General features: G+C 63.2%; 117 protein-coding genes (2 of these 117 cut by a window edge). 64 read left to right on the forward strand and 53 right to left on the reverse strand.

Annotated elements, in window-relative coordinates; all coding sequences use genetic code 11:
* Positions 1-465, forward strand: the 3' portion of a protein-coding gene (locus VB618_RS17060) for a cysteine hydrolase family protein (RefSeq protein WP_329797929.1). 168 nt of this gene lie to the left of the window's left edge; 465 of the gene's 633 nt are visible here — the last part of the coding sequence; its start codon lies beyond the left edge, outside the window; the stop codon is at positions 463-465.
* Between the two features lie 63 nt (positions 466-528).
* Here VB618_RS17060 and VB618_RS17065 read toward each other — a convergent pair whose 3' ends face one another.
* Entirely contained in the window at positions 529-987 is a 459-nt protein-coding gene (locus VB618_RS17065) for a GatB/YqeY domain-containing protein (protein WP_329797930.1), read from the reverse strand.
* Between the two features lie 141 nt (positions 988-1,128).
* On the opposite strand from VB618_RS17065, the gene carA reads away from it, so the two are divergent.
* From carA to VB618_RS17085, 4 genes are all read left to right on the forward strand, one after another.
* Positions 1,129-2,340, forward strand: a complete 1,212-nt coding sequence (gene carA, locus VB618_RS17070) for a glutamine-hydrolyzing carbamoyl-phosphate synthase small subunit (RefSeq protein WP_329797931.1) — start codon at positions 1,129-1,131, stop codon at positions 2,338-2,340.
* A 120-nt stretch (positions 2,341-2,460) separates the two neighbouring features.
* Positions 2,461-2,835, forward strand: coding sequence for a hypothetical protein (locus VB618_RS17075; RefSeq protein ID WP_329797932.1), 375 nt, complete (start codon positions 2,461-2,463; stop codon positions 2,833-2,835).
* A gap of 81 nt (positions 2,836-2,916) precedes the next feature.
* Positions 2,917-3,465 carry a cupin domain-containing protein gene (locus VB618_RS17080; protein ID WP_329797933.1) on the forward strand — a complete coding sequence of 183 codons (549 nt, stop codon included), beginning with the start codon at positions 2,917-2,919 and terminating at the stop codon, positions 3,463-3,465.
* Positions 3,466-3,510: 45 nt separating this feature from the next.
* A complete protein-coding gene (locus VB618_RS17085) occupies positions 3,511-4,200 on the forward strand; it encodes a class I SAM-dependent methyltransferase (RefSeq protein WP_329797934.1) in 690 nt (229 codons plus the stop codon).
* A 3-nt stretch (positions 4,201-4,203) separates the two neighbouring features.
* Here VB618_RS17085 and VB618_RS17090 read toward each other — a convergent pair whose 3' ends face one another.
* Together VB618_RS17090 and VB618_RS17095 are read right to left on the reverse strand one after the other, a co-directional pair.
* Complete coding sequence (locus VB618_RS17090) at positions 4,204-4,599, reverse strand: GtrA family protein (protein WP_329797935.1); 396 nt, start codon at positions 4,597-4,599, stop codon at positions 4,204-4,206.
* A 31-nt stretch (positions 4,600-4,630) separates the two neighbouring features.
* On the reverse strand, positions 4,631-5,416 hold the full coding sequence (locus tag VB618_RS17095) for an SDR family NAD(P)-dependent oxidoreductase (RefSeq protein ID WP_329797936.1): 786 nt from the start codon (positions 5,414-5,416) through the stop codon (positions 4,631-4,633).
* Positions 5,417-5,621: 205 nt separating this feature from the next.
* Between VB618_RS17095 and carB the strand changes: the two genes are divergently transcribed.
* The 3 genes from carB to VB618_RS17110 all read left to right on the forward strand — a co-directional run bounded on the left by carB (position 5,622) and on the right by VB618_RS17110 (position 10,213).
* Positions 5,622-9,092: a carbamoyl-phosphate synthase large subunit gene (gene carB / locus VB618_RS17100; protein WP_329797937.1), complete on the forward strand. Its 3,471-nt coding sequence runs from the start codon at positions 5,622-5,624 to the stop codon at positions 9,090-9,092.
* 106 nt (positions 9,093-9,198) lie between these two features.
* Complete coding sequence (gene greA, locus VB618_RS17105; RefSeq protein WP_329797938.1) at positions 9,199-9,675, forward strand: transcription elongation factor GreA; 477 nt, start codon at positions 9,199-9,201, stop codon at positions 9,673-9,675.
* A 34-nt stretch (positions 9,676-9,709) separates the two neighbouring features.
* Positions 9,710-10,213 (forward strand): twin-arginine translocation signal domain-containing protein, encoded by a 504-nt coding sequence (locus VB618_RS17110; protein ID WP_329797939.1) that lies wholly within the window; start codon positions 9,710-9,712, stop codon positions 10,211-10,213.
* Positions 10,214-10,373: 160 nt separating this feature from the next.
* Here the strand turns inward: VB618_RS17110 and VB618_RS17115 are convergent, their stop codons facing one another.
* Positions 10,374-10,859 (reverse strand): Lrp/AsnC family transcriptional regulator, encoded by a 486-nt coding sequence (locus tag VB618_RS17115; RefSeq protein ID WP_329798078.1) that lies wholly within the window; start codon positions 10,857-10,859, stop codon positions 10,374-10,376.
* Between the two features lie 175 nt (positions 10,860-11,034).
* Here VB618_RS17115 and VB618_RS17120 point away from each other — a divergent pair, with 175 nt between their 5' ends.
* From VB618_RS17120 to VB618_RS17130, 3 genes are all read left to right on the forward strand, one after another.
* Positions 11,035-12,048 carry a mitochondrial fission ELM1 family protein gene (locus VB618_RS17120; protein ID WP_329797940.1) on the forward strand — a complete coding sequence of 338 codons (1,014 nt, stop codon included), beginning with the start codon at positions 11,035-11,037 and terminating at the stop codon, positions 12,046-12,048.
* Entirely contained in the window at positions 12,048-13,010 is a 963-nt protein-coding gene (trxB, locus tag VB618_RS17125; RefSeq protein ID WP_329797941.1) for a thioredoxin-disulfide reductase, read from the forward strand. The genes VB618_RS17120 and trxB overlap by 1 nt, the downstream gene beginning before the upstream one ends.
* A gap of 115 nt (positions 13,011-13,125) precedes the next feature.
* Positions 13,126-14,016: a LysR family transcriptional regulator gene (locus VB618_RS17130; RefSeq protein ID WP_329797942.1), complete on the forward strand. Its 891-nt coding sequence runs from the start codon at positions 13,126-13,128 to the stop codon at positions 14,014-14,016.
* Between the two features lie 392 nt (positions 14,017-14,408).
* Here the strand turns inward: VB618_RS17130 and VB618_RS17135 are convergent, their stop codons facing one another.
* The gene (locus tag VB618_RS17135) at positions 14,409-16,145 is read right to left on the reverse strand and encodes an AMP-binding protein (protein ID WP_329797943.1); all 1,737 of its coding nucleotides are present in this window, start codon (positions 16,143-16,145) and stop codon (positions 14,409-14,411) included.
* Positions 16,146-16,391: 246 nt separating this feature from the next.
* Positions 16,392-18,431, reverse strand: a complete 2,040-nt coding sequence (locus VB618_RS17140) for an elongation factor G (RefSeq protein WP_329797944.1) — start codon at positions 18,429-18,431, stop codon at positions 16,392-16,394.
* A 271-nt stretch (positions 18,432-18,702) separates the two neighbouring features.
* Between VB618_RS17140 and VB618_RS17145 the strand changes: the two genes are divergently transcribed.
* Positions 18,703-21,294, forward strand: a complete 2,592-nt coding sequence (locus VB618_RS17145) for a calcium-binding protein (protein WP_329797945.1) — start codon at positions 18,703-18,705, stop codon at positions 21,292-21,294.
* Between the two features lie 802 nt (positions 21,295-22,096).
* On the forward strand, positions 22,097-23,896 hold the full coding sequence (locus tag VB618_RS17150; RefSeq protein WP_329797946.1) for a hypothetical protein: 1,800 nt from the start codon (positions 22,097-22,099) through the stop codon (positions 23,894-23,896).
* A 74-nt stretch (positions 23,897-23,970) separates the two neighbouring features.
* On the opposite strand, the gene VB618_RS17155 is transcribed toward VB618_RS17150, so the two are convergent.
* Both VB618_RS17155 and VB618_RS17160 read right to left on the reverse strand, forming a co-directional pair.
* On the reverse strand, positions 23,971-24,246 hold the full coding sequence (locus VB618_RS17155) for a hypothetical protein (RefSeq protein ID WP_329797947.1): 276 nt from the start codon (positions 24,244-24,246) through the stop codon (positions 23,971-23,973).
* Positions 24,246-25,448, reverse strand: a complete 1,203-nt coding sequence (locus VB618_RS17160) for a pyridoxal phosphate-dependent aminotransferase (RefSeq protein WP_329797948.1) — start codon at positions 25,446-25,448, stop codon at positions 24,246-24,248. Before VB618_RS17160 ends, VB618_RS17155 begins: the two co-directional genes overlap by 1 nt.
* A 121-nt stretch (positions 25,449-25,569) precedes the next feature.
* Between VB618_RS17160 and VB618_RS17165 the strand changes: the two genes are divergently transcribed.
* From VB618_RS17165 to VB618_RS17180, 4 genes are all read left to right on the forward strand, one after another.
* Entirely contained in the window at positions 25,570-26,550 is a 981-nt protein-coding gene (locus VB618_RS17165) for a Bug family tripartite tricarboxylate transporter substrate binding protein (protein WP_329797949.1), read from the forward strand.
* Positions 26,551-26,670: 120 nt separating this feature from the next.
* Positions 26,671-27,084 carry a VOC family protein gene (locus VB618_RS17170; protein ID WP_329797950.1) on the forward strand — a complete coding sequence of 138 codons (414 nt, stop codon included), beginning with the start codon at positions 26,671-26,673 and terminating at the stop codon, positions 27,082-27,084.
* 140 nt (positions 27,085-27,224) lie between these two features.
* Complete coding sequence (locus VB618_RS17175) at positions 27,225-27,416, forward strand: hypothetical protein (RefSeq protein WP_329797951.1); 192 nt, start codon at positions 27,225-27,227, stop codon at positions 27,414-27,416.
* 78 nt (positions 27,417-27,494) lie between these two features.
* Positions 27,495-28,634 (forward strand): PQQ-dependent sugar dehydrogenase, encoded by a 1,140-nt coding sequence (locus VB618_RS17180; protein WP_329797952.1) that lies wholly within the window; start codon positions 27,495-27,497, stop codon positions 28,632-28,634.
* A 250-nt stretch (positions 28,635-28,884) separates the two neighbouring features.
* On the opposite strand, the gene VB618_RS17185 is transcribed toward VB618_RS17180, so the two are convergent.
* Complete coding sequence (locus VB618_RS17185) at positions 28,885-29,226, reverse strand: DMT family protein (RefSeq protein WP_329797953.1); 342 nt, start codon at positions 29,224-29,226, stop codon at positions 28,885-28,887.
* Between the two features lie 90 nt (positions 29,227-29,316).
* Between VB618_RS17185 and VB618_RS17190 the strand changes: the two genes are divergently transcribed.
* The gene (locus VB618_RS17190; RefSeq protein ID WP_329797954.1) at positions 29,317-29,838 is read left to right on the forward strand and encodes a DUF1499 domain-containing protein; all 522 of its coding nucleotides are present in this window, start codon (positions 29,317-29,319) and stop codon (positions 29,836-29,838) included.
* Between the two features lie 110 nt (positions 29,839-29,948).
* Here the strand turns inward: VB618_RS17190 and VB618_RS17195 are convergent, their stop codons facing one another.
* Both VB618_RS17195 and VB618_RS17200 read right to left on the reverse strand, forming a co-directional pair.
* Positions 29,949-30,719, reverse strand: a complete 771-nt coding sequence (locus VB618_RS17195; protein WP_329797955.1) for a C13 family peptidase — start codon at positions 30,717-30,719, stop codon at positions 29,949-29,951.
* 26 nt (positions 30,720-30,745) lie between these two features.
* Entirely contained in the window at positions 30,746-31,000 is a 255-nt protein-coding gene (locus VB618_RS17200) for a SemiSWEET transporter (protein WP_329797956.1), read from the reverse strand.
* Positions 31,001-31,190: 190 nt separating this feature from the next.
* Between VB618_RS17200 and VB618_RS17205 the strand changes: the two genes are divergently transcribed.
* On the forward strand, positions 31,191-31,580 hold the full coding sequence (locus tag VB618_RS17205; protein ID WP_329797957.1) for a DUF3775 domain-containing protein: 390 nt from the start codon (positions 31,191-31,193) through the stop codon (positions 31,578-31,580).
* A gap of 42 nt (positions 31,581-31,622) precedes the next feature.
* Here VB618_RS17205 and VB618_RS17210 read toward each other — a convergent pair whose 3' ends face one another.
* Entirely contained in the window at positions 31,623-32,402 is a 780-nt protein-coding gene (locus VB618_RS17210) for a DUF4394 domain-containing protein (RefSeq protein ID WP_329797958.1), read from the reverse strand.
* 179 nt (positions 32,403-32,581) lie between these two features.
* Between VB618_RS17210 and VB618_RS17215 the strand changes: the two genes are divergently transcribed.
* From VB618_RS17215 to uvrB, 8 genes are all read left to right on the forward strand, one after another.
* A complete protein-coding gene (locus VB618_RS17215) occupies positions 32,582-33,127 on the forward strand; it encodes a sigma-70 family RNA polymerase sigma factor (RefSeq protein ID WP_442931845.1) in 546 nt (181 codons plus the stop codon).
* Positions 33,124-33,858 carry an anti-sigma factor gene (locus VB618_RS17220; protein WP_329797960.1) on the forward strand — a complete coding sequence of 245 codons (735 nt, stop codon included), beginning with the start codon at positions 33,124-33,126 and terminating at the stop codon, positions 33,856-33,858. Before VB618_RS17215 ends, VB618_RS17220 begins: the two co-directional genes overlap by 4 nt.
* A gap of 62 nt (positions 33,859-33,920) precedes the next feature.
* A complete protein-coding gene (locus VB618_RS17225) occupies positions 33,921-34,139 on the forward strand; it encodes a hypothetical protein (RefSeq protein ID WP_329797961.1) in 219 nt (72 codons plus the stop codon).
* Between the two features lie 141 nt (positions 34,140-34,280).
* Positions 34,281-34,850, forward strand: coding sequence for a fasciclin domain-containing protein (locus VB618_RS17230; protein ID WP_329797962.1), 570 nt, complete (start codon positions 34,281-34,283; stop codon positions 34,848-34,850).
* 190 nt (positions 34,851-35,040) lie between these two features.
* Positions 35,041-36,825 carry a type IIL restriction-modification enzyme MmeI gene (locus tag VB618_RS17235; RefSeq protein ID WP_329797963.1) on the forward strand — a complete coding sequence of 595 codons (1,785 nt, stop codon included), beginning with the start codon at positions 35,041-35,043 and terminating at the stop codon, positions 36,823-36,825.
* Positions 36,732-38,582 carry a DNA methyltransferase gene (locus tag VB618_RS17240; RefSeq protein ID WP_329798079.1) on the forward strand — a complete coding sequence of 617 codons (1,851 nt, stop codon included), beginning with the start codon at positions 36,732-36,734 and terminating at the stop codon, positions 38,580-38,582. The genes VB618_RS17235 and VB618_RS17240 overlap by 94 nt, the downstream gene beginning before the upstream one ends.
* A 333-nt stretch (positions 38,583-38,915) precedes the next feature.
* The gene (locus tag VB618_RS17245; RefSeq protein WP_329797964.1) at positions 38,916-39,971 is read left to right on the forward strand and encodes a DUF808 domain-containing protein; all 1,056 of its coding nucleotides are present in this window, start codon (positions 38,916-38,918) and stop codon (positions 39,969-39,971) included.
* Between the two features lie 49 nt (positions 39,972-40,020).
* Positions 40,021-42,729, forward strand: a complete 2,709-nt coding sequence (uvrB, locus tag VB618_RS17250; protein ID WP_329797965.1) for an excinuclease ABC subunit UvrB — start codon at positions 40,021-40,023, stop codon at positions 42,727-42,729.
* Between the two features lie 10 nt (positions 42,730-42,739).
* Here uvrB and VB618_RS17255 read toward each other — a convergent pair whose 3' ends face one another.
* Together VB618_RS17255 and VB618_RS17260 are read right to left on the reverse strand one after the other, a co-directional pair.
* Positions 42,740-43,093: a hypothetical protein gene (locus VB618_RS17255; RefSeq protein WP_329797966.1), complete on the reverse strand. Its 354-nt coding sequence runs from the start codon at positions 43,091-43,093 to the stop codon at positions 42,740-42,742.
* A gap of 157 nt (positions 43,094-43,250) precedes the next feature.
* A complete protein-coding gene (locus tag VB618_RS17260; protein WP_329798080.1) occupies positions 43,251-44,063 on the reverse strand; it encodes a nickel-binding protein in 813 nt (270 codons plus the stop codon).
* Between the two features lie 282 nt (positions 44,064-44,345).
* On the opposite strand from VB618_RS17260, the gene VB618_RS17265 reads away from it, so the two are divergent.
* On the forward strand, positions 44,346-44,714 hold the full coding sequence (locus VB618_RS17265) for an ArsR/SmtB family transcription factor (protein WP_329797967.1): 369 nt from the start codon (positions 44,346-44,348) through the stop codon (positions 44,712-44,714).
* Positions 44,707-45,255 (forward strand): SRPBCC family protein, encoded by a 549-nt coding sequence (locus VB618_RS17270; RefSeq protein WP_329797968.1) that lies wholly within the window; start codon positions 44,707-44,709, stop codon positions 45,253-45,255. The genes VB618_RS17265 and VB618_RS17270 overlap by 8 nt, the downstream gene beginning before the upstream one ends.
* A 282-nt stretch (positions 45,256-45,537) precedes the next feature.
* Here VB618_RS17270 and VB618_RS17275 read toward each other — a convergent pair whose 3' ends face one another.
* On the reverse strand, positions 45,538-46,305 hold the full coding sequence (locus VB618_RS17275; RefSeq protein WP_329797969.1) for a ZIP family metal transporter: 768 nt from the start codon (positions 46,303-46,305) through the stop codon (positions 45,538-45,540).
* 180 nt (positions 46,306-46,485) lie between these two features.
* Between VB618_RS17275 and VB618_RS17280 the strand changes: the two genes are divergently transcribed.
* The 3 genes from VB618_RS17280 (at position 46,486) to VB618_RS17290 (ending at position 49,496) form a co-directional block, all read left to right on the forward strand.
* Positions 46,486-47,880 (forward strand): ATP-binding protein, encoded by a 1,395-nt coding sequence (locus VB618_RS17280; protein ID WP_329797970.1) that lies wholly within the window; start codon positions 46,486-46,488, stop codon positions 47,878-47,880.
* An 841-nt stretch (positions 47,881-48,721) separates the two neighbouring features.
* A complete protein-coding gene (locus VB618_RS17285; RefSeq protein ID WP_329797971.1) occupies positions 48,722-48,991 on the forward strand; it encodes a hypothetical protein in 270 nt (89 codons plus the stop codon).
* A gap of 172 nt (positions 48,992-49,163) precedes the next feature.
* A complete protein-coding gene (locus VB618_RS17290; RefSeq protein ID WP_329797972.1) occupies positions 49,164-49,496 on the forward strand; it encodes a GYD domain-containing protein in 333 nt (110 codons plus the stop codon).
* A gap of 71 nt (positions 49,497-49,567) precedes the next feature.
* Here VB618_RS17290 and VB618_RS17295 read toward each other — a convergent pair whose 3' ends face one another.
* Both VB618_RS17295 and VB618_RS17300 read right to left on the reverse strand, forming a co-directional pair.
* A complete protein-coding gene (locus tag VB618_RS17295; protein WP_329797973.1) occupies positions 49,568-50,191 on the reverse strand; it encodes a calcium-binding protein in 624 nt (207 codons plus the stop codon).
* A 203-nt stretch (positions 50,192-50,394) separates the two neighbouring features.
* Positions 50,395-50,553 (reverse strand): DUF3309 family protein, encoded by a 159-nt coding sequence (locus VB618_RS17300; protein WP_329797974.1) that lies wholly within the window; start codon positions 50,551-50,553, stop codon positions 50,395-50,397.
* A gap of 240 nt (positions 50,554-50,793) precedes the next feature.
* Between VB618_RS17300 and VB618_RS17305 the strand changes: the two genes are divergently transcribed.
* On the forward strand, positions 50,794-51,021 hold the full coding sequence (locus VB618_RS17305; protein ID WP_329797976.1) for a NepR family anti-sigma factor: 228 nt from the start codon (positions 50,794-50,796) through the stop codon (positions 51,019-51,021).
* On the forward strand, positions 51,018-51,566 hold the full coding sequence (locus tag VB618_RS17310) for a sigma-70 family RNA polymerase sigma factor (protein WP_329797977.1): 549 nt from the start codon (positions 51,018-51,020) through the stop codon (positions 51,564-51,566). The genes VB618_RS17305 and VB618_RS17310 overlap by 4 nt, the downstream gene beginning before the upstream one ends.
* 181 nt (positions 51,567-51,747) lie before the next feature.
* Here the strand turns inward: VB618_RS17310 and infA are convergent, their stop codons facing one another.
* The 3 genes from infA to VB618_RS17325 form a co-directional block, all read right to left on the reverse strand.
* Positions 51,748-52,029 (reverse strand): translation initiation factor IF-1, encoded by a 282-nt coding sequence (gene infA / locus VB618_RS17315; RefSeq protein WP_009494617.1) that lies wholly within the window; start codon positions 52,027-52,029, stop codon positions 51,748-51,750.
* Between the two features lie 94 nt (positions 52,030-52,123).
* Entirely contained in the window at positions 52,124-52,333 is a 210-nt protein-coding gene (locus tag VB618_RS17320; RefSeq protein ID WP_329797978.1) for a cold-shock protein, read from the reverse strand.
* Positions 52,334-52,526: 193 nt separating this feature from the next.
* A complete protein-coding gene (locus tag VB618_RS17325) occupies positions 52,527-52,787 on the reverse strand; it encodes a hypothetical protein (RefSeq protein ID WP_329797979.1) in 261 nt (86 codons plus the stop codon).
* Positions 52,788-52,977: 190 nt separating this feature from the next.
* Here VB618_RS17325 and VB618_RS17330 point away from each other — a divergent pair, with 190 nt between their 5' ends.
* The 5 genes from VB618_RS17330 to VB618_RS17350 all read left to right on the forward strand — a co-directional run bounded on the left by VB618_RS17330 (position 52,978) and on the right by VB618_RS17350 (position 57,680).
* Entirely contained in the window at positions 52,978-53,808 is an 831-nt protein-coding gene (locus VB618_RS17330; protein ID WP_329797980.1) for a BON domain-containing protein, read from the forward strand.
* A gap of 142 nt (positions 53,809-53,950) precedes the next feature.
* The gene (locus tag VB618_RS17335; protein WP_329797981.1) at positions 53,951-54,328 is read left to right on the forward strand and encodes a hypothetical protein; all 378 of its coding nucleotides are present in this window, start codon (positions 53,951-53,953) and stop codon (positions 54,326-54,328) included.
* Positions 54,329-54,461: 133 nt separating this feature from the next.
* The gene (locus tag VB618_RS17340) at positions 54,462-56,039 is read left to right on the forward strand and encodes a class I SAM-dependent methyltransferase (protein ID WP_329797982.1); all 1,578 of its coding nucleotides are present in this window, start codon (positions 54,462-54,464) and stop codon (positions 56,037-56,039) included.
* A 107-nt stretch (positions 56,040-56,146) separates the two neighbouring features.
* A complete protein-coding gene (locus tag VB618_RS17345) occupies positions 56,147-56,962 on the forward strand; it encodes a nucleotidyltransferase family protein (RefSeq protein ID WP_329797983.1) in 816 nt (271 codons plus the stop codon).
* Positions 56,955-57,680: a metallophosphoesterase family protein gene (locus VB618_RS17350; protein WP_329797984.1), complete on the forward strand. Its 726-nt coding sequence runs from the start codon at positions 56,955-56,957 to the stop codon at positions 57,678-57,680. The genes VB618_RS17345 and VB618_RS17350 overlap by 8 nt, the downstream gene beginning before the upstream one ends.
* Positions 57,681-57,723: 43 nt before the next feature.
* Here the strand turns inward: VB618_RS17350 and VB618_RS17355 are convergent, their stop codons facing one another.
* Positions 57,724-57,945, reverse strand: coding sequence for a hypothetical protein (locus VB618_RS17355; protein WP_329798081.1), 222 nt, complete (start codon positions 57,943-57,945; stop codon positions 57,724-57,726).
* Positions 57,946-58,082: 137 nt separating this feature from the next.
* Here VB618_RS17355 and VB618_RS17360 point away from each other — a divergent pair, with 137 nt between their 5' ends.
* On the forward strand, positions 58,083-58,664 hold the full coding sequence (locus VB618_RS17360; protein ID WP_329797985.1) for a type 1 glutamine amidotransferase domain-containing protein: 582 nt from the start codon (positions 58,083-58,085) through the stop codon (positions 58,662-58,664).
* Between the two features lie 75 nt (positions 58,665-58,739).
* Here the strand turns inward: VB618_RS17360 and VB618_RS17365 are convergent, their stop codons facing one another.
* Both VB618_RS17365 and VB618_RS17370 read right to left on the reverse strand, forming a co-directional pair.
* Positions 58,740-59,786, reverse strand: coding sequence for a Tim44 domain-containing protein (locus VB618_RS17365; protein WP_329797986.1), 1,047 nt, complete (start codon positions 59,784-59,786; stop codon positions 58,740-58,742).
* Positions 59,787-60,048: 262 nt separating this feature from the next.
* A complete protein-coding gene (locus VB618_RS17370; RefSeq protein WP_329797987.1) occupies positions 60,049-60,324 on the reverse strand; it encodes a DUF3072 domain-containing protein in 276 nt (91 codons plus the stop codon).
* Between the two features lie 180 nt (positions 60,325-60,504).
* On the opposite strand from VB618_RS17370, the gene VB618_RS17375 reads away from it, so the two are divergent.
* A complete protein-coding gene (locus VB618_RS17375) occupies positions 60,505-61,749 on the forward strand; it encodes a Y-family DNA polymerase (RefSeq protein WP_329797988.1) in 1,245 nt (414 codons plus the stop codon).
* A gap of 122 nt (positions 61,750-61,871) precedes the next feature.
* Here the strand turns inward: VB618_RS17375 and VB618_RS17380 are convergent, their stop codons facing one another.
* Entirely contained in the window at positions 61,872-62,759 is an 888-nt protein-coding gene (locus VB618_RS17380; RefSeq protein ID WP_329797989.1) for a branched-chain amino acid aminotransferase, read from the reverse strand.
* 160 nt (positions 62,760-62,919) lie between these two features.
* Here VB618_RS17380 and VB618_RS17385 point away from each other — a divergent pair, with 160 nt between their 5' ends.
* The 3 genes from VB618_RS17385 to VB618_RS17395 all read left to right on the forward strand — a co-directional run bounded on the left by VB618_RS17385 (position 62,920) and on the right by VB618_RS17395 (position 65,673).
* Entirely contained in the window at positions 62,920-63,441 is a 522-nt protein-coding gene (locus VB618_RS17385; RefSeq protein ID WP_329797990.1) for a MarR family winged helix-turn-helix transcriptional regulator, read from the forward strand.
* A 151-nt stretch (positions 63,442-63,592) separates the two neighbouring features.
* Positions 63,593-64,309, forward strand: coding sequence for a response regulator (locus tag VB618_RS17390; protein ID WP_329797991.1), 717 nt, complete (start codon positions 63,593-63,595; stop codon positions 64,307-64,309).
* Positions 64,306-65,673 (forward strand): ATP-binding protein, encoded by a 1,368-nt coding sequence (locus VB618_RS17395; protein WP_329797992.1) that lies wholly within the window; start codon positions 64,306-64,308, stop codon positions 65,671-65,673. Before VB618_RS17390 ends, VB618_RS17395 begins: the two co-directional genes overlap by 4 nt.
* Here the strand turns inward: VB618_RS17395 and VB618_RS17400 are convergent, their stop codons facing one another.
* The 5 genes from VB618_RS17400 to VB618_RS17420 form a co-directional block, all read right to left on the reverse strand.
* The gene (locus VB618_RS17400; RefSeq protein WP_329797993.1) at positions 65,674-66,033 is read right to left on the reverse strand and encodes a tRNA-binding protein; all 360 of its coding nucleotides are present in this window, start codon (positions 66,031-66,033) and stop codon (positions 65,674-65,676) included.
* Between the two features lie 19 nt (positions 66,034-66,052).
* Complete coding sequence (locus VB618_RS17405; RefSeq protein WP_329798082.1) at positions 66,053-66,742, reverse strand: TetR/AcrR family transcriptional regulator; 690 nt, start codon at positions 66,740-66,742, stop codon at positions 66,053-66,055.
* A gap of 99 nt (positions 66,743-66,841) precedes the next feature.
* On the reverse strand, positions 66,842-67,669 hold the full coding sequence (proC, locus tag VB618_RS17410; protein WP_329797994.1) for a pyrroline-5-carboxylate reductase: 828 nt from the start codon (positions 67,667-67,669) through the stop codon (positions 66,842-66,844).
* 72 nt (positions 67,670-67,741) lie between these two features.
* Positions 67,742-68,242, reverse strand: coding sequence for a YbjN domain-containing protein (locus tag VB618_RS17415; protein ID WP_329797995.1), 501 nt, complete (start codon positions 68,240-68,242; stop codon positions 67,742-67,744).
* Positions 68,243-68,485: 243 nt separating this feature from the next.
* Positions 68,486-68,764, reverse strand: coding sequence for an accessory factor UbiK family protein (locus tag VB618_RS17420; protein WP_329797996.1), 279 nt, complete (start codon positions 68,762-68,764; stop codon positions 68,486-68,488).
* A gap of 135 nt (positions 68,765-68,899) precedes the next feature.
* On the opposite strand from VB618_RS17420, the gene lgt reads away from it, so the two are divergent.
* Genes lgt through pgeF form a run of 3 tightly spaced genes read left to right on the forward strand, consistent with a single transcriptional unit; the run spans position 68,900 to position 71,604 of the window.
* Complete coding sequence (gene lgt / locus VB618_RS17425; RefSeq protein WP_329797997.1) at positions 68,900-69,757, forward strand: prolipoprotein diacylglyceryl transferase; 858 nt, start codon at positions 68,900-68,902, stop codon at positions 69,755-69,757.
* Entirely contained in the window at positions 69,754-70,827 is a 1,074-nt protein-coding gene (locus tag VB618_RS17430; RefSeq protein WP_329797999.1) for a class I SAM-dependent methyltransferase, read from the forward strand. Before lgt ends, VB618_RS17430 begins: the two co-directional genes overlap by 4 nt.
* 9 nt (positions 70,828-70,836) lie before the next feature.
* Entirely contained in the window at positions 70,837-71,604 is a 768-nt protein-coding gene (gene pgeF, locus VB618_RS17435; RefSeq protein WP_329798000.1) for a peptidoglycan editing factor PgeF, read from the forward strand.
* Here pgeF and VB618_RS17440 read toward each other — a convergent pair.
* Positions 71,594-72,349, reverse strand: a complete 756-nt coding sequence (locus tag VB618_RS17440; protein WP_329798001.1) for an SDR family oxidoreductase — start codon at positions 72,347-72,349, stop codon at positions 71,594-71,596. The genes pgeF and VB618_RS17440 overlap by 11 nt on opposite strands.
* 295 nt (positions 72,350-72,644) lie before the next feature.
* Here VB618_RS17440 and VB618_RS17445 point away from each other — a divergent pair, with 295 nt between their 5' ends.
* Complete coding sequence (locus tag VB618_RS17445; RefSeq protein WP_329798002.1) at positions 72,645-73,286, forward strand: outer membrane protein; 642 nt, start codon at positions 72,645-72,647, stop codon at positions 73,284-73,286.
* 56 nt (positions 73,287-73,342) lie between these two features.
* On the opposite strand, the gene VB618_RS17450 is transcribed toward VB618_RS17445, so the two are convergent.
* The 6 genes from VB618_RS17450 to VB618_RS17475 form a co-directional block, all read right to left on the reverse strand.
* Positions 73,343-73,948 (reverse strand): glutathione S-transferase, encoded by a 606-nt coding sequence (locus VB618_RS17450; RefSeq protein WP_329798003.1) that lies wholly within the window; start codon positions 73,946-73,948, stop codon positions 73,343-73,345.
* A gap of 68 nt (positions 73,949-74,016) precedes the next feature.
* Positions 74,017-74,865 (reverse strand): 23S rRNA (adenine(2030)-N(6))-methyltransferase RlmJ, encoded by an 849-nt coding sequence (locus tag VB618_RS17455; RefSeq protein WP_329798004.1) that lies wholly within the window; start codon positions 74,863-74,865, stop codon positions 74,017-74,019.
* A gap of 52 nt (positions 74,866-74,917) precedes the next feature.
* Positions 74,918-75,484, reverse strand: a complete 567-nt coding sequence (locus tag VB618_RS17460) for a ribonuclease T2 (RefSeq protein WP_329798005.1) — start codon at positions 75,482-75,484, stop codon at positions 74,918-74,920.
* 92 nt (positions 75,485-75,576) lie between these two features.
* Positions 75,577-76,008: a hypothetical protein gene (locus VB618_RS17465; protein WP_329798006.1), complete on the reverse strand. Its 432-nt coding sequence runs from the start codon at positions 76,006-76,008 to the stop codon at positions 75,577-75,579.
* Positions 76,009-76,090: 82 nt separating this feature from the next.
* A complete protein-coding gene (locus VB618_RS17470) occupies positions 76,091-77,116 on the reverse strand; it encodes an extensin-like domain-containing protein (RefSeq protein WP_329798007.1) in 1,026 nt (341 codons plus the stop codon).
* A gap of 514 nt (positions 77,117-77,630) precedes the next feature.
* Positions 77,631-77,888: a hypothetical protein gene (locus tag VB618_RS17475; RefSeq protein WP_329798008.1), complete on the reverse strand. Its 258-nt coding sequence runs from the start codon at positions 77,886-77,888 to the stop codon at positions 77,631-77,633.
* Between the two features lie 101 nt (positions 77,889-77,989).
* Between VB618_RS17475 and VB618_RS17480 the strand changes: the two genes are divergently transcribed.
* Positions 77,990-78,547: a GNAT family N-acetyltransferase gene (locus tag VB618_RS17480; RefSeq protein WP_329798009.1), complete on the forward strand. Its 558-nt coding sequence runs from the start codon at positions 77,990-77,992 to the stop codon at positions 78,545-78,547.
* A gap of 4 nt (positions 78,548-78,551) precedes the next feature.
* Here VB618_RS17480 and VB618_RS17485 read toward each other — a convergent pair whose 3' ends face one another.
* From VB618_RS17485 to uvrC, 4 genes are all read right to left on the reverse strand, one after another.
* Complete coding sequence (locus tag VB618_RS17485; RefSeq protein ID WP_329798010.1) at positions 78,552-79,007, reverse strand: molybdenum cofactor biosynthesis protein MoaE; 456 nt, start codon at positions 79,005-79,007, stop codon at positions 78,552-78,554.
* A 22-nt stretch (positions 79,008-79,029) separates the two neighbouring features.
* Positions 79,030-79,281, reverse strand: a complete 252-nt coding sequence (gene moaD, locus VB618_RS17490) for a molybdopterin converting factor subunit 1 (RefSeq protein WP_329798011.1) — start codon at positions 79,279-79,281, stop codon at positions 79,030-79,032.
* 4 nt (positions 79,282-79,285) lie between these two features.
* A complete protein-coding gene (gene pgsA, locus VB618_RS17495; RefSeq protein WP_329798012.1) occupies positions 79,286-79,882 on the reverse strand; it encodes a CDP-diacylglycerol--glycerol-3-phosphate 3-phosphatidyltransferase in 597 nt (198 codons plus the stop codon).
* Positions 79,883-79,977: 95 nt separating this feature from the next.
* Positions 79,978-81,984 carry an excinuclease ABC subunit UvrC gene (uvrC, locus tag VB618_RS17500; protein WP_329798013.1) on the reverse strand — a complete coding sequence of 669 codons (2,007 nt, stop codon included), beginning with the start codon at positions 81,982-81,984 and terminating at the stop codon, positions 79,978-79,980.
* Positions 81,985-82,095: 111 nt separating this feature from the next.
* On the opposite strand from uvrC, the gene VB618_RS17505 reads away from it, so the two are divergent.
* From VB618_RS17505 to VB618_RS17515, 3 genes are all read left to right on the forward strand, one after another.
* A complete protein-coding gene (locus tag VB618_RS17505) occupies positions 82,096-83,256 on the forward strand; it encodes a benzoate/H(+) symporter BenE family transporter (protein WP_329798014.1) in 1,161 nt (386 codons plus the stop codon).
* Positions 83,257-83,327: 71 nt separating this feature from the next.
* Positions 83,328-83,855, forward strand: coding sequence for a hypothetical protein (locus tag VB618_RS17510; RefSeq protein ID WP_329798015.1), 528 nt, complete (start codon positions 83,328-83,330; stop codon positions 83,853-83,855).
* Between the two features lie 155 nt (positions 83,856-84,010).
* The gene (locus tag VB618_RS17515) at positions 84,011-84,943 is read left to right on the forward strand and encodes a ribose-phosphate pyrophosphokinase (RefSeq protein WP_329798016.1); all 933 of its coding nucleotides are present in this window, start codon (positions 84,011-84,013) and stop codon (positions 84,941-84,943) included.
* Positions 84,944-84,947: 4 nt separating this feature from the next.
* Here VB618_RS17515 and VB618_RS17520 read toward each other — a convergent pair whose 3' ends face one another.
* Positions 84,948-85,718 (reverse strand): hypothetical protein, encoded by a 771-nt coding sequence (locus VB618_RS17520; RefSeq protein ID WP_329798017.1) that lies wholly within the window; start codon positions 85,716-85,718, stop codon positions 84,948-84,950.
* A 251-nt stretch (positions 85,719-85,969) separates the two neighbouring features.
* On the opposite strand from VB618_RS17520, the gene VB618_RS17525 reads away from it, so the two are divergent.
* The 4 genes from VB618_RS17525 (at position 85,970) to VB618_RS17540 (ending at position 88,742) form a co-directional block, all read left to right on the forward strand.
* Positions 85,970-86,587: a 50S ribosomal protein L25/general stress protein Ctc gene (locus tag VB618_RS17525; RefSeq protein WP_329798018.1), complete on the forward strand. Its 618-nt coding sequence runs from the start codon at positions 85,970-85,972 to the stop codon at positions 86,585-86,587.
* Positions 86,588-86,783: 196 nt separating this feature from the next.
* A complete protein-coding gene (pth, locus tag VB618_RS17530) occupies positions 86,784-87,407 on the forward strand; it encodes an aminoacyl-tRNA hydrolase (RefSeq protein ID WP_329798019.1) in 624 nt (207 codons plus the stop codon).
* Positions 87,408-87,411: 4 nt separating this feature from the next.
* Entirely contained in the window at positions 87,412-88,509 is a 1,098-nt protein-coding gene (gene ychF / locus VB618_RS17535; protein WP_329798020.1) for a redox-regulated ATPase YchF, read from the forward strand.
* A gap of 80 nt (positions 88,510-88,589) precedes the next feature.
* Positions 88,590-88,742 (forward strand): hypothetical protein, encoded by a 153-nt coding sequence (locus VB618_RS17540; RefSeq protein ID WP_329798021.1) that lies wholly within the window; start codon positions 88,590-88,592, stop codon positions 88,740-88,742.
* A 10-nt stretch (positions 88,743-88,752) separates the two neighbouring features.
* On the opposite strand, the gene VB618_RS17545 is transcribed toward VB618_RS17540, so the two are convergent.
* Positions 88,753-89,175, reverse strand: a complete 423-nt coding sequence (locus VB618_RS17545; RefSeq protein ID WP_329798022.1) for a group III truncated hemoglobin — start codon at positions 89,173-89,175, stop codon at positions 88,753-88,755.
* Positions 89,176-89,285: 110 nt separating this feature from the next.
* The gene (locus VB618_RS17550) at positions 89,286-90,494 is read right to left on the reverse strand and encodes a hypothetical protein (protein ID WP_329798023.1); all 1,209 of its coding nucleotides are present in this window, start codon (positions 90,492-90,494) and stop codon (positions 89,286-89,288) included.
* 189 nt (positions 90,495-90,683) lie between these two features.
* On the opposite strand from VB618_RS17550, the gene nfi reads away from it, so the two are divergent.
* The 3 genes from nfi to VB618_RS17565 all read left to right on the forward strand — a co-directional run bounded on the left by nfi (position 90,684) and on the right by VB618_RS17565 (position 96,329).
* A complete protein-coding gene (gene nfi, locus VB618_RS17555) occupies positions 90,684-91,352 on the forward strand; it encodes a deoxyribonuclease V (RefSeq protein WP_329798024.1) in 669 nt (222 codons plus the stop codon).
* A gap of 188 nt (positions 91,353-91,540) precedes the next feature.
* Positions 91,541-95,179 (forward strand): PQQ-dependent sugar dehydrogenase, encoded by a 3,639-nt coding sequence (locus VB618_RS17560; RefSeq protein ID WP_329798025.1) that lies wholly within the window; start codon positions 91,541-91,543, stop codon positions 95,177-95,179.
* Between the two features lie 148 nt (positions 95,180-95,327).
* Complete coding sequence (locus tag VB618_RS17565; RefSeq protein ID WP_329798026.1) at positions 95,328-96,329, forward strand: MaoC family dehydratase; 1,002 nt, start codon at positions 95,328-95,330, stop codon at positions 96,327-96,329.
* A 168-nt stretch (positions 96,330-96,497) separates the two neighbouring features.
* On the opposite strand, the gene VB618_RS17570 is transcribed toward VB618_RS17565, so the two are convergent.
* The 6 genes from VB618_RS17570 to petA form a co-directional block, all read right to left on the reverse strand.
* Positions 96,498-97,043, reverse strand: coding sequence for an adenine phosphoribosyltransferase (locus VB618_RS17570; protein ID WP_329798027.1), 546 nt, complete (start codon positions 97,041-97,043; stop codon positions 96,498-96,500).
* A 67-nt stretch (positions 97,044-97,110) separates the two neighbouring features.
* Positions 97,111-97,995: an S-methyl-5'-thioadenosine phosphorylase gene (locus VB618_RS17575; protein WP_329798028.1), complete on the reverse strand. Its 885-nt coding sequence runs from the start codon at positions 97,993-97,995 to the stop codon at positions 97,111-97,113.
* Positions 97,996-98,061: 66 nt separating this feature from the next.
* Positions 98,062-98,688 (reverse strand): 2'-5' RNA ligase family protein, encoded by a 627-nt coding sequence (locus VB618_RS17580; protein ID WP_329798029.1) that lies wholly within the window; start codon positions 98,686-98,688, stop codon positions 98,062-98,064.
* Between the two features lie 68 nt (positions 98,689-98,756).
* Entirely contained in the window at positions 98,757-99,641 is an 885-nt protein-coding gene (locus VB618_RS17585) for a cytochrome c1 (RefSeq protein WP_329798030.1), read from the reverse strand.
* Between the two features lie 23 nt (positions 99,642-99,664).
* Complete coding sequence (locus tag VB618_RS17590) at positions 99,665-100,945, reverse strand: cytochrome b (RefSeq protein ID WP_329798031.1); 1,281 nt, start codon at positions 100,943-100,945, stop codon at positions 99,665-99,667.
* Positions 100,946-100,969: 24 nt separating this feature from the next.
* Positions 100,970-101,533, reverse strand: coding sequence for a ubiquinol-cytochrome c reductase iron-sulfur subunit (gene petA / locus VB618_RS17595; protein WP_442931844.1), 564 nt, complete (start codon positions 101,531-101,533; stop codon positions 100,970-100,972).
* 255 nt (positions 101,534-101,788) lie between these two features.
* Here petA and VB618_RS17600 point away from each other — a divergent pair, with 255 nt between their 5' ends.
* Positions 101,789-102,268, forward strand: a complete 480-nt coding sequence (locus VB618_RS17600; RefSeq protein WP_329798033.1) for a tRNA (cytidine(34)-2'-O)-methyltransferase — start codon at positions 101,789-101,791, stop codon at positions 102,266-102,268.
* 11 nt (positions 102,269-102,279) lie between these two features.
* Entirely contained in the window at positions 102,280-103,176 is an 897-nt protein-coding gene (gene hemF, locus VB618_RS17605; protein WP_329798035.1) for an oxygen-dependent coproporphyrinogen oxidase, read from the forward strand.
* Here the strand turns inward: hemF and VB618_RS17610 are convergent.
* Genes VB618_RS17610 through VB618_RS17625 form a run of 4 tightly spaced genes read right to left on the reverse strand, consistent with a single transcriptional unit; the run spans position 103,173 to position 105,908 of the window.
* On the reverse strand, positions 103,173-104,420 hold the full coding sequence (locus tag VB618_RS17610) for a CCA tRNA nucleotidyltransferase (protein WP_329798036.1): 1,248 nt from the start codon (positions 104,418-104,420) through the stop codon (positions 103,173-103,175). The two genes, hemF and VB618_RS17610, sit on opposite strands and share 4 nt — an antisense overlap.
* The gene (locus tag VB618_RS17615; protein ID WP_329798037.1) at positions 104,417-104,674 is read right to left on the reverse strand and encodes a DUF6111 family protein; all 258 of its coding nucleotides are present in this window, start codon (positions 104,672-104,674) and stop codon (positions 104,417-104,419) included. Before VB618_RS17615 ends, VB618_RS17610 begins: the two co-directional genes overlap by 4 nt.
* A complete protein-coding gene (locus VB618_RS17620) occupies positions 104,671-105,309 on the reverse strand; it encodes a CoA pyrophosphatase (protein WP_329798038.1) in 639 nt (212 codons plus the stop codon). Before VB618_RS17620 ends, VB618_RS17615 begins: the two co-directional genes overlap by 4 nt.
* Positions 105,309-105,908 (reverse strand): DUF1285 domain-containing protein, encoded by a 600-nt coding sequence (locus VB618_RS17625; protein ID WP_329798039.1) that lies wholly within the window; start codon positions 105,906-105,908, stop codon positions 105,309-105,311. Before VB618_RS17625 ends, VB618_RS17620 begins: the two co-directional genes overlap by 1 nt.
* A gap of 201 nt (positions 105,909-106,109) precedes the next feature.
* Between VB618_RS17625 and VB618_RS17630 the strand changes: the two genes are divergently transcribed.
* The 3 genes in view from VB618_RS17630 to VB618_RS17640 are tightly spaced (at most 10 nt apart) and all read left to right on the forward strand, a layout consistent with a single transcriptional unit that may run on beyond the window.
* Entirely contained in the window at positions 106,110-107,126 is a 1,017-nt protein-coding gene (locus VB618_RS17630; RefSeq protein ID WP_329798040.1) for an AAA family ATPase, read from the forward strand.
* 10 nt (positions 107,127-107,136) lie between these two features.
* Positions 107,137-108,063 (forward strand): DUF58 domain-containing protein, encoded by a 927-nt coding sequence (locus VB618_RS17635; protein ID WP_329798041.1) that lies wholly within the window; start codon positions 107,137-107,139, stop codon positions 108,061-108,063.
* A gap of 3 nt (positions 108,064-108,066) precedes the next feature.
* Positions 108,067-109,529, forward strand: the 5' portion of a protein-coding gene (locus VB618_RS17640) for a DUF4159 domain-containing protein (protein WP_329798042.1). The gene runs 1,342 nt beyond the window's last position; the window shows 1,463 of its 2,805 coding nt (coding positions 1-1,463); it begins with the start codon at positions 108,067-108,069; its stop codon lies beyond the right edge, outside the window.

Consider the following 109,529-nt stretch of genomic DNA (forward strand, 5'->3'; position numbering starts at 1 on the left):
GAGTCGGGCTCAACCCTGGCCCCGGGCCAGCCCGGCAATGCCTTCCGCCCGGGCTTCGAGCCTCACGACGGCGAGCCTGTCGTATCGAAAAGCGTCAATTCCGCCTTCATCGGCACCGACCTCGACCTGCGCCTGAAGCGCCTCGGCGTCCGCAAGGTCGTGGTCTTCGGCATCACCACAGACATGTGCGTGTCGACGACGGTGCGCACGGGAGCCAATCTCGGCTACAAGATGATCCTCGTGGAGGATGCCTGCGACTGCTTCGACTTGCCCGACGGTGCAGGCGGGACCATCCCGGCCCACATCAGCCATCAGGCCCATGTGGCGACCCTGCGGTTCGAATTCGCCAAGGTGGTCAAGACGCGGGAGATCGTTGAAACGCTGACGGCCCCAAGGGCGGTTGCTGCTGCCTTAGGAAGCCCTCCCCCGTCATGGCGGCAACTGTTGCAGTCAGGACGTCTTTGAACCGTGACGGACGGCGTTAGTCCCGGGAGGGGCCCGGGACTAACGCCGGAGCGTTTGGGCGGCTCAGCCCTTCGGCAGCATGTCCTTCACCAGCCCGCTCGCCTTGGCGAAGTCCATGCGGCCGGCATACTTGCCGCGCAGGACGCCCACGACCTTGCCCATGTCCTTCATGGAGGCGGCGCCTGTCTCGGCGATGGCGGCCTCGATGGCAGCCTTCGTCTCGGCCTCGTCCATCTGCTGCGGCAGGTAGGCGGTGATGACCGTGACCTCGTCCTTCTCCTGCTGGGCAAGCTCCGTGCGGCCGCCCTGCTCGTACATGGTGATCGATTCCTGGCGCTGCTTCACCATCTTCTGCAGGAGAGCCAGGATCTCCTCGTCGGACAGCGGCTCCTTGCCGTTGCCGCGGGCCTCGATGTCCTTGTCCTTGAGGGCAGCCTGAATGAGGCGAATGGCACCCAAGCGCCCCTTTTCCCCAGCCTTCATGGCCTCCTTCATGTCGGCGGTGAAACGTTCGCGCAGCATGGATATCTCCTTGGTTTTCGGTCGCTTGAGCGTTGACTGACGGCAAACGGCCCCTTAAGTCACGAAGGACAGTTCACGGGCGGCCCGGATGTGGCCAGCTCAAGCATGGCCCCTTGGCCCGGACTTAAAGAGATCATGACGATGCTGCAAGACAAAGACACCGCCGGGTCCCTCTCGGGTGGCTGGGCAGAGCCGCGCGCAACAGCCGTTCTCGTGCTCCAGGACGGCATGGTTCTCGAGGGCTTCGGCATCGGCGCCGTGGGCGAGGCGACCGGCGAGGTCTGCTTCAACACCGCCATGACCGGCTATCAGGAGATCCTGACGGACCCCTCCTACGCCGGCCAGATCATCACCTTCACCTTCCCGCATATCGGCAATGTGGGCACCAACGAGGAAGACACCGAGAGCGTCAATGCCGCCTCGTCCTCGGGCGTGCGCGGCGTCGTGCTGGCGGCCTCGATCACTGAGCCCTCCAACTGGCGCGCCTCCCGCAACCTCGACGCCTGGCTCAAGGCCCGCCAGATCGTCGGCCTTACCGGAATCGACACCCGGGCGCTGACGGCCCTGATCCGCGACAGGGGCATGCCTAATGCTGTCATCGCCCATGATCCGGAAGGCCGGTTCGACATCGAGGCCCTGAAGGCCAAGGCCGCCGCCCTCCCGTCCATGGATGGCCAGGATCTCGTGCCGCTGGTCACCAGCGGGCAGCGTTTCGACTGGAACGAGACCACCTGGAACCGGGGCGAAGGCTACGGCCATCAGGACGGCCAGCTCAAGCACCACGTGGTCGCCATCGATTACGGCGTGAAGCGCAACATCCTGCGCCTGCTGGCCCAGTCCGGCTGCAAGGTCACGGTGGTGCCCGCCACCGCCACGGCCGAGGATGTGCTGGCTCTCAAGCCCGACGGTGTGTTCCTCTCCAACGGCCCCGGCGATCCGGCCGCCACCGGCGAATATGCCGTTCCGGTGATCCGCAAGGTGTTGGACGAGAAGATCCCGACCTTCGGCATCTGCCTCGGCCACCAGATGCTGAGCCTGGCCGTGGGCGCCAAGACCAAGAAGATGCACCAGGGACACCACGGGGCGAACCACCCGGTGAAGGACAGGACGACCGGCAAGGTCGAGATCACCTCCATGAACCACGGCTTCGCGGTGGATCCGGAGACCCTGCCGACGAACGCCGTGGAGACCCACGTCTCCCTGTTCGACGGCTCCAATTGCGGCATTTCCCTCACCGACCGCCCGGCCTTCTCGGTGCAGTACCATCCGGAAGCATCCCCTGGCCCGCAGGACAGCCACTATCTCTTCGACCGCTTCGTGCAGCTGATGGACGAGAAGAAGGCTAAAGCTTAACGATGCTGTGAAGGCTGGCGCCGCGACAAACGGGTCGGTTGCGCCAGTCACCCAAATCACGGTAACCGATCATTAACCATAAAAAACAAATGATTCCGGTTCTTGATTTGGGGGCTTTCAATGAATTTCGATGACGATTCCGGCGAATTCAGCCGGCTGCACAACCTGTTCACGTTCCACCTCGGCATTGCCGTGTCGCTCTCCTGGCTGACCTCGCTCTATGCCGCCTTCTATGCTCCGTGGGTGCGCAACATCCGCCCGCTGATCGACCCCGCCAATGTGGGTCCGGTCGAGAGCACGTGGTCCTATCTCTTCATCTTCCCGGTGGTGCTCACCACAGCCTGGCTGATCTCGATCTTCGGCCAGAACCTCTTTGCGCAGTTCCGCATCTTCAAGAACCAGATCATCGAGTTCGCGTTCGCCGCTCTGGTGGCCTTCGGCATGTTCTACCTGTCCATCGACCGCGCAGTCGCGGCGATGCTGATCGGCATGTAGGAACCACGACGTTTAAAACGGCTCCGCTCGATCTTTCGCCTGCATCAGGCGTTCCCTCCCCGCTTGAAAAGGGAGAGATTCATGGCGCAGGCGAAAGGATACGGCGATCCGCACGGCTACAACGCACCGCTTGGGACGGAGACTTACGTCTTCCGCAGCAACGGCATCGTGCCGAACTCGTCGCTGCCGCTGATCGTCCGTCGTGGGGCGATCCCACCCTCTCAGGATGATCCGACCAAGGCCTTCAAGGCGACCTTCGCCAAGAACGGCTGGACGAACGCGTGGCTCGACAGCATTCACGACTATCACCATTACCACCCCAACACCCATGAGGTGCTCGGCATCGTGTCGGGCTCGGGCCAGATCCGCTTCGGCGGTGAGGACGGCGACCTCGTCTCCGTCACCATGGGGGACGTCATCGTCGTTCCGGCCGGCGTCGCCCATGCCCTGATCAACGCGAGCGACGACTTCGCCGTGGTCGGCGCCTATCCGAACGGAGCCGATTACGACACGGTCCGCGACGACCCCAAGGCCCTTGCCTCCTCGCAGCAGCGCATTGCCCAGGTACCGTTGCCGGGTGCCGACCCCGTGGACGGCGCCGACGGGCCGCTCATGAAGCTGTGGACCTGAAACCGGGTGACGAAACCTTGAGCATGGGGTAGGTCTGGTCTCGTCATGAACTGGCGAGATTATTGGAATCAGGACACGCCGATCTACACGGGCGAGCGACACAAGCTCCTCCATTATCGGCTGATCGCGAACGACATCATCGGCCTCATCCCCTCCCCGGATGCGGTGGTGCTCGACTATGGCTGCGGCGAGGCGTTGTTTGCCGACAAGATCGCGGCAAAATGCTCTCGCCTCACTTTGAGCGATGCAGCCCCGCTGGTGCGTGAACGCCTGAACGAACGGTTCAAGGGCAATCAGCGGATCGCGGTGCTGTCGACCGACGATGTGGCAAACCTGCCGGACGCCTCCTTCGATCTCATGGTGGTGAACTCCCTCGTCCAGTACCTGTCGCTCGATGAGTTCCGGGCCCTTCTGAAGCTCGCCCGCGACAAGCTGAAAGAGGATGGCAGGCTGATCCTCGGCGACATCATCCCGCCCGACATCAGCCCCATCACCGATGCCAGGGCGCTGCTGTCCTTCGCCTGGCAGGGCGGCTTCCTGCGCTCCGCGCTCGCCGGCCTCGCACGCACGGCCTTCTCCGAATACCGCAAGATCCGCGAGGAGGTGGGGCTGGCGCAGTACAGCGAGGAGGAGATCGTCGATCTTCTGGAGGATGCTGGGTTCAGGCCGGAGCGCGCCGCGCGCAATCTCGGACACAATCAAGCACGGATGACCTTCGTGGGACGGCCAGCCTGATCGTCAGGCGAAGGTCCACGCCTTGTGCGCCATGAAGCTCCACAGCATCACGACCCCAGTGGTGACGATCTGCGACGGCAGATAGGGCCCACCGAGCCAGATCGTGAAGGCATGCATCAGGAACCAGGTCACCAGGAACCCGACGAAGGCCACGACGGCAAAGCGCCATGTCGCCTCCCGGTGCGGCCGCTCGCTGCCATAGGTGTGCCGGCGGTTGAGCACATAGGACACCAACCCTCCGGCCACATAGCCTGCAAGCGTCGCCGGAACCGGATGGAAGCCCCCGCCCTCCACGAGGCCGATCAGAAGCCCGTAATGGATAACGGCCGCGACCAAGCCCACGCCGAAGAAGGCGGTGAACTGGCGGGCGAGACGATGGAGGGGGCGAGAGGCGGTCACGACGCTTCGATAACGGCTTCTGCCCCGGCCGTCACTTCATTCCCTGCAGGAGCCCGGCGATCCGGCGCGACACGAAGCGCGGCATGAACTTGGCCCCGATGGCGCCTGCTCGGTTCTTGGCGCCGGGAATGACGATGGCCCGGCCCGCCTCATAGCCCTCGACGCCGACGCGGGCGACCTCACCCGAGGTCATGACGCCGGCGTTGAAGGGCCGGGAATCCTTCAGGCCTGCCGTATCCGAGAACTCGCTCTCGGTGGGGCCCGGGCAGAGGGCCGTCACGGTCACCCCGTGGGGCTTGGCCTCATCATGCAGGGCCTCGGACAGGGACAGCACGAAGGCCTTCGTGGCGTAATAGACGGCCATGTAGGGTCCGGCCTGGAAGGCCGCGATGGAGGCGACGTTCAGGATTCCGCCCCGCCGGCGCTCGATCATGCCCGGCAGCATCAGGCGCGACAGCGAGGTCAGGGCCGTGACGTTGAGGTCGATCATGGCGAGCTGCTGCTCGTGAGGAAGCGACGCGAAAGTACCCCGCAGTCCGAACCCCGCATTGTTGACCAGGGTATGCACCGCGATTCCCCGCTCCCGGAGCATCTCGACGAGGTCCTGCGGCGCCTCCCGGTCCCCGAGGTCGAGGGCTATGACCTCGACCGGCACCCCGTGGGTCCGGCGGATCTCGTCGGCCAAAGCTTCCAGCCGCTCATGGCGCCTCGCCGTCAGGACGAGCGCGTAGCCGCGGGCTGCGAACACCCGGGCCAGCTCCGTGCCGATTCCGCTGGAGGCTCCCGTCACGACGGTCCAGCGCGGTTCTTCTGCCATGGTCATGTTGTCCCAACTCCCCTGCCGCCCGAATCCGGCGGATCGTACCGCATGGGTGTTCCCTGTCTAAATCACGGCTCGGGCCTTTGAATTTGCTCAAGGTCCGTGTAAGAGCCTCTCTCAACCTATAATCCGATCACATCCCGGCTGCGCTTGAAGCGCCGTAGCTCTACGGCCGCGCGGCTGGACACGCCTGGGTGGCCCAATGCCAAAGCGGACAGACATCTCCTCCATTCTCATCATCGGCGCCGGGCCGATCATCATCGGCCAGGCCGTGGAGTTCGATTATTCGGGCACCCAGGCCGTGAAGGCCCTCAAGGAGGAAGGCTACCGCATCATCCTGGTGAATTCGAACCCCGCTACGATCATGACGGATCCGGATCTCGCGCATGCCACCTACGTGGAGCCGATCACGCCCGAGATCGTCGCCAAGATCATTGAGAAGGAGCGCCCCGACGCGATCCTGCCCACCATGGGCGGCCAGACGGCGCTCAACTGCGCCCTGTCCCTGAAGAAGATGGGCGTGCTCGACAAGTTCAATGTGGAAATGATCGGCGCGACGGCCGAGGCCATCGACAAGGCTGAGGACCGCCAGCTCTTCCGCGAGGCCATGACCAAGATCGGCCTCGACACGCCGAAGTCGCGCCTCGCCAACGCCTCGGCGCTCAAGAAGGCCGACCGGGACGCCTATCTGGCCGAATTGGCCCGCCTGGAGGCGCTCGACGAGCACCCCGGCGACAAGAAGCGCATCATTGCCGCCTACAAGCTCAAGTGGGATGCGGGCGAGAACGAGCGGCGCAAGCGCTATCAGGAGCACGCCCTTGGCGAGGCTCTGCTGGCTTTGTCCGAAGTGGGCCTGCCGGCCATCATTCGCCCCTCCTTCACCATGGGCGGCACCGGCGGCGGCATCGCCTACAACCGCGAGGAATTCCTCAACATCGTGGAAGGCGGCCTCGACGCCTCCCCGACCAACGAGGTGCTGATCGAGGAGAGCGTGCTCGGCTGGAAGGAGTACGAGATGGAGGTCGTCCGCGACAAGGCGGACAACTGCATCATTATCTGCTCCATCGAGAACTTCGACCCGATGGGCGTGCACACCGGCGACTCCATCACGGTCGCGCCGGCGCTCACGCTCACCGACAAGGAATACCAGATCATGCGCGACGCCTCGCTGGCGGTGCTGCGCGAGATCGGCGTCGAGACCGGCGGCTCGAACGTGCAGTTTGCGATCAACCCGGAAAACGGGCGCATGATCGTGATCGAGATGAACCCGCGCGTGTCGCGCTCCTCGGCGCTGGCCTCCAAGGCCACGGGCTTCCCCATTGCCAAGGTCGCGGCGAAGCTCGCCGTGGGCTACACCCTGGACGAGATCGCCAACGACATCACCGGCGGCGCGACCCCGGCCTCCTTCGAGCCGACCATCGACTACGTGGTCACGAAGATTCCGCGCTTCGCCTTTGAGAAATTCCCCGGCGCCTCGACGACCCTCACCACGGCCATGAAATCCGTGGGCGAGGCCATGGCCATCGGCCGCTCCTTCCCGGAATCGCTGCAGAAGGCGCTACGCTCGCTCGAGACCGGCCTTACCGGCCTCGACGAGATCGAGATCGAGGGCATGGGCAAGGGCGATGACCGCAACGCCATCAAGGCCGCCATCGGCACGCCAACCCCGGACCGGATCCTGAAGGTCGCCCAGGCGCTGCGCCTCGGGGTCAGCCACGACGAAGTCCATGCCTCCTGCAAGATCGATCCCTGGTTCCTGGAGCAGCTCCAGGACATCGTCGACATGGAAGCCAAGGTGAAGGCCCATGGCCTGCCGCAGACGCCCGGCGCCTTCCGTCAGCTGAAGAGCTTCGGCTTCTCGGATGCCCGCCTCGCGGTCCTCGCACACAAGACCGAGGAAGAGGTGCGGAACTTGCGCCGCTCGCTTGCCGTGCGCCCCGTCTTCAAGCGCATCGACACCTGCGCGGCGGAGTTCGCCTCGCCCACTGCCTACATGTACTCGACCTATACCGCCCCGTTTGCCGGCACCCCGGCCGACGAGTCGAATCCATCGGACGCCAAGAAAGTCATCATCCTCGGCGGCGGCCCGAACCGGATCGGCCAGGGCATCGAGTTCGATTATTGCTGCTGTCATGCCTGCTTCGCGCTCAAGGACGCGGGCTATGAGACCATCATGATCAACTGCAACCCGGAGACCGTCTCGACCGACTACGACACCTCCGACCGGCTGTATTTCGAGCCGCTGACGCAGGAGGACGTGCTGGAGATCATCGAGACCGAGCGCTCGAAGGGCACGCTCCACGGCGTGATCGTGCAGTTCGGCGGCCAGACGCCGCTCAAGCTTGCCCATGCCCTTGAAGAGGCAGGCGTGCCGATCCTCGGCACCTCGCCGGACGCCATCGACCTCGCCGAGGACCGTGACCGCTTCAAGCGCCTCCTCGACAAGCTGCACCTGAAGCAGCCCAAGAACGGCATCGCCTATTCGGTGGAGCAGGCCCGCCTGATCGCCGCCGAACTCGGCCTGCCCTTCGTGGTGCGGCCAAGCTATGTGCTCGGCGGCCGGGCCATGGCGATCATCCGCGACGAGGCCCAGTTCGAGGATTACCTGCTCGGCACCTTGCCGAGCCTGATCCCGTCCGACGTAAAGGCCCGCTATCCCAACGACAAGACCGGCCAGATCAACACGGTGCTGGGTAAGAACCCGCTGCTCTTCGACCGCTACCTCTCGGACGCCATCGAGGTGGACGTGGACTGCCTCTGCGATGGTAAGGACAGCTTCATCGCCGGCATCATGGAGCATATCGAGGAGGCGGGTATCCACTCGGGTGACTCGGCCTGCTCGCTCCCGCCGCGCTCGCTCTCTCCTGAGATCCTTGCCGAGCTGGAGCGCCAGACAAAGGCCCTGGCCCTCGCGTTGGAAGTCGGCGGCCTGATGAACGTGCAATACGCCATCAAGGACGGCACCATCTACGTGCTGGAGGTGAACCCCCGCGCCTCGCGCACGGTGCCCTTCGTGGCTAAGGTCATCGGCGAGCCCATCGCCAAGATCGCGGCCCGCATCATGGCCGGCGAGAGCCTGGCCAAATTCGGCCTCACCCCGAAGGAGCTGCCGCATATCGGCGTGAAGGAAGCCGTGTTCCCCTTCAACCGCTTCCCAGGAGTCGACGTGCTGCTCGGGCCGGAAATGCGCTCCACGGGCGAGGTCATCGGCCTCGACCGGAGCTTCGGGATCGCCTTTGCCAAGAGCCAGCTCGGCGCCGGAAGCCAGCTGCCGAAGACCGGGACCCTGTTCGTCTCGATCCGCGACTCGGACAAGCCGCGTATCCTGCCGGCGGTGAAGATGCTGGGGGAGGCCGGATTCCAGATCGTGGCCACGGCCGGCACCCAGCGGTATCTCGAGGAGCAGGGCGTCAAGGCCCGGCGCATCAACAAGGTGCTCGAAGGCCGTCCGCACGTGGTCGATGCCATGAAGAACGGCGACATCCAGCTGGTCTTCAATACCACTGAAGGGGCCGGCGCCCTGTCGGATTCCCGTTCGCTACGGCAAGCTGCCCTCTTGCATAAGATACCTTACTACACCACTCTTGCAGGAGCGGTCGCCGCGGCCGAGGGCATCAAGGCATACCTCAGCGGCGATCTCGAAGTTCGGGCGCTTCAGGAATACTTTGCCTGAGGCATCCGGCCTCACATTGGAACTGCGAAGCTTCGGTGGAGTTTTCGTTGACATGCGAGGGCGCTGGAAACAGCGGCCTCGTACCTCTTTTTGGACGAGACAAACGATGGACAAGGTCCCTCTGACGATCAAGGGTTTTGCAGCGCTCGAGGAAGAACTCAAGCGCCGGCAGCAGGTGGAACGCCCCCGGATCATCCAGGCGATTGCGGAAGCCCGCGCGCTTGGCGACCTGTCGGAAAACGCCGAGTATCATGCAGCCAAGGAAGCCCAATCCCTCAATGAAGGCCGGGTCCTCGAGTTGGAGAGCCTGATCTCCCGCGCCGAGGTCATCGACATCACGAAGCTCTCGGGCGACCGGATCAAGTTCGGCGCGATCGTGAAGCTTTTTGACGAGGATACCGAGGAGGAGAAAACCTACCAGATCGTCGGCGAACCCGAAGCCGACGTGCGCTCGGGCCTCGTTTCGGTCGGCTCCCCGATTGCCCGTGCCCTGATGGGCAAGACCATCGGCGATACGGTAGAGGTCTCGACCCCCGGTGGGGGCAAGTCCTACGAGGTTGTCGGCGTCCAGTTCGGCGCCTGATGCGAAAAAGGGGGCTTCAACAGTGAGAAATCCGATGATGCCCTCTCTCTCCCGCCGCTCGCTTCTGAAAACCCTCGCCTGTGCCGGCATTGTCGGCGCAGGCTTTGCTGTGCCGGCTCAGGCGCAGAGCTTTCCGCAGGCCTTCTCGTCTTTTTCCGTGGATGTGAGCGTCCTGAAGGCCAAGGGCCTCGGGCCTTACGCCGATTTCGTAGGATCTGTCGCTCTCGACGAGTTGCGGCGCTCCTTCGCCGACCGGACTGATCTACGGGGTCCTCGCCTCGTCGTGCGGCTGACCAGCGTCACTCTCACGGCCTTTCCTGGCGGAAGCGGCGGCTCCCGGTGGCGCGGTGGTGGAGGCGGAGGACATGACGCCGTCGAGGGCGAAGCCCTGGCGGTTGGCCGCCGCGGTGAGATCCTGGCGCGTCACCCGATGCTGGCCGTGCTCGACGCCCATGCCCCCAGCGTTGCCCCCAACGAGCAGGGCCGCACCGTTGCCTTGACGCAGCATTGGGTGCGCTGGCTCAGACGGCAGGTCTGATCCTCAAAGGATGGTCATCAAAGAATGTCATCCCGGACGGCGCAGCCGATCCGGGATCGCTAACAGGATATGGCGTGGGTTTCCCTCCCCCTTGTGGGGAGGGCTCCCGTGCCACTACCGTCTTGCAATACCGCTCCAGGACGACTTATCAGCCTTCGACTCAGCCTTCGACCGTCGCCACGTCCTCAATCGGAACCAGCGGCTCGTCCTTGATCAGGTCGAGAGTGAGCGCCGTACGCACGTTGCGCACGTTGGGCAGGCTGGTGAGCTCGGACACCAGCCCCTGGAAGGACGCAAGGTTTGGAGCCACGCATTTCATGATGAAGTCGATGTCGCCCGAAAGGGTCCAGCACTCGCGGACCATGGCCCAGTCCTTCACCCGCTGCTCGAACTCCCTGAGATCCTTTTTGCCCTGGACGTCGAGCTGTACCATGGCGAAGCACACGATCTCGAAGCCGAGGTTCTTCGGATCGAGGATCGCCCGGTAGGCCTTGATGATGCCGGCGCTCTCCAGCGCCCGCACCCGGCGCAGGCAGGGGGGCGCCGACAGACCCACCCGGCGGGCGAGCTCCACATTGGTGATGCTGCCGTCGGCCTGCAGTTCTTTCAGAATGGCCCAGTCGATGGAATCGAGGCGTCCGCGCACGGTAACTCCGTAGGCATGGTCGGGACGGGCGGAAAGCCGGCCTGTCGTCCGGATCATGCAAGATCAGGTCAAAAAATCTCGTCTTGGCTGACTAGACCGTATAAAGGATCCGCACAAGGAGGACGGGCGCTTAAGTCGCAACGAACTTCATGAACTCCACAGGCTCATTGATCGAATGTTGCGCGACGGAACTGGCCCTATCACCTGGGTGCTGACGGACGGCAAGGCCGGGGACGAACTGCAGGCCTTGAGCGTGGCCGAAGCCTTGGGCTTGGCCCCGCAGGTTCGCAGGGTGAAGCCAAGACCACCCTTCACATGGCTGATGCCCTGGGGGGCCATCGATCCTCGCGAGCGGCCAGGCACTCCCGACAGCCCTCTCGCCCCACCCTTCCCGGACCTGCTCATCGCCTCAGGCCGCCGGGCCGTGGCTTATCTGCGCCATGTGAAGCGAGCCTCCGGCGGGCGAACCTACACGGTGTTCCTCAAGGACCCCCGCACCGGCCCGAAGACCGCCGACTTCATCTGGTCGCCGAGCTACGACCGCGTCCGCGGCCCGAATGTGATGACCACCCTCACCCCGCCGCACCGGGTCTCGGCGCAGCGGATCGATGCCGCCCGGGCGAAACTTGATCCGCGCCTCGCGCATCTCCCTCATCCTCGGGTCGCAGTTCTGGTCGGAGGAAACAGCCGGCATCACCATTTCACCGAAGAGAACATCGCCCGTTTGATGCGGCACCTGATGTCCATTACTGATACCGGAGCCGGGCTGATGGTCACTGTCTCGCGCCGCACGCCTGCTACCCTGCGGGAGGCCCTGATGGCCCTCACATTCAGGCACGGCGGCTTCTTCTGGGATGGATCCGGCGAGAACCCGTATGTGGATCTGCTCGCACTTGCCGACTTCATCGTCGCAACGGCGGATTCCTTCAATATGATCGGCGAGGCCGCAGCCACGGGGCGGCCGATCCTGGTTTTCGAGCCCTCCGGCGGCCACCCGAAACTGGATGTTTACATGGATGAGCTTAAAAGCCATGGAGTTGTGCATCCTTTCGTGGGCCGCCTTGAAGGACAGCCCTACGAACCCTTAAATTCAACACCCAAGGTCGCGAAGGCGATCGCCGAAGGCTTCAGCCGCCACCGCCGCGCTCTCGGCTTGCCGGACATCGCCTTTTTTCTGGAGACCCCCTGATGGCCCATTCTCACGCCAAGCTCATCATCATCGGCTCGGGGCCGGCTGGCTATACGGCGGCGATCTATGCGGCGCGCGCGCTGCTCGAGCCCGTCATGATCTCCGGCTTCCAGCCTGGCGGGCAACTCATGATCACCACGGATGTGGAGAACTACCCGGGTTTCGCCGACGTGATCCAAGGCCCCTGGCTCATGGAGCAGATGCGCCTCCAGGCCGAGCACGTGGGCACCAAGATGGTCTCCGACCACATCGTCAAGGTCGACCTGAAGCAGCGCCCCTTCCGCCTCGAAGGCGATTCCGGCGACACCTACACCTGCGACTCGCTCATCGTCGCGACAGGCGCCCAGGCCAAGTGGCTGGGTCTGCCCTCCGAGGGCCAGTTCCAGGGCTTCGGCGTCTCGGCCTGCGCAACCTGCGACGGGTTCTTCTATAGGGCTAAGGAAGTGGTAGTCGTCGGTGGCGGCAACACGGCCGTCGAGGAGGCCCTGTACCTTTCGAACCTCGCCTCGAAAGTGACCCTGGTTCACCGGCGGGACAGCTTGCGCGCCGAGCGCATCCTGCAGGACCGCCTGTTCAAGCACCCGAAGATCGAGGTGATCTGGAACTCCGCCGTCGAGGAGATCTGCGGCACGGAGAACCCCTCCTCCGTCACCCATCTGCGGCTCAAGAACCTGGTCTCGGGCGAGGCCTCGGACTTCAAGACCGACGGCGTGTTCATCGCCATCGGACACAAGCCCTCGACGGAGCTGTTCGTCGGTCAACTCGACATGAAATCGGGCGGCTATCTCGTGACCAAGCCGGGCACCACGGACACCAACATTCCAGGCGTCTTCGCTGCCGGCGACGTGACGGATGACATCTATCGGCAGGCCGTCACGTCGGCAGGCATGGGCTGCATGGCGGCTCTCGATGCCGAGCGCTATCTGGCAGCCCTAGAGGCAACCCAGGAAGCAGCCGAATAGAATTTGTTAACAACTGGTTAGCCCTCAGGCCGATTTCCTGTTGCTTCGGGCCCACGGCTCATAAGAGATAAGAGGTGCCTTGCATCCGGAGCATGCGAGGCGCGAGGGGAATGCCGTGGACTGGGACAAGATCCGGATTTTCTACACCGTCGCGGAAGCGGGCAGCTTTACGCGGGCCGGTGACGATCTGGGCCTGAGCCAGTCCGCCGTCAGCCGCCAGATCAGCGCGCTTGAGCGCGAGTTGAAGGCTCCTCTCTTCCACCGCCATGCCAGGGGCCTGATCCTCACCGAGCAGGGCGACCTACTGTTCCGGGCCGCCCGCGACATGCGCATGCGGCTCGAGACCACCAAGGCCCGGCTCGTCGAGACCAGCGAGCGCCCCTCGGGCGAGCTGAAGGTGACGACCACGGTCGGCCTCGGGTCGATCTGGCTCGCCCAGCGCATCGCGGAGTTCCTGGATCTCTACCCGGATGTCCGGGTCGAGCTGATCCTGTCCAACGAGGAGCTGGATCTGGCCATGCGCGAGGCGGACGTCGCCATTCGCCTGCGCCGCCCGGCTCAGCCCGACCTGATCCAGCGCCGCCTCTTCACCATCCATTTCCACGTCTATGCCTCGACCGATTACATCAAGCGGTTTGGCGAGCCCAAGACGCTGGAGGATTTGGACGAGCATCGGATCGTGTCTTTCGGCGGCCATCAGCCATCCTATCTCATGGCCGTGCACTGGCTTGCCACGGCCGGACGCGAGGGACGCGAGCCGCGCCAGTACCATTACGTGGTCAACAACATCACGGCCCTGAAGCTGGCCGTCGAGACGGGCGCCGGCATCGCCGTGCTGCCGGATTATGCCGTGGTGGGCAACCCGGATCTGGTCCAGATCCTGCGCGATGTGGAGATGCCTTCCCTCGACAGCTATCTGGTCTATGCCGAGGAAATGCGTTCCGTTGCGCGCGTCCAGGCCTTCCGCGATTTCCTGATCTCCAAGGCCCAGCGCTGGACTTTCTAAAGCATCGGACCCAAAAGTGGATTTGCACTTTTGGGATTGATCTGATGCTTCCTCCTTGAGTGAGAGCATCGTTCCTGCGGAAAACCGGGTCCACTTTTCCGCACGATGCTCGGAAGCCCGAATCCAAAGCCAAGCTCGATGGCTCGTCGGACTTTGTCACCCATGTGACGCAAGCCATGCATTATTTGCAGCCCTTTCATGAAGCATGTTGCATTGCAAAGAGGCAGCATGCGGTCGATATGAGCGGTGGCTGATTTCAACGCGGCATCGCTTTCTTCCTCCCGGCGATGTCGTGTCGGCCGTTCCCTCTGGAAGGTTTTGACTTCTTTGTCGGACCTCTACTTATGCCGGGCCTTTGGCCCGGCTTTTTTCTTTTTCGCGTCAGGTTGAAGTCAGCTCCAGCGGACGTGAGACTGCTCCGCCTCCTCCTTCAGCGCCCGACGCAGGACCTTGCCCACATTGGTTTTTGGAAGGGTCTCGCGGAACTCGATCCGACGGGGCACCTTGTAGCCGGTCATGTGCTCCCGGCAGAACTGGCGCAGCTCGTCAGCCGTGAGGTTCGGGTCCTTGAGGACCACATAGGCGACCACCGCCTCGCCCGAGTGTTCGTCCGGCAGGCCGATGACAGCCGATTCCATGACGCCCGGATGGTTTGCGAGCACATCCTCGACCTCGTTCGGATAGACGTTGAAGCCGGAGACGAGGACCATGTCCTTCATGCGGTCCACGATCTTGATCTGACCGTCGGGCAGGATGACCCCCACGTCGCCGGTGCGGAACCAGCCATCCGCGGTCATGACTTTGGCGGTCTCGTCGGGCCTTTGCCAGTAGCCCGCCATCACCTGCGGACCCTTCACGCACAGCTCGCCCCGTTCCCCAGGAGGAAGCTCCTGGCCGTCGCTGCCGCGAATAGAAACGTCCGTCGAAGGCAGGGGATAGCCGATCGTGCCGGTGAAGTCTTCGATGTCGAGCCGGTTGGCGCAGACGACCGGCGATGTCTCCGAAAGACCATATCCTTCGACGATTGGCTGCCCGGTGATCTCCTTCCACTTCTTGGCCACGGCTTCCTGGGTTGCCATGCCGCCCGAGACGGCAAAGACCATCTGGGAGAAATCCACCTTCTCGATACCCGGCGCATGCGCCAAGGCGTTGTAGAGGGTGTTGAGGCCCGACATGAGCGTGATGCGGCTCTTCTGCAGAGTCTTGACGAAGCCCGGAATGTCGCGCGGGTTGGCGATCAGCAACTGGCAGCCGCCGATCTTCGCCATCAGGAGCCCGCAGACCGTGAGAGCGAAAATGTGGTAGAGCGGCAGCGCGGTGACCATGAGATGATCCTCGCGCGACCCGAAGAAGGGAAGCATCCAGGCCTCGCATTGCAGCACATTGGCCACCACGTTGCGATGGAGCAGCGTAGCCCCCTTGGCAACTCCGGTCGTGCCTCCCGTGTACTGCAGGAAGGCGACGTCATCCGGCGAAACGGCGACCGGCTGCGGCTTCTTCCGCGCGCCTTCGGTCATGACAGCCTTGAAGGTCACCGCCTGCGGCAGGCTGAACGGCTTTACGGCCTTCTTCACGTGGCGCGAGACGAGATTGATGATCTGGCCCTTCAGGCCCATCAGATCGCCCGGCGTCACAAGGACGACCCGATCCAGCTTGATCTCCGGCAGCGATTCTTGAACCGTCACACCGAAGTTTTCGAGCACGAACAGGAAGCGGGCGCCAGAGTCGTTGAGCTGATAGGTCAGCTCCCGCGGGGTATAGAGCGGGTTGACGTTCACCACCGTGCCGCCGGCCATCAGGATCCCAAACAGGATTGCCGGGAAGGCCATGACGTTCGGCAGCATGATGGCAACCCGGTCTCCCTTCTTCAGCCCCTGTGCCTGAAGCCAGGAGGCGACCGCATCCGCGTCGCGCCCCAGCTCGGCATAGGTCACGCGCTTGCCGAAGCTCTCGGCGGCCGGGCGGCTCGGGTACTTGGCGAGGGCATCGCGGAAGATGTCATTGACCGTGCCGATCCTGGCCTCGTCGATCATACTCGGAACGCTTGCCGGATAGGACTTGAGCCAAGGGCGGGTTGCTGAAGGATCCGGAGCACCAGCAGGGGCAGGCACTGGGGTCGTGGCGTTCATCATCATCCTCCGCTTCGTGGCGAGGTTTGCTTCATGGGAGATGGCGTCTCCCAGGCATCGGACCCAAAAGTGGTTTCCACTTTTGGGTCCGATGCCCATTGTTTCATGGCGCATCGTTCGGAGCGGAAAACCGGATCCACTTTTCCGCACGATGCGCTAAGCTTAACTTGGCGCGGAAGAGTCCTTTTGTCGATGGGAATAGTTTAGACCTGAACGATCCCTGCGGATCGTTCAGGTCGAGAGTGCTCAATGGATCTTTTGCAGCACCATCTCGGCCGGGCGGCCGCTGAGCTCGGCCATGTGATCGAACCGGGTCGAGAAGGTTCCCACGCCTGCTGTCGCGGAGCGCAATTCGACGATCAGGTCGCCGATCTCGGATTCCGGGATCGTCGCGCTTAAGACCTGCCACCCTGCCCATCCGGGCCGCTCGTCATAGCCGAGGATCTGCCCGCGCCTGCCGGTCACCAAGGCTGTGGCCTTGGAAAGGGCCTCGGAAGGGATCGTGATCTCCACCGACAGCACCGGCTCCAGCAGCACGGGCTTGGCCTTCGGCAGGGCTTCTGCCAGCGCAAGCTTCGCCGCCGCCTGGAAGGCTGCGTCCGACGAATCCACCGTGTGATAGGAACCATCCGTGAGCGATACGGCGAGATCCACCACCGGAAAGCCGAGGGGGCCGCATTTGAGCGCATCCCGAACACCGGTCTCGACCGAGGGGATGTACTGGCGTGGCACCACGCCGCCGGTGATATGATCCTGGAAGGCAAAACCATCCCCACGCGGCAGCGGCTTGATCTCGATCATCACGTCGCCGAACTGGCCATGACCGCCGGTCTGCTTGCGGTGCCGTCCCCGGGCTGCTGCCGGCAGCTTGATCGTTTCGCAATAGGCCACCTTAGGCCTGGCGGTTTCCACGCCCACCTGGAACCGCGAGGCGAGCTTTTCGACCGCCACCCGCAGGTGCATCTCGCCCTGCCCATGAAGCCGGATCTCGCCCATTTCCGGGCGGGTTTCGATCACCAGCGAGGGATCCTCCTCGGTGATCTTGGCAAGGGCGCTCGAGAGGCGTACGTCGTCCTTGCGGTCCTTGACCTTGAGAGCCACCGCATAGACCGGCTCGGGCGGTGCTATCGACAGGATAGCCTCCGGCCTCGCCTTGCCGGCCGCAAAGCTGTCGCCCGTGGCGATGTTTTCCAGCCGGCCGAAGCCGACCGCATCACCCGCAACAGCTTCCGGCTTTCGGGTCGTGGTGTTGCCCACCATCGTCAGGAGGCTCCCGATCCGCGCCTCGCCGCCACGGGAGCCGACCACCATGTCGCCCTCATGAAACGTGCCGCGCATGACGCGGGCGATAGAGAGCTTGCCACCCTGCCCCTGGTGCAGGGTCTTCATGGCCTGGGCCAGGGGCGCCCCCTCTTCGGACACACCGAGGCGCGCGCGGGTCTCAGTCAGCGTCGGCGCCTCATGGCGCAGCGCCTTGAGAAGCCGCGTGATGCCGTTGCCGCGCTCGGCCGAGCCGAACAGGACCGGCGCCACGTGCCTTTCTCTCAGCTCCTTCGAAAGATCGTCGAAGATCTGGTCGCGCGGCGGCTCGATTTCCGAAATCAGCTCCTCCATGAGCTCGTCGTCGTAGTCGGCCAGCCGCTCCAGCATGGCGAAGCGCGCCTCCTTCTCCCGCGGCAGTTCGCCCTCGGGCAGATCCACGACTTCGCTCGGCGCATGTTCGCGATAGATGAAGGCGCGCTCCAGGGCGAGATCGATGAAGCCCACCGCAATCCCGTCCTTCCAGAGCGGGATCTGGCGCAGGAGCAGCGGCGTGCGCGAGGCTTCCTGCAGGAGCGCGAGCGTCTCGCGGATGCGCTGCGTGGCCGTGTCGATCTTGTTGATGAAGAGGAAGCGCGGAATGTCGGCTTCCTCAAGTTCACGCAGGATGATTTCAAGTGCGGGAATCTTGCGCTCATCCGCTTCGCAGACCACGATCGCCGCATCGCAGACCGGCGTGATGTTGCGCATCTCGTGCAGGAATTCCGTGGAGCCGGGGCAATCGACGAAAGTCAGGCTCTCACCCAGGAAGTTCACGGTAGCCACATTGGGCTCGATGCTCATGGCATGAGCGCGGGCCTCTGAACTCGCATCACCCACACTGTCCTTAGTCGCCACGCGCCCTGCCCGCGAGATGGTCCCGGTCCGCTCCAGGATGGACTCCAGAAGCGTGGTCTTGCCGCTCTGAAACGGGCCGACGATCGCGATGCATCGCGGGCCCGAAGCTGGTCTGCCGTTGGGTGCCATGGAAAAAGTCTCCTTCCCCTGCCCCCAGTGTGGCGCGCTCTTCACAGGCGCGTTACCGCGATGCTCTGCCTGTCGCTGCGGAATGGCAAGGGTTTTCCTGGAGATCAAGGCGCCTCCGGTACAAGCAACCAGAGGAGTAAAGAAGGCAACTTATGCAACTAAAACGCGATCACCCCTATGGTCATGCTACTCCTATGCTCTAGCCATTCGATAAAAGAAGAGGCATAAGATTTATGTTATAAAGTATCTTACATTTTAGAGAGCCACTTCCATGCCGCAACCACTCCCTTCCGGCTCGCCGTTCACTATTGGTGCAGCCAAGCTCGGCACTCCGGCCGATGCTAAAATTACTGCTTTGCAAGATGGGGGGTTTGCGGCGGTTTGGACATACTTTGCGACCGACGGCACCTCCGTCATCAACTTACAACTGTTCAACGCAGACAATACCCAAAGGGGTGGGGTTCAAGCGATCAGCCAAGGGACGGGCACCACAGCCACAAACGCCGACATCACCGTTCTGACGGATGGCAAGATCCTGGTTGCTTGGCAGAACGTCCACAAGGCCAGTGAGTACGAAGAGCCGGACCAGGGTATCTTTGCACAGCTCTACCATCCCGATGGCGGAAAGATCGGGGATAGCTTCCCGGCGACAGGCATCCTGGGAGGAGGCGCCGACAGCTCTCCAAGCGTGACGGCCTTGGCCAATGGCCAGTTCATGATCGGCTGGAACGATCACAATGGTACTTCAGCCGCCTCCCGCCATCTGGCTTATCGATACACTGGCGCAGGGGCCCCCACCGAGCTGTCCTCAGTCGACGCGATGTACTACAATAGCCCACAAGGCGACGTCACCGGCATGAAGAACGGCGGCTATGTTCATGTGGCAACGTTGCTACCGACAAGCCCCAAAACCTCCGACGGGTCCGGAACAACGGTCTTCCTGAGACTTTACAGAGAGGGATCTCCTGACGGCTATATGTCTGCAAATTTGAGGGTGAATACCTCCTTCACAGGCGACCAGCATCAGGTTTCGGCCGTGACCCTGTCGAACGGCAATATTGCCATCGTCTGGACGGATGAGAACACTGCTGCGGATGAATCCGGCAGCTGTGTGAAAGCACGGATCTTCAAGCCGGGCGGTGAAAACGGGGTATGGATCACAGGCGAGATCCGGATCAATACGACAACCTTGAACCATCAATCCAACCCTGTGATCGCTGCCGACAACAATGGCGGCTTCATTGTGGCGTTCGAAGATGGAAACCTTGTCTCCAGAAGCCGCATCCGCGCCGCAACATTCGATGCAACAGGCGCGCGAACAAGCGACGACTTTTTGGTGAGCAATGCTATCGTCGACGCCTCTACCCTCTATCACCGGGAAACCGACGCATCGATCACCATGCTGAAGGATGGTCGGTTTGTCGTCAGCTGGACCGATGAAGGGTTTGTCAAGCAGGGCAAGATGCCTTCGGTCAAAGCGCAGGTCTTTGGATCAAGCTCAACTGGCGGCGGTGGTGGTGGCGGCGGCAATCCGGATCCAGATCCCGATCCGGTGCCGAACATTCTCACCGGGGATGACGGCGACAACGTGTTCGACGGGACGAAGGTCCAGGGCTTGATCGATGGACGCGGCGGCAAGGATACGGTGACCTATCAAGCAGCCGACGGTGGTGTCGTCATCCTCCTCGCCAATCCCGAGTTCAATGCGCGCCATGCGGCCGGCGATACCTTCAAGGACATCGAAGTCATCATTGGTTCGACTCACGACGATGAACTGATCGGCGATGCACAGGCGCAGGAATTCCAAGGCGCCAATGGGCACGATACCCTTATGGGATTTGGCGGTAACGATGCCCTGCTTGGAGGAGACGGCAACGACACCCTCTCTGGTGGAGAAGGTGCCGACTGGCTCGATGGCGGAACCGGGATCAATGTCGTGAGCTATGCTCAAGCGACAAGCGGGGTGATCGCAAACCTCCAGAACCCGGGTGCAAATGCAGGCGAGGCCGCCGGCGATAGCTTTAACCTCATCCAGAACCTCACCGGCTCACGATTCAACGATACCCTCACCGGCGATGGCGCCAGCAACACCCTCGTCGGCGGCGACGGCAATGACCTCCTCGTTGGCGGAGAAGGCGCCGATCATCTCATCGGCGGAAACGGGGACGACACGCTCGATGGCGGTGGCGGCACCGACATCCTTGAAGGTGGTGCCGGTCGCAACACCTACGTCAACGCGGATCAGGACCAGATTGTCAATGAGTTGGCCGGCAGCTTCGACGTCATTCAGACCACGTCGCACTTCGTCCTTAACGAAGCTTCGGCCATTGAAGGCATTGTGGCCGACCCGAATGCCGGGGCGATCAACCTGACCGGCAACCGATCGTCGAACAACATCCTCGGCAACAGGGACGCGAATGTCCTGATCGGCCTCGACGGGGATGACATCCTTTCGGGTGCCGGCGGCAGTGACGACGTGAGAGGCGGCCTTGGCCAGGATGTGCTCACTGGCGGCACCGGCAAGGATATGCTGACAGGCGGAACGGGCCGAGACATGTTCGTCTTCGATGACAAGGAGACGGGCTCGTCCAAGAGCAATGCCGACACCATCACTGACTTCTCCGGAAAGCATGGCGACCGGATCGACCTGAAGGCGATGGACGCCAACACGAAGAAGCGGGGCGACCAGAAGTTCTCGTTCATTGGTGAAGAGGAGAGCTTCAGCAAGGCCGGCGAGGTGCGCTTCGAGAAGGTGAAGGGGTACACCTACGTGCACCTGAACACCGACAGTGACAAGGCAGCAGAAGCCGTGATCAAGCTGAAAGGCGCCTTTGATCTTAGCAAGAGCTGGTTTCTCCTGTAAGCCCCGCACGCTCTCACAGAAAGGCCCCGCTCAGCGGGGCCTTTTTCATTGCTTGGAGCTGTTTCCACGCGCGTCAATCATTTCTTGTCTTTGCGGCGTTCCCATTCTGCCGAAATGTCTCCGGTTCGCATTGGGCATCCTATCGTGCCCGATGCGACGTGAAACCGGCGGCGCCTAAGTTGTTCGGGCGCAGCCAGACAAAAGCGATGCAGGGAGATACTCCGGTTCGAGCCGCTGAGAGGGCAATGGCGTTGCGGGACGCCGGAAGGGCACCGGCGACACCGGGGAGCTCGGTGCAGATCATATCTCCGACACAGGAGCGACGGCGTTCCTTAGAGAATATCTCGATCAGGGTCTTCTTGCGCGGATCCCAGGCCGGTTCGGATGCGGCGAACAGACTTTCCCCTCTGTTTGGAGAGTTGCGCAGGGGAAGCTTCTTCTCATTGATAGGACAAAATCGCACCTTTGTAGAAGCTAGCTTTTCTATTGGAGCCCTTCCATGTTCCTCGCCGTCCAATCCGTCCGCAAGCCTCAAGCGAGCGAGATCATCCAGCGTGTCAGTGCCGCCCCTAACGGAGTGCAGGACGATGCAGCCTCTTATGGTGGTCAACTCAGCATGGGGGGTCGGTACGTTGTCTTCAATGGTGAAGGCAATCTCGTCCCCCACGTCCCATTCACTGGGACGAAGATATTCTTGAGGGACACGCTTACAGGAAGCGTTAGTCTGGTCTCCGTTACTCAAGGGGGAGTGCAGGCGAATGGCGACTCTGAAGCCTCAGCAATCAGTGCGAATGGGCGTTATGTGGTGTTCAAGTCAAATGCCGACAATCTGACCGCAGGCGACACCAACAACGACGATGATATCTTCCTCAAGGATCTGAGCACCGGCCTCCTGACCCGCGTGTCGACAAGCACGGAAGGAACTCAAGCCGATGCGCCTTCTTATGAACCTCAGGTCAGCGCGGACGGCCGCTATGTTGTCTTCGAAAGCTATTCCAACACTCTCGTTTCCGGCACAACCCCGCAGCGTCTCCACATCTACCGGAAAGACACCTGGAGCGGAGAGACCAAACTGGTCTCGGCCTCGCAAGGGGGTGTCGAGGGACACGACGGCTCCAAGAGCGCGCAGCTCAGCGGGGACGGGCGTTACGTGGTCTTCGAGAGCAATGCCAACAATCTCGCGGGACAGGACCTCAACGGGCGCTCGGATATTTACCGCAAGGACATGGTGACCGGTGTCGTCACGCTGGTGTCAGAAACAACCGGCAACGTTCTCGGCGACGACCATTCCCACAACCCGCATATCACACCCGACGGGCGCTACGTTGTGTTCGAGAGCAGCGCCAATAACCTCGGCGGCGGCATGAACGGCACGCGGGACATCTTCCGCAAGGATCTCCAGACCGGCCAGGTCATCCTGGTGTCCGCGGCCGCCAATGGTGCATCCGCGAACGGGAGCTCCGAGGAGGCCCGCATCAGCGCCGATGGCCGCTATGTGATCTTCAAGAGCGATGCGAACAACCTCGTCGCGGGAAGCCCGGTTGATACATCAAATGTCTTCCTCAAGGATCTCTTCACAGGCGTTGTGACAATCTTATCAACCTCTGCCGAGGGTGCATTACCCGACCAATCGTCCGAGACCCCTCACATCAGCCCGGATGGGCGCTATGCGATCTTCACGAGCGATTCAGGTAATCTCGTCTCCGGCGATACCAACAACAACGAAGACGTGTTCCGGGTCGATTTGCTATACAAGGTCAACGCCGCGGCGATTGCGGAAGGTCGCTTTATCGAGACGACGCTGGCAGTCGGCAATGCCTCCAGCGCCACCATTGCCTGGGGCGACGGCACCAGCAGCACCGTGACGCCCACCAGCGGCAGCGCCGCCTTCAGTCATGCTTATGCCAGCACCGGCACCAAGGCCGCCACCGTGATCCTGACCGAAGGCGCCCTGACCTGGAGCGTGGCTCATACGGTGGATGTCGGCGCCAGCAGCATGGTGCGCAACACCGCCGTGGCCGACACGCTCTCGGGCGGCGCGGGCAGCGACTCCCTCACCGGCGACGCCTTTGCCAACATTCTGATCGCAGATGCCGGCAATGACTGGCTGAGCGCGTCATCCGGTAACGACCACCTGGATGCAGGCTCGGGCAATGACTCGCTCTATGGCGGAACCGAAAACGATACGCTTGATGGCGGTTCGGGTAATGACCGGCTCTATGCCGAGTCGGGCAACGACCGCCTGTCCGGTGGCACGGGCAAGGACACCCTCACCGGCAGTTCGGGACGCGACACCTTCGCGTTCGACGACCGAGAGACGGGCTCGTCGAAGAGCCGGGCCGATTATCTCACCGACTTCTCCGGTCGACGGGGCGACAAGATCGACCTGAAGGCGGTGGACGCCAACACGAGAAAGCGCGGTGACCAGAAGTTCTCGTTCATCGGCGATGACGAGAGCTTCAGCAAGGCCGGCGAAGTACGCTTCGAGAAGACGAAGAGCGCCACTTACATCTACCTCAATACCGACAATGACAGATCAGCCGAAGGCGTGATCAAGCTGAAAGGCTCCCTTGAGCTCAGCAAAAGCTGGTTCGTGCTATAAGGACACGGGAAGCGAAAGGCTTCCCCTCTCCCGGCCTGCTGTGCAGGCCACCCTCTCCCGCTCCGGGGAGAGGGCTAACCGTCCTGATGCTCGCCCCGCCGCACCACGCGCATGGCCGTGATGGTGACTGGCCCGGCGCGCAGGAGATTCATGGCCGAGACGATCATCTCGGCCAAACGCTCGGGCGCGATGCTGTCGCCCTCGATGTCGAGCAGAAAATCCTTCGCCTCCACGTAGCCGCCATTGGTGAAGTCGACGCGGGCGTCGAACTTCACGCGGTGGGTGGAGGCGGGATTGGCCCGGTAGGGCTCCGCCGCGGGATCGGGATGGAAGGTCCGCGGCAGGCTCATCAGCGCAACGATCCGCAGAAGCGCTGGATGCGGTTGCAGGCATCCTCGAGCGCGGCATTCGACGTCGCGTAGGAGATGCGGAAGTTGGGGCCGAGCCCGAAGGACGAGCCGTGCACGGCTGCGACGCCTTCCGCTTCCAGCAGCTCGGACACGAAGTCCTCGTCCGTCTCCAGCACCTTGCCCGACGGCGCCGTCTTGCCGATGGCCTCGGCGCAGGACGGATAGACGTAGAACGCGCCTTCAGGCATCGGGCACTTCAGGCCCTTCGCCTGGTTGAGCATGGAGACCACGAGGTCGCGGCGCTCCTCGAACGCCTTCCTGAAACGCGGCAGGTGATCCTGCGGACCGTCGAGTGCCTCGACCGCAGCCCATTGCGAAATCGCGCTCGTTCCGGAGGTCTGCTGGCCCTGCACGAAGTCCATGGCCTTGATGAGATGCTCGGGGCCACCGGCATAACCGATACGCCAGCCGGTCATGGCATAGGCCTTCGAGACGCCGTTCATGGTGAGCGTGCGCTCGTAGAGAGCAGGCTCCACCTGAGCGGGCGTGACGAACTCGAAATCGCCGTAGGTCAGGTGCTCGTACATGTCATCGGTCAGCACCCACACATGCGGATGGCGCATCAGCACGTCGGTGATCGCCTTCATCTCGGTGCGGGAATAAGCAGCACCCGTCGGGTTCGACGGCGAGTTGAGGATGATCCACTTCGTCTTCGGCGTGATGGCGCGCTCGAGCGGCTCCGGCTGGAGCTTGAAGCTGTGCTCCATGGTGCAGTCCACGAACACGGGCTTGCCGCCGCACAGCACCACCATCTCAGGATACGACACCCAGTAGGGCGCCGGGATGATGACCTCGTCGCCCGGGTTCAGGGTGGCGAGCAGCGCGTTGTAGATCACGTGCTTGCCGCCGGTGGACACGATGGTCTGCGAGGGCTTGTAGTCGAGGCCGTTCTCACGCTTGAACTTGCGGGAGATCGCCTCGCGAAGCGGCACGATGCCGGAGACCGGCGTGTACTTGGTCTCGCCCCGGCGGATGGCCGCGATAGCCGCTTCCTTGATGTTGTCGGGGGTGTCGAAATCCGGCTCGCCGACGGAGAGGCTGATGACGTCCCGCCCCTGGGCTTTCAGATCCCGCGCTTTCTGCGTGATGACGATGGTGGCAGACGGCTTGATGCGGGAAAGGGCGTCAGACAAAAAGCCCATGGGAATCCTCCGAGGGGGGCGTTAAAAAGGGACCGTGACGGCGGCGGACCCTAAAGCGGGCAAGCCGTCCAAGCAAGCAAAACAGCCCGCCAGACGGGATTTTGAGGAGACGCCTTTTCCGATGACCCAATCCGTCACCCGCCGCCTCGCGCTCGGCCTTTTCGCCGGCGCGGCCCTGTTCGCCTCAGCAGCCTCCGCCCAGGATTTCCCGAACCGCGTCATCAGGATGGTGGTCCCCTACCCGGCGGGCGGCCCCACCGACGTCATCGCCCGCATCGTGGCGGAGGAGATGGGCAAGTCGATCGGCCAGAACGTGCTGGTCGAGAACCTCGCCGGCGCCTCCGGGGCGGTCGGCACCCGCACGGTCGCCAAGGCGGAGCCCGACGGCTACACCATCGTGTTCGGCAACAACCAAACCCACGGGAACAACATGTTCCTGCTGAAAGAGCCGGGCTATGACGCGGTGAAGGACTTCGCGCCGCTCGCCGGCGCGGGCGCTTTCGAGCATGTGTTCGTGGTCAAGAACGACCTCTCCGTGAAGACGATCCCCGAGCTGGTGGAACTCGCCAAGAAGGATCCGGGCAAGCTCAATTACGGCTCGACGGGCGTGGGCTCCGGCTCGCATCTGGCCACCGAACTCTTCATGACCCGCACGGACACCAAGATGACCCATGTGCCGTTCCGAGGCGCCGCTCCCCTGGTGACGGAGCTGATGGGCGGGCGCATCGACGTGTCGAACTCGACCCTGCCGAGCGTGCTGTCCCAGTTCCAGGCCGGCCAGATGCGCGCCATCGGGATTGCCAGCCCGCAGCGCAACCCGCAGGCGCCCGATGTGCCGACCTTGCGCGAGCAGGGCATCACCAATGCGGATGCGGAATCCTGGGCCGCCTTCTTCGCCCCGGTGAACACGCCCAAGCCCATCCTCGACAAGCTGTCGGGCACGATCATCGCGATCCTCAACAAGCCCGAGGTGAAGGATCGGATCACCAAGCTCGGCTTCACCCTGAACGTGCGCGATCCGGCAACCTTCAAGCCGTATCTCGAGAAGGAGATCCAGACCTGGGCCGAGATCATCAAGGCGGCCGGCATCAAGGCTGAGTGAAACTCGTATAATCCACGTCGTCATGGCCGGGCTTGTCCCGGCCATCCACGTTTTAAGAGGCTTGAAGACGTGGATGCCCGCAACAAGTGCGGGCATGACGCGGGTTGTAGGAGACAACTGATGCAACGCTACCAGGGCCGCCTCATCGACCACATCCACCTGCGCGTCTCCGATCTCGAAGCGAGCCGGCGCTTCTACCGCGCTGTCCTGCAGGCCTTGGGGCATGACTTCACCTCCGAGAGCCCGGGGCATTTCGCCTGCGACGAGTTGTGGGTCGATCAAGCTGATGGCCCGGTCTCACGGGTCCATCTCGCGTTTCAGGCCAAGGACCGCGAGAGCGTGCATGCGTTTCATGCGGCCGCCCTCAGCGCCGGCGGGCGGGACAACGGTGGACCTGGGGAGCGCTCCTACCATCCTGGCTACTACGCGGCCTTTGCCTTCGACCCGGACGGTCACAACATCGAGGCGGTGCATCACGGGCCGGCGGAACGCTCCGCACCGTCCGTCGTTGTGACACCGGCAGGTGGAAGCTAGCTTGCCACAATAGTTAATAATTGGTTAACAAAGACTTAGCCAAGAGTCCGTAAGCAGCACTTTCGCCGCACCCTGGAACTTTCTTGAATCAAAGAAGTTTTTCTGTCGTGATCGTCCTTCGGTTGCTAGGGGAAGAACCGATGAAAACCTTCCAGGCCAGAAACACCTGCCACGTGTCATCCCGCGTCCAGCGTCTCGATCGGCGCCAGGAAAGCCGTTACTCCCTTGCCTTGATTATGCTGATGGGCTTGGCGACACTCTCCGTCATGGCGATGACTCAGACGCTCTCCGCGCAGGACACGAAAACAATCCACGTCTATTCTCCGCGATAACGCGTGAGTGAACGACGGCACGGTTGACGCCCTGCTGCAAGAGTCTAGCTCTCCGGCATCGGACCGACGGAGAGATGTATGTTCAAGCTTCGTGTTGCCCTGGCCTGCGCCCTGACGCTCGGCGCCCTTTCCCCCGCTCTGGCCCAGGACACCCAGCGTTTCCGCACCGACAAGGTGGAGGTGATCGTCGAAACGGTCGCCCGCGATCTCCAGAACCCGTGGGGCCTCGCCTTCCTGCCCGACAACCGCATGCTGGTCACCGAACGCGCCGGGCGCCTGCGCATCGTCGATGCCAATGGGTCTCTTTCCGAACCGATCCGCGGTCTCCCGCCATTGGCCGTGCGCGGACAAGGCGGCCTTCTGGACGTCGCCCTCGACCCTAACTTCGCTCAGAACCGCCTCGTCTACCTGAGCTATGCCGAGGATCGCGGCGAGGGTCGCGCCGGCACCAGCGTCGCCAGGGCGCGGCTTGCCGGGAACGGAACGGCGCTCGAAGGCCTCCAAGTGATTTTCCGCCAGGAGCCGTCCTATACCGGCGGCAATCACTGGGGCTCGCGTCTGGTCTTCGACCGCGAGGGCAATCTTTTCGTGACGCTGGGCGACCGCTTCGACCTGCGCAACCAGGCGCAGAACCCGGAGAACCACATCGGCAAGATCGTCCACATCAAGCCCGAAGGGGGTGCCGCACCCGGCAATCCTTATCCGAACCGCGAGGATGCCCGGCCGGAGATCTGGTCCATCGGTCACCGCAACCTGCAATCGGCGGCCCTCCACCCGACCACGGGTGAACTCTGGACCGTCGAGCACGGCGCGCGCGGCGGAGACGAAGTGAACATCCCGCAGAAGGGCAAGAACTACGGCTGGCCCGTCATCTCCTACGGGGTCGACTATTCGGGCGCGAAGCTCGGCGAGGGCACGAAGAAGGCAGGCCTTGAGCAGCCGGTCTATTACTGGGATCCGTCCATCGCCCCGTCCGGCATGGCCTTCTACACCGGCGACAAGTTCCCGGCCTGGCGCGGCAGCATCCTCGTCGGCGCGTTGGCCGGCAAGCTCGTCTCACGGTTGGAGACCAACGGCAACCGGGTCACGGGCGAGGAGCGTATGCTGCAGCAGCTCGGCGAGCGCATCCGCGACGTGCGCCAGGGACCGGACGGCTTCGTCTATCTACTCACGGATTCGCGCAACGGCCGCATCCTGCGCATGAAGCCTGCAACCTGATCGGCTGGTCCCAAGGCTTGCCCTTGGTGCTCCTCCCTCGTCATCACCGGCCTTGTGCCGGTGATCCACGCCTTTGTCTCTCATCAACCCTCATCCTGAGGAGGTCGCGCAGCGACCGTCTCGAAGGAGGTTCCAGAGACAACTGAAGCCCTCCTTCGAGACGCAGTCTGCGTCTGCTCCTCAGGATGAGGTGAGAGCGAGGGAAAGACGTGGATGGCCGGGACGAGCCCGGCCATGACGATACAAATGTTCAGCGCCCCTGGAAGATGAAGGCGGCGCCTGCGGCGATGAGGCAGAAGCCGATCAGGTGGTTCAGCCCGAGCGGCTCTTTCAGGTAGAGCACCGAGAAGCCTGCAAAGACCACCAGGGTGATGACCTCCTGCATGGTCTTCAGTTCGGCTGCCGAATAGACGGCGGAACCGATCCGGTTGGCCGGCACCGCGAACCAGTATTCGACGAAGGCGATGCCCCAGCTCGCCATCACGGCAATCCACAAGGGCGATGTCTTGAACTTCAGGTGCCCATACCACGCGAAGGTCATGAACACGTTCGAGGCGATCAGCAGCAGGATGGGTGCGGTGTGGGGGCTCATCGGACTTTTCGGAAACGCTAGGATGCGGGCGCGCCCTGCCCTATTCTTCTCAGCTGGGCTGTCAAGCGGCCGGTGGGGAACAGGCAGAACATGCGAAAGAAGGCTGTGGCAATCGGACTCGTCAGCGTCGGTCTCGGCTATGGCCTGTGGCGTGGTTGGGAAACGGGGCTTGAGCGATCATGGCAGGGCCTGTTCGGCTCGCCTGATCTGGGGGCGGTGGACTTTGCCACCCTCAAGCGCCGCAACAATCCCAACGATGCCCTGATCTGCCCGCGCGACATCTGCCCTCAGGCACAGCCAGATGCGGAGCCGCCGGTCTTTCCCGTGCCCAGCGCCCGCCTGCGCAGCCTCGTCTCCGAGGTGGCCTTGGCGGAACCCGGCACAAGCCTTCTCGACCGAGGCCCGCAGCAGGATCGCTACCTCGTCCGCACGCGGTTCATGCGCTTTCCCGATACCGTGGTCGTGCAGGTATTCGACCGGGGCGAGGATGCATCGACCCTAGCGCTTTATTCCCGCAGCCAGATCGGCCGCTCGGATTTCGGCGTCAACAGGCGGCGGATCGAGCGCTGGGTTGCCCGCATCGGCACGCTGGCCGCACGGCAGCTCTCTTAGAGCATCGGACCCAAAAGTGGAATGCACTTTTGGGATCCATCCGATGCTCCAACTCTTGGTTGGCGCATCGTTGAGCGCGGAAAACCGGGTCCACTTTTCCGCACGATGCGCTAACGGGCATACAGGCGTTGCAAAACCTGAGATCCGCCGGCAATCTGCGGATTGGACGGATCGAAGCCCTCCCGCTTCTCCCTCTGGGTAACGAGGCCGCGTGCCTTCTCGAAAGCCGTGTCCAGACGCGCGTCGCTCCTGAGAGCCTTGTTGAAGAAGGCATCGCCGAAATAGGTCCAGGTCGCCCCGTCCCGGCAGCCGAAGGACGGCTTGTCGGCCGCAGCCGCCGTGATCACCAGGGTGCGTGCATCGGCCAACTCACGGGCGAAAATGCCCGAGTAGCAGGCTGAGATGATCACCACCCGGTGCTGCGCCTTGGTTCTCTCAAGCAGGGTTCTCACATCACCCGGCGTGACGAGACGGGTATCGCGCCCGGCTACAAGCCCGATCCCCTCAGGCGCGCCATGGGAGGTCAGGACAAGCACTACGACATCCTCGGCGGGATCGAGCGTGCGGCCAGCGGCCTCGGCCGCAGCCACGAGAGTCTCGGGCGTCGCGCCAGCACGGCGCTTGGTGTTGAACCGGACGATGGAGCGACCCTTCGCACCGAACTGCTGCTCGAGGATGCGGGCAGCGCCCTTGGCCTCGCTCTCGAAGACGCTCTGCGGCCCCCAGAGGCCGAAGGACAGGATGTACACATCGGTCTGTCCCGGACGGTGCGGCGCCAGCTGGGACGAATCGGCCCGGCGGGCGGTCTGCCCGAGGGCATCGGGGGGAAAGCCCAAAGCCAGACAGAACCCGATCAGGCAAAAGGCAACAAACCGACGCATCGCAAACTTCCCCAGATCGGAGGATCCTAGCCGTAGCGCACCTTCAAAGCCAGGATCAGCCCCACGAGCACAAAGTTGATGGCGTTGGAAAAGATGATCGGCGCGCTGTCGACGAGAATGCCGTAAATCAGCCAAAGCACGATCCCCAGGGTCAAAATGCCTTGCGCGAACAGTGAAATCGACCGGGTGTCTTTGGTGCGGATGGTTCTGAAGGCCTGCGGCAGCCAGCAGACAGTCGTCAGAATGGCGGCTGCAAAGCCGAGGATTTCGATGCCGGACATAATCGATTCGCGTGTGGAGAGACGTATCTCTATCACAGCGACGGCTTCGCGCTTGTTGAAAATGTCGGAAGCTTCCGGTGGGCCGCCGCATATCCCCCCTTGGAAGCTTCGCCGGGGCTGAACCGAATGCCCGCTTCCGGGTTTCCCCTGTCAGGTACGTGACAACGACATCGTCCCAAGAGGGTTTTCCATGGATATCGCGCTCGACAAGGTTTGCGAACTCATTCTCCGGGCCAGGGCCATCGATGTGAAGGAAGGCATCACCGATCCGGCTTCGGGTTCAAACCCCACCGACGACGGCAGCATCGATGCTCTCACCGCCTCACCGGACGACGCGACCGAGGAAGAGGTGCGGGACGTGATTGCCGGCCTCAACGACGACGAGCGCGCCGACCTGATCGCGCTGGTTTATATCGGCCGCGGCGACATGGAGCCCGAGGAATGGGGCGCCGCCGTGCGTCTCGCCCGGGAGCGCGAGGAGGCGAGTTCCGCCTCGACAGCCGATTGGCTCATCGGCATCCCGAACCTCGCCGACCTTCTGGACGAGGGCCTCAACGCCATGGGCCGCAGTTGCGCCTGAGCGAGATGGCGCGCCGAAGATCACCGGCGCGCCGCCCTTGAACTACATCGCCTTCGGCATCGCCGCGATATCGCGCACGGTCCCATTCACGCCTGCAATCATCCCGACTTCCGTGGCCTTTCCGGTCGCCAAATCGACCTTGTAGAGCGACTTGCCGCTCATGAGCCAGCCTTCGCTCATGGCGTCAGCGGAGACGATGTCGAAGGCAGCAGCGCCGGCTTCCATGCCCAGCATGCCGACCGAGTTCAGCACGCCGTCATTCGGAGGCACCTGCTTGACGAGCACGCCGCTCGCCTCGATGTCGTACAGCGTCGTTTCCTTCGCGCCCTTCATGGAATTCGTGTAGGCACCGGCGACCACCTTGGGCATCTTGCCCTTGTGCATGTCGGCATCGGCAAACTTCAATTGACCGTCCTTCGTGACCTTGCCGTCGTCCACGTTGGCGCGAAGGTTCATGCCGTCCGACCCGATGATCCGCAGCCGGTCCGCCACAGGGTTGAAATCGACAGTCGCCATGGTGCCGGGCGCCAGCATGGTGTCGAGCTTTGACTTCATGGTCGCCTTGCCGGTCGCCGGATCGATCGTCACCACCGTTCCGTCAGTTGCAACGCCATAGAGCATGCCGTCGGCCGGACGCACATCGATCCCCACCAGGGCGCCGGAGAGGCCCGAGACCTTCATCGAACGTTCGACCTTCCTTCCCGCCACGTCCACGATGGCAATCATGTCGTCTCCCACAAGCGCCGCCACGCTCTGCGCGTGAGCCGCACCCGCCACAAGCGTCGATCCCAGGAGAGCCGCGACCAAGGGTGTAAACTTCATGATGAATCCTCCGGCTTGAACCGCCGGCCGTGAGTGACCGACATTGCGCATACCCATCGGAATCCTCTATGGATGCAGAGGACGTGAATATTTTCGGCCTCCTGCATCCAACCGCAGGGTTCGGGTGTAACGTTGGCAAGTGGAAACGGAGTTCTCGCGTGAAGGCAGTGCTTGGGGAGATGGCCTCCCCGGCCTTGGACCTGAACCACGCCCTCGGCCAATGCGCCCGGGGCGATCGCGTGGCCTTGCGTGCCATCTATGACAGCGAAGCGCCGCGGATGCTGGGCGTCGCCATGCGGCTCCTGCGGCGGCGGGCTTTGGCCGAGGAAGCCGTGCACGACACTTTTCTTCAGGTCTGGCGCAAGGCCGACAGCTTCGACCCGGCCCGGGGCGACGCCCGGTCCTGGCTTTACGCCATCCTGCGCAACCGGGCGCTCAACATCCTGCGCGGCGAGACCCGGACCGATCTGGTCGAGGATTTCGAGCCCATGGGGCTCACGAGCGATGAAGAGAACGCCGAGACCGTCATGATGCGCCTGTCCGATACGGGAAACCTCAAGCGCTGCCTGGAACGCCTGGAGCCGGCGCGGCGCCAGGCCATCACGCTGGCCTACATCCACGGCCTCAGCCACGGAGAACTCGCCGGCCGCCTCGGCGTGCCGCTCGGCACGATCAAGTCGTGGATCCGCCGGTCCCTGCTGGCGCTGCGGGAGTGCATGGCATGACCCGCGACGATCAGGATCGCCTCGCCGCTGAGCATGTCCTTGGCCTCCTCGAGGGCGAGGAGCGCGGACTCGCCGAACGTCTGCTGACCTCGGACGAGTCCTTCCAGGCTCTCGTCCAGCAATGGCACACCCGCTTCGCGGAATGGGACAACACGGCTGTGAACTTCCCGCCGAGTGACGCTCTGTGGCAGCGGATCGACACAGGCCTTGAAGCTCAGCCTGCAGTGGCTGCCGCGAGGCCTGTGGCATCCGCGCGTCGGGAGACTTCGCCGAGCCTGCTGCAGGGGCTCTGGAACAGCCTCGCCTTCTGGCGCGGCTTCGGCATGGCCGGTGCGCTGGCCGCACTCCTGCTCACCGTGGGCGTGAGCTACTTCGCGGACAAAGCCACCCGCCAGCCGACCCTCGTGGCGGTTCTCATGAGCGAGACCAACCAGCCCGGCGCCGTGCTGCGCACCTTTGCCGACGGGCGCCTCGAGCTCACGCCGCTCGGCGACATGGAGATCCCGCACAATCACTCCATCCAGGTCTGGACCTTCCCGGACCCGAACGGGGCGCCGGTCTCCGTGGGCGTGGTGCAAACGGCCAGGACGGTGCTGCTCGATCCGCGAAACCTGCCGCAGCCGCATTCGAATCAACTGTTCGCGATCTCGGTCGAGCCGCTCACCGGCTCCCCCACGGGCCTGCCCACAGGCCCGGTGGTGATGAAGGGAACAGCGTCCACCGCACTGTGACGGCGCCCTATTTGTGACACGGATCAAGCCAATACTTTTGGTTAGTCCATAAGGAGGATGCCATGACTCCGCGCCGCCCGCCTGACAGGCCGGACGATGACAAGCCGAGCGAGCTGCAGCCGTCCGTGCACAAGGCTCCCAAGGATATTGCGTCCGAGAACGAGAACCCTGTTCCCAAGTTCAATCGGGATCAGCCGCGCCTCGTGAAAGCAGAAGACGTCGAGGTAGAGGTCGACCGCATCGAGGCTTACCTGAGGGGTCCGACGGCGTTCACCGCCTGACCCCAAAATTTTTCTCTCTTCACGAAAACGCGACCCCGCATCCAATCGCATTCATGCGGGGTATCCGCCCTGAAGGTTGAGCCTTCGGTCTCCGGCAACAAGGCCGGGATCCTTAATCCAACCATTTCAGGGACCAGATCCATGAACATCCGTATTGCCTGCATGACTGCCGCCATCGCTCTTGCGACCCCAGCTCTTGTGATGTCGCTGCCTGTCACCGCACAGGAGAAGACCACGACCGTTGGCGGCGCGCCGATGTATCCGTCCAAGAACATCGTCGAGAATGCCGTCAACTCGAAGGATCACACGACGCTGGTTGCCGCCGTGAAGGCCGCGGGCCTCGTCGAGACCCTGCAGGGCAAGGGCCCGTTCACGGTGTTCGCACCCACCAATGCAGCCTTCACCAAGCTGCCCGCCGGCACGGTCGATACGCTTCTGAAGCCCGAGAACAAGTCTCAGCTCAGCGGCGTGCTCACCTATCACGTGGTGGCCGGCAAGATGACCGCGCAGGATCTCGTGGCGAAGGTGAAGGAAGGCGGCGGCAAGGCCACCTTGAAGACCGTGCAGGGCGCAACGCTGACGGTCATGCCCTCCGGCAACACGCTCACCATCACCGACCAGAAGGGCGGCAAGTCCACCGTCAGCATCGCCGACGTGATGCAATCGAACGGCGTCATCCACGTGGTCGACACCGTTCTGCTGCCGGGCTAATCCCCGAACCCGGCAGGGGCGGAGCGAAAGCTCCGCCCGTTTTTCCCAGTGCCCGCAGACTTCAGCAGCCCTTCGAGGCTGCTTTTTTTTATGCCAAAGCCGCGTTCCCTTGCAGCATCGGCCAAAAAGTAGCTTGCAACAGACAATCTCTCACTTATGGTTGTATGAAGACCTAATACAACCATAAGATATGTCGCCCGCTGATCTGTGCCCTCCCCTCGTTGAGGCCTTTATCACCCGATGGACCTCTCGTGAGGGTGGTGCCGAGCGGGCCAATTACCAGATGTTCCTGTCGGAGCTCTGCGATGTCATCGGCGTGCCTCGCCCAGAGCCCTCCGGCCAGGAGCGCGAGCTGAACGACTACCTGTTCGAGCGCGCCGTCCGCCCCCGCGACAGCGATGCGACGACGGCGCCCAAGCGGATCGATCTCTACAAGAAGAACGCCTTCATCCTGGAGGCCAAGCAGTCGCGCCTGCCGGGCAAGGACAAGGCCATTCCCGGCCAGCTGACCCTGCTCGCAGACGAGCCCGCCGATCTCGGCAAACGCAACATTGCGAAGGGCTGGGACGTGATGATGAAGAATGCGCGGCAGCAGGCGGAAAGTTACGTCTTCCTGCTCGACGCGCATCACCCCGCGCCACCCTTCGTCATCGTCTGCGATGTCGGCCACTGCCTGGAGCTTTACGCGGACTTCACCGGCGCCGGGCGCGCCTATAGCCACTTCCCGGACCGCAACGGCTTTCGCATCTACCTGCAGGATCTGCGCGACGAGAAAACCCGCACGCTTTTGAAGCGCATCTGGCAGGAGCCGCATTCCCTCGATCCGTCGAAGGAGGCGGCCCGCGTCACCCGCGACATCGCCAAGCGCCTCGCGCAGGTGAGCAAGGCCCTGGAGGAGCGCGGCTTCCAGGCTAATGATGTCGCGGATTTCCTCATGCGCTGCATCTTCACCATGTTTGCAGAGGATGTTGAACTTTTACCCAAAGGCGCGTTCACACAGCTGCTGAAGGAATGCATCGATCAACCCGATGCCTTCGCGCCTCTGATCGAGGAACTCTGGGTGAAGATGGACGAGCCGCAGCACGAGCGACGCTTCTATTCTCTGTTCAAGAAACATCTGCGCCACTTCAACGGCAACCTGTTCAAGCAGGCTCGTGCCTTCCCGGTGGGCCGGGAAGAAATCGGCGAATTGTGGGAAGCCTCGAAAGCGCGATGGACAGAGGTCGACCCGGCAATTTTCGGCACGCTCCTCGAACAGGCCCTCGACAAGACGGAGCGCAAAAAGCTCGGCGCCCATTACACACCCCGCGCCTATGTGCAGCGCCTCGTGGAGGCAACCGTGATGGAGCCCCTGCGCGAGGATTGGCAGAATGCGTTGCGCAAGGCCGAGCACGCCAAGGAGACCGGCGACGAGAAGGCGGCGATTGCCATCGTGCACGCCTTCCACCGCCAGCTCTGCGCCACGCGGGTCCTGGACCCTGCATGTGGCACCGGCAATTTTCTCTACGTGTCGCTGGAGCTGATGAAGAAGCTCGAAGGCGAGGTGCTGGAGACGCTAGCGCAGCTCGGCGAGCCGGAGAGCATGGGCCTCGACCGCGAGACCGTCGACCCGCACCAGTTTCTTGGGCTCGAACTCAACCCCCGCGCCGCAGCCATCGCCGAGCTCGTGGTGTGGATCGGCTACCTGCAGCAGCACTACCGCAACCGCACCGGCCATCCCTCCGAGCCTTCGAAAACATCAATTTCGGCAAGCGCCAAGGCTACGACGCCGTGCTCACCTGGGACGGTCATCCCGTGCCGCAGGTGGCGGAGAAGGACGGCAAACGCGTCGAGACTTTTCCGAACGCACGCAGGCCCGTGTGGCCAGAGGCGGAGTTCATCGTGGGCAATCCGCCGTTCATCGGCGGAAAGGATCTGCGCGCCCGTCTCGGCGATGCCTACACGCAGGCGCTCTGGGCCGCGCACAAGCACATGAACGACTCGGCCGATTTCGTCATGTACTGGTGGGACCGCGCGGCGGAACTCCTGACAGTGAAGGGGTCGCCGCTCCGCCGCTTCGGGTTTGTGACCACCAACTCAATCACGCAGGAATTCTCGCGCCGCGTGATGAAGAAGCGCATGGAGGCGAAGGCACCCGTGTCGCTCGTCATGGCCATTCCGGATCATCCGTGGACGAAGGCGGCTGCGGACTCGGCGGCGGTGCGGATTGCGATGACGGTCGCGGCGAAGGGTGAATGCGATGGTGTGTTGCGTGAGGTGTCACGCGAGAGTGGGTTGGATACGGATGAGCCTGTTGTTGAACTTGTCGAGCACGCAGGGCGGATTAACCCGGACTTGAGTGTAGGTGTGGATGTGACCTCTGCCACCCCTCTCCTCGCAAATGAAAGCCTGTGCTCGCCGGGTGTAAAGCTGCATGGTGCGGGCTTTATCGTGACACCGGAAGAAGCGCAGCATCTCGGTCTCGGAAAGCGACCCGGATTGGAGAAGCACATCCGCCCTTACCGCAACGGGCGCGATCTGACCGCGATACCGCGGGGCGTGATGGTGGTCGACCTCTTCGGGTTAGAATCCGACGGAGTCCGCCAACTCTATCCCGAGGTTTACCAGCATGTTCTTGCGACAGTGAAGCCTGAACGGGATGGCAACAACCGCGACACGTATCGGCTGAACTGGTGGATATTCGGCGAGCCTCGTCGTGAATTGCGCCCTGCTTTGGATGGCCTGCCCCGCTACATAGCCACGGTCGAAACGGCGAAGCATCGAATCTTCCAGTTACTCGACGCATCAATCCTACCGGATAACATGCTTGTCGCTGTTGCCTCATCCGATCCGCTGCACCTCGGCATCCTCTCGTCGCGACTGCATGTGAGTTGGACATTAGGGCAAGGCGGCACACTTGAAGATCGCCCTCGCTATACAAAGTCCAACTGCTTCGACCCCTTCCCCTTCCCTGATCCGCCCGAATCCCTGAAAGCCAAAATCCGCGCCGTTGCGGAAGAACTCGATGCGTTCCGCAAGAGCCGTCAGGCCGAGCATCCGAAGCTCACGCTGACGCAGATGTACAACGTGCTGGAGAAGCTGAAGGCGATGGAGGTGACATCATCCTCCTCGTCATCCCCGGGCTTGTCCCGGGGATCCACGTCTTCCAAACCGCCGCGCCACAAAGACGTGGATGGCCGGGACAAGCCCGGCCATGACGGCGGAAAGGTGACGCTCACCCCCGACGAGGAGCGGATCAAGGACGAGGGGCTGATCCTCATCCTGAAGGAACTGCACGAGCGGCTCGACCGGCTCGTGTTCCAGGCTTATGGCTGGCCGGACACCCTCTCCGACGAGGAGATCCTGGAGCGGCTTGTCGCGCTCAACGCCGAACGGGCGAGGGAGGAGGCGTTGGGCCTCGTGCGCTGGCTCAGGCCCGATTACCAGATCCCGCGCTACGCCAAGGGCGCGGCGGCGCAGAAGACCGGGGAGCTGGACCTCGGCTCAAACGTGGTGGCCATCGACCGCGCCCTGCCCGATTTCCCGAAGGACCGGATCGAGGATTCGCTCGCCGTCGAGCACGCCCTCCTGGCCTCTGGCCGCCCCATGGATGCGGCGGCACTGGCCCGCGGCTTCAAGCGCGGCGGCAAGCGCATCGAGCCGCGCGTCGAGCAGGCACTGACCACCCTCGTCCGCTACGGCCGCATCACCATGACGGCCGACGGCCGCTACCTCGCCCGCAAGGCGGCGTGAGGAGCGCGTCATCCCGGACGGCGAAGGCGATCCGGGATCCTTGGACGGGTGTGGCTCCCTTCACCTCTCCTTGTGGGAGAGGTCGCGCCGTCAGGCGCGGGTGAGGGGTTACAGGTCTATCCGGACAGGACAGTAACCCCTCACCCCAACCCTCTCCCTCAGGGAGAGGGAGACCAGCGTTTTATCCTGCACCCGACGCCGGATCTCCGCTCCGCTTCGCCCGGGATGGCACGCCATCCTGCACCCAATCTCGCCCCAAGACGTTGTCGAAGCTGGAGCAGCCGTGTAGCTGATCCTGACAGTCACGCTTGACCCATTTCGACAGGAGCCCTCATGAGCATCGGCTTGATCGCATTGCTGGACGATATCGCAGGCCTCGCCAAGGTCGCTGCGGCCTCGCTCGACGATGTGACCGCCCAGGCCATGAAGGCCGGCGCGAAGGCCGCCGGCGTCGTGATCGACGATGCCGCCGTGACGCCGCGCTACGTGGTGGGCTTTGCCGCAGCCCGCGAGCTGCCGATCGTCGGCAGGATCGCCCTGGGATCGGTCAAGAACAAGCTGCTCTATCTCCTGCCCGCCGCGTTGATCCTGAGCCTCGTGGCACCCTGGGCCATCACGCCGCTCCTGATGATCGGCGGCGCCTATCTCTGCTACGAGGGCTCGGAGAAGGTGTTCGAAGCCCTCTTCCCGCATGGGGCCCATGAGCATGAGGCGGCCGTCGCTGCGGCGACGCAGACGGCCGAGAGCTTCGAGAACGAGAAGATCAGCGGCGCGATCAAGACCGATTTCATCCTGTCCGCCGAGATCATGGCCATTACGCTGGCCACGGTGCCGACCGCCTCGTTCTGGATGCAGGCTCTTGTGCTTGCCGTGGTCGGCATCGCCATCACGGCCTTGGTCTATGGCGCCGTGGCCCTGATCGTGAAGGCGGACGATGCCGGCGTGGCCATGGCCACCAGCAACCGGCCGGTCTCCCGCCTGCTCCGGCGCGCCCTGCCCGGTGCGCCTCCCTCAGGCGCCGACAGGGCGATGGCGCCTGTCACGAAAGCCTTCGGCCGCAGCCTCGTGAAGGGCATGCCGATCCTGCTGAAACTCCTCGGCATCGTCGGCACGGCGGCGATGATCTGGGTCGGCGGCGGCATCATCATCCATGGGCTGGCGGGGTACGGCTTGGCCGGCGTGGAGCATGTGATCCACGAGACGGCCGTGACGGTGGCCCATGCGGTGCCGGCGCTTGCAGGCACGCTGGAATGGCTGGTCACGGCAACAGCCGCAGGCCTCTTCGGGCTTATCCTGGGAGGCCTGCTGATCCCGCTGGTGCATTATGTCGCCGTGCCCGTGCTGAAAGCCCTGCGCGGCGGCAGGAAGGCCGAAAAGCACACCGCCTGAGCAAGCCTCCGCTCTTCCATTCCCCGGCCGTTCGTACCATATTCGTTCTATGGCCAAATCACCCAAGAAGCCCAAGCTTTCCACCGGGAAAGCCTCCAAGCCTGAGCTGAAGCCGCTGGCTCCCCATCTCGCCGATCTCTTGAGTCCCGCCGTCAACCGGGAGCGGGAAGCGGCGGAGGGCTTTGCCGAGCGTGCGCAGGAAACCTTCATCCACGGCGACATCACGGATGTGGACCCGGCGCTGGCGAAGAAGCTTGGCATGAAGGGGCCCGATGACGGGCCGGACGTGACCGACGAACTTGGCGATCTCTCCTCAGGCTCCGGCTACTCCGCCACGGTCGATGCGCTCTCACGGCTGCTCACCGAGGGCGATCCGCGCTTCAAGAACGGCACGCTCTGGGTGCCGCACCGCCCGCCCCGCCCCGATAAGTCGGAAGGCGGCATTCCGTTCAGGATTAAGTCGGACTTCCAGCCCGCCGGTGACCAGCCGCAGGCCATCCGCGAGCTGGTGGACGGCGTGCGCCGGTCTGAGCGCGATCAGGTGCTGCTCGGCGTTACCGGTTCGGGCAAGACCTTCACCATGGCCAAGGTGATCGAGGAGACGCAGCGCCCTGCCTTGATCCTTGCGCCGAACAAGACGCTGGCCGCCCAGCTCTACGGCGAGTTCAAGTCGTTCTTCCCCGACAACGCGGTGGAATACTTCGTCTCGTATTACGACTATTATCAACCGGAAGCGTACGTGCCGCGCTCGGACACCTTCATCGAGAAGGAATCATCCATCAACGAGCAGATCGACCGCATGCGCCACTCGGCGACGCGCGCGCTGATCGAGCGCGACGACGTGATCATCGTGGCTTCCGTGTCGTGCATCTACGGTATCGGCTCGGTCGAGACTTATACGGCCATGACCTTCTCCGTGAAGGTGGGCGAGAAGATCGAGCAGCGCCAGCTCATCGCTGATCTCGTGGCCCTGCAGTACAAGCGCATCCAGAGCGATTTCGCCCGCGGCACATTCCGCGTGCGCGGCGACGTGATCGAACTCTTTCCCGCCCACTTGGAGGATCGCGCCTGGCGCATCGGCCTGTTCGGCGACGAGATCGAGTCGATCGTCGAGTTCGATCCGCTCACCGGCAAGAAGACCAATGACCTGCAATTCGTGAAGGTCTACGCGAACTCGCACTACGTGACGCCGCGCCCCACGTTGCAGCAGGCTGTCAAAGGCATCGAGACCGAGCTGCAGCAGCGCCTGCAGGAACTCGCCCGCATGGGCCGCCTGTTGGAGGCGCAGCGGCTCGAGCAGCGCACGCAGTTCGACCTCGAGATGATCGAGGCCACCGGCGTGTGCAACGGCATCGAGAACTATTCTCGCTATCTCACTGGCCGCAAGCCGGGCGAGCCGCCCCCGACGCTGTTCGAATACCTGCCCGACAACGCGCTTGTCTTCACCGACGAGAGCCACGTGACGGTGCCGCAGATCGGCGGAATGTATCGCGGCGACTTCCGGCGCAAGGCAACGCTGGCCGAATACGGCTTCCGCCTGCCCTCATGCCTCGACAACCGCCCGCTGCGTTTCGAGGAATGGGACGCCATGCGGCCGCAATCGGTCCATGTGTCGGCGACGCCGCAGAAGTGGGAGATGCAGCAGACCGGCGGCGTCTTCGTCGAGCAGGTCATCCGCCCCACGGGTCTCGTCGATCCGGTCATCGAGATCCGCCCGGCGCGCAGCCAGGTGGACGACCTCGTGCACGAGGTGAAGGAGCTGGCGGCCCAAGGCTTCCGCACGCTCGTGACCACGCTCACCAAGCGCATGGCCGAAGACCTCACGGAATACATGCACGAGAACGGCATCCGCGTGCGCTACATGCACTCGGACATCGACACGCTGGAGCGCATCGAGATCATCCGCGACCTGCGCTTGGGCGCCTTCGACGTGCTCATCGGCATCAACCTGCTGCGCGAGGGTCTCGACATTCCGGAATGTGCGCTGGTCGCCATTCTCGATGCGGACAAGGAGGGCTTCCTGCGCTCCGAGACCTCGCTGGTGCAGACCATCGGCCGCGCGGCGCGTAACGTGGAAGGCAAGGCGATCCTCTACGCCGACAAGATCACCGGCTCCATGGAGCGCGCGATCGCGGAGACCAACCGCCGCCGCGAGAAGCAGCTCGCCTACAACGCCGAGCACGGCATCACGCCGCAATCGGTGAAGAGGAATATCGCCGACATCCTCGAGAGCGTCTACGAGCGCGACCACGTGTCGGTCGATACGGGCCTCGCCGGCAAGACGGTGGGCCACAACCTCAAGGCCGTCATCGCCGACATGGAAAAGCGCATGCGCGAAGCCGCGGCGAACCTGGAATTCGAGGAGGCGGCCCGCCTGCGCGACGAGCTCAAGCGCCTGCAGGCCACCGAGCTTGCCATCAGCGACGACCCGATGGCGCGGCAAAGCGCCGTGGAGCGGGAAGCGGGCAAGTATGGCGGCGCGCGCAAATACGGCCGCAGCGCCAACCTGCCGCCGAAGGGCCTGCCGCCTTCAACTGAGGGCGCCACGGCGGGCGACGAGGATTCTGACAGCTATGGCCCGACCGGCAAGGGCCGCTCGGATGAGGGCACCCGCATCCGCAAGCCCGGCCTCGACGAGATGGGCCCCGGCACGGACCGCGAGGTCCCGCTGAATTTCCGCGAGCGTCCGGCCGGGCGCTCGACGCAGGGGCTCGCGGGGCAGAAGCCGAAATACAAGGGCAGACGCAAAGGGCGGTAAGGCACTCCCCTCACGGGTTGGGTTCGAGAAAAAGCAAGGCGTAGATGATTGGCGTCGAGAGGCCCGTGACCATGGCGCCGAGATACCACATCGTACGCCCCCACAATCCCGCCCGCTTCGCGTAGAAATAGAAGTTGCTGAAGAGCTTCCATTGCCAACGCGGCGTCAATGCCAAGATGATTAAGGACGGCCGCCGGCCGAGTCCCTCCCTTTCGAATACATCGTAGGCGATAGCCGCCTGAGTGCGGATCATGCCGATGATGCCAACGAACGTCAGCGCCATGAACCCGAAGAGCAGGGCGTTGGCTAGCGGCGAGTCGGGGAAGGTAAATTCCATCTTGCCGAAGTGATATTCCACCTGCATGGCGCGCCCCTTACTCTCTTATATTATACCGTTTCGATAAGGGCAGCTTCAAGTGCGCCAGCGCACGAGCTTGCACGATGTTGCTCAAGCTCCTCTCCTCAAAGGAGAGAGGATTAGGGTGAAGGATTATGGGGCCACCCGCATCAAGCGCTGCCCCTCACCGCCATGGCACCTCATAGGCCTCGACGGACTGCGCGAAACCCTTGAGAGCCTTCGGCCCGAGGCTCACGAGACCGGAGCCTTCGGGCACGAGGCCGCTGAGAGTGTCCGACACCACGATGGTGTCGGGCTCCGCGCTCTGGCACAGGCGCGCGGCCATCTGCACGGTCGCGCCGAACAGGTCGTTGTGGTCGGACACCGGCTCGCCCGCATCGAGGCCGATGCGCACCTGCAGCTTCTCGCGGCTGGCGAGGTTGAAGGCCTCGAAAGCCTGCTGGATCGCCCGCGCGCAATCCACCGCGGCTGCCGCATCGTCGAAGGCGGCCATGATCCCGTCGCCCGTATGCTTGACCTCGCGCCCGCCCTTGTTGTGCAGCGCCCGGCGGACCACCGCGTCGTGCGCCCGCACCATCTCGACGGCGCGCACATCGCCGAGGCGCGCGGTCATGGCGGTGGAATCGACGATGTCGGTGAACATGATGGTGCGCAGGGCCGGATCGACGCGGCCGTCGCAGCAATGCCCCGCCGGCACCGGGTCGGACACGCGGCCGAGAAAGGCCTCGACGGCCGAGAGATCGACCTCGATCACGTCGCGGGCCACCGCCCCATGGGCCTCGTCATGCACCCGCATGGCCGTGTCGATGTCGGGCGCGTCGATGAGGCAGAAGGCCGTGCCGCGCGTGTCGTCGAACCAATAGGTCAGGAACCGCACGCCGTAGCGCCCCTGCACCTCCAGGTCCTTGCGATGGGCCTCCGCGATGTCGGCGGCGGTCAGGCCCTTCAGGTCGTGCCGGTCGAGATAGATGGGCATCGTCGTCACCTCCGAGCCCCCCTGGAGCAATCTACACGGTTCGGCCGGATGCCGGAAATCCTCTCCGCCCGCCCTTCTTCACCTCTCCTTTTGGGAGAGGTCGACGCACATCAGTGCGGCGGGTGAGGGGTTAGTGTCCTCTCCGGACAGACCTGTAACCCCTCACCCCAACCCTCTCCCTCAGGGAGAGGGAGACCTGAGCCCCTCCCTGCACCCGATCTGCTGTCCTGTTATTCAACCAACCGGTTGACAGTCGATTCCGATGCGCTCATATTCAACCGCATGGTTGAACAACAAACACCCCAACTCGACACTGTCTTCCACGCCCTGGGCGATGCCACCCGCCGGCATATGCTGCGCGACCTCTCGGGCGGCGAGCGCACGGTGAGCCAGCTCGCGGAGCCCTTCGCGATCTCGCTGGCCGCCGCCTCGAAGCACATCAAGGTGCTGGAGAGTGCCGGGATGATCCGGCGCGAGGTGCGCGGCCGGACCCATGTGTGCCGCCTCGACCCCGGCCCGCTGGCGAGCGCCCATGAATGGCTCACTGCTTACGAACGCTTCTGGACCGATCGTCTGGATGCCCTCGACCGGCTCCTTCGCGAGGAGGATGCCCGTAATGCCCCTAAACCCCAAGGAGACGACCATGAATGACCCCTCGCCCACCAGGCTTGCCCCCGACGCCTTTGGCGTGCTGACCGCGCCCGATACGCTGACCATCCAGCGCCTTCTCCCCGGCCCCGTCGAGCGGGTGTGGGATTATCTCACGCAGAGCGAGCTGCGCCGCCAATGGCTGGCGGCCGGCGAGATGGCGCTGGCAGTGGGCGCGCCCTTCGAGTTCGTCTGGCGCAACGACGAGCTCACCAACCCGCCTGGGCCCCGCCCGGCCGGCTCGGCGCAAGAGCACCGGCTGCAATGCGCGATCACCGAGCTCGACCCGCCGAAAAAGCTCGCCATCACCTGGGGCTCGACCGGCGGCGTCACCTTCACCCTGGAGCCCATCGGCACCAAGACCCTGCTCACGCTGGTCCACCACCGCGTGCCCGAGCGCTCGACCCTGCTCAGCGTCAGCTCCGGCTGGCACACCCACCTCGACATCCTGGCCGCCCGCATGGCAGGCCAAGAACCGGCGGAGCCCTTCTGGGACCAGATCAACCGCCTGAGGCCCGAATACGAGCGGCGCATTCCGGGCTGACACCATACCGCGTCATGGCCGGACGTGTTCCGGCCATCCATGCCTTTGCTCTCCGCCCATGCAACCTCATCTTGAGAGTCTGGCTTAGGGGTGGAGCCCCGGCATTTCCCTCCCCCTTGCGGGGAGGGATGAAGGGTGGGGGTGGTTTGACCGGGTGAGGGATCAAATCAGCTAAGCGCTGTAGCAACCTTCATGCGCCCTGAATGATGCACCCGATCTGACTTTACGACCCCCACCCCTGCCCCTCCCCGCAAGGGGGAGGGGAAAGTCACATCTCCACCCTCACGCCCCCACAACCCGCGACAGGGTGAAGGCCGCGAGAAAACCCGCGACGGTGATGAGGCCGGCATATTCGTGGGCGGTCTCGAAGGCTTCCGGCACCATGGTGTCGGCCAGCATGGCGAGGATCGCGCCGGCCGCCACCGCGGTCACGAACGCTAGTGTTGCGGGGCCGGCTTCCGCAAAGGCCCCATAGCCGATGAGCGCCGCTATCCCTGAGACCAACGCGATGCCGCCCCAGATGCCGAAGATATACGCCTTGGAGCGCCCGGCCCGGCGCATGCCGGCGGCGCTGGAGAGCCCCTCCGGCAGGTTGGAGAGAAACACCGCCGCGACAGCAACCAGGCTCACGCCCGTGCCCTCCAGCAGACTCACGCCGATCACGATGGCCTCCGGAATGCCGTCGAGAAGCGCGCCCAGGGCAATGGCCGTGCCGCTCCCCGCCTCGTCACGATGGGCTTGGCGCGCATCCTCCGCGTAGCCGGAGCGCTTGCGATGCTTGGCGCCCCGGCGCGACACGAGGACGTTCGCCGCCGTGTAGACCACGGCGCCGGCGAGAAAGCCTAAGGACGTGGAGGCGATGCCGCCCTGGCGATAGGCCTCGTCCATGAGGTCGAAGGAGAGCGCCGAGATCAGCACCCCGGCCCCGAACGCCATCACGCCCGCAATCACCCGCTGCGGCAGCTTGAGAAACGTCCCGATGAGCGCCCCCAGCACGAGGGCCGACCCGCTGAGCAGGCCCCACAAGCCGGCCTGGATGACGAGAGGCATGAAGAGGTCTCTGTGTGGTGGGGAGAACGTGGTGGGAGGTGGTGGGGTTCTATGCCAAGCGCGGCCAAGTCATATACGTGCTCATATATGTGGACAGGTACTTACTTGAAGTTGCAGACATGCCATCGCTCTGAGTAGTTTCAGGAACATGTGGCAGTATAACCTTCACCTAGAGCTTCTATGACGATCGCGATCTCGACTATCACTCGCCAGCAGTTACAAAGAATCTACGAGAAGGGCGAAGGGCACTTTTCTGATTTTAAAGCAAAAGAGATTAAACCTGCTAAATTAACTAAGTCACTTTCTGCATTCGCAAACGCAGATGGCGGGGAACTTTATATCGGAATTGAGGAACCCACTAAAGGAAACTACACGTGGAGAGGCTTTGAGCGTGTAGAAGATGCTAACGGGCATCTCCAAGCTATCGATAACCTTTTTCCTCTTGGCACCAATTTTCGATATACATTTCTAAGCGCCGACAACGAAACAGGTTTAGTTTTGCTGTGTGAAATCGATAAGACAGCAGACGTAAGATATGCCTCTGACGGCACAGCCTATCTTAGACGGGGTGCACAGAATCTACCTCAAGCTGAACCGGCGCAACTTGAGCGACTGAGATTTAGTAAAGGCATAGTCAGTTATGAAGATCACCTTGTAAACAACATCACAGATTTAATCACGAATTCGACACCGATTATTGAGTTTTCATTAGATATTGTTCCCTCTGCTGAACCAGAGATGTGGCTTCGAAAGCAACGATTGATTGTTGATAATCGCCCTACTGTGGGAGGAGTTCTTCTATTCTCAGAAGAACCTCAAACGGACCTTCCGAAGGCTGCGATCAAGATTTACCGATACAAGACTCGCGATCTAGCGGGAACCCGGGATACATTAGCCGAAGATCCTATAACAGTAGAAGGACATCTTTATTCTCAAATCTATGCCGCAGTACAAAAAACAAAACAGATTACAGAGAATATCCCTGTGCTGGGCGAGAGTGGATTAGAAGAATTTCAGTATCCGACTGAAGCAATTCACGAAGTTGTCACTAATGCTGTAATCCATCGCGATTACAGCATCAATGATGACATACATATACGAATTTTTGATAACAGAATAGAAGTACAAAGCCCAGGTGGACTGCCAGGACATGTTACTGTCTTGAATATATTGGACGAGCGATTTGCGAGAAATCCCAAAATTGTGAGGCTTCTCAACAAGTTTCGAAACCCGCCCAACAAGGACGTCGGTGAGGGCCTAAATACAACCTTCGAAGCTATGAGAAAGCTGAAATTTAGAGACCCTGTGATTACTCAAAGGGAAAACTCGGTTTTAGTTTCTCTAAGACATGAAAAACTGGGAACCCCGGAGCAAATTATCGTTGGGTTTCTTCGGGAAAATGACGAAATAAACAACTCAATTGCACGAAACATTTGTTTCATAGGCTCTGAAAATACTATGAAACGAATTTTCCAGAAGATGATGGATGCTGGATTGATCGAACGTATACCTGGAAGGCCGTTGAATAAGACCGGATATGTTCGCGGAAAGAATTTCCCTCCTGATATTCAGTAAGGCACTAACTCTTAGCTCTGCCAAGCTGAAACATCCCGCTCCTGCACCGTTAGCGCTCGCCTCAAAAACAGGAGCGCTTTCATTGTCCAGCCAAGCGACTCTTCCTCCCACCTTATGACTGTCCGGGACGCGATCCAGGGATAAATCCCAGACATCGCCGTTCCAGGAACCGCAACCCTCCTTCGAGACGCAGCCTTGCGGCTGCTCCTCAGGATGAGGGTTGGGCGTTTCGGGATGCAGAGGGTGTCATCCCCGGCGGCCGAAGGGCGAGCTGGGATCGGTGCAGGATAGGGCGAAGGCTTCCCCTCCCCCCTTTGCGGGGGAGGGTGGCGAACGGATGTGAGCCGGGAGAGGGGACGTTGATGACAAGCACGGCCCCTCTCCCACCCTGCTTCGCAGGGCACCCTCTCCCGCAAAGGGGAGAGGGATAGAAGCATGAATGTTCTTATTTTGTTCTTGACTTCTGTCCTAAGCTGAGCTATAGCTAGAGACATCCTCGTCCGATGAGGGGCGCGCTCGCGAGGCGTCGCAAGAGTGGGACGGGGGGCGGTCCTGCCGCAGGCCTCGCAAGCCTGTGATCGCAGGTGGCCGATCTGGCATGCCTCCAGGTCCGCTGAAACAAACCGCGCGTGATGAGCAGTCTGGCTCTCACTTTTCACCAACACACATCGAGCCGGGCTGCCCAACGCGCCACCCTCGATTGCCGTCAAACCCGGGGCCCTCACCGGCCCCGGGGCCGATGGCCCGTGCCTTCTTCATCCTAGCCTTCTTCACCTGAGTCTTCTTCACCAAGACCTTTTTCATTCATTCCCTACCCTGCCTATTGCCCGAGAGCTTCATCATGATCGACGACGACCTTCCCCTGTTCGACATGCCCGATTTCGACGACACCCTGGCCCGCCTGTCCAACCTGCTCAGGATGCATCGGCTCTGCCGCAGGCGCACGTGTCGGCGGAACGAAGGCTGCCAGGGCGGCTTCGGCCCGCCCTGCTACCTGCAGTACCGCCACCTCTTCGCCGATGCGGTCCGCACCGAGTTGGATGATTACCGGGCCTTCTGGTACGAGCAGCGCCGGAAAGCGAAGGCGAGGCCGTCATGGGCGAAGTCGTGATTGGGGATGCGGCTTGAGACGAGCGGCGGCCGGATCGCCCGGCCCCGTCACGCCCAAGCTGAGCGCAATCACGGGATCGAACAGCGGCAACAACGGATGACCCTCGGCTCCACGGGAACCAAAGGTGCTATGCTTTCCCTCTCGCCAGAGATGGCCAGGGAGGGAGGAGCCAATGACGTTCTACCTGACTCGGTTCAGCTACACGCCGGCAACATGGGCGAAGCTCATCAGGCATCCCGAGGACCGCCGAACGGCAGCCAAGGCCTACATCGAGGCGGCCGGGGGGACATTGCACGGTTTCTGGTACGCCTTCGGCGATCACGACGGATACACCTTGTGGGAGGCCCCGGACAACGTCTCGATGGCCGCCACGGCACTCGCAATCGGCGCCGGCGGCGCGCTCAGTTCCTTCGAGACCACCGTCCTGCTGACGGTCGAGGAGACTATGGCGGCCCTGCAAAAAGCCTCTTCGATTGCCTATCGGCCGCCGGGCGAGAAGGCCTGAATCCAGCCGATGCGTCCCAACGAGAAAGGGCGGCCCGAAGCCGCCCTTTCCGTAAGAGTGAGCCGTGCGTCTCAGAACAGGAAGTCGTCTGCCGCGAGCGTGCCCTTGAAGCCCTGGAGCACAATGGTGCCGGTGCCGGTGTCCACGACCGTGGCGCCGCCCTTGATGGCGATTTTGAGCTGCTCGAAAGCGGTCACGTCCGTGTTGCGCAGGTCGATGAGGTCATCGGTCTGGCTGAAGTCGCGGATGCGGTCGCGGCCGAAACTCACGTCGAACGTGAAGGTGTCCTGGCCCTTGCCGCCGCGCAGGAAATCCGTGCCCTGGCCGCCGTTGACGACATCGTTGCCGTCGCCGCCGAAGATCATGTCGAAGCCGTCGCCGCCAAGCACCGTGTCGTTGCCCGTGCCGCCCTGGAGATCGTCGGCGCCGGTGCCGCCATTGATGCTGTCGTCGCCAGCGCCGGCGAAGACGATGTCGTGGGCCGCGCCCGCATCGATGGTGTCGTTGCCCCCATTGGCCCAGATCCGGTCGCGGCCGTTGCCGCCGGTCAGCAGGTCGTCGCCCGCGCCGCCCCAGATCCGGTCGTTGCCGGCACCGCCGTAGATGCGGTCGTTGCCGTTATAACCCTTGATGAGATCCGTCCCCTTGCCGCCACGCAGCAGGTCGGCCCCGCGGCCCCCGAAAAACTTAGCCATTTCCAACCTTCATTCTTTGATTTCAAACAGGCTGTTCAACAATGCAGCGGAGCGATGCCCGCCCCGTGTCTGATATCACGTTCCGGCAGGCCGGCCAGGAATTTCAGCCCAATTTCAGCCCACTGGGCCGTTTGGTCGCTGATCCAAAAAGGAATGGCCGGGACTCTGCCCCGGCCATCAACTCAACTCAGGCTAACAGGGCTTCAGAGCCGCCCCATCAGCAGCAGGATGATGAGGATGACGAGGACGACGCCAAGCAAGCCGCTCGGGCCGTAGCCCCAGCCGCGGCTGTGGGGCCAGGCCGGCACGACGCCGATCAGCAGCAGGATGACGATGATGAGCAGGATGGTGCTGATACCCATAGGGAATTCTCCTTGATGGCGCGCCTTGGGAACGGCCGCGCTTCATGGGTGGGAAACTTGGCCATTAGGGAAAGGTTCCCGAGTCCGTCACCGGTGCTTTTGCCTGTGGATGAGCACCGAAGGGGTAGGTTCCAGGGCGGAACGATCACAAATGCCTGACGTTACCTCCTCGGCGATTGGGTGCCGCTTGCAGCGCGTTCCCTGCGGGAGGTCGCTAGTCCCGAAAGTCCAGGACAACCCATGCAGAAGAAGAATCCGAACACCATGCGCAATGAAGACACAGAGACTGTTCCTGGCCTCCACGGATCGTCCTCTCCGGCCCTGAGCCCCTCGGTACAGGCCCAGATCGGCCAGCGGCTGCGTCAGTTCTACGAGACGCTGGCGCTGGGCGAGCAGCCGGTTCCGGACCGGTTCATCGAGATCATCAATCGGCTGGACGAGCGTAAGCCGGAGAAGCATCAGTCATGAGTATCAGTACCGATTTGCGTGATACCATGCTCAAGGCGACGCCCAATCTCCGGGCCTTCGCCATTTCGCTGACGAACAACGTGGACCGCGCCGACGACCTGGTGCAGGAAACCCTGATGCGGGCGATCGCCAATATCGACCGCTTCCAGCCTGGCACCAACATGCAGGCCTGGCTCTTCACCATCCTGCGCAACCTGTTCCATTCCGAATACCGCAAGCGCCGCCGCGAGGTGGAGGATGCGGACGGCAAGTACGCGGCCACCCTTTCGGTGCAGCCCGACCAGATGCCCCATCTGGATTTCGAGGATCTGCAGAAGGCGCTGGCGCGCCTGCCCCACGACCAGCGCGAGGCGCTGCTGCTGGTGGGCGCCTCCGGGTTCTCCTATGAGCAGGCGGCGGAGATCTGCGGCTGCGCGGTCGGCACCATCAAGAGCCGCGTCAACCGGGCCCGCAACCGCCTCGCCGAGCTGATGCACCTCACCGATATGGAGGAGGATCTCGGCCCGGACCGCGTCACCCTCTCGGTGATGCACGCGGTCGCCTGACAACAGGTCTCACGGAGCCGTCAAAAGCCTTCGAACGATTGGCGCTGCCTCGCAGGGCGCGCCAATCGACAGCGCATCGTGGGGAAAAGTGGACCCCGGTTTTCCGGACCCAACGATGCGCCGAGAAGATGAGAAGCATCGAGTTTATCCCAAAAGTGGCCTCCACTTTTGGGTTCGATGCTCAGCGACGACGGAACTGCTGGTTGCCGCGCTGCGGCGGGCGCGGACCGGAAGAGGCACCCGAGTCCTTGTGACGGAAGATGAGCCGGCCCTTCTCGAGGTCGTAGGGCGACATCTCGACGGTCACGCGGTCGCCGGCCAGGGTCTTGATGCGGTTCTTCTTCATCTTGCCGGCCGTGTACGCGATGACCTCGTGCCCGTTGTCGAGCTGCACGCGGTAGCGCGCGTCGGGCAGAATCTCGGTCACAAGTCCTTCAAAGGTGATCAGTTCTTCCTTTGCCATGCAAAGCCTTTCCTCATAACAAAAAAGCCGCCCCTGCACCGGAACGGCTCATATGCAAGAGGACGTACCGAGGTACGTCCTCCGGCCTGAAACCTTATGCGTTCTGCAGGTTCACTGCAGAAGCGCGGCCGGTGCGCTGGTCCGTCTGAAGCTCATAGGAGATCTTCTGACCTTCCTGCAAGCTGCGCATGCCGGCCCGCTCGAGCGCCGTGGCGTGAACGAACACGTCCTTGCCGCCGTTGTCGGGCTGGATGAAACCATAACCCTTGGTTTCATTGTACCACTTCACGGTTCCCTGTTCCATGGGGAATTCCCTTTTCACTGTCGTTTGCACGTGGATGCGAGCCTAGGGCCAGACATCCGTTAGTCGATAGATGGTAGAGAAGGAACGTGCGCCCGGCAGTGCCAAAGCGGGAAGCCCAGTCGTCCGGCCAAATGTCGATGCGAACTACGTAGGGTACGGATGGGGCAAATGCAAGGCAACGCTCCTGGGGCGGTTAACCCTTTGGGCTGCCCCGGATTCCGGAAATCACCCCCTGAAGAGCCTCCTCGCCTTGCGGTGTGAAGCGGATCTCGCTGCCGTCGGCCTCGATCAGGCCACGGCCCTTCAGCTCCTCCACGGCAGCATCGCCCGCCTTGTGGCCGGCTCCGTCCTTCTGCACCACACTGCGCACCATCTGGCCGCTCGAGAGCTGGTGATAGGCCGCGAAGGCGAACACCGCCAGCGCCTCGTCGCTCAACCCGGACAGATCCGCCATTGTCATCCTCGATTGCCGTTGAAGATACCCACCCTCTCAATGCGAGGCACTGAAGACCGTTCAAGCGGAGCGGCAAAAACAGGCGGCGCAAGGCTCCTCCGGGCGCCAGGAACAGACGGTCGTGCCTCACGTTGGTTGCGCGAGAGCGGGCCCTACGGGAGCCCGGACCACAGCAAGGAGGAGCGCTATCATGGCCAATGATCGCAACCGCTATGGCAATCAGGATTCCGGCTGGGGCGACCGTGAGGATGACGGCTACATCGCCCGCCGCGGCTTCGGCAACCGCAGCGCCGGCTACGACCGCAGGTCCGACGAGGGCCATGGCCGCGGCCAGGAGCGCGATTTCGGGGACTCGGCTGGCTACGGCACCGGCGGATCGGCCCTCGACTGGCATGACGTGGTCGGCGAGGAGCGCGGCCAGGGACGCCCCGTCTTCGATACCGACCGCCGGCACGATCCTGACCGGCTTGGGCAGGATCGCTACGGGCGCGACCGCTCCGGACAGGAGAGCTTCGGCCGCGGCTCGCGCGATTACCACGAGGAGCGCGGCCTCTTTGAACGGGCCGGAGACGAGGTGCGGTCCTGGTTCGGGGATGATGATGCGGAGCGCCGCCGCGACCGTGACATGCGCGAATCCGGCCAGCATCGCGGCCGCGGGCCGAAGGGCTATCAGCGCTCCGATGCCCGCATCCTCGAGGATGTGAACGACCGCCTCACGGAGGATCCGCACGTCGATGCCTCCGAGATCGACGTGAGGGTTGAGAATCGCGAAGTCACCCTCACCGGCACGGTCAACAGCCGCTTCGAGAAGCGCCACGCGGAGGACATCGCCGAATCCGTTTCAGGCGTCACCCATGTGCAGAACAACCTGCGCATCCAACAGGCAGCCGATGCAGGCATCGCCGGCACCATGATGCCCGGTGCAGGGGCGGCAGGAGCCGGCAGCACCGGAACTCCGGCAACCGGCGCCGTGGCCTCCGACCGTCGCAGGACCGGCAGGACTTCGGGCAGCGGCATCTGACGCCTTCTCCCGATACGACAACCGCCGATTTACCAGGATGCGCTTCTCCCCTTGGGGACGAGGCGCATCTGTCGTACCAAGGCCGTTGCCTTTCCCCAACCGCGATGAGGCCCCATATGGGACGGAAAGGAAGAGGACATCGATGGCAGGTATTTCCGTCACGCTCGAAGGCGACAACATCCAGCTGGCGTTCCAGAAGGACGAACAATCCACAGCCGTGGTCATGGACCCCCACGCTGCCCGCTCACTCGTGAGGGCTGTGAGCCAGCTCCTCGCTGCTATCGGTGAAAGTGTGGGGGACGAGGACGAGGATATGCCTGAAGAGTTGGTAGATGTAACCTCCCAGACCATCGATGTCGGCATGGACGAGCACGGGATGGCCGTGGTGGCCCTCCAGGCAGGCATGATGCCGCCTTTCTTGCTGCGCCTGAAGGACGACGAGGCGAGGCACATTGCCCAGAGCCTGTTTGAGATCCTCAACAGCCCCCGCGACGCACGTGTTTCGCACGGGGATCATTAGACTTAACCATTGCCGATCCGGTTACGAGAAAAGCATTGATCTGAACTCAGCCCCTGACATAAAGTTATTTTATAACTTTTCTATTGCCTGTGACGCTACGGAATGAACGTCTTGAGGCAGCCGGGATATTGTCATGGCGAATTGGTCAGCAGGTTATGTTGTCGATGTCGAGTATACCCACGGCTTCTATCAGGAGCTGACGCCGAGCCTCCTCGGCTTCCTGGCGCTCCTACAGGGGATACAGGCGCCTGATCTCGGCTCATCGCTCGCCTATTGCGAGCTCGGCTGTGGCCAGGGTTTCTCGACCAACCTGCTGGCGGCCGCAAACCCGCACATCCAATTTCACGCCACGGACTTCAATCCTGGCCACATCGTCGGCGCGCAGAGCCTCGCTCAGGCCGGCGGCTTGCAGAACGCCCATTTCTACGACGACAGCTTCGCCGACTTCCTGGACCGCAGCGACCTGCCCGACTTCGACTTCATTTGCCTGCACGGGATCTACAGCTGGATCTCGCCGGAAAACCGCAAGACCATCGTCGAGTTCATCCGTCGCAAGCTTAAGCCCGGCGGCCTCGTCTATATCTCCTACAACACCATGCCGGGCTGGGCCTCCATGATGCCGCTCCGGCGCCTTCTCCTGGAGCATACGGCGGCTCAAGGATCGCGACTCTCCGGCCCATCGCGTGTCACGAACTTCATCGATCTGGCGGATAAGCTCGGCAAGCTCGACACGCGCTATTTCGCCAGCCATCCCAAGCTGGCGAAGCGGATCGAGAAGCTCAAGGATCAAAATACCAACTACATTGCACACGAATATTTCAACCAGGATCTGGAGCCGTTCTATTTCACGGATCTGGCGCAGGAACTCGCCGAGGCGAAACTGACCTGGGTTGGGCCTGCGAATGCGCAGGAGAATCTCGACGAGATCAATCTGACGAAAGAGCAGCGGGAGTTCCTCGCCGGGATCGACGACATCGCCCTGCGCCAGCTAACGCGCGACCACATCGTCGACCAGCAGTTCCGGCGCGACATCTTCGTCAAGGGTGCGGTCCACCTCTCCGCCCAGCAGGTACGCGAGCAATGGCTTGAGACACGCTTTGTCCTGTCGGCTAAAGGCAGTAAGATCCCGCGCGAGCTGCGTGGCCTCCGCCACGCTGTCAAACTGCACAGCGGCATCTACGATCCCCTGATTGCGGCGCTCGAAAAGGGGCCTAGTACGCTGCGGGAAGTCATCGCCGAGCCCACTCTGGCACAGGCGGGGTTCAATCGCCTTGTTCAAGCTCTCACGATCCTCGTTGCCTTGGGCAGTTGCCAGCCCTGCCTGCCGGCGCAGGGGCTTGCCGAACGGAGGCTCCAGACCGAGCGCTTCAACCGGGCTGTTGCGAACCAGTCGCGCTTCGAGCGCAAGTTCAGCCATTTCGCCTCGCCGGTCACGGGCGGCGGCATCGCAGCCGACCGCATGGCTCAGCTCATGTGGCTGTCCCTGCAGGACAAGGAAGCGGATACCGCCCGCTTCGTCGGGACTGTTCTGTCCGCTGCGGGGCAGCGCTTGATGAAGGACGGCAAGCCGCTTCAGGGTGAGGCTCATGACGCAGAACTTCGGCAGCGTGTCGCGGAGTTCGAGCAGAACACCCTCGACGTTTGGGCAGCGCTCGGCTTGAACGCGGCCCCTTCTCAGGAATCCTCCAAGCAGGCGCGACTGCGCGCCTGAGCGGGCCCTGTCCTCTCCGGCAGTAAGCTTAAGCTTTAGCGGAACTTCATGAATGCCATTCTGTTGTCGAACGCGGGGCACGCTCGGCCGCGCTTCGGGTAGGGCCCATGGCAGTTCACGACCCAGATCTCACCTCCGGCGCATATCCGTCCGTTCCCATCATGGACGCCAAGGCCGAGCCGACCCTCAAATACCCGGAATCCGAGGCTTTCTATGCTGAGGCTCTTCGGGAGCTGAACTCTCTTGGGTTGCCCTTCCTGCTCGCCGGCACCTATGCACTCTCGGCCTATACCGGCATCACGCGTCCGACCAAGGACCTCGACATCTTCTGCAAGGCCGGCGATTACACGCGCGTTCTCTCGCACTTCAAGGGCCTCGGCTACTCCATCGAGATCGAGGATGACCGCTGGCTCGGCAAGGTCTTCAAGGGCCAGTACTTCTTCGACGTGATCTTCGCCTCGTCCAACGGCACCATGCCGATCGGCGATCCCTGGTTCGAGCATGCGCGGCAGATCGAGGTGTTCGGCATTCCCGTGCGCATTGTCGGTCCGACCGAACTCGTCTGGTCGAAATGCTTCATTCAGCTGCGCCACCGCTATGATGGTGCCGACGTGGCGCACACGATCCTCAAGGCCCACGACCAGATCGACTGGCATGGGCTCCTGGCCTACATGGAAGTGCATTGGGAGGTGCTGCTCATGCACCTGCTCAACTTCCGCTGGATCTATCCGTCCGAGCGCGACAAGATCCCGGGCTGGGTGATGGACGAACTCCTCGACAGGCTCTCCAAACAACGCGACCTTCCTCCACCGCAGATGAAAGTCTGCCGCGGGCGGATGTTCTCCCGGATCGATTACGAGATCGACGTGAAGGAATGGGGCTTTGCCGATGTAGGCGGTGAAGGTGAATGGCGGAATGAGTGACGAACCACAGCAGGTGATGAAGGTCGCCGCCATGGGCGACCTGCATGTCCGTGAAGACAACTGGGTTTCCTATCGCGATCTCTTCGGCGAGATCTCCAAGGAGGCCGATGTTCTGGTGCTCGCCGGGGACCTCACGGATCTCGGCAAGCCCAAGGAGGCTGAACTCTTGGCGCAGGACATCAAGTCCTGCTCAATCCCCGTCGTCGGGGTTCTCGGCAACCATGATTACGAATGTGGTGCGCACGAAGAGGTGGCGCAGATTCTACGCGATGCCGGGATGCGCGTTCTCGACGGGCAATCCGTCGAGATCGACGGCGTCGGCTTCGTGGGCGTGAAAGGCTTTGCCGGCGGCTTCGGGCGTCGGATGCTCGGCTCCTTTGGCGAGCCTGCCATCAAGCAATTCGTCGGCGAGACCATGAACGAGACCTTGCGGCTCGAGAATGCGATGCGTCAGGTGCGCGCGAAGCGCTCCATGGTCATCCTGCATTATGCGCCGGTCACCGACACCATCGAGAGCGAGCCGCTGGAGATCTATCCGTTCCTGGGTTCGTCGCGTCTGGCTGAGACCATCGACCGTTTCAAGGTCAATGCCATCGTGCACGGCCATGCTCATCGCGGCCGCTTCGAGGGCCGCACGCCCGGCGGCCAGCGGGTCTATAATGTGGCCAAGCACATCGAGAAGCCGAACGGCAAGCTTTACGCCATTCTCGAAATCTGAGCAGGCTCATCTGAAGCCTGCTCGTAATGATCATTATCTCCGCTCAATACCGCGTGCCGGGATCCGTCGGGTTGCCGGGCAAGTAATCAGGCTCGGAGCCTGGCCCCTTCGGATCGTTAATCCCAGGGTCGTTCACCGGATAGGGCGTACGTGGTCCGGTCGGGCCGATATCGGGTTCTTCATCAGGAATGGTTCCTGGCGGCACGTCGCTAGGGATATTACCACCGGGCGTCGGCTCGTTCGTGGGCGTTCCCGGATTGACCATTGTTTCTTCCTCACTTTGCAAAACCCGTGATTGGGTCAACAAGTCTGCGTGAGCAGGGTTCCGCTTGCGATCGTCACGCGGAACCCCTCTCCGCCTCACCCGTTCCCAAGCAGTTCCCGCAAAAATGGAGAAGCATCATGCCTGATATCAAGCAGGCCAGGATCCTCATCATGGCGACCGACGGCTTCGAGCAGTCGGAACTCATGGTACCCCAGGAGAAACTTTCGGATGCAGGTGCGACGGTCGAGGTCGCAGCGCCCAAGTCGCGCATGAAGTCCGGCAAGATCTACGGCTGGGACGAAAACGACTGGGGCAAGACCGTATCTGTCGACAAGGACATCGAGGATGTAAACCCGGCCGATTACGACGCGCTCGTGCTGCCCGGCGGGCAGATCAACCCCGACAAGCTGCGCGCCGAACAGAGGGCCATCGAGATCATCCGGGCCTTCTACTCTTCAGGAAAAACCATAGCTGCGATCTGCCATGCGCCCTGGCTCCTCATCGAGGCCGGCATCATCAAGGGCAAGCAATGCACGTCCTATCACTCGATCAAGACCGACGTGATCAATGCCGGCGGGCAGTGGCGCGACGAGACGGTCGTGACCGATCAGGGACTCATCACCAGTCGCAATCCCGGCGATCTCGACGCGTTCGTGAACAAGATCATCGAAGAGGTGCGCGAGGGCTCACATGCGGGTCGTCGTCAGGCCGCAGAGTAATCGCCCGCTCTCTGATGCAAACAAAAAAGCGGCCGGTGAAAACCGGCCGTTTTCGTATTTATCTGGAGAGTGGCTTTAGGCCTGCTGGATCGCCGAGATCTTCCAGGAGCCACCCTGATCGCGGCGGAAGGTCCAGAGCTCGGTGGCCTCTTCGACCTTGTTCGGATCGCCCTCGACCACACGGCCGCTGGCGCGGTCCACCATGACGTCGGTGATGCCGAAGCGCATGGCGACGGTAGCGTAGTCCGTCGCACCCTCGCGCCAGGCCTCCGACAGGTCGCCCTGATTGAGGCTCACATTGGAGAGCTTGTTCACGACACCACGGGCCGTGTTGTCGTTCAGCTCCTCCTGGATGTAGCCGGCCATCTCAGGGGTCGCGAGCGTCCAGAGCTTGGCGACGTCCTCACGGGAATAGGCATCCTGCATCTCGACGAGGCCGCGCTCGAACTCCGCGTAGTCACGCTCGCCGATGCCGATCTCGTCCCGCACGCCCGGACGCTGCTGTGCGCCCTGCGCCCCTTTGGACATGCTGCCGAGCGCTCCGCCCAGACCGCCCGCAAGGCCGGCCAAACCGCCGCCGAGGCCGCCGCTCATGGGCCGTCCACCGGCAGGCGGCACACTGCCTCCCATGGAGCGGGCGTAGCCCTGCTCCTGGCCCGGACCCGCATAGGCCGGCTGCTGACGGCGGCGGAACCACTTCATGGCAAATGACACCAGCAGAACGACAAGGCCGATCTGGAGCAGAAGGCCGAAGATCGAGGCAAGGCCACCGAGGCCTCCGAAGAAGCCGTTGCCCATCAGCATGCCGAGCAGGCCGGCGCCGAACAGGCCGGCCATCAGGCCCGTGCCGAAGCCGAAGCGGCGCGGCTGCGCCACGTTGGGCGCCGGGGTGCCCGGACGGGTGACGTTGGGACCCTGGTTCGGAACCTGCGAGCGCTGGATCGGGGCTGCGGCATCCGGGGCCGTCCGCGTGGCCGGCGGCGGCGTGTAGGTGCGCGCGCCGCGCGAGCCGAAGCTGCCCCCGCCCCGCCCGACCCGGGCCTCGGCCGCGCTTCCGGCGAAGATCAGACCGGCTGCCAGGACCATCATGACCCGGCTGCGGCGAGAAGCTAAATTCATCATCGTCTTATGTTTCATCCCTAGCGGAGCATGGCGCTCCCTGGAGATAATGTGGTGATGCCCAGGGGGTTGCGGAAGGGTGAATCGTTCGATTTTGGCGTCCCTTCCCACCTGTTGTCATCCCGGGGCCGCGCAGCGGAGCCCGGGATCCATAAACACGACAATTGCAAGAAAAGGCGCAGGCATTGCCGTTGCGCCTCTTCCTGTCGCGTCAGCGTTTATGGATCCCCGCCTTCGCGGGGATGACAGTGGCGGTACAGCAGACTCAGTGACCCTGCTTCTGCTTCAGCTGGTCGATCCGCTTCGAAGCTTCGGCCTTGTCGAGTTTGGGATCGAAGGCCTTCGGATCGTGCGCCTGCTCGGACAGGGTCTTGAGGTATGACGCCTGGGCGCCGGTCATGGGTTCGTCGCCCGTCACCCAATCCTCCGGATCCTTGATCTGGTTGTCGGACGGATCGGGATTGGTCTTCGGATTAGCTGCCTCTGCGGAAGATTTATGATTAACGGAAGCACCGGAATTCACTTTGCCGTTCGAAGACATGCAGGACTCCTATTGTTCTAGTTTTGTTCTTCAACGAGAACACTCTTGCAGGGCCTTGGTTCCTCAGAGAAAGGCGGATTACTCCCGGAGACTCATCCCCGTTATCCACAGATTCGGCCCTCGACTCGCTGACAAGCTCATGTTCTTGCTTTGTTCACACAGGCGAGAGGATGAATGCCGATGCGCAAACCGACGGGTCTGGAGCGTCTTTACGTCGACTTCGATTCCTTCTTCGCCAGCGCCGAGCAGCACCTCCAGCCCGGCCTGCGCGGCCGGCCCGTCGGGGTTATTCCGGTCGATTCGGAGCATACGGGGCTCATCGCCGTAAGTCGGGAGGCGAAGGCTCTAGGGCTCAAGCGCGGCACCTTCGTGCGGGATGCCCGCCAGCAGTGTCCCGGCCTCATCCTCGTGACGGCGCGGCACGAGGCTTATGTGGAATTGCACCGGCAGATCCTGGCAGCCATCGATACCGTCATTCCTGTCAAGGCAGTCTGCTCCATCGACGAAATGGTCTGTGCGCTGATGCCCTCGGAATGGCCGCAGGGACTCGCAATCGGACAGCGCGTGAAAGACGTGATTGCCGCCAGGATCGGCCCCACCCTCACCTGCTCGGTGGGCTTGGGCCCCAACGACCTGCTGGCCAAGATCGCCGCCGAGATGAAGAAGCCAGACGGCCTTGTGGCGCTCCATCCCGACGATCTGCCAGGCCCCCTGCTCTCCCTCGACCTTACGGACATCCCTGGCATTGCTCGAGGCAATGCGGCGCGGCTTGCCCGCGCCGGGGTTAGTGACATGACCGCCCTCTGGCGGCTCCAGCCCAAGGAGTTGCGCCGGCTCTGGGGCAGCGTCGAGGGGGAGCGGATGTGGATGGGGCTGCACGGCTACACCGTGGAGCGGCCCGAAACCCGCCGCCGCATGTTCGGCCACGGCCGGGTCCTCCCCGCCGACTGGCGCTCCCTGAACGGCGCCTATGCGGCTGCCCGCGTACTGCTCGCCAAGGCCTCCGCCCGGATGCGCCGCGCAGGCTTTGCGGCCAAGGCGCTTTCCGTCTGGCTGACGGACAAAAACAGCGCGGGCTGGTATGGGGAGGAGCATTTCCGGCCCACCTGGGACGACCCGTCCCTGCTGGCGTCCTTGAGTCGCCTGTTTCTCCATGCCGAGCGGGAGGAGATGAGCCGCAGCCGCAGCGTTCATGTGGCGCTGCACGATCTGGTGCCTCTCAGCGACATCGAGAATGATCTGTTCGACGATGCGCCGGAGGCGCAGCTCAAGCGGCGCATGGAATACCTGTCCGCCATCGCCGACCGGCTCAACGTCAGCCACAAGAAAACCCTTCTGCACTGGGGCCCCTGGGTGACGATCCCCGGGGGCTATGCGGGCGCCAAGATCGCCTTCAATCGCATTCCCGATGCGGAGGATTTTTAGAGAACCTGTCCGTCCTGGCCGTGCTCGCCCCGGCCATCCACGTCTAAAGAAACGCTGCCCTAAAAACGTGGATGCCCGGCACGAGGCCGGGCATGACGTCGAGGGTATGAGACGTGGAAACCTCAGGCAGCCTTGCTCTTGGGCTGCACCTCGGCCGAGTAGTCGTCCATCAGCACCTTGGTCATATTGCCGGGCTGGTACTTGTGCGGGCCGATCTCGGACACGGGCGTTACCTCGGCCGCCGTGCCGGTGATGAAGCACTCGTTGAAGCTCGGAAGCTCGTCCGGCATGATCCGGCGCTCGGCGACCTCGAAGCCGCGGCGCTTGGCGAGGTCGATCACCGTGCGGCGGGTGATGCCGTCGAGGAAGCAATCGGCAATCGGCGTATGAACGACGCCGTCACGGATGAAGAACACGTTGGCGCCCGTGCATTCGGCCACACGGCCCTGCCAGTCGAGCATCAACGCATCCGCATAGCCCTTCCGCTCCGCCTTGTGCTTGGAGATGGTGCAGATCATGTAGAGGCCTGCAGCCTTGGCAGCGGACGGAGCGGTCGCCGGATCGGGACGGCGGTACTCCGCCATGTCGATGCGGATCCCCTTCATCTTCTGGGCCGGATCGAAATAGCTCGGCCAATCCCAGGCCGCAATGGCGAGGTGGATCTTGTTGGCCTGCGCGGCCACGCCCATCATCTCCGAGCCGCGCCAGGCGACGGGACGCAGATAGGCATCCTTCATGCCGTTCTTCTCCAGCACGAGGCGCTTGGCCGCGTCGATCTCGGCCGCCGTGTAGGGGATCTCGAAATCAAGGATCTCGGCCGATTTCCTGAGGCGCTCCGAATGCTCGGTCGACTTGAAGATCTCGCCGCCATAGGCGCGCTCGCCTTCGAACACGGACGACCCATAATGAAGGCCGTGCGAGAGAACGTGAAGCTGGGCATCCTTCCAGGGTACGAGCTGCCCGTCGTACCAGATCCATCCATCACGTTGATCGAAGGGGGGCGCGGACATCGTCTATCTCCTTGCAGGCCGACCTTCTGGCAACCGGGGTCGGGTAATTTCCGGCGCGCTTCCAGCCGATTTCAATTTCATTCATTTCGTGGAAGCGGCTTGACGAGTAACAATCGTCCTGAGATATGTCAACAAGGCTGACATATAATTTGGGAACAGGATGGTGCCTGACGCGATTCCGGCCTTGAAGTCTCATCATCCCGGCAAGGACATCCTTGCCGAGACCCCGGCCTATGACCTGATCGAACTGTTCTTCTTCGCCTACCGCGACTTCGTCAGCGATCCGGACCGGATCCTGGACGAATACGGCTTCGGGCGGGCCCACCACCGGGTGCTGCACTTCGTGAGCCGCAACCCGGGGCTCACCATCGCGGAGCTTCTGGACATCCTGCGCATCACCAAGCAGAGCCTCAATCGGGTCTTGAAGGAGCTGATCGAAAAGGACTTCATCGAGAGCCGTATGGGCACCGCCGACCGGCGCCAGCGCCTGCTCTTTGCCACGCCCCAAGGCCGGGAGCTGGCCCTGAAGCTCGCCAAGCTGCAGACCCGCCGCATCATGCGCGCCCTGTCCGGTATGGAGCCTGAGGCCAAGGATGCGGTCAGCCGCTATCTCCTGAGCCTCATCGATCCGGACGACAGCGCCCATGTGAAGCACCTCGTATTCGGGTCCGAGGAAACCTGATAAAGCAGGGTCCGTAACCTTGAAGCATTAGAGCATCGTGCGGAAAAGTGGACCCGGTTTTCCGCACCCAACGATGCTCTTATTTATGGAGGAAGCATCGGATGGATCCCAAAAGTGCAAATCCACTTTTGGGTCCGATGCTTGAGACCCGATGGATGCACGCATCGACATTCCCGACCACGCCCCGCACGTCCTCGTGGTGGACGACGACCGCCGCCTGCGCGACCTGCTGACCCGATTTCTGAGCGAGAACGGCTATCGGGTGACGGCTGCTGCCAGCGCCGCGGAGGCACGGGCGAAGGCGGAGAGCTTCGTCTTCGACGCCCTCGTCCTCGACGTGATGATGCCGGGCGAAACCGGCTTCGATTATGCCCGTTCCTTACGGGAGCACTCCCAGGTGCCAATTCTCATGCTCACCGCCCGTGCCGATACCTCGGACCGGGTGACGGGCCTCGAGATCGGGGCGGACGATTATCTGTCCAAGCCGTTCGAGCCTCGCGAGCTGCTCCTGCGTCTCGGCAACATCCTCAAGCGCGCAGTGCCCGTGCCGGGGGCCGCCAACGGCGATGTGCCGGACGTGATCCATTTCGGTCCCTTCTCCTACCGCTTCGACCGGGGCGAGTTGCGGCGGGGCGACGAGATGGTGCGCATCACCGAGCGCGAGCGCGAAATCCTCACCATCCTCGGCAGCCATGCGGGCGACAACGTGCCCCGCGAGGCGCTGTCCGGCAATGGGATCGCCGCCAACGAGCGCACGGTGGACGTTCAGATCAACCGCCTGCGGCGCAAGATCGAGACCGACCCGGCCAATCCGCTCTTTCTCCAGACCGTGCGCGGCATTGGCTACCGGCTCGTGATCGACCGATGAAGATCGGCGCGACCCTGAACTATTCGCCCCTCGACCACGCCGCGCGCTGGTTCGGGCGTTTCCTGCCGAAGGGTCTCTATGCGCGTGCGCTCATCATCATCATTGCGCCGGTCATCCTGCTGCAGTCCGTTGTGGCGTACGTGTTCATGGAGCGTCATTACGAACTCGTGACGCGCCGCCTCTCCTCTGCGGTGACAGCGGATATCGCGGCGCTCATCGACATCTACGAGAGCTACCCGCAGGAGAGGAACACCAGCACTCTCTCGCGCATCGCATCGGACCGCCTGCAGCTCGATGTGGATATCCTGCGCAATACCGATCTGCCGCCGCCGGGACCAAAGCCGTTCTTCGATATTCTCGACGAGACGCTCTCGAACGAATTGCGCCGCCAGATCGACCGCCCCTATTGGATCGATACGGTCGGACGCTCGAGCTATGTGGAAGTTCGCATCAAGCTTGACCAGAGCGACGTGATGCGTGTCCTGGCGCGGCGCAGCCAAGCCTATGCCTCCAACTCTCACATCTTCCTCGTGTGGATGGGCGGCTCATCCTTCGTGCTGCTCGGCATCGCCATCCTGTTCCTGCGCAACCAGATCAGGCCGATCCTGAGACTATCGGAAGCAGCCGAAGCTCTCGGCAAGGGACGGGAGGTCGAGTTCCGGCCGCGCGGCGCGCGCGAGGTGCGCCAGGCCGGTCACGCCTTCCTCGAAATGAAGCGGCGCATCGAGCGCAACATGGAACAGCGCACGACGATGCTCAACGGCGTGAGTCACGACCTGCGCACTATTCTGACACGCTTCAAGCTGTCGCTCGTCTTCCTCGATCAGACACCCGAGGTCGAAGACCTCAAGCGGGACGTGGACGAGATGAGCCGCATGCTCGAAGGCTATCTCGCCTTCGCCCGCGGCGACGGCGGCGATGCAGGGGAGCAGGCAGTCGAGACAGACCTGCGGCAGCTGCTCGAAGAAGTGCAGTCGGACGCCGAGCGGCAGGGCCATGTGACAGAGCTCGACATTACCGGGGATCCAATGATCACGGTGCGCCCGGATGCGTTCCGCCGCCTTCTGTTCAATCTGGTCGGCAACGCGGCACGGCATGGCGACCGGATCGAGATTACGGCCAATCACGAAACACGCTGGCTTGTGCTGCATGTGGATGACGATGGGCCAGGCATTCCCCCTGAGATGCGCGAGGAGGTGTTCAAGCCCTTCATGCGCCTGGATGAAGCGCGCAACCAGGACGAAGGTGGCTCAGGATTGGGGCTTGCCATTGCCCGCGACGTCGCCCGCTCCCATGGCGGCGACATCGTGCTCGGCGACAGCCCGCTCGGGGGCTTACGCGCGACGGTACGCCTTCCGGCCTGATCAGTAGAGCCTACCTCCCACCGGCACGTCACGGTCGGGACGGATCAGCATGACATCACCATTTGCATCGGGCACGCCGAGCGTCAGCACCTCCGACAGGAACGGCCCGATCTGACGCGGCGGGAAATTCACCACCGCCAGCACGAGAGTTCCGACGAGATCCTCCGGTGTGTGATTGACCGTGATCTGTGCCGAGGAGCGCTTCGTGCCGATCTCGGGGCCAAAATCGATCGTGAGCTTGAAGGCGGGCTTGCGAGCCTGCGGAAACGGATCCACGGCGACGATGCGGCCGACGCGGATGTCGACCTTCAGAAAATCGTCGAACGTGATCTGCGGTGTGATCGAATGCGCCTGATCCATGCGGCCTCTTTACGCCCTGTCAGATCGCCGCTGCGGGATTCTCCGCATCGCCATTGCCGTCCGCAGCGCGGCGTCTCTCGGAGCGGGAGGAACGGCGCCCTTGCATGAAAGCGCGGCCGACCGCGCGCAGCGGAGCGCTCAGGCGGCGCAGATCCTCGGCGCCTTCCAGAATGCGCTCGCCGCGCCGCAATTCGCGGTCCAGACGCGCCATGGTTTTGGCCTGCGCCGGATCGTCATCGTCAAGCCAAGTGCGCATGGTATTGGCATAAACCAGCACCGCACCCTGGAGCTTCAACGTGCCGAGCGGCCCTTCCGTGTTGATGCCGGCGGCCGCCAGCATGAAGCGCTGGGAATTGAGCGCCACCTGGTTGAGAGCGGCAATCGACGCGGGATCGTATTGCAGATCCTGCGAGATCCGCCGCAGCGCCTCCTTATAGGGTTGCATCGCATCGAAGCGGCGCATCAGCACGTCGAAGATGCGCTCGCGCGCCGGCTCGCCGGCAAGGTCATCGGTGGTGCCTTCCAGCACCTGCCTGTCGATCATGCGGGACAAGCCACCGAGCACCGCGCCCTTCGAGGGAAAGAGATCGCGGAATTCCGCGAGTGAGACGTTCGCCGCCTTTGCGATGTCGGTGATCTCGATCTCGTGCCAGGGACGCCGGGAGGCGAGATCCATGAGGGCTTCGACAATCGCCTTGCGCTTGTCCATCGGAGCTGTGGGAGCATCTGCCGTCACGATCAACCTCCTGAAGATATGCCGTTGAGGTTAATCTAGGGATGCGCCGCAGCAATCCCAAGGCTCAAAGGCTCAACCGGCGAGTTCTTCGGCGCGCCGCTTGGCCGCGGCGACCGCTTCGCGCATGAGCGCCTTCATGCCGTCTGGGTCACGCATGAGCACTTCAAGCGCCGCCGCCGTGGTGCCGCCGGGCGAGGTGACGTTCTGGCGCAGCGTTGCGGGGGGCAGGTCGCTCTGGAAAAGAAGCTCGCCCGCCCCGGTCACGGTGGCCCGCGCAAGGCGCTGGGCCAGATCCGGCGGGAGACCTGCGGCGGCGCCCGCTTCGGCCAGGCATTCGACGAGGTGGAACACATAGGCCGGCCCTGATCCCGACAAAGCCGTGACGGCGTCGATCAGGTCTTCGGTGGGCAACCATTCGACGATGCCGTTGCTGGAGAGCAGCGCGTCGGCCATGAGGCGCTGCTCTTCGCTCACCTGATCGTTGGCGGCGGCACCTGTGGCGCCGCGGCCGATGCTGGCCGGCAGGTTTGGCATGGCACGCACAATGGCACGGGAAGCGGAAAGCCTGGAGCGCAGGTCACCGATGGTCTTGCCGGCAAGAATCGAGATGATCAGGGTCTGCGGCCCGAGACAGGCGTTCACCGAAGGTGCCGCCTCATCCAACATCTGCGGCTTGATGGCGAGTACCAACACGTCGGGAGCGTTGGAATTCGCAGGGTTGAGGGCGATCCTCTGCTCCCGGCAAAACCGGACCATCTCCTCAGAGGGGCGCGGGTCGAGAACCGTTACGCCCTCAGGTCTTACCCCAACCTTGAGCCAACCCTCCAGCATGGAGCCGCCCATTTTGCCTGCCCCGACGAGGATGAGCGACGACGGGAGGTACGAGGCGTTCTGAGACATGGGCTTACCCTGACGGAATGGCGATGCAGGGCCGCACTCTATTCACGTCGGTCCTGCCCTGTCGAGGCAGGCTCAGGCTTCGCCTTCGGTTTCGAACAGGACACAGTCGAGGGCTTCACGGGCCGACTTTCCGGCCCAGATCACGAACTGGAAGGCCTGGAAATAGCGCTCACAGGCTTCGACCGCGACCCGAAGCATGGTCTCACACTGCCCGTCCGTCGGATCGGCGCCGCCGGCAAGCAGGAGGGCATGGCGGAACATCACCACGTTCTCGCCGCTCCAGAGGTCGAAATGCCCGACCCATAGTTGTTCATTGACGGCGGAGATGAGTTGAACAACCTCCTGCCGGCGCCGATCGGGCACCTTGAGGTCGAAGGCGCAGGCCATGTGCATGGCCTCCACATCCTCGATCCAGGTGAAGGCGACGTCGTAATCGGCCCAGCGCCCTGAGACGGAGACGGACATCTCGTCCGCCTCGGCCCGGTCGAAGATCCAATGCCGCAAGGCAGCCAGACGCTCGACCACGTCGAGAGGGTGCTCCGCGCGGTCGATTTCAAGATGAATCTGCGACATGTCGATCCGATCAACTCACGCGCCTGAACATGGTAAACACATTCGGGCAATACCATTGCGTCAATCCGGGCAAACTTCGGAGGAAGACCTCGGAATACCTTCGGTATTCCGAGCCCCTGCCCCAGCAACCTCGAATCAGCTCATAATCGACAGTCTTAGATTTCGGCTCCGGTCACAATGCGCCGGTTTCACCTGTCCACAACAGGAGCCCCGCGCCGGATGCAGGCCGGCTTTTCACCCCGATCAGGGTGCAGCAGAGCTCGTGCCACCGGCAGCGGTCAACTTCACCTCGAGCTCCTTCAGCCGGGCCTCGAGGCGCTCATTCTCCTCACGAGCCGCGATCACCATCTCACGCAGAACCTCAACTTCTTCGCGCGTGGCAACGTCCATATCCTTCATCAGCCGCTCGAACTGGCTGCGGACCACGCTCTCGACCTCGCGCCGGACGCCCTGGGCTGCGCCTGCGGCATCGGTGGCAAAGCGGGCGAGTTCATCGAAGATCCGGTTGGACGATTGGGTCATGGGTCAATCCACAGTGCTCATGGGGCTCATCGGCCCTGGAGCGCCACACATGGGCGTATTCGCCTTAAACTGCAACAGGGTTGACGATCCTCGCCTGACGGGTCCAATGGCAGCCCGTTCGATCAAGGCCCACTCATGCCGCTCTCTTTTCCGCTCATCGACCCGATCGCCATATCCATCGGCCCGATTGCAATCCGCTGGTACGCACTGGCCTATGTAGCCGGCCTCCTAGGCGGCTGGTTCTATGCCAAGCGTCTGGCCGCAAAGGCCGATCTCTGGGGCGGCCTGAAACAGCCCAAGCCCATCGATGTGGACGACCTTATCGTGTGGGTGGCGCTTGGCGTCGTGCTGGGCGGGCGCATCGGCTACGTGCTGTTCTACAATCTGGGGTCCTACCTCTCGCAGCCGCTGGAGATCCTCGCGGTCTGGCGCGGCGGCATGTCTTTCCACGGCGGCTTCCTGGGCGCGGTGCTCGCCATCGTGCTCTTCGCCCGCTCGCGCGGACTCAATCCGCTCGCCATGCTCGACATGGCCGCGGTGGTGACACCCATCGGCCTGTTCTTCGGCCGCATAGCCAACTTCATCAATGGCGAGTTGTGGGGAAGGCCGGCGCCCGACTTTCCCTACGCAGTGGCCTTTCCCCATGCAGGACCCGTGCCGCGCCATCCGAGCCAGCTCTACGAGGCTTTGGGCGAAGGCCTGATCCTGTTCATCGTGATGATCCTTGCGTCTCGCCGCTTCGGCTTCCGCCGACCGGGCCTTCTCGGTGGCATCTTCGTGCTGGGCTATGCCCTGGCCCGCATCTCAGCCGAGTTCTTCCGCGAGCCGGACGAGCAGCTCGGCTTTCTCTTCGGCTCCTCCGTGCAGGCCCTGGGCGGCGGCATCACCATGGGCATGCTGCTCTCGATCCCCATGGCGATCGTGGGTGCCGGAGCCATCGTGCTGGCGGCACGGGGCTTCACGCGGCCCCGGCAGGCGGTCGAGGCCGCGTGAAGGCGCTGAAGGCAGCATTGCGCGAGACGATTGCCCTGGAGGGGCCAATCTCGGTCGAGCACTATATGAGCCTGTGCCTCCGGCATTATTACGCCACACGTGATCCGCTTGGCGCCGCCGGCGACTTCACCACGGCGCCCGAGATCAGCCAGATGTTCGGCGAGCTGATCGGCCTGTGGATGCTGGAGGTCTGGAACGGCATGGGCCGCCCAACCTGCCGTCTCGTGGAACTCGGGCCTGGACGCGGCACCCTGATGGTGGATCTGCTGCGGGCCGCGCGCCTCCTGCCCGATTTCAAGGAGGCCGCCACCGTTCACCTCGTCGAGACGAGCCCCTCCTTGAGGCAGCGCCAGCAGGCCGCCCTCGCTCCCTCGGGATTCGAGGTCGAATGGCACGACAGAATTGAGGACGTGCCTGCGGGTCCCATGCTCCTCGTCGCCAACGAGTTCTTCGATGCGCTCCCGGTGCGCCAGTTTCTGGCCACCGAGCGCGGTTGGTGCGAGCGCTTGGTGGGAATCGACAGCGAGCGCCTGATCTTCGGCCTGCGCCCGGAGCCGGAACCAGCTCTCGGCAAGCCGCTGCGGCTCCACGACGTTCTCGAATGGCCCGCCACCTCGGTCGACATCATGGGCACACTCGCCGGCAGGCTCGCACAGGATGGCGGAGCCGCCCTGATCCTCGACTATGGCTATTGGGGTCCGGCCTTCGGCGACACCCTGCAGGCGCTGAAGAACCATCACCCTGTCGATCCGCTGGAGGAGCCGGGCGAGGCGGACCTGACCGCCCACGTGGACTTCCACCGCCTCGCCCAGGCTGCCGCGGCGCAAGGCACTCGGGCTCACGGCATCGTCACCCAGGGCGACTTTCTGCAAGCACTCGGGATCGAGGCCCGCGCCAAGGCCTTAAAGACGCGCGCCACCGTGGCCCAGGCCGCCGACATCGATGGGGCACTTGCTCGCCTGACGGAGCGCGGACCGACCGGCATGGGAGAGCTGTTTAAGGTTTTGGCCGTTACACATAAGGCCATCCAAGCCGTCCCCGGATTGCCCGCCCTGCCCTCCTCTTCGTAAGATCGCACCATGTTCATCCAAGCGCCCACCCTTGCCTCCCAACAGAGCATCCGCCATGCCTTCTTCACGCGGGAGAGCGGCGTCTCGGAGGGGATCTATGCCTCCCTCAACGGTGGTGTCGGCTCTTCCGACGATCCGGGAAAGGTGCAGGAGAACCGCCGGCGAATGGCCGAGGCGCTTGGCGTCACGCCGGATGCGCTGATCAGCGTCTATCAGGTCCACTCGCCCGATGCGGTGATCGTGGAAGGTCCGTGGCGCGGTGAGCGGCCCAAGGCCGATGCCATGGTGACCTCGGTGCCGGGCCTTGCGCTGGGCATCACTACGGCGGATTGCGGGCCGGTTCTGTTTGCCGACGCGCAGGCCCGCGTGATCGGGGCAGCCCATGCGGGCTGGCGCGGGGCTGTGACGGGCGTCCTTGAATCCACAATCGCCGCGATGGAGCGTCTTGGGGCGAAGCGCCAAAGCATCGTCGCGGTGCTCGGGCCGACGATCAGCCAGACGGCCTATGAGGTCGGCCCCGACTTCATCGAGCGCTTCAGCAAGGAGGCACATGGCCAGGAGCGCTTCCTCAAGGAGGCGGAGAGGCCGGGCCATGCCATGTTCGACCTTCCCGGCTTCATCGGCGCGCGTCTTTGGGCGGCAGGGGTCGGCGCCTTCACGGATCTCGGGCTCTGCACCTATTCCGACGAGGAGCGCTTCTTCAGCTATCGCCGCACCACCCATCGGCAGGAGCCGGATTACGGCCGCCTGATCTCGGCAATCGCACTCACTCCCTGATGCCGGCTACATCCGGCGTCTCCCAGGCGAGATGCTGGCCGCCATCGACGGCGATCATCTGGCCCGTAACGCTGCCTGCTTTCGCAAGATAGAGCACCGCATCGGCGATCTCGTCGGGTGTTCCGCCATGGCCGAGCAGCACGGCGCTGCTCTGCTTGCTGAAATCCTCATCCCCCTGGCGCACGTTCGACAGGGTGGGTCCAGGTCCGATGGCATTCACGCGGATGCGCGGCGCCAGCGCTTGGGCCATGGTCTGGGTGGCGGTGAAGAGGGCGGCCTTCGTCAGCGTGTAGGAGAAGAATTGCGGCGTCAGCTTCCAGACCCGCTGGTCGACAATGTTAACGATGCACCCCTGGCCTTCGGCGGGCAGCTGGTGCGCGAAATCGCGAGCGAGGAAAGCGGGCGCACGGAGATTGACGGCAAAATGCCGGTCCCAGCGCTCCTGCGACAGGGTCTCGACCTCATCCGGCTCGAACTCGGAGGCGTTGTTGACGAGAAGAGTCAGGCGACCCAACGCCTGCACCGCCTCCGGCACCAGGCGCCCGACGGCCTCGCCATCGGCCAGATCGGCCTGCACGACCGCCGCTGTTCCGCCTGCCTGCGTAATATGTGCTGCCATGCGTTCCGCTTCGTCCGTGGAGCGGCGGCAGTGGATCGCCACAGCGTAGCCCTCGCCGGCGAGGCGTTCAACGATTCGACGCCCGATACGCTGGGCACCGCCTGTGACGAGGGCTGCTTTTTTCATATTTTGGCCTCTTGAAATGTAAGTAAGTAGCGTCAGTTATCGGTCTTCGCCAAGAAAATGACATTTTTTTGCTTTGGCGTCGAACAAACGGCCAAGCTGTGCGTTATAGGCCCAGCGATGTCGCAAGGGGTTCATCTGCGTATTGCCGCCACAATCCTGCCACAGCACTTCTTAGCCGCTGTGGTTGTAAGGTCACAGCCTTCGCGAGATTGTGGCTCTATAAATGGGGAGTGCCCGGCCTAAACCGACGACAAGTGGGTCCGGCTGGCATGACATCGATTAGGAAAGAGAAACCATGAAGAAGATTCTTCTCGCCAGCGTCGCCCTCTTCGGCTTCGCCGGGGCTGCTGCCGCTGCGGACCTGCCCATGCGCGCCGCTCCTCCGGCTCCGATCATTGCTGCTGCTCCGATCTTCACCTGGACCGGCTTCTACGTCGGTGTGAACGCCGGCTACGGCTGGTCGAACGACGACTTCGACGCCGTCGATTTCGCGGACGATGAGGACGACGGCGGCTTCGTCGGCGGCGCCCAGGTTGGCTACAACTACCAGATCGGCTCGTTCGTGGTCGGTCTCGAAGGCGACATCCAGTACGCCGACTTCGGCCGTGAAGGCGCTTTCGACTTCGACCGCGACGGCGATGAGGACGGCGTGCTCGAGTCCAGCGACTGGTTCGGCACGGTGCGTGCCCGCGCCGGTGTGGCTTTCGGCCAGGCCCTCATCTACGGCACGGGCGGCTTCGCCTTCGCTGACGATGCCACGGGCTGGACGGCTGGTGGTGGTGTCGAGTACGCCTTCACCAACAACCTGTCGGTCAAGCTCGAAGGTCTGTACGTCAACCTCGAGAACGACAACGACTTCGACTTCGCTGGCTTCGACGGCGAGACCGACTTCGGTGTGGTCCGCGCCGGTCTGAACTTCCGCTTCGGCACCTACTAAGACCTGTCGCTTCGGCGATACAGAAAAGGCCCGGGGAAACCCGGGCCTTATTATTTTCAGGGCATCACCTGGGTCTTGGCATAAGCCGGGACGCGTGCCTCAAAATCGGCAAGCCACGTCACGAGCTTCGGATAGCTCTCGCGCCACCGTCCACCAAAGCGCAGATCGAGATAACCCAAAGCACAGGCAAGAGCGATCTGGCCGATATGCAGGCTCTGACCAGTCGTCGACAGATGGGCCTCCGCATGGTCGAGGCCACGGCGCACCTTGTCGGCCTGATGGTCGACCCATTTCGGCTCGCGCTTGTCCTCCTGGCGGAAGCGCCCCTCATAGACCTGAAGCAGCGCCGCATCCATGATGCCGTCGGCCAAAGCCTGATCGCGCAGGGCGGTGAACCGCTCCGGCCCGTTCGGGATGACGCGCCCGCCACCTGCCAGATGATCGAGATAGTCCACGATCACGCGGGAATCGTAGAGCACATCCCCGTTATCGAGGATGAGCGCCGGGATCTTGCCGAGCGGATTTTGCTGGCGGATCGAATCCTCAGGATTCAGCGTATCCGCATCGATAATCTCCATCCGGTCCAAAAGGCCGAGGATTGCGGCGGTGAGCTTCACTTTCCGGCCGAAGGGCGAAGCAGGCGAGGAGCGGAGAACGGGCATGAGCAAACCCCTGAGTTGAAGAGAATGGGGCAAGTCATGAACGGTCGCAGCGCCTACGGCAATCCGTTTTAGGCAGGAGGGCCGAAGGCTTCACAGCGATAAGCGCCGTAGCCGCTGCGAGACAGGCGCTCTGCCAAAGCGGGCAAAAGAATCTCCGCCTCCTCCTTCAACGACCAAGGCGGATTGAGAACGAAGAGCCCGCTGCCGTTGAGCCGTGTCGCATCGCGCGGATCGTCCACATAGAGTTCGAGCCGCAGGCCCGGACGTGAACTCTCCCGGTGGAGCCGCTCGGCCACCGCATCGACGGGGCCGACATCCTTCACAGGGTACCAGCCGGCATAGACACCGGTGGGCCATTTCCTCAGCGCCGCCAGCAGCTCCGTGCCGAGGCGCTCCAGCTCGTTGGGCTGTTCATAAGGAGGATCGATCAGGACGAGACCGCGCTTCTCCTTGGGTGGGATGAGGGCATGCAGCGCCGTCCAGCCATCGAGATGCATGACCTTCAGGTTGGAGACCTCGTTGAAGGCTTCGCTCAGCACCGCGTGGTCGGCCGGGTGCAGTTCCACGAACACGCCTCGGTCCTGACGCCGCAGGACCTCCCGAACAATACTAGGGGAACCGGGATAGATCGTCTCTCCATGCCGGGCGCGCACATCGGCAATCACATTGCGATAAGGAGCAAGGATCGCCTCCACCTCGGGGGCCAGAGTCTCGTCCAGGCGCCCGATCCCGTCGATCCACTCGCCGGTTCGCCCGGCCTCGTCACCCGTTAGATCGTAGAGGCCTATTCCCGCATGGGTGTCGATGACGCGAAGCGGCGTCTCCTTGCGCTGGAGATAGGTGAGGATCCGCACCAGAATGGCGTGTTTCATGACATCGGCGAAATTGCCGGCGTGAAAGGCGTGGCGGTAGTTCATGTCCGTCCTACAGCATCGGGCCCAAAAGTAGGCTGCACATCCGGGAGATGCGCTATCTCACCGCCGGGACGGTGATCTCGCCCGCGCGGCAGGTGTCGCGATCGACCTCGGGGCACTGACGGAAACCGCTCAGGTCCTTGCCGAGGCAGATGCGCACCTCCTGGAGGAGGCGCCGTCCGCAGGAAACCGAAATCATGTCGAGGCGCAAGCCCGGATTGGCGTTTAGGAAAGCCTGCTCGATCTCGCTCGGCAGCACTCGCGAGCGGCTGTCCAATCCATTGAAACTCTCAGGAATACGCACGAGTTCGCGGGCGCGTCGAACGGCCTGGAAGTAGCCGCTTGGAGATTCTCCCGTGCAGGTTCCATGCTTGCGCCACTGGTAGCGCGCCAAGTTGTTGTCTGGGAAGAGACCGTCGGCGTCAGCAATGGCTGCCTGCGGGGCGAACCGCCCGCCGGGCTCGCAGAAGCTGGGATAGCCCTTTTCATTCTGCGGCCATAGGCCATGGGTGACGAAGCCAAGCCCACTGCCGCTGTCGCATTGCCGGCTGCGGCTGCCGCTGTTCTCACAGAAGCCGGGCGACCAGGAGAGCGCCAGCACGTAGAAGTCGAACTGCCCCATGGGGGCGCCCCTCGCCTCCCGTGGCCCCTGGGCCGCCGTGGGAGAGAGTAAGAGAAAGCAGGCGCCCGCGAAGGTTAGGCACCAGCGCAGGATCAAGGAGCAGCCTGCTTGCAATGGGGCGCGAAGGCATAGTGGCGGTCGAAACCGTCCACACAGGCTTCCGTGTCCCAGCCGATGCCGATGAACCCGAGATCCTCACGGATGGAGAAATTGATCTTGTGCTTGTAGCCGTCGGACACGACCACCGTGCCGGTGCAGTAGCGGCGGGGGATGTAGTCGAGGCCCCACGGACGCCAGGCAACCTGCTGCACCCGCTCGAAGGCGACGATCTGCAGGTTGGAGTTCCAGAACTTGTATTCCTTGTTCTGGAAATTGACGCTGATATCGTTGAGCACGGACGGATCGGCACAAGCAGGCAGCGATGCGTCGAAGGGCTCTTCCCGCCGCTCCGCAGGGTTGATCTCGCGGGCCATCGCAGGTGCGCTCAACATCATGCAGGAGATGAAAGCCGCCAGCCACTTCATTCGGATGCTCCAACAGGTCTTTGGATTGTGTTCCACCGACCATGTGGGCGAAGCCCGAGAAGGTCAAGGCTCCGCTTGTGGTTTAATAGATGGCGTGGCGGTTCAGCATCATCGGCGCATTGGCCGGACGCGCCTGCGGCCGAGGCGGAGCAAAGGTCTGCTCCGGTGGGCGGCCGGGCGGCGGATAGGATGGAGACGGCGAGACCCTCGAGGCGCCCGGACCGGGCAGGTCGGCCGCGTAGCCGTTCGAGGACGAATAGCGCTGCACAGGAGCCACCGGAGCCGACAGAGTGGGGGTCGGCGGCGGAGGCGCGGGCGGAATGTAGACCTCCCCTTCCGGCACGTCCTGCTCGAGATCCAGCGGGGCCAGATCGCCCGCGGCGGCGGCGCTCTGAAGCACCTCCTGGCTCTTTTCGGGGTCGATCCGCGGCTCGAACTTCAGGATCGGCTTGCAGATACGCCGCTGCCCTTTCGGGTCGTGGCGCGCCAGATCGATGTGAAAGTGATCGTAATGGAAGGCATCGGAGCCCGGCCCCAGAACGGTCGTGAAGTAGCGGCAGGCGCCTACGAAAGCCTCGCGCAGGAACTCCTGCTCGGCAGGATTCTGGCCGCGCCAGCCCTTCATCACCGAAATCTCCCGGCCATCCGTCAGGACGAAGCCCATGACGTCGAGGGCATTGCCGAAGGAATGCTCCGAGAGCTTGGCACCCCGCTGATTGTTACGGGGTCGGCAGGAATAGGATCCTGCCTTGATGTCGGCGAGCGGCACGCCGAAATACATTTCCGCTGCGGGCCTGACGATCTCGTTGAGCCATGTATCGATCTGCGGAATGATCGGGCAGGCAAGCGTCACCTTCGACTTCAAGCCGACCGCGCCATTGTTGAAGGCCGAGACCTTGAACGGATGATCCATGCCGCAGACGCCGGGGCCCTCGATCTTGGAGCTCAGGGCCATGTAGGCCGAAGGCTGCACGAGCCGCTGCGACAGGCAAGCCTCCTCGGCCTGCGCGCGCCAAGGCTCGCGCTGCTCGAACCGAAACAGCCCACAACCGGTGACCCCGAGCCCAACGAGCGATAGGGCAAAAAACGCAACTAACCCACGACGCATGGGCGGAGATTAGGAACAAGCCCGTAAACATCTCGTCAACGGCACCCTCCTCAGCTCGATGGAGAGTGCCGATTCGGGCGGTTTTCGCCTGCCAGCTCACACCAGAGCTTGCCAAAAGCCGGGTGCGTCACAATGGAGCAGGAACTTTTTTCGCCTGAAGTTGAAAACGATTACGTGCCAATAAAAACAAGGCGTTAACTTTTTATTAATCATATCTCCGGTCGCCTCCGGCAACGCCTAGCTCCTCGGAGGTGCTTCTCACGACCTCGAAGGTTTGATACCTTACCTATCTATTCAGAGAGGGAGTTAATCCCTCGTACGGAGAGGGGCTTATCATGCATCTGACGACGAACCTGGACTGGACGTCCAAGCTCAACATCGCAGCTGTCTGCGTGTCCTCATCCTTCATACTTGCGGTCGTTGCTGGCCTTCTCTGAAACAAGGCCTGCGGTTCCTGGCGAACCGCCCGCCAATCTTCGTGGTCCCTCCGTGCTGCCCTCACCGGCAGCGTTTTTTATGTCTCAGGGCACGGCGCCTCCGTGAGGCTCCAGGACATGACGTTGATTTCTATCTGGCATTGGGCGAGCCGTGGCCCATCGGCCGTTTTCAGGCACACTTTCTCTCCCGGCGCGAACATCTTTCCTTGCGCCCGGCAGTAACAATCGAGCGGGTTGTGACCGGGAGCTTGGGCCTGCTGAGGCAACGCTGGCCGCTCATGGGCGAACGCGGGGGTCAAAACCATCAGGCCGAGAACGAAGACCACGCTGCGCATAAGGCATCTCCGCGTGTCATTTCTCTCGCAATGGTCCGCCTTTCGCTGCACAACGTCAAGAAATTGCACCTCTGATGCCGCGCAGCCTCATGATCCTCCCTTTGCCCGACCTTGCAATCCGTCCCGGAACTCCCGCGGATAGCGCGGCCATCGGGCGGATTCTCGCTCAGGGCTGGCGCCAAGCCTATTCCGGCTTCATGTCACGAGCCGAACTCGGTCCCCGCGTCGATCCGGATTACCGGGCCCAGGAGGTCGGGACGTGGCTCTCGACCGATTTCGACTCCAGTACGGAATTGCTGCTCGTCGCGGAGCGGGCCGGCAAGGTCATGGGCTTCCTGGCAGCGCGCCTTGGCGACCGCAACGATGTGGGGTCCGTGGCGCAGGTCACACTGCTCTACGTCTCGCCGGAGAAACAAGGTCGAGGCACCGGGCGGCGGCTTCTCCTGGAGGCGGCCGAGTGGCTGAAGACGCATGCTCCTGGCCCGATCTCCATGGGGGCTTTCGGGCAGAACCCGTTCCGGTCCTTCTACGAGGCCATTGGGGGCGTGGTGGTCAAGACGGTCATGGTCAGGGTCGATGCCCAGGAATGGCCGGTGGTCATTTATCTCTGGCCCTCGCCGGAGGCGCTCCAAGAAGGCATCCGCACTAGAGGGGCCTAACGCCTCAGGCCCACCGCTCCATGGCGCGGTCGTCAGCCTCCTTGGCCTCGACCCAGGCACCAGTGGTGCCATCCTTGAGGTGCTCGCGCTTCCAGAACGGGGCCTGCGTCTTGAGATAATCCATCATGAAGGACGCCGCCTCGAAGGCGGCCGCGCGATGAGCGCTGGCGGCCAAAACCAGCACGATCTCCTCGCCGGGAGAAATCCGGCCGAAGCGGTGGATGACGGTGAGGCCGAGCAGGGGCCAGCGGCTCTCCGCCTGCTTGGCGATCCGGTCGATCTCGGCCTCGGTCATGCCGGGGTAATGCTCGAGTTCTAGGGCTGTAAGCCGTCCGCCCTCGTCCCGGCAAAGACCCATGAAGGCAACCACCGCGCCGATATCCGCCCTCCCATCAGTCAGAGCCGCCGTCTCGGCGGCAGCGTCGAAGGGCTCGGCCTGGATGCGGATCGTGCGTGCCATGGCGGTGACGCCCGTCGAGGGGCTAGCCTCCCGTCATCGGCGGGAAGAAGGCGATCTCCCGCGCGCCGGCAATGGAAGCCTCAGGCTTGACGTGCACATGATCGATGGCGGCCCGGACGATGCCTTCATTCTCGAAGGCGTATTCATATTCGTCGCCGCGCTCTTTCAGCCAGCGTACCAGATCGGCCACGGTCCCGATGCCATCCGGCACCTCAATATCCTCGTCCATCTTTCCGACGCGTTCGCGGACCCATGCGAAATAGACGAGCTTCATGGCCTCAGCCCTCGTCCATGAGATGATGGATGCCGTTCTTGAAGTAGTCCCAGCCGGTATAGAGCGTCAGAACCGCCGCCACCCAGAGCAGGACGATGCCGATCAGGGTGTTGTTCGGCAGCACCGTCTCGCCAGCCGGCCCCGCGATCAGGAAGCCCAGCGACACGAGTTGGAGAGTGGTCTTCCACTTGGCCACCCGGCTTACCGGCACGCTGACCTTCAGCTCGGCCAGGAACTCGCGCAGGCCCGAGACCAGGATCTCACGGCACAGGATCACTATGGCGGCCCACAGCGCCCAGCCATGGATCGTGCCGTCGGCCACCAGCATCAGCAGGCAGGCGGCCACGAGGAGCTTGTCGGCGATGGGATCGAGCATGCGCCCAAGCGCCGATTGCTGGGCGAAGGTGCGTGCCACATAGCCGTCGAGATAGTCGGTGATCGCCGCGAGCGCAAAGACGATCAGGGCTGCCCAGCGCGACCAGTGGTCCTCCGGCCAGAACAGGAGGCCGACCACAGCCGGCACGGCCACAAGCCGACCATAGGTCAGCATGTTGGCCAGGTTGAAGGCCTTCGAGCGGCCCAAAGAAGGAGCAATCTTCATATTACCCGCAGGAAGCATGAGGACGGAGGCTCCGTCAATTGCGGAGGGGCGGATTTGCGGAACGTCACCCTTACATGAACTGCATCGTACAGCACTCAACCCCGTTCGTGGAAGAAGTCGTAGACGGCGCGGGCCGTAGCGGCGTTGACGCCGGGCGCCTTCATCAGGTCCTCCAGGGCGGCCCGCTGAATTGCCTTGACGGTGCCGAAATGATGCAGGAGCGCCCGCTTGCGGGTCGGCCCGATGCCGGCGATCTCGTCGAGGGGGTTCTTCACCAGCTCGCGCTTGCGCTTGGCCCGATGCGCCCCGATGGCGAAGCGATGCGCCTCGTCGCGCAGGCGCTGCACGAAGTAGAGGGCAGGATCCCGCGGCGGCATCTTAAAGGGCGGCTGGCCCGGCTTGAAGAAGGTCTCGCGGCCCGCATCGCGGTCGCGTCCCTTGGCGATGCCGACGAGGGCCACGTCATCTTCGCTGACGCCAACCTCCGCAAGCGCCTGACGCGCGGCCTCGAGCTGCCCCTTGCCGCCGTCGATCAGCACCAGATCGGGCCAGGCGGGAAAGCCGTCATCTCCATAGGCGGCACCCTCCCCGTCCGCGGCTCGCGGTTCCTCCTTCACCAGGCGGGCGAAGCGGCGCTGCAGCATCTCGCGCATCATGCCGTAATCGTCGCCGGGCTTCAGGTCTTCCGACTTCATGTTGAAGGTGCGGTAGTGCTGCTTCATGAAGCCGTTCGCGCCCGCCACCACCATGGCACCCACCGCATTGGTGCCCATGATATGCGAGTTGTCGTAGACCTCGACCCGTCGAGGCGGCTTTTGCAAACTGAAGGCCTGACCGAGGGAGACGAGAAGCTTCTGCTGCGAGGCCGTATCGGCAAGCCGTCGGCCGAGCGCCTCGCGGGCGTTGCGAAGCACATACTCGATGAGCTGACGCCGCTCGCCACGCTGCGGCGCATGGATCTCGACCTTAATATCGGTCTTGGTCGAGAGCGCGGCCGCCATAAGTTCCGCGTCCTCGATCTCGTGCGAGAGCAGGACGAGGCGCGGCGCAGGCTTGTCGTCGTAGAACTGGGCGATGAAGGAGCCCAGCACCTCCTCGCGGCTCATGGACTTGTCGGCCTTCGGGAAATAGGCGCGGTTGCCCCAGTTCTGCCAGTTGCGGAAGAAGAACACCTCGACGCAGAACTGCCCCGCCTGCTCGTCGAGGGCAAACACATCCGCCTCCTCCACCGATTGGGTGTTGATGCCCTGCACGCCCTGGATGGCCGAGAGCGCCGCCAGACGGTCCCGACATCGCGCGGCGCGCTCGAACTCGAGCTCCTCGGCCGCCTTTTGCATCTCCTCGGTGATGCGTTGCTTCACCGCATTCGATTTTCCTGAGAGAAACGCCCGCGCCTCGGCGGCGAGTTGGGCATAGTCCTCATGCGAAATCTCGTTGGTACAGGGACCCGAGCAGCGCTTGATTTGATAAAGCAGGCACGGCCGCGTGCGGTTCTCGTAGTAGCTGTCGTTGCAGGAGCGCAGCAGAAACGCGCGCTGAAGCGCGTTGATGGTGCGGTTCACCGCCCAGACGCTGGCGAAGGGGCCATAATAATCGCCCTGGCGCTTCCGAGCGCCACGATGCTTGACCAGCTGCGGCGCCTCGTGGTCGGCGGTGAGCAGAATATAAGGCAGCGACTTGTCGTCCCGCAGCAGCACGTTGTAGCGGGGTTTGAGCTGCTTGATGAGGTTGGCCTCAAGCAGCAGCGCCTCGGTTTCCGTCGCCGTGGTGACGAACTCCATCGAGGCCGTCTCGCCGATCATCCGGGCGATGCGGTTGGAATGGGCTTGGCCCCTGGCATAGGAGCCCACGCGGTTCTTCAGGCTCTTGGCCTTGCCCACATAGAGAACGTCGCCCTTCGCATCGAGCATGCGATAGACGCCAGGTGCATTGGGAAGCGTGTTCCAGAAATGCCGGATGACCTCCGTGCCGCGCTGGACCGACCCCGGATTGGCCTCCAGGTCGAACTCGACATCCGAGCCGCTCTCAAGGGCGACAGACTGATCGTCTTCTTCGTTGTCCAGAATATCCGGCGGGACGTCATTGGTGGTGTTGCGACTCATGGGAGAGATTTAAGGGCTCAGGAGTCCGGAGGAAAGTACCGCCGACGAACTGGCGCAGCCCTGCCGTTCGGGCTAAACGGCGAAGCTCCTGGAATTCAACGGAGCGGGATCATGCGCCTGTCGATCGTCACATCAGCCGTGGTTGCGGCCCTGGTGGGCTTCGGCAGCACGATCGCGATCATCATCGCGGCGGCACAGGCCGTGGGAGCCGATGCGGCGCAGACCTCCTCCTGGGTGGCGGCCCTGTGCCTCGCCATGGCGGCAACCAGCGGCTACTTGAGCGTCCGCTACCGGATGCCGATCATTACGGCTTGGTCGACTCCTGGCGCTGCCCTGATCGCAGCGTCATCTGGCATCTCGATCCACGCCGCCGTAGGCTCCTTCCTGCTGGCGGGCGCCCTCATCGTGCTCGCAGCCCTCATCAAGCCGTTCGGGCGCGCGATCGAGCGCATCCCGACCTCCATCGCGGCCGCGATGCTGGCTGGCGTGCTCCTCCAGTTCGTCGTTGGGGTGTTTCAGAGCGCGCAGGGTGCGCCCGGGCTCGTGCTGCCCCTCGTGGCCATCTTCCTTACGGTGCGGCTGTTCAACCCGGCGCTGGCCGTGCTGGCGGTTTTGTTCGTGGGCCTCGGCATCGCCTTCGGTGGCGGAATGGCGCAGCCGCTGGCGTCAAACTTGAGCCTCTCCTCCCTCACCTTCATCGAGCCTGCCTTCGAGCTCACGGCGCTGATCGGACTCGGGCTGCCACTCTTTCTCGTGACCATGGCCTCCCAGAACCTGCCGGGCTTCGCGGTGCTCAAGGCCTCCGGCTATCAGCCGCTCTCTCGCCCGATCCTGGCCATGACAGGGCTGGCCTCCTTGGTCACCGCCCTCTTCGGCGCCCACACGAGCAACCTCGCGGCCATCTCGGCGGCGATCTGCACCGGGCCCGACACCCATCCCGATCCAACAAAGCGCTGGATGGTCGGCCCCTTCTATGCCTTGTGCTATCTGATCTTCGCCGCCTTCAGCGCGGCGCTGATCGGCCTGATCGCCGCGCTGCCGCCGGAACTCATCAAGACCGTGGCGGGGTTGGCCCTCCTGGGCGCCTTCGCGGGAGCCCTGGGCTCCGCCCTCTCCGAGGGCTCCAAGGTCTTTCCAGCCGTCATCACCCTGGCGGTAACCGCCTCCGGCCTCACGCTCTTCGGCATCGGCTCCGCCTTCTGGGGGCTGGTGGCGGGTCTTGTCACCCTCGGCCTCGACGTCCTGGCCATCCGCCTGCGCCGGCATGCCTGATCTGGACGGGCGTCTCCGTTAAGCTTAAGACTTCGTTACCAAGAATAAGAACGGGGGCTTTAATGGCCGGAATGGCGCTTGCACGGCGGCTTGCCGCAATCATGCTGACGGCTGCTCTGGGAGCCTGCCAGGGGACCTTCAGCGCATCGCCCGAGGGCATCCCCGTCGCCCTTGAGAGCATCGACGGGGCACCGGCTCCGATCCGGACCGCCTTCGCTGACGAGCTTGCCGCCGCAGCCACCGATCGCAAGGTCGACCTCGTCGCCGCCAGCGCCGAGGCACGGTACCGGGTCCGCGGCTATCTCTCGACCGCAACCGAGGACGGCAAAACCAAGGTGGCTTACGTCTGGGACGTGTTCGATTCCCAGAAGCGCCGAGCCAAGCGCCTGGAGGGTTCGAGCCCTGTTCCAGCCGCCTCTATCTCGTCCCTCGACAAGCAGGCGCTCGCCACGCTGGCCCAGGCCAGCATGGGCGAGATCGCCGACTTCCTGAGTGCGGCCAAGTCCGAGGCGCCCTCCGCAGCCGAAGCGCCCATTCAGACGGCGGAGATCCAGCCCGCAGAGACTTCGGATGAGGACAGCCAAGTTGCAATGCAGTGATCGCATGGCAACAACCCGGCTTTGCGGCCCATCAAAGCCGCTCACGTGTATTGTGACGGTTTGATATCGCTGCTAAGACCCTTGCGCCTGAAGGCGCAAGAATTACAGCGTTGCGCAACGGGCATTGTCGGTCACACAGAGCCAAAGTTGCTTTCATGAAGCTCGTTGCGGGAAATTCGAATCGTCCGCTGGCGGAGGCCATCTCCGCCTATCTCAATGTTCCCCTGGCCAGGGCTCAGGTGAAGCGCTTCGCGGACATGGAGGTGTTCGTCGAGATCCAGGAGAACGTGCGCGGCGAGGACGTGTTCATCATCCAGTCCACCTCGTACCCCACGAACGACCACCTGATGGAGCTTTTGATTATTACGGATGCGCTGCGCAGGGCCTCGGCCCGCCGCATCACGGCAGTGATCCCCTATTTCGGTTATGCTCGGCAGGACCGGAAGCCCGCCTCCCGCTCGCCGATCTCGGCCAAGCTCGTCGCCAACATGATCACCCATGCGGGCGTCGACCGCGTGCTGACGCTGGATCTCCATGCCGGCCAGATCCAGGGCTTCTTCGACATCCCGACCGACAACCTCTTCGCCGCGCCGATTCTGGCGCGAGACATCAAGGAGCACCTCGACGGCGGCAACCGGATGGTGGTCTCGCCGGATGTCGGCGGCGTGGTGCGCGCCCGTGCGCTGGCCAAGCGCATCGATGCCCAGCTCGCCATCGTCGACAAGCGGCGAGATCGTCCAGGCGAGTCCGAGGTGATGAACATCATCGGCGACGTGTCCGGCCGCTCCTGCATCCTGGTCGACGACATCATCGATTCCGGCGGCACCCTGGTGAACGCCGCCGATGCCCTTCTCGCCAACGGAGCGAAGGAGGTCTACGCATACATCACCCACGGGGTGCTGTCCGGCGGCGCCGTGGCCCGCATCGCCGGCTCCCGCCTGAAGGCGCTCGTGATTACCGATTCCATCATGCCCACCGAGGCGGTGAAGGCGGCCCACAACATCCGCGTCATCTCCATCGCCTCTCTGATGGGCGAAGCCATCGGCCGAACTGCGACGGAAAGCTCGGTGTCGAGCCTGTTCGACTAGGACATCACCGGGAGCGCATGACCAGCCACGGAGTGGGAACGGCTCTCCACTCCCAGACGGCCAGAAGCTGGTCCAGATGCCCGAGTTTCTCGAGCCATGGCGGCAGATCCGGGACCACGGTCCTCGCCTGCCGCTCTTCCACGACATGCGTGCTCTCGAAGCGCTCCGCCAGGGCCCTCACCGTCCGCTCCCGTCCGGGATGGACCTCGACGACGAGATCGAGCCAGCGGAAATCCCCTTCCTGCGGATTGAGCAGGTCGAACTCAGCCCCCTCGCAATCCATGACGAGAAGCCCCTTCGGCCGGGGCCGGAGCTTTTCAGACAGTTCGCTGTGCACCCGGCTCACATCCTGGGCCTCGAAGCGCTCGCGCAGATCGATACGCGCCTCCACACCGTTCAAGCGGGCCAGTTCCAGGCATTTCCCACGAGCTACAGGATCTATGTCCCAGGCCAGCACGGTCGTGTCAGGCAACAGCCGCGCGCATCCGACTGCATAGAAGCCTTCAGCGCAGCCGACGTTGAGGACGACGTCATAGCTCCTCTCGGGTGCAGCAAGAAGCACATCGTGCAGGGCCATTTCATAAACCCCGAGCAGCTTGGGTGCGATGCCACCCTCGGATGGGGCGGCCACATAGGTCATGCCCTTGAAGGGACCATCCTGAACGACTGTGCCCGAATGGGCCACCAGGGTCGACCCGATGAGCTGGGAGCGCCACTTGGCGAGGGCTCGGAGTGTCTGCTCAAGCTTCTGCCTCTCCGGCAGCTTCGAGCTCATGATTTTCGTGATATGCTCTAAGGCAACCTGATCCAGGCCCATTGTAGCTCTCTGTGGCGGCATTTCCGGCGCAAGACTATACGATACAGAGTAGCCGCCAAAGTCATTGTCTTCCGGTATATTTATCGCTATAAGCCGCCTCGCGCCCGCTCGACACCCTTGGAGGCACGGGCGCTGACCTCATGGCCGCCGATAGGTTTCAAGACCTTGGCGGCCATCGGTTTTTCAATCTCATCTAAAGGACCACGACCATGAGCGAAGTAAAGCAAATCAAGGCCGTGGCGCGCGACCGGGCCGGCAAGGGGGCCGCCCGGGCCGTTCGTCGCCAAGGCCAAGTTCCCGCCGTCATCTACGGAGCCGGTCAGCCGGCCCAGGCGATCGCCCTCGACTTCAACCAGACCAAGCAGCTGATCTTCGCCGGTCACTTCCTGACCACGGTCTTCGAGATCGACGTGGACGGCAAGACGACTCGCGCCATTCCGCGCGACTACCAGCTCGACCCGGTCCGTGACTTCCCGATCCACATCGACTTCCTACGCCTCGCGCAGGGTCAGGCGATCAAGGTCGTGGTTCCGGTGCACGTGGTCGACCAGGAGAAGAGCCCGGGCCTGAAGCGCGGCGGCGCTCTCCAGATCGTCGAGCACTCGGTTGAACTCCTTGTCCCGTCCGACTCGATCCCGGACTACATTGAGGCTTCGATCGACGGTCTCAACATCGGCGACTCCGTCCACCTCAGCGACATCAAGCTCCCGAACGGTGCCAAGGCGACGTCCACCGAGAACATGACTCTTGTCACCGTCGTTGCCCCGACCGGCCTCACGGAAGAGGATGCTGCTGCGGCTCCTGCTGAGGGTACCCCCGCGGCCTAAGGGCATCGGACCCAAAAGTGGACACCATTTTTGGGATCTATCCGATGCTTATTTATACTAGCGCATCGCTCGGAGCGGAAAACCGGAACCACTTTTCCGCACGATGCGCTGGTTGATCGGGCGTTTCTAAGCCCATCGATCGGCTTTAACGCTCCGACCGCAAGGCCGGAGCGTTTCTTATGAGCAGGACCAAGCGATGCGCCTCTTCGTCGGCCTCGGCAATCCCGGATCCCGCTACGCCAGGAACCGCCACAACATCGGGTTCATGGCCGTGGACGAGATTGCGCGCGCACACAATGCCGGCCCCTGGCGCAAGCGCTTCCACGGGGAAGCGGCCGACGTTGTGATCGGCGGCGAGAAGGTGCTGCTGATCAAGCCGCAGACCTACATGAACCTGTCAGGCCAGGCTGTGGGGGAAGCGCAGAACTTCTTCAAGATCCCGCTTCATGACGTGACGGTCTTCTATGACGAGCTCGATCTGCCGCCGGCCAAGATCCGCGTGAAGATCGGCGGCGGCAATGCAGGCCATAACGGCCTGCGGTCGATCTCGGCCCATTGCGGCAACGATTATCGCCGCGTGCGGCTCGGCATCGGGCATCCCGGTCACAAGGCGCTAGTGCAGAGCCATGTACTGGGCGATTTCGGCAAGAGCGAAGAGGCGTGGGTCGATGACCTATGCCGGATCATCGCGGACAGCGCCGCCCTTCTCGCCAAGGGAGAGGACGGCAGTTTTCAGAACAAGGTCCACCTCGCCATGGAGGCGAGAGGCTGGACGGACGTGAAGCGGCCCGGAGAAAAGGCCAACACAAATAAGGAGTGAGGCCATGGGCTTCAAAATGGGCATCGTCGGCCTGCCGAACGTCGGCAAGTCCACCCTCTTCAACGCGTTGACGCAGACGGCCGCAGCGCAGGCCGCCAACTATCCGTTCTGCACCATCGAGCCGAACGTGGGCGACGTGGCCGTGCCGGATGACCGGCTCGATCAGCTCGCGGGCATCGCCAGCTCCGCGCAGATCATCCCGACCCGCCTCACCTTCGTGGACATTGCAGGTCTGGTGCGCGGCGCGTCCCGCGGCGAAGGCCTGGGCAACCAGTTCCTCGCCAACATCCGCGAGGTCGATGCCATTGCCCATGTGGTGCGCTGCTTCGAGGACACGGACATCACTCATGTCGAGGGCAAGATCGACCCCATCGCCGATATCGAGACCATCGAGACCGAGCTGATGCTCGCCGATCTCGACAGCCTCGAGAAGCGTGTTACTGCGCTGGAGAAGAAGGCCAAGGGCAACGACAAGGAAGCGAAAGAAACTCTCGACCTCGTCAACCGCACGCTGCCGTTCCTGCGCGACGGCAAGCCCGCCCGCATGGTGGAGCGAAAAGTCGAGGAAGAGCGCCTGTTCCAGATGCTGGGCCTCCTCTCCTCCAAGCCGGTTCTCTACGTGTGCAACGTGGAGGAGGCTTCCGCCGACCAAGGCAACGCCTTCTCGGCCAAGGTCTTTGAGCGGGCAAAGGAAGAGGGCGCGAAAGCCGTCGTCGTCTCGGCCAAGATCGAGAGCGAGATCGCCGTTCTGCCGCCCGAGGAGCAGACGGACTATCTCGATGCCGTCGGCCTGACGGAACCCGGCCTCAACCGCGTGATCCGCGCAGGCTACGAACTGCTCGGCCTCATCACCTACTTTACCGTCGGCCCGAAGGAAGCCCGTGCCTGGACCATCACCAAGGGCACCAAGGCGCCTGGCGCCGCCGGCGTGATCCACACGGATTTCGAGAAGGGCTTCATCCGCGCCGAGACCATCGCCTATGCAGACTACACCAGCCTGAAGGGCGAGGCCGGCGCACGAGATGCGGGCAAGCTGCGGTTGGAGGGTAAGGAATACACCGTTCAGGACGGCGACGTGATGCACTTCCGGTTCAATACGTAAAAACTGTCGGAATCCTGAACGGGCGCTTTTTCGTGCGTTCAGGACCATGATGAGACAAAGCCTGCATGGAGGGTGGCTTCATGCAGGCTTTTTTCGAGACTTTCTTTTCCCCTGGCCTCGGCAGCGCCGAATTCTTCGTTGGCGTGCTCGTGGCTTGCGGCTTTCTCATGATCGGCATCTCGTCCCTGTTGCCCAAGAGCGGCAATGACGAGTTCGAGTGGTGGGAGCGGTAGGCCTTAAGGTTTAAGGCAGCCGCAGGGCCTTCGGTCCGATCCCGAGGCCGAGCTGCAGGCTCTCGGCAATGCGCCCTGCCCGATCCACGAAGAAGGCCGCCACATCCGGCTCAAAGATTTCACTCGCGGTCTCCTCGAACAGCGCCAGCCAGCGTGAAAAAAGCTCGGGCGTAAGGCTCACGCTCATATGGGCCGCCTGCGGCTTGCCCTGGTAGCGCCCGGTCCGCAGCGCAATCGAGGACCAGAAATCCACCATTAACGCCAAGTGTCGGCTCCAGCGCCCAGAGAGCGCGTTGTGAAAGAGCGGCCCGAGTTCCGGATCGCGGATCACCCGGTCGTAGAACGTCTCCACGAGTTGCCGGATCATCGCCTCAGTCACGCCCTCGGCCGGGCTGATGATCGGGATGCTGCGTCCTGTGGCTGACTGCGCCAAAGCGGATCTCCTCAAAACCGAACGGGACGGAGGCATGATACCCCATCCCGTTCGGTCATTCCTTGCGAAAGATCAAGCCGGGCCGCATTCATGGCCCGGCTTGTGTCCTGTCAGTGGTGGCTCTGGTTCTCAGGCTTGGCCTGGGGACCGTGCGGGTATTCCTTGCTGTGGGAATGGGTCGTCAGCTCCTGCTGCTGTCCGGCCTCATACCCGGCGCTGTAGAACACGCCGTGCAGACCCCAGTATCCGCTCACCAGCACCACGAGGGCAACGGCAAGGCCTGCAGGCACCGCAGCCAGGCTGCCGAAGCGCGGCAAGGCATTCGGCATCTTCACGGCAACCGCCTTGGCCTCGCGGCACGGATCAGCGGCGACCAGGAAGAGCGCCGCCATGATCAGGGCATGGCCGACGAGGTCGATGCGGCCGAACGGATAGACCGCGGTGAAGAAGATCGCCAGCAGGGCCACGGCCGAAAGACGGCGCACCAGTGGGGTCCAGAGCAGGCCGAAGCCCATGGTGAACTCGGCAACGCCGGCCATCGGGATGAACACGTCGCGCGGCATGCCGAAGGTCAGGAAGGGCTTCTCTTCCACGAGTGGATAGAACCAGTCCGGATAGGCGAACTTCTCGAGCGACGACCACATGAGCGCAATCGCGATGCCCCAGCGCAGAGCCAGGAACCGACGGGCGCGCCACTTCTCGTCCTGGGACGAGGCCATCACCAGATAGGCCGCCACGGCAACGCCAAGCGCCAGGTAGTCGAGCAGGTGGAACAGGTCGTATTCGCGCAGCGCCACCACCCAAAGGGTGATGATGCCAGCAGCGGCAATTGGCATGGTCCGGCGCGAGAACACGCACATGGCGATCAGCAGCTGCGCCCAGGAGATGATCTCGGAATCCGTCTTGAGATCCGGCGTGAGATAGATGCCGCCAACGGCAAAGATCGCTACGAAGAAGCCGCCGATGGAAACACGCATGAAGTCGTCCGCACGGCTCCAGAGCGGCGCGCTGACGCGGTCGAGCCCTGACTGGATGCCGCGGCCGACAAATGTGCGCTCGACCATGAGCGTGGCCAGGAAGAAGGCCAGCACCAGGCCTATACCGGTCCAGAACCACACATTGGTCAGGGTGGCGGAAATCGGCTGCGGGGCGGCATCGACGATGTAGGGGGCGAACCACTTCACATGGGCTTCGGCCGGCAGAGCCCAGAGGCCGGCGCCGAGGGCCGCAAGGCCCGCCGCCGCACGCTTCAAGGCTCCGGAATTCTCTGCTCTCGGCTCGACTGGTGTGGAGCCGTTGGTTGCATGTACGCGAGACATGACATCCTCGTTGTTGGACTTATCTTCAGATGACAAGGGATGTACACCCCTCGAGCTGAGGACGATATTCAGACAATGCCCCTAAGGGGTTTCCCGTAGTCACCGCCAGCTTCAGCCCATCGACTTGAGCTGCAAGGGATCGATCCCGAACCTTGAGCGTTGAGCTTTCACTATCCTCAATGACGAGCCATGAAGCTTCACCATCGCCACGACTGGAATCTCTCCCCTTCTGAGGCCATCGCCCTGCAGCAGGAGCTGCGGACGGAGGTGGTCTCCGACCGGCCCATCGACCTCGACAGGGTCACACTGGTGGCCGGCGTCGATGTGAGCGTGAAGAACGAGCAGTCCCAAGCCGCCATCGTGGTGGTGACCTATCCCGGCTTCCTGCCGGTGGAGACCGTACTGGCGCAGCGCCCGACGCCCTTTCCTTACGTGCCGGGCCTCCTGAGCTTTCGTGAAGGGCCGGTTCTCGAGGAGGCGTTCGAAAAGCTGAAATCAGAGCCCGATGTCTTCCTCTTCGACGGCATGGGCATCGCCCATCCCCGCCGCATCGGCATCGCCAGCCATATGGGCCTGTGGCTGCAGCGCCCCACTGTCGGCTGCGGCAAGACGCTGCTCTGCGGGCGCTACAAGGATCTGGCCGAGGAGAAGGGCTCGGCCGCGCCGCTTATCGATCGCAAGGAGACCATCGGCGTCGCGCTGCGCACCCGCACGGCCAAGAACCCCATGTTCATCTCCCCCGGCCACCTCGCGGACATCCCGACCGCCACTGAGCTCGTCCTGCGCTGCTCCCCGAAATACCGCCTGCCAGAGCCGATCCGCCTGGCGCATAACGCGGCGGGGCAGTTCTTACCTTGAGTGCTGCGGATTGCCGCAGAGCAGCGGCTTCCACGATCATTGCTTGAGCTTGATAAGATTTCTTGCTGCCTGAACCAGAAAAACTTGACGCTTCGTCAAGAGCCCTACCCGTTCAGAGAGTTGTCCCTGCCAAGCCCCTCAGCAAAAGATGAAGGCATGTAATACTTTTCAATATGGGGGCAACGACTATGGCGATTATCTACGGCACATCTGGCGCGGACACGCGGACCGGCACCTCTGATGCAGACACGATCTATGGTTACGATCCCAATGCGTCCGAAATCGTCGGCACTCGGGTCGCATCGGGCCTGACCCAGCCGCTCTTCGTCACGGGTGCTCCAGACGATTCAGGACGCCTGTTCATCGTCGGCAAGCAAGGGACAATCCACATCGCAGGAACGCCGGCACCGTTCCTGGACGTAACCGACCAGGTTTCGACAGCCGGCGAGGTCGGCCTCCTGGGCTTCACCTTTCACCCGGACTTCGCCAACAACGGTAAGGTCTATGTCTTTCTATCTATCGAGGGGGCGACGACAAACGATCCACGGCACAATCAGTCGCAGATCCGGGAGTACACGGTTAATCCGAACTCTCCGAATGTCCTTGATCCCAACAATTACAAGGTGATCCTGGAGACGACGGAGTACACCCCGTTCTCCGGCAACCACCGCGCGGGCTGGATCGGCTTCCACCCCACGGACGGGTACCTTTATGTCGCCACCGGCGATGGCGATCAGAACGCGAAGGCGCAGGACCCGACCAGCCACCTGGGCAAGATCCTGCGGCTCGACGTCAATGGGCCGGATGCCTTTCCCGACGACGCCAAGAAAAACTTCGCCATCCCGGAAGGCAACCCGACCGTCTTCGACAATGCGGATGACCTGGCGCAACCGTCCGAGGTCTACGCCATTGGCTTCCGCAACCCGTGGCGTGCCAGCTTCGGGCCAGACGGTCGGCTCTTCGTGGCCGATGTCGGCGCGGATACGGCGGAAGAAATCAATCTTGTGGTCCCCGGCGCGAATTATGGTTGGGGGCGGCAGGACAACGGCGACGCTCCGGACGACGGACCGACCCCTGGAGAGAACGACGGCTACACGGACCCGATCCATACCTATTTTCACAGCGATAATATCGGATCGTCAATTACGGGCGGGTATGTCTACAGCGGCCCCATCGCTGCCTTGCAGGGCAAGTACGTCTTCGGCGATTTCGGCAGCGGCCGGATCTGGACGCTCGAGCAAATCGGCACCAACTGGGTGAGAACCGACATCACCGCTATGATCGTTCCGAGCGCCGGCACGATCGAAAGGATCGCCTCATTCGGCACAGACAGGAACGGCAACCTCTACGTGGTCGACATCACCGGCGAGGTGTTCCGCCTGGATGCAGGCGGCGGCGGGTCCGACCTGGGCGACATTCTCAACGGCGTTGGAGGCAACGACACCATCTACGGCGGCAACGGCAACGACACCATCGACGGTGGCGCAGACAATGACCATCTTTATGGCGATGTGGGCAACGATACGCTCATCGGCGGCTCTGGGGATGACATCTATTACGTGGATGGCGGCGACAGCATCGTCGAAGGCGAAGGGAATTACGACGAAGTTCGCGCGCTGGCCTCTTTCATCCTGCAGGATGGCCAAGAAATAGAAACTCTCCGGACGAACAATGCAGCCGGCACGACCGCGCTCGATCTGACCGGCAACGAATTCTCGCAGGCGCTCTACGGAAATGCCGGTTCCAACATCCTGACCGGCAGAGGTGAGGACGACACGCTCGATGGGGGTGGCGGCAACGATACGCTCGATGGCGGCTCTGGGTATGACGTCTACTATGTGGATGACGGCGACCGTATCGTCGAAGCTGCCGGTGATACCTACGATATGGCCTATGCCTCTGGGTCATTCACCCTGACAGCCGGTCAGGAGGTCGAACTCCTCGCCTTTTTTGATGGGGAAAGCACTGAGGCCCTCAACCTGACGGGCAATGAACTCGCTCAGTGGCTAGACGGCAACCAGGGGGACAACGTCCTCAATGGTGGTGGAGGCGAAGACACGATTCACGGCGGAGGCGGGAACGATACTTACGTCGTGGACGCTAACGATGTAATTGAAGAGCAGGATGGCGGCGGCATCGATACGATCAAGATTTCAGTGAGCCATAGTCTCGAAAACTATTTCTATTTCGAGAACCTGACACTTCTGGGAAATGCCGCCAACGGCACCGGCAACGAGGCCGACAATATCATTGTCGGCAACGATGTCGCGAATACCCTCGACGGCTTGATCGGAGATGATACCCTAGAGGGTGGTGGCGGAGACGATGCCTACACAGTCGACAGCGCAAAAGATGTGATCGTCGAAGCGACCGGCAAAGGCACCGATACTCTCTATGTGAGCGCAGATGTCTACAAGCTGGCTCTGGGAGCCGAGGTGGAGATCCTGGAGCTTACGGCAACTGGGCGCGACCTCACCGGGAACGAGTTGGGCAACAGGCTTGTTGGCAACTCGGGCAGCAATCGGCTCGATGGCGGCGGCGGCAATGATACACTCATTTTGACTGGCAACCGCAGCGATTACACCATCACGCGAGATGAAAATGGAATCGTCACGGTCGTCGACAAATGGGTGCCCGAAAACGGGGCAGATACGATCCTCAATGTCGAGATCTTCGAGTTCGACGACGGCAGCGTAAGCTTGGAGGGGCTGTTCAATACCGCACCGAGCGGTGTTTCCCTGGATTTCGACGTGGTGGCCGAGAACAGCAAACTCGGCCATGGGATAGGGAGATTCTCTGTCGTCGACGAACCGAGCGATACTCATACCTACCGGCTCACCAATAATGCTGGCGGCCGGTTTACGATCGACACCGCCACCGGTGTGCTCAAGGTGGCCGATGGCGTCAGGCTCGACTACGAGCAGGCCAGCGAACACACGATCGAGGTGGTTGTCACCGATGCTTCCAACGAAAGCGTCACGAAGTCCTTCAAGATCGTGGTTCAAGATGTTCTGGACGAGCAAGCGACCGGAAGCGATCTGGCCGATGTGATGAAAGGCGGATCGGGCAGGGATTCCTTTAATGGCGCAGCCGGCAATGACCAGTTGGACTCAGGAGCCGGCCATGACACGCTCTTTGGCGGCAGCGGCAACGACACGCTCACTGGTGGCGCGGGCAACGACAGCCTGAGTGGCGAAGCCGGGGCGGACAGACTTGAGGGGGGCGTTGGCGACGACATCTATTACGTTGATGGCGGCGATCAGGTTTTCGAAGCTGCCAACAGCGGCAGCGATGAAATCCGTACAACCGAGTCGTTCACCCTGCAGGCTGGCCAAGCTGTCGAGGTGCTGAGGGCATGGCCAGCTGAGAGCAAAGCCGGTCTTAGTATATCGGGCAACGAACTCTCGCAGAATCTGATTGGCAATGCAGGCTCGAACCGCCTCAACGGCGAGGCAGGAAACGACAGGCTTTCTGGCGGCCTCGGCAAGGACACATTCACCGGTGGCAAAGGTCGGGACGTGTTCGTGTTCGACGACCGAGAGACGGGTTCCTCCAAGTCCAAGGCCGATTACATCACCGACTTCTCCGGCCGCAGCGGCGACCGGATCGACCTGAAGGCGGTCGATGCCGACACCAAGAAGCGTGGCGACCAGAAGTTCTCCTTCATCGGTAAGGACGATGCCTTCAGCAAGGCTGGCGAGGTGCGCTACGAGAAGACGAAGAGCGCCACCTATGTCTATCTCAACACCGACAGCGACAAGAGCGCCGAGGCCGTGATCAAGCTGAAGGGCTCGGTTGACCTCAGCAAGAGCTGGTTCGTTCTCTAACCATCCAGACGCAGAAGAATCGAAGGGGACGGGCATCGCCCGTCCCTTTTTTGTTTCTCGACACGCGGGCGACGGATCAGGGTTGCAGCGGCGGGTCTCCCAACGGGGCGCTCCTTGTGCTAGGGCAGGCATCGACAAGGGATTGCTCATGCGCACGTTCGAAGATCTGCCTGTCGGCTTCGCCCAAACCCTCGGGCCCCTCCATGTGTCGAAGGACGACATCCTGGCCTTCGCGCGGGAATACGATGCCCAGCCCTTCCATGTGGACGAAGTTGCGGCCAAGGATAGTTTCGTCGGCACCCTGATCGCCTCGGGCTGGCATACCTGCAGCCTCAACATGCGGCTCGTGGCCGACGGGCTGCTTCTGGACTCCTCCGCCATGGGCGCTCCGGGAATCGAGGAGGTGAAATGGGTGAGGCCCGTAAGGCCGGGCGATACCCTGCGCTCGCACATGAAGGTCCTGGAGAGCCGCATATCCAAGAGCAGGCCGTCCCTCGGGCTGGTGCAGTTGCACTTCGACATGGTCAACCAGGCCGACGAGACGGTGCTGACCCAGACCAACTGGGTGATGTTCGCAACCCGTGACGCCCAACCCTTCTCGGGCGGAGCCATCTCGACCGACGCCCGCTCCGGGTCCAGCGATCATCCCCACCGGGGGATCCCGCCGATCTCCTCCAATCCCTTTTTCGAGGATCTCGTCATCGGCGAGACGGAGGAATTGGGCTCGTACACCTTCACACCCGACGAGATCGTCCGTTTCGCGAGACAGTACGACCCACAGCCCTTCCATGTGGATGCGGAAGTCGCCAAAAACAGCCTCTTCGGCGCGCTCTGCGCCTCAGGCTGGCATACGGCGAGCGTGTGGATGAAGCACATGGTCGGCCATCGCGACCAAATCCGCACTTATGCGCTGGCTCACGGCCAGAGGCCGGCCCGGCTCGGCCCCTCCCCGGGCTTCTCGAACCTGAAATGGCTGAAACCCGTCTATGCGGGCGACACGATCACCTACCGCACCACCGTCACGGCCAAGCGCCCCTCCGCCTCGCGGCCGGGCTGGGGTCTGGTGTTCCATCACAACACCGGCACCAACCAGCACGGCGAGGCGGTTTTTGCCTTCGACGGCATGGTGTTTTGGGAAAGGCGGGGCTGAGGTCGCTTAGGACGTGCCGCTTCACTGTCACCCCCGCGAAGGCGGGGATCCATAACCACGACATTCACAGGAAGAGAGTCGCAATAGCCGCTGCGTAGTATTCTGAAACGTCAGCGGTTATGGATCCCGGGTTCCGCTTAAGCGGCCCCGGGATGACACGTGCTGAACTCAATGCCCCTCGAAGCTCACGAGGCTGCGCACCTCGACGCCGAGATCCTTTAGCTTTTGGGCGCCACCGAGATCCGGCAGGTCGATGATGAAGCAGGCGGCTATGATGTTGGCGCCCATCTGGCGCAGGAGCTGAGTGGCTGCGACCGCCGTGCCGCCGGTGGCGATGAGGTCGTCCACCAGGATCACGCGCTCGCCCTGGCCGATGGCATCCGTGTGGATCTCCATCTCGTCGACGCCGTATTCCAGCGAATAGGCGATGCGCACCGTCTCGTGGGGCAGCTTGCCCTTCTTGCGGATCGGCACGAAGCCCGAGGACAGCTGGTGGGCGATGGCGCCGCCGAGAATGAAGCCGCGCGCCTCGATGCCTGCCACCTTGTCGACCCGGCCGCCCGCGAAGGGATGGACGAGTTCGTCCACCGAACGCCGGAAGGCCCGCGCATCCCCCAGCAGGGTCGTAATGTCCCGGAACACGATGCCCGGCTTCGGATAATCCGGGATCGAGCGGATCGCGGCCTTCAGATCGGTGAGGAGACGCTGGTCCATGGGTTCAAGCCTGCCTGGGTGTCTGGTGAGAATGGATCTGAGACGAGTGAGCGCAAGGCGCCTCCGATCACGCTTTTGAGGGGTTTAGCACCCGGCCAGCCACCGCATCCAACTTTTTCAGAAGCTCAGGATCGCGGGCGGAGGGCGCCGTCATGATGGCGCCGTCGAGCGCCCGGTCGGAACCGGCGGGGCACGGCTCGTGCTCGGCTGGGAAGTCGCGGGCGACACGGGCGACGAGGCGTGCCACCTTGGCGGCGTTCTGCTGCGCCACTGCGACCACCGAGGCCACGTCCACATGGTCGTGCTCGGGGTGCCAGCAATCGTAATCGGTCACCATGGCGATGGTAGCATAGGTGATCTCGGCCTCGCGGGCGAGCTTGGCCTCCGGCATCGCCGTCATTCCGATCACGTCGTAGCCGAGCCCCTTGTAGGTGATCGACTCAGCGTAAGTGGAGAATTGCGGACCCTCGATGCAGACAAGCGTGCCGCCGAGCGCAAACGGGATATCCTCCGCCAGAGCGGCATCGGCGATGCGCTGGCGCAGCAGGGGCCCGACCGGGTGAGCCATAGGCACATGGGCCACGCAGCCTCGGCCGAAGAAGGAGGTCTCGCGCTTGTGGGTGCGATCCACATATTGGTCCACCAGCACGAAGAAGCCGGGATGATATTCGTTCTTGAACGAGCCGACGGCGGAGACGGAGATCAGGTCGGTGACGCCGGCCCGCTTCATCACATCGATATTGGCCCGGTAGTTGATGTCGGAGGGCGACAGGCGGTGGCCGCGCCCATGGCGGGGCATGAACGCAATGGTCGTCTCGCCGATCCGGCCGATGCGCAGCACGTCCGATGGCTCGCCCCAGGGAGAGCTGATGCGCTCCTCGCGCATGTCCTCGACCCCCGGCAGATCATAGACCCCCGATCCGCCGATGATGCCTAGAACCGCCTTCGTCATTTTGCCCTCTCATCTGCCCAGCTGTTACGGGCCTGTCATAGCCGAGGAACGCCTACGTCCCAAGCCTCACTTCCCGATCAAGGGGACCGAAGCGATCTCGTCGGTCACGAGACAGGGAAAGAGGGTCTCGCGAACAAGCCTGATATGCTTCACGGGCGCCGTGATGGAGACGGGCAGGCTCTCGATGCGGCCGACAACATCGTCCGAAATGAAGGCTCTCGTCCGGTAGCGCGCCAGGGTCGTGTGGATCAGGTCGTAGATGATCGGCTTGTGCCCGGGCGGCGGGGGAATATCGCTGACGATTCTGTTTCGAATGGCCTCGATCAGGCCCGTTGCCTCGGTCGCGGTCGAGATGATGGCCGTGTCGGTGACCTTGAGGCGGGAGAAGCGCAGCTCCAAGGTCGGCCGATCGGCACAGAGGTCCTCCAGGAGGCTCTGGCTCTGCCGGGCGATGCCCTGCCAATAGGCGTCCTTGTCGAAGGAGCTCTTCACCGGAACCAGCGGATAGATGGTGACATGCAGCCCGTGCTTGGGCCCGATATGCAGCGGTTCCGGCCATTGCTCGGCGATCGCCCGCTGCACCTCCTCGAAGGCTTCGCGGGTTTCAGGCTCAAGGCTCGGTTGAACGTGATAGGCGAGGCAGGGCAGCCCCCAGATGTCGTCGGCAATCGTCTGCAGCATGGCAGCCGACATAGGGCTGCCGTCGCATGCTGTCACCTGAAAAGAAAAAGGCCCCGGAACGGGGCCTTGATCGTCAGCTTTTAAGGATTGTGAGTCATCGGGGGCGTGGCGTGGCCGTCAACCTCGCCGCCCACCCGGGCCCAGATCTTCTTCTTGGTGAAATAGAGCAGGCCTGCGAGCACGATCAGGAACAGGATGACCTGGAAGCCGAGGCGCTTGCGGGCTTCGAGATGAGGTTCCGCCGTCCAGGTGAGGAAGGCCGTCACGTCGCGGGCATACTGGTCCACAGTCTCCGGAGCCTGAGGCTGGCCGGCCTCGTTCTTCGGATACTCGACCTGGCCGTCGTTGATCGGCTTCGGCATCGCGATGATGTGGCCCGGATAATACTCGTTGTAGTGACCGCCCTCAGGCACCGTGAAGCCCGCCGGGGCATCCTTGTAGCCGTTGAGCAGCGCGGTGAGGTAATCCGCACCGTTCTCGGAATACTGACGGAAGATGTCCGTGATCCACCAGGGGAAGCCGCGCTCGTAGGTGCGGGCCTTGGCCATCAGGGACAGGTCCGGCGGAGCCTTGCCGCCATTGGCGGCAGCCGCCGCGTTCTCGTTCGGGAACGGTGACGGGAAACGATCGGCCGGACGTGCGGGACGCTCGAACATGTCACCGGCCTCGTTCGGGCCGTCCTGGAGCTTGTACTCGGCCGCCAGCGCGCGAACCTGACCCTCGGAGAATTCCGGGCCACCGGGCTGCGACAGGTTGCGGAACGCGACGTAGCTCAGGCCGTGGCAGGAGGCGCAGACCTCACGGTAGACCTTGAAGCCGCGCTGGAGTTGGGCCCGGTCGAAGGTGCCGAACGGTCCCTGGAAGCTCCACTTGAGCTGCGGCGGGACCGGGGTCTCGCCGGCAGCAAACGCCGGAGCGGAGAGGCCGAGAATAGCCGCAGCGATGAGAAGAGTACGCTTCATCATGATGTTTTCCTCAACGCTCCCGTTCAGCCCTTGGACTGCGGCTCGGCATTGGCGCCGACCGGCATGCCAGCCCCGCCCTTCTGCACGCCCATGACGGATTCGAGGATCGAATTCGGCAGCGGCAGCGGACGCTCGACGAAGCCGAGCACCGGAAGGACGATCAGGAAGTGGGCGAAGTAGTAGACCGTGCAGATCTGGGAGGCGATCACGTACCAGCCCTCGGCGGGGCGGGAACCGAGCCAGCCGAGCACGAGGCAGACGGCCACGAAGACCCAGAAGAACTGCTTGTAGAGCGGACGATAGGCGGTGGAGCGCACCTTCGAGGTATCGAGCCAGGGCATGAAAGCCCAGATCACGATGGCCGCGCCCATCGCTAGGACGCCGCCGAGCTTGTCGGGAATGGCGCGCAGGATCGCGTAGAACGGCAGGAAGTACCACTCAGGCACGATGTGTGCGGGCGTCACGGCCGGGTTCGCCGGGATGTAGTTGTCCGCATGGCCGAGATAGTTGGGCATGTAGAACACCCAATAGGCGAAGAAGATCAGGAACACGACAACGGCGAAGATGTCCTTGATCGTCGCGTAGGGCGTGAAGGGAACCGCGTCCTTGCCCGACTTGATCGGAATGCCGGTCGGGTTGTTCTGGCCCGGCACGTGCAGCGCCCAGATGTGAAGGGCGACGACGCCCGCAATCATGAAGGGTAGCAGGTAGTGCAGCGAGAAGAAGCGGTTGAGCGTCGGGTTGCCCACCGAGTAGCCGCCCCAGAGATAATGCACGATCGTCTCGCCGACGAGCGGGATCGCCGAGAAGAGGTTCGTGATCACGGTGGCGCCCCAGAAGCTCATCTGGCCCCAGGGAAGCACGTAACCCATGAAGGCCGTGGCCATCATGAGGATGAAGATGATCACGCCGAGAATGTAGAGAACCTCACGGGGCGCCTTGTAGGAACCGTAGTAGAAGTTCCGGAAGATGTGGATATAGACGGCGATGAAGAACATCGATGCGCCGTTTGCGTGCAGATACCGGAGCAGCCAGCCGTATTCCACGTCGCGCATGATGTGCTCGACGGATTGGAAGGCCATACCGGCGTTCGGGGTGTAGTACATCGCCAGGAACACGCCGGTCACGATCTGCGACACGAGCATGAAGGCCAGGATGGCGCCGAAGGTCCAGAAATAGGTCAGATTCCGCGGGACCGGGAACGCGACGAACGAAGAGTGGACGAGGCCCGCGACCGGCAGGCGGCTTTCAAACCACTGACCGAAGGCGCTCTTGGGAACATAGGTTGTAGGATGCTGGCTCATGGTATCGCCTGATCGTCGCTTGGGTTACGCCGTGGCTTCTTGGCCGATGATGACCTTCGTGTCGGACATGAAGGCATAGGGCGGGATCGGCAGATTGGTCGGTGCCGGTCCACCGCGGACGCGGCCGGAGGTATCGAAGACCGAGCCGTGGCACGGGCAGAACCAACCCTTGTATTCACCTTGCTGGCCCAGCGGCACGCAACCCAGATGAGTGCAGTTGCCGTAAACGACGAGCCACTGGGGTTTGCCTTCCTTCACGCGGGCAGCATCCGCCTGCGGGTCACGCAGGGATGCAACGTTCACGTCCTCAGCCGCCTTGATCTCGTCGGCAGTGCGGTGACGGATGAAGATCAGGCTGCCGCGCCAGAAAACCTTCACGATCTGGCCTTCGGCAATCGGGGTCAGGTCGACTTCGACAGGGGCGCCGGCAGCCACCGTCGCCGCGTCGGGCGCCAAGGACTGGACGAAGGGCCATACCAGGGTGGCCCCGCCGATAGCGGCGGCTGCGCCTGTGGCGATGTACAGAAAATCGCGCCGTGTCGGCTCAGCGACATGAGTGGTGGTCTCGGCCACTTGGCTCTCCAGCATTGGTCAAAAAACGAGAACCGCGCATCGGCAATGCCTTGGAAATCCAGGCATTCGGCTCACGAGTTCCGATATGGAACACGACAACGCGCGCGCAATGCGACTGGGAGTCGCCGCGCGGTGGCTCTTTGGCACGGTCAAGCCCGCCTGTCCATAGTCGGATTGGAGTTGTTCCAGCCTGTGCCTCAAAATGCCGCCGACCCGAAGTCGCCAAGGCGCTCCCTTGACGGCGGAGCCCGTTGCCACGATGACGAAGCCATGCCCCGTCTTGCCATTTACCAGCCTGACATCCCGCAGAACACCGGCACCATGCTGCGCTTGGCGGCCTGCCTCGGCGTGCCGGTCGAGATCATCGAACCTGCGGCCTTCGACGTCTCCGACCGCAACCTGCGCCGCTCCGGAATGGACTACCTCAACCATGTAACAATCACCCGTCACATCTCCTGGCGGGCCTTCGAGGCATGGCGACAGGAGACCAAGGGACGCCTCGTCCTTGCCACCACCAAGGGTGCGATCCCCTATGCCGATTTCGCGTACAGATCCGACGACATCGTTCTTGTCGGCCGGGAATCTGCCGGCGTGCCGGATGAGGTTCATGCGGTGGCGGATGCGCGGACCCTCATCCCTATGCAGTCGGGGATGCGCTCCCTGAACGTGGCCGTGACCGCCGCCATGATCCTGGGCGAGGCCCTGCGGCAGACCCGCTCGTTTCCCGATCCCGCCCTTTCCGAGATGTGAGGCAAGACCTGATGACCGACCAAGCCGCCGTCGCGCGCCTGCAGACTGAGGCCCCTGTCTGGTTCGCGCTGCTGCGCGACCGCATCTGCGCGGCCTTCGAGGCGCTGGAGGACGAGGTGACGAACCCCCTCCCCCTGGAAGCGGCGGAACCCGGCCGGTTCGAGCGCACGCCCTGGGAGCGCAAGGACCATAGCGGCGCAGACGGCGGCGGGGGCGTCATGTCCATGATGCGCGGCCGGGTGTTCGAGAAGGTGGGGGTTCACGTCTCGACGGTGCATGGAGAGTTCGCGCCCGAGTTCCGTGGCCAGATCCCCGGCTCCGACCAGGACCCGCGCTTCTGGGCCGGCGGCATTTCGCTCATCGCGCATCCCTGGAATCCGAACGTCCCGACCGTCCACATGAACACCCGCTTCGTGGTTACCACGAAGCCCTGGTTCGGCGGCGGGGCGGACCTCACCCCCGTGCTCGAAAGGCGACGCACGCAGGAGGACCCGGACACGGTCCTGTTCCACGAGGCTATGGAACAGGCCTGCCGCACTCACGCGCCGGAGGGATCGTACGACAAGTACAAGAAGTGGTGTGACGAGTACTTCTTCCTCAAGCACCGCAACGAGCCGCGCGGCATTGGCGGCATCTTTTACGATTATCACTGGACCGGAAACCCGGACCAGGATTTCGCCTTCACCCGCAACGTGGGCGAGGCCTTCCTCAAGGTCTATCCGGAGATCGTCCGCCGCAACGTCACCAAGCCCTGGACGGAGGAGGACCGCATCGAGCAGCAGGTGCGGCGCGGACGCTACGTGGAGTTCAACCTGCTCTACGACCGGGGCACGATCTTCGGCCTGAAGACCGGCGGCAACATCGCGTCGATCCTCTCCTCCATGCCGCCGACGGTGAGGTGGCCCTAAGCCTGCTTCAGCACCCGCCTGAGCAGGTCTCGGGCATAGCTTTCATCTGTCCGGCAGCCCTCCGCCAGCCAGGCCTGACGGCCCCGGGCGAGCATTTCGCCGATCTTCGGCCCCTTCGGAACGCCGCCCTCGACGAGATCGGCTCCGCGCAAGGGGAAAATCGGTACGGGCTCAGTCCTGCTCAGGTAGCGCGCGAGCGCCTCGCGAGCGTCCTCATGGACGACAGGAGACGGCTCCCCGGCTGTCGCGGCAAAGACGATTCCCAAAGCCTCGGGCTCGTGATCCGCCACTAGACGGCGGATAGCGGTCGCGTCGAGCGGCAAGGGCCAGCTCTTGAGGAGGTTGAGAAGCCCGGCATAGGCGGCAAGCTTTTTGTGCTCATCATTGGACAATCTAAGCTCTTCCCGCAGGCGCTCCGCATCTTCCTCCACCAATACGGCAAGGGCAGCGAGCCGCCAAATTGCGACAGGGTTGTCCCGATCATCGTTTGCCACGCGCCTAAGGCGGCCGAATTCGGCAACGCCGCCGAGCAGGCCGGTGAGAAAGCCGTGATCGGCAAGAATGCGGATCGTCTCCTCTGCCCTCGTCGCGACGAGGAGCTTGAGAAGCTCGTGCCGAATCCGCTCCTTTGAGAGGATCGCAAGCCCCTGCCGCTCGGCTCCGGAGGCTGCCAGCCCTTCCGCATCGGGATCACTTTCCGCATACTCCGCGTGGAAGCGGAAGAAGCGCATGATCCTCAGGTAATCCTCGCGGATGCGGGTGCGGGCCTCGCCAATGAAGCGCACCCGCCGGGCAGCGAGATCCGACTCGCCACCGGTATAATCGTAGAGCTGGCCGTCGCGCCCAAGTGACAGGGCGTTGATGGTGAAATCCCGCCGCTTGGCATCGCGCACGAAATCGCGCCCGAAATGCACCACCGCATGGCGCCCGTCGGTTTCCACATCCTCGCGCAGAGTGGTGATCTCGAAGGGCTCGCCGTCGATAATCACCGTGATCGTGCCGTGCTCGATCCCGGTCGGCACCGCCTTGAACCCGGCCCGCTTCGCCCGCTCCGTGATGGCGTCGGGCAGCATGGTCGTGGTGCAGTCCACCTCCGTCACGGGCCGTCCGAGCAGGGCATTGCGCACGGCACCGCCCACGACGCGCGTCTCCTCGCCCCCATCGTTGAAGACCTCGAGGAGACGGCGCAGTTCGGGGCGCTGGAGAAGGCTCGCAAGCGCCTGCCGATCGAGGGCTTCCGTCACTGGAAATGCCCCGGAATGACGCGCCCGTTCTCGACGCGCGTCGGTACATAGGCACCGGTCTGGCGCTCCTCCAGGAGCGCTGTCGCGATCAACGAAATGACCACGAAGCTCAAGCCCGCAATCGTGAGCCACGCAGATTGTCTGCTCCAGTGGGACCAGAGCAGCGGATTGCGCCGGCGAATGACGAGATAAGCGCCGAAAAGGACGAAGGGCAGCAGGAACAGCACCAAACCCTGAATGACCGCCCGTGTCATGAACTGTAGAGCCTCTCATAAAGATTGCGGACGATCCCGGCCGTAACACCCCAGATGTAGCGTCCCTGATAGGGCATTGCATAGTAGCGGCGCAGCCTTCCCTTCCACTCGCGGGAATGGAGCTCGTGGCGCGCGGGATCCATGAGGAAGCTCAGTGGCACCTCGAAGGCATCGGCCACCTCGTCGTGATTGATGTTGAGCGTGTAGGAGGGCGAGATCCGTGCCACCACCGGCATCACGAGATAATTCGTCGTGGACAGGTAGGCATCGAGATAGCCGAGCGGGCTGATGAAGCGGCTGTCGAGGCCGATCTCCTCCATCGCCTCGCGGCAGGCGGCATCCAGGACCGAAGCATCGGTCGGATCAACCCGACCGCCCGGAAAGGCAATCTGCCCCGAATGCTGGCGCAGATGCGCGGCTCGTTCTGTCAAGAGCAGCATCGGTTCGTCGCGCATGACAACAGGCACCAGGACCGCGGCAGGCTTCGGCGTCAGCGGATAAACCAGCGGCACTTCGTCGAGGCTGTGATCGCCGCGAGGGTTCGCCAGGGCCTCCTCTGTATGCGGCGGTTCCGGCCGTAGCCGCTCGGCGGCCAGGGTCAGAAAGTCCGGCTCATCGTGGGGAGCAAGGCGCATCAAGCAATGCCCAGTTCGGACATAGGTGCGATGGGGAAGAAGGCACCGCCTGCCATCACCCCGAAGGTATCCACCCCATCAATGTTCTTTTCTTCGCCCATGGCGACCAGATCGAGGGCCAGGCTTCGCGTCACGAGGGCCCACAGCTCCCCTCGGACTTTCACGTAAGGTTTGATGCCGCCATTCGCGTCCTGCTCGAAACGGAGAGGATGATCCGGCCCGACCTGCACGAGGTCGTCCACATTGGTGCGAAACGCAATCTGCCGGCTCTCTCCCTCACCCTCGACGGCCATCTCGACGGCCAGAAAGGGCGCGTCTTCCACCGTAATCCCGACCCGCTCGACCGGCGTGACGAGCACATAGCGCTCCGGATCCTTGCGCAGAACCGTCGAAAACAGCTTCACGAGGGCAGGCCGGTTGATGGGTGAGCCCATGTAATGCCAGGTGCCGTCGGCCGCGATGCGCATGTCGATCTCGCCGCAATAGGCCGGGTTCCAGCGCTCGACCGGAGGGGGGCCTTTCCGCTTTGAATCGGACCCGAGCGCCTCGGTCAGGCGGGCCAGGGCAATTCCGGGTGTGACAGGCGAAGGACCGGTCATGACGCAAGCGTGAACATGATTTTCAACTTTCGGGATCGACGAACGGCTGTCGATTGTTACTTCCTAGAGCATAGAGTCCTCGCTTGTCTCGTCCACTCCACATGGGTTCAATGCTGCGGCGCATCGACCCTTGCCTATCGACCAGGATAAAAGGCAGACTAGCTACCGGGGGCACATGCGTATGAGAGGGAGAATGACCTCATGACGGCCAGCATTGCTCAAGCGCCCACCGCCTTGGACGACGCGATCATCCGCAGCGCGGAGGCGACGCTTGAGACTGTAGGCCGCGCCCGCGAGGCCATTCACACCGTCATTTTCGGCCAGGAAGACGTGGTGGATCTCACGCTGATCACCCTTTTGGCCGGCGGTCACGGCCTCCTGGTCGGCGTTCCAGGCCTCGCCAAGACGAAGCTCGTAGACACGCTAGGGACCGTGCTGGGCCTCGACGCCCGCCGCATCCAGTTCACCCCGGACCTCATGCCTTCCGACATCCTGGGTTCCGAGATCCTCGATGAAGGCGCCGACCGCCGCCGCTCCTTCCGCTTCGTGAAGGGCCCGGTCTTCGCTCAGCTGCTGATGGCCGACGAGATCAACCGCGCCAGCCCCCGCACCCAGTCAGCCCTGCTGCAGGCCATGCAGGAGCATCACGTGTCAGTGGGCGGCGAACGGCACGACCTGCCGCAGCCTTTCCACGTGCTGGCGACGCAGAACCCCATCGAGCAGGAGGGCACCTATCCCCTCCCCGAGGCTCAGCTCGACCGCTTCCTGCTGCAGATCGATGTCGGCTACCCGACCCGCGACGCGGAGCGGCGCATCCTGATCGAAACCACGGGTGCGGAGGACCGCAAGCCGACGACGGTCATGAATGCCGAAGCCCTCATGAATGCCCAGCGCCTCGTCCGCCGCCTGCCCGTGGGCGAGAGCGTGGTCGAGGCGATCCTCGATCTCGTGCGCTCGGCCCGTCCGGAAGCAGACCGGATCGAGGGCGTCAGCGACAAGATCCTATGGGGGCCCGGCCCCCGCGCCAGCCAGGCCTTGATGCTGGCCGTGCGCGCCCGCGCGCTCATCGAGGGCCGCGTAGCGCCTTCCATCGCCGACGTGGTGGCGCTGGCCCAACCGGTGCTCAAGCACCGCATGGCGCTCACCTTCTCGGCCCGTGCGGACGGAGACACGATCGGAAGCGTCATCGGCCGGCTCACCTCGCGCTTGGCAGGCTAGGATCATCGTCATGGCCCGTGTCCGGGTCCTTCCCGAAAGCGCTCGCTCGCCGGGCCGGGTCGAGACGGAGAACGCTCTCTCCCTCGCCCACCGGATGCCGCGCCTCGTGCTGGAAGCCCGCCGCGTGGCCGCCAACCTCGCCCATGGCATTCACGGGCGCCGCCGCGCCGGCACCGGCGAGACCTTCTGGCAGTTCCGTCCTTTCGTCGCCGGCGAGGCCGCGCAGCGCATCGACTGGCGCCGCTCGGGCCGGGACGACCGGCTCTATGTGCGCGAGCGCGAATGGGAGACGGCCCAGACCGTGTGGTTCTGGATCGACCGCTCCGCCTCGATGGGCTACGCCTCGGACCTCGCCCAGGCGCCCAAGATCGAGCGTGCCATCGTCTTGGGAATGGCTCTGGCCAATTGCTTCGTCGAAGGCGGCGAGCGCGTGGGCATGCTCGGGCTGATGTCTCCGCGCGCCACCCGGCGCATTGCGGAAACCATGGCACAGACCCTGGTGGCGGACCGCGCCTCCCTGGAGGAGGACCTGCCCCCGCAGGCCGCTGTGGCGCCGCAGCACGAAGCGATCCTGATCAGCGATTTCCTGTCGCCTGCGCGCGACATCGCCACCATGATCGAGGGCATCTCTTCCCGCGGCGCGCGTGGGCATCTGGTGATGATCGTCGATCCCGTCGAGGAGACCTTCCCATTCCAGGGACAGGCGGTTCTGCACGACCTCGAAGACGGCTTGTCGCTCCGGATCGGCGATGCCACGTCCTGGGGTAAAGCCTATCGGCTTCGGATCGAGCAGCATCGGGCGGAGTTGCAGGAGCTGGCGCGCCGCCGCGGCTGGACATTGACCATCCACCGGACCGACCGACCGGCGAGCGAGGCAGCACTTCGCCTCATGACCCTGGTGGCGACCTCCCGTGGTGCCGGTGTGGGGGGGCGCTGAGCAATGCTGGGCCTGCCTCTCACCTTCACCGTCCCGCTCGTCCTGACGGCGCTCGCAGCGCTCCCGGCGATCTGGCTGCTCCTGCGCATCACGCCGCCGCAGCCCAAGCGCGTGGATTTTCCGCCGCTCAGGATCATGGCGGATCTCCGGCCCGAGCAGGAAATGCCTGCCCGTACGCCGTGGTGGCTGCTGCTCCTGCGGCTGCTGCTGGCCGCCTTCCTGATCCTCGCTGCCTCCGGGCCGATCTGGAATCCTCTGGCTGAGGGCAACAACCGCTCGCCGCTCCTGATCGTGCTCGACAACGGCTTTGCCGCCGCCCACGACTGGCGCGAGCGCATGAACTTGGCGTCCGAGCGCATAGAGGCGGCAGGACGCGACGGGCGCACGGTGGCTCTTGTGGCAACGGCCGAGACACCCACCGCCATCGAGCCATCAAGCCCCGCCGCAGCGCTCGAGCGCCTGCGCTCCCTCAAGCCCCTGCCGCATCTGCAGGACCGCCAGGTTCATCTCGAATCCATCAGGCGCTTCCTGGAATCGACGCCTGACGCCAATATCGTCTGGATCAGCGACGGGGTCGCGGGCGTTGACGGGCAAGGCTTCATCGATGGTTTGGCGCCAATGGCGGACGGTCAGCGGATCACCGTTCTGAAAGCGGAGCGCGCTCCAGCCCTTGCGGTTGCCGGCGTGGAGAATGCCAGCGGTCAGATGAATGTCAGGCTCGTCCGCCCGGAACCGAATGGGCGCGACTCCGGCACTGTCCGGGTTCTGGATCTCAAGAGCCTGCCGCTCGCCGACATGCGTTTCTCCTTTGAGGCCAACGCCACCGAGACCACAGTGGCGTTCGATCTGCCCACCGAGATCCGAAACGCTATCGCCCGCATCGAGATCCTCGGCGAAGGCTCGGCCGGTGCCGTCCACCTGCTCGACGAGCGCGGCAAGCGCCGCCGCGTCGGTCTCGTGTTCGGCGGCACCTCGGACCAGGCCCAGCCTCTCCTCTCGCCTCTTTACTACATCGAGCGGGCCCTCGCGCCTTACTCCGAGATCCGCGCGGGACGCGGCGGCGTGGCGGATTCAGTGAACCAGCTCATCGACGAGCAGGTCTCCGTGCTGGTGCTGGCCGATGTGGGCGGTCTCGACCGGGAGACGCTCGGCAAGGTCACGGCCTTCGTCGAACAGGGCGGCATGCTCCTGCGCTTCGCGGGCTCGCGGCTGTCCGCCGGCAACGACGAACTGGTTCCGGTGCGCCTGCGCCGCGGTGGGCGCAGCCTTGGCGGCACATTGTCCTGGGACACTCCCAAGACCTTCGCACCCTTCACCCGCGAGAGCCCCTTCTTCGGCCTCACGGTGCCGGAAGAGATCGGCATCCGCCGCCAGATCCTCGCGGAGCCCGATGGCGACCTGCCGATGAAGACCTGGGCGTCGCTGGCCGACGGCACACCCATCGTGACGGCGGACAAGCGCGGCGA

The sequence above is a fragment of the Microvirga sp. CF3062 genome (assembly GCF_036314045.1).
Lineage (GTDB): Bacteria > Pseudomonadota > Alphaproteobacteria > Rhizobiales > Beijerinckiaceae > Microvirga.

What these genes read in the sequence shown, in the direction of transcription:
- VB618_RS17065 (WP_329797930.1), bottom strand. Translation starts at nt 987, where the DNA reads ATGCTGCGCGAACGTTTCACCGCCGACATGAAGGAGGCCATGAAGGCT.
- carA (WP_329797931.1), top strand. Translation starts at nt 1,129, where the DNA reads ATGCTGCAAGACAAAGACACCGCCGGGTCCCTCTCGGGTGGCTGGGCA.
- VB618_RS17075 (WP_329797932.1), top strand. Translation starts at nt 2,461, where the DNA reads ATGAATTTCGATGACGATTCCGGCGAATTCAGCCGGCTGCACAACCTG.
- VB618_RS17080 (WP_329797933.1), top strand. Translation starts at nt 2,917, where the DNA reads ATGGCGCAGGCGAAAGGATACGGCGATCCGCACGGCTACAACGCACCG.
- VB618_RS17085 (WP_329797934.1), top strand. Translation starts at nt 3,511, where the DNA reads ATGAACTGGCGAGATTATTGGAATCAGGACACGCCGATCTACACGGGC.
- VB618_RS17095 (WP_329797936.1), bottom strand. Translation starts at nt 5,416, where the DNA reads ATGGCAGAAGAACCGCGCTGGACCGTCGTGACGGGAGCCTCCAGCGGA.
- carB (WP_329797937.1), top strand. Translation starts at nt 5,622, where the DNA reads ATGCCAAAGCGGACAGACATCTCCTCCATTCTCATCATCGGCGCCGGG.
- greA (WP_329797938.1), top strand. Translation starts at nt 9,199, where the DNA reads ATGGACAAGGTCCCTCTGACGATCAAGGGTTTTGCAGCGCTCGAGGAA.
- VB618_RS17110 (WP_329797939.1), top strand. Translation starts at nt 9,710, where the DNA reads ATGATGCCCTCTCTCTCCCGCCGCTCGCTTCTGAAAACCCTCGCCTGT.
- VB618_RS17120 (WP_329797940.1), top strand. Translation starts at nt 11,035, where the DNA reads ATGTTGCGCGACGGAACTGGCCCTATCACCTGGGTGCTGACGGACGGC.
- trxB (WP_329797941.1), top strand. Translation starts at nt 12,048, where the DNA reads ATGGCCCATTCTCACGCCAAGCTCATCATCATCGGCTCGGGGCCGGCT.
- VB618_RS17135 (WP_329797943.1), bottom strand. Translation starts at nt 16,145, where the DNA reads ATGAACGCCACGACCCCAGTGCCTGCCCCTGCTGGTGCTCCGGATCCT.
- VB618_RS17140 (WP_329797944.1), bottom strand. Translation starts at nt 18,431, where the DNA reads ATGGCACCCAACGGCAGACCAGCTTCGGGCCCGCGATGCATCGCGATC.
- VB618_RS17145 (WP_329797945.1), top strand. Translation starts at nt 18,703, where the DNA reads ATGCCGCAACCACTCCCTTCCGGCTCGCCGTTCACTATTGGTGCAGCC.
- VB618_RS17155 (WP_329797947.1), bottom strand. Translation starts at nt 24,246, where the DNA reads ATGAGCCTGCCGCGGACCTTCCATCCCGATCCCGCGGCGGAGCCCTAC.
- VB618_RS17160 (WP_329797948.1), bottom strand. Translation starts at nt 25,448, where the DNA reads ATGGGCTTTTTGTCTGACGCCCTTTCCCGCATCAAGCCGTCTGCCACC.
- VB618_RS17165 (WP_329797949.1), top strand. Translation starts at nt 25,570, where the DNA reads ATGACCCAATCCGTCACCCGCCGCCTCGCGCTCGGCCTTTTCGCCGGC.
- VB618_RS17170 (WP_329797950.1), top strand. Translation starts at nt 26,671, where the DNA reads ATGCAACGCTACCAGGGCCGCCTCATCGACCACATCCACCTGCGCGTC.
- VB618_RS17175 (WP_329797951.1), top strand. Translation starts at nt 27,225, where the DNA reads ATGAAAACCTTCCAGGCCAGAAACACCTGCCACGTGTCATCCCGCGTC.
- VB618_RS17180 (WP_329797952.1), top strand. Translation starts at nt 27,495, where the DNA reads ATGTTCAAGCTTCGTGTTGCCCTGGCCTGCGCCCTGACGCTCGGCGCC.
- VB618_RS17185 (WP_329797953.1), bottom strand. Translation starts at nt 29,226, where the DNA reads ATGAGCCCCCACACCGCACCCATCCTGCTGCTGATCGCCTCGAACGTG.
- VB618_RS17190 (WP_329797954.1), top strand. Translation starts at nt 29,317, where the DNA reads ATGCGAAAGAAGGCTGTGGCAATCGGACTCGTCAGCGTCGGTCTCGGC.
- VB618_RS17195 (WP_329797955.1), bottom strand. Translation starts at nt 30,719, where the DNA reads ATGCGTCGGTTTGTTGCCTTTTGCCTGATCGGGTTCTGTCTGGCTTTG.
- VB618_RS17200 (WP_329797956.1), bottom strand. Translation starts at nt 31,000, where the DNA reads ATGTCCGGCATCGAAATCCTCGGCTTTGCAGCCGCCATTCTGACGACT.
- VB618_RS17205 (WP_329797957.1), top strand. Translation starts at nt 31,191, where the DNA reads ATGGATATCGCGCTCGACAAGGTTTGCGAACTCATTCTCCGGGCCAGG.
- VB618_RS17210 (WP_329797958.1), bottom strand. Translation starts at nt 32,402, where the DNA reads ATGAAGTTTACACCCTTGGTCGCGGCTCTCCTGGGATCGACGCTTGTG.
- VB618_RS17215 (WP_442931845.1), top strand. Translation starts at nt 32,582, where the DNA reads ATGGCCTCCCCGGCCTTGGACCTGAACCACGCCCTCGGCCAATGCGCC.
- VB618_RS17220 (WP_329797960.1), top strand. Translation starts at nt 33,124, where the DNA reads ATGACCCGCGACGATCAGGATCGCCTCGCCGCTGAGCATGTCCTTGGC.
- VB618_RS17225 (WP_329797961.1), top strand. Translation starts at nt 33,921, where the DNA reads ATGACTCCGCGCCGCCCGCCTGACAGGCCGGACGATGACAAGCCGAGC.
- VB618_RS17230 (WP_329797962.1), top strand. Translation starts at nt 34,281, where the DNA reads ATGAACATCCGTATTGCCTGCATGACTGCCGCCATCGCTCTTGCGACC.
- VB618_RS17235 (WP_329797963.1), top strand. Translation starts at nt 35,041, where the DNA reads ATGTCGCCCGCTGATCTGTGCCCTCCCCTCGTTGAGGCCTTTATCACC.
- VB618_RS17245 (WP_329797964.1), top strand. Translation starts at nt 38,916, where the DNA reads ATGAGCATCGGCTTGATCGCATTGCTGGACGATATCGCAGGCCTCGCC.
- uvrB (WP_329797965.1), top strand. Translation starts at nt 40,021, where the DNA reads ATGGCCAAATCACCCAAGAAGCCCAAGCTTTCCACCGGGAAAGCCTCC.
- VB618_RS17255 (WP_329797966.1), bottom strand. Translation starts at nt 43,093, where the DNA reads ATGCAGGTGGAATATCACTTCGGCAAGATGGAATTTACCTTCCCCGAC.
- VB618_RS17260 (WP_329798080.1), bottom strand. Translation starts at nt 44,063, where the DNA reads ATGCCCATCTATCTCGACCGGCACGACCTGAAGGGCCTGACCGCCGCC.
- VB618_RS17265 (WP_329797967.1), top strand. Translation starts at nt 44,346, where the DNA reads ATGGTTGAACAACAAACACCCCAACTCGACACTGTCTTCCACGCCCTG.
- VB618_RS17270 (WP_329797968.1), top strand. Translation starts at nt 44,707, where the DNA reads ATGAATGACCCCTCGCCCACCAGGCTTGCCCCCGACGCCTTTGGCGTG.
- VB618_RS17275 (WP_329797969.1), bottom strand. Translation starts at nt 46,305, where the DNA reads ATGCCTCTCGTCATCCAGGCCGGCTTGTGGGGCCTGCTCAGCGGGTCG.
- VB618_RS17280 (WP_329797970.1), top strand. Translation starts at nt 46,486, where the DNA reads ATGACGATCGCGATCTCGACTATCACTCGCCAGCAGTTACAAAGAATC.
- VB618_RS17285 (WP_329797971.1), top strand. Translation starts at nt 48,722, where the DNA reads ATGATCGACGACGACCTTCCCCTGTTCGACATGCCCGATTTCGACGAC.
- VB618_RS17290 (WP_329797972.1), top strand. Translation starts at nt 49,164, where the DNA reads ATGACGTTCTACCTGACTCGGTTCAGCTACACGCCGGCAACATGGGCG.
- VB618_RS17295 (WP_329797973.1), bottom strand. Translation starts at nt 50,191, where the DNA reads ATGGCTAAGTTTTTCGGGGGCCGCGGGGCCGACCTGCTGCGTGGCGGC.
- VB618_RS17300 (WP_329797974.1), bottom strand. Translation starts at nt 50,553, where the DNA reads ATGGGTATCAGCACCATCCTGCTCATCATCGTCATCCTGCTGCTGATC.
- VB618_RS17305 (WP_329797976.1), top strand. Translation starts at nt 50,794, where the DNA reads ATGCAGAAGAAGAATCCGAACACCATGCGCAATGAAGACACAGAGACT.
- VB618_RS17310 (WP_329797977.1), top strand. Translation starts at nt 51,018, where the DNA reads ATGAGTATCAGTACCGATTTGCGTGATACCATGCTCAAGGCGACGCCC.
- infA (WP_009494617.1), bottom strand. Translation starts at nt 52,029, where the DNA reads ATGGCAAAGGAAGAACTGATCACCTTTGAAGGACTTGTGACCGAGATT.
- VB618_RS17320 (WP_329797978.1), bottom strand. Translation starts at nt 52,333, where the DNA reads ATGGAACAGGGAACCGTGAAGTGGTACAATGAAACCAAGGGTTATGGT.
- VB618_RS17325 (WP_329797979.1), bottom strand. Translation starts at nt 52,787, where the DNA reads ATGGCGGATCTGTCCGGGTTGAGCGACGAGGCGCTGGCGGTGTTCGCC.
- VB618_RS17330 (WP_329797980.1), top strand. Translation starts at nt 52,978, where the DNA reads ATGGCCAATGATCGCAACCGCTATGGCAATCAGGATTCCGGCTGGGGC.
- VB618_RS17335 (WP_329797981.1), top strand. Translation starts at nt 53,951, where the DNA reads ATGGCAGGTATTTCCGTCACGCTCGAAGGCGACAACATCCAGCTGGCG.
- VB618_RS17340 (WP_329797982.1), top strand. Translation starts at nt 54,462, where the DNA reads ATGGCGAATTGGTCAGCAGGTTATGTTGTCGATGTCGAGTATACCCAC.
- VB618_RS17345 (WP_329797983.1), top strand. Translation starts at nt 56,147, where the DNA reads ATGGCAGTTCACGACCCAGATCTCACCTCCGGCGCATATCCGTCCGTT.
- VB618_RS17350 (WP_329797984.1), top strand. Translation starts at nt 56,955, where the DNA reads ATGAGTGACGAACCACAGCAGGTGATGAAGGTCGCCGCCATGGGCGAC.
- VB618_RS17355 (WP_329798081.1), bottom strand. Translation starts at nt 57,945, where the DNA reads ATGGTCAATCCGGGAACGCCCACGAACGAGCCGACGCCCGGTGGTAAT.
- VB618_RS17360 (WP_329797985.1), top strand. Translation starts at nt 58,083, where the DNA reads ATGCCTGATATCAAGCAGGCCAGGATCCTCATCATGGCGACCGACGGC.
- VB618_RS17365 (WP_329797986.1), bottom strand. Translation starts at nt 59,786, where the DNA reads ATGATGAATTTAGCTTCTCGCCGCAGCCGGGTCATGATGGTCCTGGCA.
- VB618_RS17370 (WP_329797987.1), bottom strand. Translation starts at nt 60,324, where the DNA reads ATGTCTTCGAACGGCAAAGTGAATTCCGGTGCTTCCGTTAATCATAAA.
- VB618_RS17375 (WP_329797988.1), top strand. Translation starts at nt 60,505, where the DNA reads ATGCGCAAACCGACGGGTCTGGAGCGTCTTTACGTCGACTTCGATTCC.
- VB618_RS17380 (WP_329797989.1), bottom strand. Translation starts at nt 62,759, where the DNA reads ATGTCCGCGCCCCCCTTCGATCAACGTGATGGATGGATCTGGTACGAC.
- VB618_RS17385 (WP_329797990.1), top strand. Translation starts at nt 62,920, where the DNA reads ATGGTGCCTGACGCGATTCCGGCCTTGAAGTCTCATCATCCCGGCAAG.
- VB618_RS17390 (WP_329797991.1), top strand. Translation starts at nt 63,593, where the DNA reads ATGGATGCACGCATCGACATTCCCGACCACGCCCCGCACGTCCTCGTG.
- VB618_RS17395 (WP_329797992.1), top strand. Translation starts at nt 64,306, where the DNA reads ATGAAGATCGGCGCGACCCTGAACTATTCGCCCCTCGACCACGCCGCG.
- VB618_RS17400 (WP_329797993.1), bottom strand. Translation starts at nt 66,033, where the DNA reads ATGGATCAGGCGCATTCGATCACACCGCAGATCACGTTCGACGATTTT.
- VB618_RS17405 (WP_329798082.1), bottom strand. Translation starts at nt 66,742, where the DNA reads ATGGACAAGCGCAAGGCGATTGTCGAAGCCCTCATGGATCTCGCCTCC.
- proC (WP_329797994.1), bottom strand. Translation starts at nt 67,669, where the DNA reads ATGTCTCAGAACGCCTCGTACCTCCCGTCGTCGCTCATCCTCGTCGGG.
- VB618_RS17415 (WP_329797995.1), bottom strand. Translation starts at nt 68,242, where the DNA reads ATGTCGCAGATTCATCTTGAAATCGACCGCGCGGAGCACCCTCTCGAC.
- VB618_RS17420 (WP_329797996.1), bottom strand. Translation starts at nt 68,764, where the DNA reads ATGACCCAATCGTCCAACCGGATCTTCGATGAACTCGCCCGCTTTGCC.
- lgt (WP_329797997.1), top strand. Translation starts at nt 68,900, where the DNA reads ATGCCGCTCTCTTTTCCGCTCATCGACCCGATCGCCATATCCATCGGC.
- pgeF (WP_329798000.1), top strand. Translation starts at nt 70,837, where the DNA reads ATGTTCATCCAAGCGCCCACCCTTGCCTCCCAACAGAGCATCCGCCAT.
- VB618_RS17440 (WP_329798001.1), bottom strand. Translation starts at nt 72,349, where the DNA reads ATGAAAAAAGCAGCCCTCGTCACAGGCGGTGCCCAGCGTATCGGGCGT.
- VB618_RS17445 (WP_329798002.1), top strand. Translation starts at nt 72,645, where the DNA reads ATGAAGAAGATTCTTCTCGCCAGCGTCGCCCTCTTCGGCTTCGCCGGG.
- VB618_RS17450 (WP_329798003.1), bottom strand. Translation starts at nt 73,948, where the DNA reads ATGCCCGTTCTCCGCTCCTCGCCTGCTTCGCCCTTCGGCCGGAAAGTG.
- VB618_RS17455 (WP_329798004.1), bottom strand. Translation starts at nt 74,865, where the DNA reads ATGAACTACCGCCACGCCTTTCACGCCGGCAATTTCGCCGATGTCATG.
- VB618_RS17460 (WP_329798005.1), bottom strand. Translation starts at nt 75,484, where the DNA reads ATGGGGCAGTTCGACTTCTACGTGCTGGCGCTCTCCTGGTCGCCCGGC.
- VB618_RS17465 (WP_329798006.1), bottom strand. Translation starts at nt 76,008, where the DNA reads ATGAAGTGGCTGGCGGCTTTCATCTCCTGCATGATGTTGAGCGCACCT.
- VB618_RS17470 (WP_329798007.1), bottom strand. Translation starts at nt 77,116, where the DNA reads ATGCGTCGTGGGTTAGTTGCGTTTTTTGCCCTATCGCTCGTTGGGCTC.
- VB618_RS17475 (WP_329798008.1), bottom strand. Translation starts at nt 77,888, where the DNA reads ATGCGCAGCGTGGTCTTCGTTCTCGGCCTGATGGTTTTGACCCCCGCG.
- VB618_RS17485 (WP_329798010.1), bottom strand. Translation starts at nt 79,007, where the DNA reads ATGGCACGCACGATCCGCATCCAGGCCGAGCCCTTCGACGCTGCCGCC.
- moaD (WP_329798011.1), bottom strand. Translation starts at nt 79,281, where the DNA reads ATGAAGCTCGTCTATTTCGCATGGGTCCGCGAACGCGTCGGAAAGATG.
- pgsA (WP_329798012.1), bottom strand. Translation starts at nt 79,882, where the DNA reads ATGAAGATTGCTCCTTCTTTGGGCCGCTCGAAGGCCTTCAACCTGGCC.
- uvrC (WP_329798013.1), bottom strand. Translation starts at nt 81,984, where the DNA reads ATGAGTCGCAACACCACCAATGACGTCCCGCCGGATATTCTGGACAAC.
- VB618_RS17505 (WP_329798014.1), top strand. Translation starts at nt 82,096, where the DNA reads ATGCGCCTGTCGATCGTCACATCAGCCGTGGTTGCGGCCCTGGTGGGC.
- VB618_RS17510 (WP_329798015.1), top strand. Translation starts at nt 83,328, where the DNA reads ATGGCGCTTGCACGGCGGCTTGCCGCAATCATGCTGACGGCTGCTCTG.
- VB618_RS17515 (WP_329798016.1), top strand. Translation starts at nt 84,011, where the DNA reads ATGAAGCTCGTTGCGGGAAATTCGAATCGTCCGCTGGCGGAGGCCATC.
- VB618_RS17520 (WP_329798017.1), bottom strand. Translation starts at nt 85,718, where the DNA reads ATGAGCTCGAAGCTGCCGGAGAGGCAGAAGCTTGAGCAGACACTCCGA.
- VB618_RS17525 (WP_329798018.1), top strand. Translation starts at nt 85,970, where the DNA reads ATGAGCGAAGTAAAGCAAATCAAGGCCGTGGCGCGCGACCGGGCCGGC.
- pth (WP_329798019.1), top strand. Translation starts at nt 86,784, where the DNA reads ATGCGCCTCTTCGTCGGCCTCGGCAATCCCGGATCCCGCTACGCCAGG.
- ychF (WP_329798020.1), top strand. Translation starts at nt 87,412, where the DNA reads ATGGGCTTCAAAATGGGCATCGTCGGCCTGCCGAACGTCGGCAAGTCC.
- VB618_RS17540 (WP_329798021.1), top strand. Translation starts at nt 88,590, where the DNA reads ATGCAGGCTTTTTTCGAGACTTTCTTTTCCCCTGGCCTCGGCAGCGCC.
- VB618_RS17550 (WP_329798023.1), bottom strand. Translation starts at nt 90,494, where the DNA reads ATGTCTCGCGTACATGCAACCAACGGCTCCACACCAGTCGAGCCGAGA.
- nfi (WP_329798024.1), top strand. Translation starts at nt 90,684, where the DNA reads ATGAAGCTTCACCATCGCCACGACTGGAATCTCTCCCCTTCTGAGGCC.
- VB618_RS17560 (WP_329798025.1), top strand. Translation starts at nt 91,541, where the DNA reads ATGGCGATTATCTACGGCACATCTGGCGCGGACACGCGGACCGGCACC.
- VB618_RS17565 (WP_329798026.1), top strand. Translation starts at nt 95,328, where the DNA reads ATGCGCACGTTCGAAGATCTGCCTGTCGGCTTCGCCCAAACCCTCGGG.
- VB618_RS17570 (WP_329798027.1), bottom strand. Translation starts at nt 97,043, where the DNA reads ATGGACCAGCGTCTCCTCACCGATCTGAAGGCCGCGATCCGCTCGATC.
- VB618_RS17575 (WP_329798028.1), bottom strand. Translation starts at nt 97,995, where the DNA reads ATGACGAAGGCGGTTCTAGGCATCATCGGCGGATCGGGGGTCTATGAT.
- VB618_RS17580 (WP_329798029.1), bottom strand. Translation starts at nt 98,688, where the DNA reads ATGTCGGCTGCCATGCTGCAGACGATTGCCGACGACATCTGGGGGCTG.
- VB618_RS17585 (WP_329798030.1), bottom strand. Translation starts at nt 99,641, where the DNA reads ATGATGAAGCGTACTCTTCTCATCGCTGCGGCTATTCTCGGCCTCTCC.
- VB618_RS17590 (WP_329798031.1), bottom strand. Translation starts at nt 100,945, where the DNA reads ATGAGCCAGCATCCTACAACCTATGTTCCCAAGAGCGCCTTCGGTCAG.
- petA (WP_442931844.1), bottom strand. Translation starts at nt 101,533, where the DNA reads ATGCTGGAGAGCCAAGTGGCCGAGACCACCACTCATGTCGCTGAGCCG.
- VB618_RS17600 (WP_329798033.1), top strand. Translation starts at nt 101,789, where the DNA reads ATGCCCCGTCTTGCCATTTACCAGCCTGACATCCCGCAGAACACCGGC.
- hemF (WP_329798035.1), top strand. Translation starts at nt 102,280, where the DNA reads ATGACCGACCAAGCCGCCGTCGCGCGCCTGCAGACTGAGGCCCCTGTC.
- VB618_RS17615 (WP_329798037.1), bottom strand. Translation starts at nt 104,674, where the DNA reads ATGACACGGGCGGTCATTCAGGGTTTGGTGCTGTTCCTGCTGCCCTTC.
- VB618_RS17620 (WP_329798038.1), bottom strand. Translation starts at nt 105,309, where the DNA reads ATGCGCCTTGCTCCCCACGATGAGCCGGACTTTCTGACCCTGGCCGCC.
- VB618_RS17625 (WP_329798039.1), bottom strand. Translation starts at nt 105,908, where the DNA reads ATGACCGGTCCTTCGCCTGTCACACCCGGAATTGCCCTGGCCCGCCTG.
- VB618_RS17630 (WP_329798040.1), top strand. Translation starts at nt 106,110, where the DNA reads ATGACGGCCAGCATTGCTCAAGCGCCCACCGCCTTGGACGACGCGATC.
- VB618_RS17635 (WP_329798041.1), top strand. Translation starts at nt 107,137, where the DNA reads ATGGCCCGTGTCCGGGTCCTTCCCGAAAGCGCTCGCTCGCCGGGCCGG.